This is a genomic window from Sphingomonas sp. GW821-FHT09B04 (genome assembly GCF_059418285.1).
In genome coordinates this window covers 332525-444704 of record NZ_JBWKPO010000002.1, presented here as the reverse complement: position 1 = coordinate 444704, position 112180 = coordinate 332525, and the positions used below count along the sequence as shown (strand labels likewise).

Below are 112180 nucleotides of genomic sequence, written 5' to 3'. Positions count from 1 at the left end.
GCTGAAGAAGGTCTTCGGCGGTGACAAGGCGACGATGTTCGAGCTGAACAAGCACATCGCCAAGCACGTCAGCTAATCCACGGCCGGCATCTCTGCCGGTCAGGACAGCAGAAAGCCCCCGGGGTTCGCCTCGGGGGCTTTTTTCATGCGCAGAGTTATCGGGCAGGTTTCGATCCTCCCCGGCGTGGGGAGAATCGAAACCCGGACCTTCACCAGTTGAAGCGAAGCGACGCCGTCACGGTGCGCCCGGCGCCGAAATAGCAGCTGTTGTTGAACGGACAGGCGCTGACATGGCGCGTGTCGAACAGGTTCGCCGCGTTCACTGCCAGATTAAAGCCGGTCAGCGCGCTGCTCGCTTCGCCAAGGTCATAGCCGATCAGCGCATCGACCAGCGTGAACGAGTCCGTCGTAAAGCGTTCGAAGATCGCGACGCCGTTGACCACCTTGTACTGGGTTGTCCCGTCCGATCCGCCAACATAGCGCACCCCGGCGCCCAGCTTCAGCCCGCCGAGCGGGCCGGTCACGCCGGCGTTGCGGCCGAAATCATAGGAAACGAAGCCCGACGCCAGCCATTCGGGCGTGCCGAGCTGGCGCGTCCCCGTAGTGGTCGGGACTGCGCCGACGGTAGCCGTCGCCGCAGTAGCCTTGGTCCCCTGCGTGATGATCGCGTCGGTGTAGCTGGCCGCCACGATCACATCGAGACCGGGAGCGACCTCGCCCCGCCCTTCCAGCTCGACACCGCGCACACGCACTTCGCCGATCTGAATCTGGGAGTTGGACGGCAGGCCGTTGGCGGGTGCACCGGGATCCGCGACCGGCACCTTGCGCCGCCGCAGATCATAGACCGACGCGGTGAAGATCGCACTGGTGCCCCGCGGCTGGAACTTCAGCCCAGCCTCATACTGGCGCCCGGTGACCGGCTCGAACGGCTCCGTCGTGGTCGGCGTCACGTAGCGTGAGCCGGTCTGCGGCTCGAACGATTCCGAGAAGCTGAAATAGGGGGAGAGCCCGAACTCGAACTCGTAGAGCGCCCCCAGCCGCGCAGTGAAGGCGTTCTGTGACAGGAAGGTCGCCGCGCCATTGCCGCCCGCCGCAACCCTCTTGTTACGCGTGGTCTGGTCGTACCAGTCGAAACGCCCGCTTGCGATCAGCTGGAGCCGTCCGATCGCGATCTGGTCCTGCAGATACACGCCGACCTGAGTCCGTTTGCCATAGGTGTTGACGTAGCCGGACGAGAGGACGGTGAGATCGAAGCTCGGCAGCGCGCCGCCATAGGCCGGCCTGAACAGGTTGAGGTTGGGAATACTGGTCAGCGGGTTCGCCGAGACGCCGGTGTTGAACTGCTGGAAATTCTCACCGGTGATCGTCTGATAGTCGACGCCAACCAGCACATTGTGCCGGAGCGGTCCGGTTGCGAACTTCGCCGCGAAGTGATTGTCGAGCGTCAGCGTATCGAAATCCTCGTCCGCACCGCCGCCGCCGCGGGTGATCGTCGAAAAGTCGCTGTTGCCCGCCGCCGTCCGCGCAAAGCCCGCCACATAAAGCTGGCGGTAGCTCAGCTGGTTGTTTTGGAAGCGGAAGTTCGAACGGAAGCTGAGGCTGTCGTTGAATTCGTGGCGGAAGAAGGCGGCGACCGCCTTTTGCTTATGGTCGTAGCGTTCATAGCCGGGATCGCCGGTGTTGATCTCGCGGCGCAGCTCGCCGAACGGATTGGGCAGCACCGAACCATAGGCCGGAACCCCCGAATAGCCGCCGCCCGAGGGCGAACGCTGATACGCCGCGAGCAGGGTCAGGCTGGTCTGCTGCGTCGGCGCGAAGGTGATCATCGGGCTGACATGATAGCGTTCGGCAAAGGTGCCGTCGGTCAGGCCGTCGCCCTTCTACCAGCCGCCGATGACACGAAACAACAGCCGCCCCTCGCCGTCGAGCGGCTGGTTGACGTCGGCAACCGCGCGCAGCGTGTCGTAATTGCCCGCCTGCAGCTCGACCCGGCCGAACGCGGTCGCTTCGGGCATCTTGCTGACGAGGTTGACAAGGCCGCCGGGGGTCGAGTTGCCATAGAGGACCGAGGCCGGCCCCTTGACGATGTCGACCCGCTCGACGCGGTTGAAGTCGATCTGCGGCGTCGAATAGGGGCCTGCGATCAGCCGCATCCCGTCCTGATATACGCCGGGCGCAAAGCCGCGCAGGACCAGCTGATCATAGCGTGTGACCATGCCGCCGCGCTGATTGGGCGAAACCCCCGCGACATAGCCGAGCGCCTGATTGATCGACTGGACGTTACGCAGCGTGAGCTCCGCGCCGTCGATCACGGTAATGCTCTGCGGCGTCTCTATCAGCGGCGTATCGGTCTTGGTGCCCGATCCGGTACCCTTGGTGTTGACGCCGGTGATCACCACCGTGTCGTTCCCGTCCTCGCCCTCATGCGCGGCGGCGAGCATCGGCGTGGCCAGCGCGCAGGCGATTAGCGCGGATCGCGACAGGCCATCGAGCAACTTCCCGGAACGACGAACGACCTGCATCTTGCACACCTGCTAATGATAACGATTATCACGAGCTGTTAGAAGCATGGGTTGTTTGTTGCAAGCGCGAAGGGACGGCTCCGGCACGGCGTCGCGTGCCGGAGCCGTTGCCGGTTCAGGCTGCAGAGGGCTGACCGACGCGCACGATCATGAGGTTGCGCTCGCGGCCATCGCGGTCGGGCCACAAGATTTGCTGCCCCTCGCTCAGCCCGATCAGCCCGGCCCCGATCGGGGTGAGGATCGAGATGCGGCCTGCGGCGATATCCGCATCCTGTGGCCAGGCGAGCGTCACGGTGCGGGTCACCCCGCTCGCTTCGTCGCGGAACTCGACCTGCGTCCCCATCGTCACGACATCCGCAGGAATGCTGGCCGCACGGTGCAGCTTTGCGCGCGTGGTCTCACGCAGCAGCAAGTCGCTGACCTGTGGCATCGCAGTCTCGATGCTCAGCGCCAGCTCCGAAAGCCGCTCGGCTTCGGTATCGATCATATGGATTTGCGGCCGCGTCCGGGCCGTGCGCGTCGCGCTCATTGTCATTTCTCCTGAAGACGGAACACGCCCCTCCGGTTGGAAGAGCGCTTCGGATCACCGACCCTTGCCCCGAACTCCTCGGGACGTGCCGCTGGAGAGCCCGGGGCTAGATGCCTGCCAGGAGTTGTCCCGCATGGGTGCGGTATCGCCGCCGATGTTCGGAACATGACATGACACGGAGATGTGCGTCCGCGCCTGCGAAGTCAAACCGTCCGGCAGCTGGAAACAGAGAAAAAATGGTGACCCCGGCGCGATTCGAACGCGCGGCCCTCAGATTAGGAATCTGATGCTCTATCCTGCTGAGCTACGGAGTCACTCGACGCCCCAATAGCCAGCTTTGAAAGGCGCCGCCAACCCCTGTTTACAGGGGCAATCCGCGTCAGTTGCGCTGTTCGGGCGGCACGACCGGCAACGGAAGCGGCGCGACCGCCACCCCCTCCTCGATCAGCGCCCTGGCTTCCTCCGCACTGGCCTGGCCGTGGATCGGGGCGTGCGCCTCTTCTCCCAAATGCATCGCACGCGCCTTGTCGGCAAAAGCGACGCCGACCCATTTGGAGCCTTCGAGCATCTTCGCCTGCGCCTCGGCGAGCGCGGCCATCAGCGCCTTGGGGTCAGGCTTGCCCGCAACAGGCACCGCATCGCTGCGGCGATTGCCCTTGGCCGCGACATTGGGCGCCATCACAGCCTTGTCGATCGCGCTGTCGCCGCACATCGGACAGGCGATCAGCGCGCGGTCGCGCTGGCTTTCATAATCGGCGCTCGACCCGAACCACGCCTCGAACACATGGCCGCCGCCGCATTTGAGGTCGAAGACGATCATGCGATCACGTCCACCGGCGGGATCGCGCGGCGATGGGCGAGTGCAGGCACGCGCGAGCGCACGTCCGCGACGCGCGCAGGATCAATATCGGCAAAGCCCAGCCCGGCACCCTCGCCCATGTCGAGCAGCACTTCGCCCCAGGGATCGATCGCCAGGCTGTGGCCATAGGTGGCGCGGCCGTCTTCATGCTCGCCCGTCTGCGCCGCGGCGATCACATGCACCCCGGCCTCGATCGCCCGCGCGCGCAGCAGCACGTGCCAATGCGCCTGTCCGGTCGGGCGGGTGAAGGCCGCAGGCACCGCCAGCAACGTCGCGCCCGCGTCGGTCAACGCACGGAACAGGTCGGGGAAGCGCAGATCGTAGCAGATAGACAAGCCAAGCTTGCCCAGCGGCGTCGCAACCACCGCTGCTCCCGCGCCTGGCGCATAGGCGTCGGATTCGCGCCAGCGTTCGCCGGTCGGCAAATCGACATCGAACAGATGCAGCTTGTCGTAGCGCGCGCGGATGTCGCCGCTGCCATCGATCACGAAGCCGCGATTGACGAAACGCCCGTCCTCTTCGCCCTTCAACGCCAGCGACCCCAGATGCACCCAGATTCCGTGCTTCGCCGCCGCCTCGCGCACGGCCGCGAGCACGCGGTCCTCGCCTTCCGCGACAATGTTCGCCGCCGCACGCTCGCGCTGGCGGTCGAGCAGGCCCGACATCTCGGGTGTGAACAGCATCGCTGCACCGCCCGCGGCGGCCTGCGCGGCGCCATCGGCCAGCGTACGGGCATTGGCGAGCGGGTCGATCCCACTCGTCATCTGGAGGACCGCGGCCTTCATTGGCCGAGCAGTGCGTCCAGCCTGCCCTCGCGCTCCAGCGCGGCCAGATCGTCCGATCCGCCGATATGCGCGCCGTCGATGAAGATCTGGGGCACGGTGGTGCGGCCATTGGCGCGCTGGATCATCTCCGCGCGCTTCGGCCCGCCCATCGTCAGGTCGAATTCCTCATAATCCGCGCCCTTGCTGTCGAGCAGCGCCTTGGCCCGCGCGCAATAGCCGCAGAACGCCTTGGTATAGATTTCGATCTTTGCCATCGCCTTCCGAGGTGAGAGCGCAGGCCGCACTTGTCAATCTGCGGCATCGGGATCGAGCACGCGCGCCCAGCACAAGACCGTCACCTTCGCGGCGCCCGCGCGCTTGAGCGCATGCGCGCAGGCATCGGTGGTGGCGCCGCTGGTGTGAATGTCGTCCACCAGCACCACTGTCCTGCCCTTGAGAATTTCCCGGGCATTGTGCGTCGGGGCGAATGCCCCCGCCACCGCCTTGGTCCGCCCGCGCGCGCCAAGGCCCCGCAGAACCGGAGTCGCCTTCACCCGGCGAAGCAGATCGAGTTCGACCGGCACGCCAGAGCGCCGCGAGAGAGCGCGCGCGATCAACGCGGCCTGATTGAACCCCCGCCCCCAGATGCGCCAGCGATGGAGTGGCACCGGGACCAACAGCTCAGCGCCCTCGGGCATCAGCCGCGCCATCAACCCCGCCGCAGTGGCGGCATAGGCGGTGCGCCGCCCATATTTGAGCTTGAGCACCAGCGCGCGCGCCGCCGGGCCATAGGCGACCGCCGCGCGTACCCCGTCATGCACGGGCGGCATAGCAAGGCATTGGCCGCACTGCGCATCGGGTCCGCGATCATAGTCGAAAGGCCGGTTGCAGGTGGCGCACCAGGGCGGCGCGATCAGCGTCAGCTGCCCCCAGCAGGACGAGCAGAAGCGATGATCCGCGTCCACCACCTCGCCACAGCCCGGACAGCGTGGCGGAAGCGCCAGCGCGACGAGTTTCCGGACCGGTTCGGCGACCCCCATTTGCGTTCCCCCGCACCGGCTTGTCGCGCGCGGACGAAATCGGCACAAGCCGCCGCGTGACGACTCCGCCCGAGATCTTCGACCGCGCCCGCCGCCGCGCGCGCCGCGACCGTGCCGCCCCCCGCTTCGCCGACGCCGCCTTCATCCGCGACTGGATGGTCGAGGGGATTGGCGAGCGGCTCGATGCGGTGCGTCGCGACTTCACGGATGTGCTCGACCTCGGCTGTTTCGACGGCAGCTTCACGCCGCCGCCTGGCACCCGCGTGACTCGAGTCGACGCCGGCGCACGCTTCGCTGCAATGGCGGGCGGGGTGCAAGGCGAGGAGGATCAGCCGCTCTTTCCCGACGCCAGCTTCGATCTCGTCATCGCTGCAGGCAGTCTCGACACGGTCAACGACCTGCCCGGTGCGCTGACACTGATCCGCCGTGCCCTGCGCCCCGACGGATTGTTCCTCGGCGCGTTTCTGGGCGGGGGCACCCTTTCGACGCTGCGCTCGGTGCTGCTCGAAGCGGAGGCAGAGCGGCCCGCAGCTCGGGTGCATCCGCAGGTCGATGTGCGGGCGGCGGGCGATCTGCTCGTTCGGGCAGGGTTCGCTCTGCCTGTCGCGGATGTCGAGGACCTCAAGGTCCGCTATGCCAGCCTGTTCGATCTGGTGCGCGATCTGCGCGGCATGGCGGCGACCAGCCTGTTGCCGTCTTCGCCGCCGCTGAGCCGCGCAACGGTCGCCCGCGCCGCCGCCGGATTCGCGGCGCGCGCCGATGCGGAGGGGCGCACCACCGAACGGTTCGACACGATCTTCCTGACCGGCTGGGCGCCCGACCCCTCGCAGCCCAAACCGGCGCGCCGGGGTTCGGCGACCGCCTCGCTCGCCGCCGCGCTCAAACCGGGCGGCTAGATCAAGGCTTCGAGCAGGCCGATCAAGGGCTTGTCCGCAGGCGGCATCTCAAGCCGGTGGAGCTCGAGCGGGCGCACCCATTTAAGCGCGGTCGCGTGATGTGCTTGCGGTACCCCGCTCCACTTGCGCAGCGCGTAGAGGAGCAACAGCAGATGCCGGTCACCCAGCGACTCGCTGGCGAAACATGCCGGGGCAAGGCACGCGCTTTCGACGCCAATGCCCAATTCCTCTTCCAGCTCGCGGCACAGCGCCGCCTCGGGCAGCTCGCCGGGATCGACCTTGCCGCCCGGAAACTCCCACAGTCCCGCCATCGGCTTGCCCGGCGGACGCTGCTGCACCAGCACCCGGCCGTCGCCATCCACCAGCGCTGCGGCGACTACCATCAGCATTTTGCCACCGGATTTCTCAGTATCGGAGCCACTCGTCTTCAGCATCGACATTTCATTAATCTTGTTTCCCTAGTTTCCGGTAATCTGAACTCGACAAGGCTGCATGGATGCAAGTGCCGACAACACTTACCACCCGCTTATTGCGCTGCCGCCGCGGCGCAACAGCAGTCGAATACGGCCTGATCCTTGCGCTCGTCGTGCTCGCGATGATGTCTGCACTGATCGGACTCGCCGACACGACAACCGGCATGTGGACCAACGTCAGTACCGCAGTGCAGGAAGCGCACTGATTTCTCGTTCGCGACTCGGTGCGTCTAAGGCCTTTGTTAACTTCCACCCCGTAATTTCCGTCCTTGCTGGACACGGGTCTTACCCGCGGACAGCCGGGTAACTGAAGCTTGTGAACAGGATGGAGACCGGTATGAAGACGATCCGCAAGATTTTTGGCAACAAGAAGGGCGCCACCGCAATCGAGTACGGCCTGATCGCCGCTCTGATCGCCGTCGCCGCGATTGCCGCAATGCAGGGCCTGGGCAACCAGCTCAAGACCACCTTCGGTAACGTTTCGTCGAACATGAAGGCGTCGTAAGACCCTTCGTTCACGAACGACAGAATTGGGCGGCGAACCATCGGTTCGCCGCCCTTTTCTTTTGTCCGTCAGAAGTGGCGCCCGCGCGGGCATTCGCCAAACCTCAGGCCCGGCCCATCGCCAGGAACTTGGCGCGGCGGCCCTGACGCAGCGTCACGGCATCCTGCCCCGCCAGTTCGCCCAGCGCCGATTCGATCGCATCGCCCAGCGAATCGATCGCGACATCGTGGTCGCGATGCGCGCCGCCCAGCGGCTCCGGCACGATCGTGTCGATCACACCCAGCTCCTTCAGGTGCTGCGCGGTAATCTTCATCGCCTCGGCGGCGTCGGCGGCCTTGTCGGCGGTGCGCCACAGGATCGAGGCGCAGCCCTCGGGCGAGATCACCGAATAGACGGCATGTTCCATCATCAGCACACGGTTGCCCGCGGCCAGCGCCACCGCGCCGCCCGAGCCGCCCTCGCCCAGGATCGATGCGACCAGAGGCACGCCGGCGTTGAGGCAAGCCTCGGTCGAGCGGGCGATCGCCTCGGCCTGTCCGCGCTCCTCGGCCTCCATGCCGGGGAAAGCGCCTGACGTATCGACCAGCGTGATCACGGGAATCCCGAACTTGTTGGCAAGCTCGACCAGTCGGATCGCCTTGCGATAGCCCTCGGGCTTACCCATGCCGAAATTATGCTTCAGCCGGCTCGCGGTATCGTCGCCCTTTTCGTGCCCGATCACCACCACGCGCTGCCCGCGGAAACGGCCAAGACCGCCCTGGATCGCCGCGTCATCGGCAAAGGCGCGGTCGCCGCCCAGCGGCATGAAGTCGGTGATCAGCCGCGCGACATAATGTTTGAAATGCGGCCGCTCCGGATGGCGGGCGACCAGCGTCTTCTGCCAGGGGGTCAGGCGCGCATAGGCATCGCGCAGGAACTTGTCCGACTTCGCCTGAAGTTTCGCGACTTCGCTGTCGATATCGACCTCGCCGCCAGCCGCGGCATCACGTAGTTCGTCGATGCGAGCCTGAAGCTCGGCAATCGGCTTCTCGAATTCGAGGAAAGTAGCCATCGCGGCGCCCTATGCCCCCTCTTTGTCCGCGTCAACGCGCCCGATATTCCGCGGCGTGTCTGCCAGCGGGTGCCGTTCGTTGACAAGCTGCACCAATCGGCTGCTGTCGACATGGGTATAGATCTCGGTCGTGGCGATATCGGCATGGCCCAGCATCGCCTGCAACGCGCGCAAATCGGCGCCGCCTTCCAGCAGGTGCGTCGCGAAGGCGTGGCGCAGGACGTGCGGGCTGACCCGGTCGGGCGGGATGCCCGCTTCCGCCGCGATGGCGCGGATCATCTGGTAAAGCCGCACGCGGCTGAGATGCGCCTTGCCCGATGGGAAGAGCCAGGGCCGCTTCGCATCGACATGGTCACGCCACACCGCGACCGCCGCACGCGCACGATCGGACAAGGGCACCAGCCGCTCGCGCCCGCCCTTCCCCTTGAGGATCAGATAGGGTTTGTCGGGCTGCACCGCATTGCGCGGCAGCGACACCAGCTCGGTCGCGCGCAGACCTGAGCCATAGAGAAGCTCGACCAGCGCCAGCAGCCGCAAGTCGCGCGGGTCCTTTGGCTCGCGATCGATCCGGGCCGCGATCGCCGCGAACAGCCGATCGACATCGGCAGCGGAAAGCGTCTTGGGCAGCCCGCGCCCGCTGCCCGGCCGCGGCAGCGCGGCGCCGGGATCGTCGGCGCGCAACCCTTCGTCGGCAAGAAACGCGAAGAAACGGCGCAACGCCGCCGATTTGCGCGCGACGGTGGCGCGCGACAAGTCACGCCATTCGTGCGCGAGCTTCTCGATCCCGCCGCGGTCCGCACCCGCCAGCCCGCCCGCCAGCGCGGTCGAAGCAAGCCGCAGGTCGGTCCCATAGGCCGCGAGGGTGTTGGCGGAAGCCCCCGCCTCCGCCGCCATCATCTCGAGGAAGCGCTCGATCAGCGCGCGGTCTTCGCCCGCGCTGCTCAAGTCCGCGTGATCGCCTCGACGGCGATCATCCGCGCATAGCCGCCAAGCCCCACGCGGCTGAGCGCGCGGGTGATATGGTAGAGCGCCTCAGGCGAAACCCCGGCCCAGATTCGCGTCTGCATTCCCGTCGCGGCGAGCAGCACCACCGTTCCCGGCTCGCCGCGCTCTGCGGCCTCACCGATCGCGCGAGACCAGCCATTCGCCGCCTCGAAATTCACGTTCGCGCTGCGCATCAGCTGCGCGCCATCGCCGTCAGAGACCCGGCCGGTGCCCGCCATCGCCGCGGCATAGAGCGCCGCATTGTCGCCGCGATACGCCCCGGCATCGCCCGCCGAAACCGGACGGCCCGAGGGATCGGCGAGCAGCAGCAACGCCGCCCCCTCGCTCCCGCGCTCAGCGACACCGCGCCAGCGCATCGCTGCACGATCCAGCCCCGTGCTCAGCATCGATGCGATCAGCCGGTCGGCGTCGGCACGCAGCGCCGCGTCGGGCTTGAGCCGTGCCGCCGCGCGCGCGGTCAGAATCAGGCGGCCGTAGCGCGCGCCGGCATTCTGCGGTTCGTCCCACAACGCGCGCATCCGCTCGACGCGCTCGGCCGGGGTTGCCGCGGTGAAGGCGGCACGCAGGTCGCGCGCGACGGCAACTTCGGTCGTGGTCGCGTCTTCCTGTTCCTCGATCTCGCCATAGAGATCGGTCAGCGCCTGGCTCGAGAACACACCCTGGCCCGCCGCGGCCTCCGCCGCCGCAACCCGGTCGCGCCATCCCAGCATCGGCGCGGTTGCGCGCCAGTAATTCACCTGCGGCCCGACCGAGGCGTAGAGTTCGGCAGGGACATCGGTCGCCGAAGCCACGGCGAGGCCCCAGCGCCATGCACTCAGCTGGTCGACCGTATTCCATTCGATCGTCACCGCACGGCGCCCTGACACACCCATGCCGACCACTTTCTCGGCGAGCAGCAGGTCGATCGAATTGCTCATCCGGCGGCGCGCGGCGTCGATCAGCGGGCCGGCCTTGTTGGGATCGCCCTCAAGCCCGGCGCACATCGCCTCGGCGAAGCGCCAGTTGCGGTCGGGCGCGGTGCGCAACGCAGGCGCCACCATCGGGCACATGCCGCCCGGATCGGCGGTGGCGAGCATCGCCTGCATTCCCACCTGGAACAATTTGGGCGTGTAGTTCGCGATATCGACCGACTGCACCATCGCGCGCGCGGCATCGGCCTCGCCCATCCGGACGAGCAGCCAGGCGCGCTCGGCGGCGAAGTCCGCGCCATTGAGGCCCGCTGGCGTATCGACGCGCGACAGCAGCGCGCGGCGCAGCGCGATCGACAGCCAGCGCGAGGCGACCGGCGCATCGAGCCGCCGCATCAGCACCTGCAGGAAGCCGCCATCGGCGCTGCCAAAGGCATTGGCAGGCAAGCCGTCGCTCGCGGGGGAGGACGGTCCGACCTGTGCCAGCGAACGCCGGGCAAAATCGGGAAGCTCGTAGCGCGCGGCCACCGCATAATCGACCTCGCCCGGTACCCCGGTCGGGGTCGCGCCGGGCGTGGGCAGCGGCAGCGGCGCGCCGGGAACCAGCGCACCAGGCAGCGGACTTGCGACGGTCGCGGGCGTAGCGGCCGGACGCTGCGTCGCCGGCTGCGCCGGCGCGGGGGCCGGAGCGGGCGCAGGCGCGGGATCGTTGAAGCCGGGCGGCAACAGCGATTCGGGACGATCCTGGCCCAGCGCCGGGATCACCGCACCCGCCGCCAGCGCCGCCGCCAGCGCGGTCAGTCCGGCGCTAGTTGGCGAGATTTTCAAGCGGCACGACCTTTTCGACGGCCACCGGCTGCTTCTCGGTGTTGCGCCCGGCGAGCAAGAAAAGGCCGCCGATCAACAAGATGGCAACCACGACAAGGATAATAAGCGAACGGGACATCGACCCCCTCAAACCGGATATCAATACAGGCGTACAGGCCTTTTGCCCGAGCGCGGACCTCGCTGTATAGCCCCCGCGACCATGCTGCAAACCCACCCCGCCGATCCGTATGTGCCGACACGCCCGATCGTGCTGATCGGGCTGATGGGCGTGGGCAAGACCACCATCGGCCGGCGCCTCGCGCAGCGGCTCCATCTCCCCTTTGTCGATGCGGATGTGGAGATCGAATCGGCTGCCGGCATGACCATCGCCGAAATCTTCGAACGCTTCGGCGAGGCGCATTTTCGCGACGGCGAACGGCGCGTGATCGCGCGGCTGGTGGACGGCACCCCCAAAGTGATCGCAACCGGCGGCGGCGCCTTCCTCAACGAAGAAACCCGCGCGCTGATCCTTGACCAGTCGATCACGATCTGGCTGGACGCGCCGCCGCATGTGCTGGCCGAGCGGGTCGCCAAGCGCGACCACCGCCCGCTACTCCGTGGAAAGGATCCATTGAAGGTGCTCACCGAACTCGCTGCCGTTCGCAACCCGGTCTATGCGCTCGCGCCGTTCCATGTGGTGAGCAAGGTTGCACCGCACGACGCAACGGTCTCTGCAATCCTTGAGGCGCTCGCACAATGAAGGTCGTCCCCGTCGCGCTCGGCGCGCGCAGCTACGAAGTCCGGATCGGGAGCGGGTTGCTCAACCGCGCCGCCGAACATCTCGCCCCCTTTGCGCGCAAGCGGCCCTTCGTGATCGTCACCGACGCGAATGTCGCGCCCCATGGCGAGCGGCTCGCCGCCACACTCTCCGCGGCGGGGCTGGCGAGCGAGACGATCATTCTGCCCCCGGGCGAAGGCACCAAGAGCTGGAACCAGCTCGAATCGCTGCTCGACCGGCTGCTCGATCTCGGCATCGAGCGCGGCGACCATGTCATTGCCCTTGGCGGCGGCGTGATCGGCGATCTCGTCGGCTTCGCCAGCGCGATCCTCAAGCGCGGTTGCAACTTCGTGCAGATCCCGACGACCTTGCTGGCACAGGTCGACAGCTCGGTCGGCGGCAAGACCGCGATCAACAGCCGCGCGGGCAAGAACCTCGTCGGCGCGTTCCACCAGCCCTCGGTCGTGCTGATCGACCCCGATTTGCTCGACACGCTGCCGATCCGCGAACAGCGCGCCGGCTATGCCGAGGTGGTGAAGTACGGGCTGATCGACGATTCCGACTTCTTCGCCTGGTGCGAAGGCCATGGCGGTGCGTTGCTGGCAGGCGATTCGGACGCCCGCGCCTACGCCATCGCCCATTCGGTCGGCGCCAAGGCGCGAATCGTCGCCGACGACGAGCGCGAGACCACCGGGCGGCGCGCACTCCTCAACCTCGGCCACACCTTTGGCCATGCGCTTGAGGCAGAGACGGGCTTTTCCGACAGACTGCTCCATGGCGAGGGTGTTGCAGCGGGCATGGCGCTCGCCTTCGCCTTCTCCGCGCGACAGGGCCTGTGCCCGGCAGCGGACGCGGAGCGGGTCGCGGCGCATCTCAAGGCCAGCGGGCTGCCGCACGACCTTGCCAGCGCAGGGATCACCGCCACCGGCGCGCGGCTGGTCGACCATATGCTCCACGACAAGAAGATGGACGCGGGCACCCTGCCCTTTCTCCTCGCGCGCGGGATCGGCGCGACCTATCTCGACAAGCAGGTCGACCTGACCGAAGTCGCCGCGTTCCTCGACGAACTGCCGCGCTAGAAACAGCTGGGGGCGGAAAGTCCATGACCTTCCGCCCCCGCCCCCATTCCGCTCTGCGGAATCCAGTTGAGTTGAAACCCTAGGCTTCGAGCTGCCGCATCAGGTTGCGGACGGCGGTGTCGATCTCGCTGTCGGTGCCGCGCAGTTCCTCGATGCGGCGTACGGCGTGGATCACGGTGGAGTGATCGCGATTGCCGAACTTGCGGCCGATCTCAGGCAGCGAGCGCGTGGTGAGGCGCTTGGCGAGGTACATCGCAATCTGGCGCGGGCGCGCGATCGCGACCGCACGGCGCTGCGACACCAGATCGAGCTGCTTGACGTCGAAGTGCGAGGACACCGCCTTCTGGATCTCGTCGATCGTGATGCGGCGCTGGCTGCCGCGCAGCGCTTCGCCGAGCACGCTCTCGGCGAACTCGATGCTCACAACCTCGTCGTTGAGCTGCGCATAGGCGACGAGGCGATTGAGCGCGCCTTCCAGTTCGCGGACGCTGCTGCTGATCCGGGCGGCGAGCAGGTCGAGCACTTCGGACGGCACCTGCGCTCCGGGCATATCCTCGAGCTTGCGGCCAAGGATTGCGCGGCGCAGGCCGAGCTCGGCGGGCTTGATGTCGGCGGCAAGGCCCGCGCCGAGACGCGAGGCGAGGCGCGCTTCGATCCCTTCGAGCGCCAGCGGGCTGCGATCGGCGGCGATGACGAGACGCTTCCCCTCGCGCATGAACTCATCGACGGTGTGGAAGAATTCCTCCTGCGTCGATTCCTTGCCCGCAATGAACTGAAGGTCGTCGATCATCAGCAGATCGACGCCGCGCAGCCGCGCCTTGAACGAGAAGGTGTCGCGCTCGCGTACCGCGCGGACGAATTCGAACATGAACCGCTCGGCGGGCATGTAGATCGCGCTCGCATCCGGGCACGCCTCAAGAAAGGCATGACCGATCGCGTGCATCAGATGCGTCTTGCCCTGACCAGTCGAGCTGTGGAGGTAAAGCGGGCTGAAGCGCGGCTTGCCCGGCTCGGCCAGCGCCTTTGCGGCGTTGAACGCGACGCGGTTCGACGTGTCGACGACGAATCGCTCGAAGGTGAAGCGCGAATCGAAGCGCGGACGCTCAACCGATACTGCCGGCTTCGGGGCAACCGGCGTCGCGACCGCAGACGTGGCGGCGGCTTCGGGCGATTCGGCTTCGGGTGTCAGCTCACGCGATTCGCGGGCAAGCGTTTCGATTGAAACGGTGCGCACGTCGGGCAGCTGCGAGCGGAACTCCATCAGCAGCCGTTCGGCGTAATGGCTCTTCACCCAGTTGGTCACGAAGGGCGATGGCAAACCCAGGCGTACGGTGTCGGGGTCGCTACCCTCGATCAGGACGATGGGCTTCAGCCACTGGTCGAACAGCCGCTGGCCTGCGGAAAGTCGCAGATTGCCGCGCACGCGTGTCCAGGCCTTGGCTTGATCCATTCCTAACACGCCCCTTTGTTACAGGCCCGCACGGGGCAAAATAGGTCCAACGCGGAAAGCCCCCTTTCCGCACGTCGATCTTACTCAGGCAAAAGCTGCCCACAGCCGGAATCGCATCCGCACTGAGTTACGCCCTTCGCTGATTCCGCCTGCGATAAACGCCGCGGCGGAAGATCGTTTTAGGGGCCATTTTTCGAGTCGAGCAAGAGGGCTGCGTGTAAAGAATCTGAAATAAGTAGGGTTGACTCGTTCGACGCCCGGAATTCCGCGATTCAAGGTTTAAGTGACTGGAATCCCGCCCTGAATTCGTAACGTTACAATGGCGTGACGACGCGACTCGCGCGTTTCCGCCGATTCGCCGATCGCGCGATTCTCAAGCGTTTGAATACGCACGAAAAACCCCGCCGAGCTATCCCGGCGGGGCTTCTAAATCGCTGAAATCGCGTGAGTTCAGGCGAGCGCGGAGAGGCGCTTCGTCAGACGCGAAAACTTCCGCGACGCGGTGTTCTTGTGCAGCACGCCCTTGGCCACGCCACGCGCCAGTTCCGGCTGCATCGCCTTCAGCGCGGTTTCCGCTGCCGACTTGTCGCCCGAATCAAGCGCGCTCTCTGCCTTCTTGACGAAGGTACGGATACGGCTGACGCGTGCACCGTTAACTTCGGCGCGGGCGGCGTTGCGGCGGATGCGCTTCTTGGCTTGCGGCGTGTTCGCCATGAATGTTCGTTCCTGTTTTCGATGCGAAAAGAGGCGCGGAAATCACATCCCCACGCCGGGAAAGCGCGCCCCTTAGCCATTCGAGCGATTCGGGTCAACCTAACGCTGGCATTTCGGACACCAGAAGGTCGAACGCCCGCCCTCGGTATAGCGTGCGACGGTACCGCCGCATTCGCACGGTTCGCCCTCACGCCCATAGACTTTGAACTGCTTCGAGAAATAGCCGAGTTCGCCATCGGGGCGCGCATAGTCGCGCAACGTCGATCCGCCGGCCTCGATCGCCGATTCGAGCACGGCGCGGACTTCGGCGACCAGCCGCTCAAGCCTGGGCCTGGTGATCGCCCCGCCACCACGCATGGGCGCGATGCGCGATTCGTGCAGCGCCTCGCAGACATAGATGTTGCCGAGCCCGGCGACGATTCGCTGGTCGAGCAGCAGCAACTTGATCGACGCCACCCGCCCGGCGAGCACCCGCTGCAGGTGATTCGCGGTGAAATCTGGCCCCAGCGGCTCGGGTCCGAGCGCCTTGAATGCGGGCCACTCCGCCAGCTCCGCGGTCGGCACCAGATCGACCGATCCGAATCGCCGCGGGTCGTTAAGCGCCAGCGTACGTCCTTCTTCCGTTTCGAGAATCAGGTGGTCATGCGCCAGCTCCTCGGTCGGATCGATGCGCCAGCGCCCCGACATGCCGAGATGGAAGATCATCGTGTCGCCGCGGTCGGTGTCGATCAGCCCGTATTTGGCGCGACGGCCGAGCGACGTGACCGTCGCACCGGTCAGCCGCTGCCCCAGATCCTGCGGCATCGGCCGGCGCAGATCGGGCCGCCGCATCAGCACGCGGCGGATGCGCCGCCCCTCCAGCACAGGGGCGAGACCGCGCACGGTCGTTTCGACTTCGGGAAGCTCGGGCATTCGATTGAGCTATGTTGCGTTTGCTCCGTCCACAAGCCTTGGCTAGAGCGCACCGCATGACCGACACCGTCTCCTTCGGCTACGAAGATGTCGCCCGCGAGGACAAGACCCGCCGCGTCGGCGGGGTCTTCTCCAGCGTCGCCCCCAGCTATGACGTGATGAACGACGCCATGTCGGGCGGGCTGCACCGCATCTGGAAGGATGTATTCGTCCGCCGGGTGAAGCCGCGTGAGGGCGAGGCGATCCTCGACATGGCCGGCGGCACCGGCGACATCGCTTTCCGCATGGCCGAATCGGGCGCGGCGGTGACCGTCGCCGACATCAACCCCGACATGCTCGCCGTCGGCATCGAGCGCGCAGCGAAGCGCGGCATCGACGGACTCGTCTGGAGCGAAGCGAACGCCGAGACCCTCCAATGGCCCGATCGCTTCTTCGACGCCTACACGATCGCCTTCGGCATCCGGAACGTCACCGACATCCCGATGGCGCTGCGTGAGGCGCATCGCGTGCTCAAACGCGGCGGCCGCTTCTTCGTGCTCGAATTCTCGACCACCGTCTGGCCGGGCTTTTCGGACGTGTACGACGCTTATTCGCACCATATCGTCCCCAAGCTCGGCAAGCTGCTGGCGAAGGACGAGGACAGCTATCGCTACCTGATCGAATCGATCCGCCGCTTCCCCGACATGCCAACCTTTGAGGGCATGATCAAAGACGCCGGCTTCGTGCAAACCCGCGTCGAACCGATGCTGGGCGGCCTTGTGGCGATCCATAGCGGCTGGAAGATTTGACCGCTCCCGTCGTCCATCTGTGGCGTCTCCTCAAATGGGGCCGCACGCTGGCGCGCCACGGCGCGCTGCAGGGAATCGAGCGCGACCGCAATACGCCGCGCCCGGTGCGCCGTCTTGCCCGGCTCGCCCGCTTCGGCGCGCGCGTGCCCGAGACGCCGCGTTACGCGGACGCGTTGCAAGCCATTGGCCCCGCCGCGATCAAACTCGGCCAGACGCTCGCGACCCGCGCCGATCTGATCGGCGAGGCGGCGACGCACGATCTGATGCGGCTGCAGGACGCACTCCCGCCCGTCCCCTTCGCGGTGATCCGCGCGGCGATCGAGCACAGCTTCGAAAAGCCGATCGAGGCACTGTTCACCGAGATCGAGGAAGTGCCGATCGGCGCCGCATCGATCGCGCAGGTCCATCGCGCCACCACCACCGACGGCCGCACGGTCGCGATCAAGGTGCTGCGCCCGGGGATCGAGGCCGAGTTCGCCAAGGCGATCGATACCTATGAATGGGCCGCCGCCCAGCTCGAGGCGCAGGGCGGCGAGGTCGCGCGGCTGCGCCCGCGCCTCGTCATCGAGACCTTCAAACGCTGGACCGCGCGCGAGCTCGACCTGCGCCGCGAGGCCGCCTCCGCGTCCGAGCTGTCGGAGTCGATGGAGGCCGAGCCCGATTTCACCGTTCCCGCGATCGACTGGCAGCGCACCACCGGCAAGGTGCTCACGCTCGAATGGATCGACGGCATCAAGCTGTCGAACCGCGATGCGATCGTGGCAGCGGGCTATGACACCGAGAAGCTCGCCAACACGCTGGTCCGCGCCTTCCTGCGCCAGGCGATCTCGGAAGGCTTCTTCCACGCCGACATGCATCAGGGGAATTTGTTCGCGCTCCCCGGCAACCGCATCGCCGCGATCGATTTCGGCATCATGGGCCGGATCGACCGGCGCGCGCGCGTCTGGCTGGCCGAAATCCTCTATGGTCTGATCACCGGCAATTACCGCCGCGTGGCCGAGATCCATTTCGAGGCGGGCTATGTCCCCGCGCACCACAATGTCGCCGAGTTCGCAACCGCCCTCCGCGCCGTGGGCGAGCCGATGCGCGGGCTCCCGGTCAAGGACATGAGCGTCGGGATGATGCTCGACAGCCTGTTCAACATCACCCGCGACTTCGACATGCAGACCCAGCCGCATCTGCTGCTGCTGCAAAAGACGATGGTAATGGTCGAAGGCGTGGCGACACGGCTGCACCCCGACATCAATCTGTGGGATTCGGCCGCGCCGTTCGTGCGCGAATGGATCCGCACCGAGCTGGGGCCGGAGGCGTTCATCGCCGACCGGCTGTCCGAGGATCTCAAGACCCTTGCCCGGCTGCCCAAGCTGATCCGCAACATCGAGCGCCATTTCCCCGATCCCGGCGGCGCACCCCCCGCCCCGCCGCTCCGGGACATCGAAGTCGTCCGTGTCGGCGGCGGCTGGCGCTACGCCGCGGTCGCGCTGCTTGCAGCGGGCGCCGGCGTCGCCGCGACGCTGCTGCTGACCTGACAGCATCGGCCGGCTGCGATAGAACCGCCCCAATGACCCGCATCAAGCCGCTCTGGCTGGCCGAGCCGTCCCGCTTCGCGCAATTCCCGCGAACCCGTGCACGGATTGCCGCAGCCTTGCTGGGGCTGTTGTTGCTGACCTGCCTCACCAGCCTGACGGCGCCCGCACCGCCACCGCCCGGAGCCGGCACGGAAAGCCCCGCCGACGACCAGCGCGACATCATCCTGTACGAAACCATCGTCGATGCCGTCCGGCATGGCGGCGCCTATTATCCGACGGCGGCCGAGGCGCTTCGCGTCGGTGATTATCCGCTGCGCCCGTTCATCACGATGCGGATGCCGGGACTGGCGATGATACAGGCGCATTTGCCGCATGTCGTGGTGCTGGCGCTGCTCTATGCGCTGGTGCTCGCCGTTGCGCTGGCCTGGTATGCGCGGTTCCGCGACGCGCTGACCGACTGGCCCGCACAAGCGGTTGCGATGGCGCTGCTCGCCGGCGGGCTGATGGCCTTTGTGCAGGCCGACCTCTGGGCGTTTCACGAACTCTGGGCCGGCCTGCTCATCGCTCTTTCGCTGGCATTGCGGCGGCCGGGACGGTGGATCGAAGCGGTCGCCGCCGGGCTGCTGGCAGCGCTGATCCGGGAAACCGCCGCGCTCTATCTCGTCATCATGGCGCTCGCCGCCTGGCGCGATCGCGAGCGGCGCGAGATGTTCGGCTGGAGCGCCGCGCTCGCCATTCTCGCAATCGCGCTGATCGCCCACGCCTTTGCCGTCGCGCGCGTGGTGGGCCCGCTCGACCCCGCCTCACCCGGCTGGTCCGGAATGCTGGGCATCGGTTTCTTCATCAACGCGATCAGCGTTTCCACTGCGCTGGCGCTCGCCCCCCTCTGGCTCGCCGCGATCCTCGCGGGGCTGTCGCTGTTCGGCTGGACGGCGTGGCGAGATCCGCTGGCAGCACGCGTCCTGCTGGTCATCGCCGCATATGCCGCGATGCTCGCCCTCTTCGCACGGGCCGACACCTTCTACTGGGTGCTGCTGATCGCCCCCATTTTCCTTGTCGGCCTCGTCTTCGCACCCGACGGACTGCGCGACCTCATGGCACGCGCCCTCGACAGGCGCCGCGTGCGCGTGCAGAGGGTAGGCATGGATCCAGAGCGATGAAGCGCATCCTCCTGATCGTCGGCGGCGGGATCGCAGCCTATAAGGCGTGCGAACTGATCCGCCTCGCGCGCAAGGCGGGGATCGGGGTGACCTGCGTCCTCACTTCGGGCGGCCAGCATTTCGTCACCCCGATGACGCTCGCCGCGCTGTCCGAGAATCAGGTGTTCACGACCTTGTGGGACCTCAAGGACGAGGCGGAGATGGGCCATATCCAGCTCAGCCGGAACGCCGACCTCGTCGTCGTCGCGCCCGCCACCGCCGACCTGATGGCGAAGATGGCGGCAGGACATGCCGACGATCTCGCAACGACCTTGCTCCTTGCCACCGACAAACCGGTACTCGCGGCTCCCGCGATGAACGTGCGGATGTGGCAGCACGCGGCGACGCAGCGCAATGTCGCGCAACTCCGTGCCGACGGCGTCATCGTGATGGAACCCGATGAGGGCGCGATGGCGTGCGGCGAATACGGTCCGGGCCGCCTGCCTGAGCCTGCCGCAATCCTCGCCGCGATCGAAGCGGCGCTGGCGCCTGCATCGGGACCGCTGGTGGGCAAGCACGTGCTGGTCACCGCCGGGCCGACGCACGAGCCGATCGATCCGGTGCGCTACATCGCCAATCGCTCGTCGGGGAAACAGGGGTTCGAGATCGCGGGCGCGCTCGCCGAACTGGGCGCGCGGGTGACGCTGGTGGCGGGGCCGGTGACCTTGCCCACCCCGCGCGGCGTCGACCGGGTGGACGTGGAGACAGCGCGCGAGATGGCCGAAGCGGTCGACGCCGCGCTCCCCGCCGACGCGGCGGTGATGGTTGCTGCGGTCGCCGACTGGCGCACGAGCGACGCCGCGGACCAGAAGATCAAGAAGGGCGGTACCACCCCGTCGCTGAGCCTTACGGAGAACCCCGACATCCTCGCCACCCTCGGTCACAGCGACCGCCGGCCCGCGCTCGTTATCGGCTTTGCCGCCGAAACCGAACGGGTCGTCGAACACGCTACCGCGAAACGGACTCGCAAGGGCGCAGACTGGATTGTCGCCAATGACGTTTCCGGCGATGTGATGGGCGGAGATGCGAACACCGTCCACCTCGTCACCGCCAGCCGCACCGAGAGCTGGGAAAAGCTGTCCAAGCAGGATGTCGCGCGCCGTCTGGCGCAGCGGATCGCCGATGCGCTCTAGCCTCGCCCGCGCCGGATTGGTGCTGCTCCCACTGCTGATGGCAGGGTGCAGCGCAAGCAAGATGGGTGCCGTCGCCGACGCGCCCCCGCCCGCGCCTCCGCTGTTCACCGAGACGCTCGGCGACGCGAAGCGCGATGCCGAGACGCTGTTCGTCGTCGTGCATGGCGACGGCAAGGGCGGCACCGCGATCGATCTCCGGCCGTTCAGTCAATCGCTCGCCACTGCGGCGCCCGGTAGCGCGGTCGTGCGCGTATTGCGCCCGGGCTTTGCCGACGGCGCCGGCAACCAGTCCCCGGGAATTCAGGGCGAAGGCACCGGTGACAATTACACCAGCGACCGCATCGCGACGGTTGCCGAGACGATCGCCGCGCTCCGCCAGCGTCATCGCCGGGCACGCGTCGTCGCGATCGGTGAGGGCGGCGGAGCGGCGATCATCGCCAACCTCGCAGGCCTGCGCCCGGACCTGCTCGACGGCATGGTGCTCGTCTCCTGTCCCTGCGCGCTGCCCGAATGGCGCCGCTATATGGCCGGACGCGAAAAGCCGCCCGAACCGTGGCGCGCCAAGGTCGACAGCCTCGACCCGCTCCAGACCGCTGGCGGGATCGCCCCCGACCTGCGCGCGGCGCTGCTGAGCGGCGGCGACGACCAGAAGGTCCCGGCCCGCTTCGCCCGCACCTATGCCGAAGCGCTGTCGCTGCGCGGCATCGCCACCGATTTCCGCATCCTGCCTTCGCGCGGGAGCAACATCCTCGACGACCCTCAGGTGATCGAGGCGGCCCGCCGCCTTGCCGCCGCCTTGCCCCGGAAACCCGCATGACCGCCGCGCCGATCACCATCGAACTCACCCGCCTGTCGCATGGCGAGGGCCTGCCCCTGCCCGCCTATGCCACCGCAGGCGCCGCCGGAATGGACGTGGTCGCTGCCGAGGACCTGATCCTTGCACCGGGTGGACGCCACGCCGTCGCCACCGGCTTCGCGATCGCGATCCCCGAAGGGTATGAAGTGCAGGTCCGCCCGCGCTCGGGCCTCGCGCTCAAGCACGGCATCACCTGCCTCAACACGCCGGGCACGATCGACAGCGATTATCGCGGCGAAGTGAAAGTGATCCTCGCCAATCTCGGCAGCGACGCCTTCCCGATCGCACGCGGCGACCGGATCGCACAGCTGGTCGCCGCGCCCGTCCAGCGCGCGGTATTCGCCGAAGTCACCACGCTCGACGAGACGGTGCGCGGCGCCGGCGGGTTCGGGTCGACGGGACGCTGATGGCCGGAGCCTGGCTCCCTCTTCTGCTGATTGCCGCCGCGGTGCAGGAAACCCCGGCGCCGCCTCCAGCTGCGTCCGCGCCAGCGCCCGAGCAGAGCGCCGGGATCGACTGGGCCAAGCTTCCCGACCTTCCCTATCGCCAGACGCCGCTGATGACCGCGCCGATGAACGCCTATGTCCAGGGGCAGGCGCGCGTGAACAAGTGTCGCCAGCGGCGGACGGTCGACGGTCGTCCGGCGATGCGGGTGGAAGTCGCGGTGCTGGTCCATCCCGAGGATGGCGTGCGCGCCTCGATCCCCCGCGCGATCGGCTGTGCCTCAGTCGAGCAATATGCCGCAGGCCTCGTCTCCAGCTTCGCGCGCAACAATCTCGCCCCGCGCGCCGCGACCGCGGAACAATGGTATCGCGCCACCGTCACCTTCATCTGGGCGAAATGACCCTCAGCGACGAAGAGCTCGAACGTTACGCCCGCCATATCATCCTCAAGGAAATCGGCGGCGCGGGGCAGATGCGGCTCAAGCGCGCGCGGGTTGCGGTGATCGGCGCCGGTGGAATCGGCTCACCGGCCCTCCAGTATCTCGCGGCGGCGGGAGTCGCCCGGCTCACGGTCATCGACGACGACCGGGTCGACCTGTCCAACCTCCAGCGCCAGACGCTGTTCGGCACCGACGATGCCGGCAAACGCAAGGGCGATGCCGCGGTAACCGCGCTCCACCGCCTCAACCCGCATGTCGAGGTCACGTCGCACCCCGTCCGCATCGATGCCGCCAACGCCGACGCGCTGCTCGCCGGGCATGACGCGATCCTCGACGGCACCGACAATTTCGCCACGCGCCTCGCCGTCGCTGACGCCGCGCTGCGCCATCGCATCCCCCTTGTCAGTTCCGCCGTTGGCGAGTTCGAAGGGCAGCTCGGCGTGTTCCGCGGCTGGGAGGCGGACAAGCCCTGCTATCGCTGCTTCACCGGCGCCGATCCCGAACGGCCCGGCATCAACTGCGCCGAACAGGGCGTGATCGGCGCGCTCACCGGGCTGATGGGCAGCCTCGCCGCGCTCGAGGTGATCCGTGCGATCGTCCCGTTCGGCGAAGACAGCGCGGGCAAGCTGCTGATCGCCGACACGCTGGCACTGCGCTTCCGCACGCTGACCTTGCCCAAGGACCCCGGATGCCCGGCATGCGCGGCCTGACGATCCTCGCAGCGACCGCCGATATCGAGCGGTTCCGCGCGGCCCTGTCGCTCGCCTGCGCCCATGCAGCGGTGGGTGGCGCTACCCGGCTCTATTGCCATGAAGCAGCCGTGGCGCTGCTCGTCCCTGGTGCGGATGCCGGTGACGATACGCTTGCCGCAACGGGGCTGGCGACGCGTGCACAATTGCTGGCCGAAGCGCTGGACAGCGGCGTCACGCTGATCGCCTGCCAGACCGGCCTCGCGGCGCAGGGCATCGCCTTCGACACCCTCGCAACCGGCGTCGAGCCGGGCGGTCTCGTCTCGCTGCTCGCCGGATTGAACAACGACCGGCTGGTCACGCTCTAGGCGCGCTCGCCCCGATCAACGCGGCCACCGGAAACCATTTTCCTACAGCACCGCTTTCGCGATATCTGGTTCGTCCCATGTGCAACCGGGACCCCTGCCCTTCGCCAGAACACGCCCGCCCGGCGCGCCGGTGGCGCTTCGGCGCGCGCTTGCGACGCGAACCTGTCGCGTCGGTGACGCGCGCCTGTTCGTTCGTGGCGCGTCAGCGGCGCGTGCGCGACGCCCCGTCGTCGCGTCACCGGCGCATTCCCGGCGCCTTTCCGGGGCGTTGCAGTCGCTTCCGCTGCAAAACCCCTGTTTTCCGTCGGCTACGTCAAGCGGAAGCGTCAGTCGGCTGGAAAGCCCTGCCGCTTGCCGCCGGCCTTGTGGACGACGCCGTGCCGCATCACGAAGTCGACCTTCTCCATCCGCGTCACATCCTCGATCGGGCTGCCCGAAACCGCGATGATGTCGGCATCCTTGCCCGGCTCAATCGTCCCGATCGATGCCGAACGGCCAAGCGCCTCCGCTGCATTGACCGTCGCGGCCTTGAGCGCCTGTGCGGGCGCCATCCCTGCCTTCACCATCATCGCGAATTCGCGGGCATTCTCACCATGCCTGGACACGCCGCTGTCAGTGCCGAACGCGACCTTTACTCCTGCCGCAAAGGCCTTGGTGTGGCTGGCCAGCGCCGCCGCGGCGGCTTCCTCGGCCTTGGGGATTGTCGCGGGCGGGAGCATGCCTGCGCGCGCCTGCTGGAGCGCAGCGGCGGGCGCCATCATCGTCGGGACCAGCCAGATCCCCTTGGCCTTCATCGCGGCGATCGCCTCGTCGTCGAGGAACGAGCCGTGATCGACCGTGTCGACACCCGCGGCAATCGCCGCCTTGGTCCCGGCAACGGCATGGCTGTGCGTCGCGACCCTGCGGCCAAGCCCGTGCGCGGTGTCGACGATCGCCTTCATCTCTTCCTCGGTCATCGCACGGCCGAGACCGCCCGACACATTGGAGAGGACACCGCCGGTCGACATGTACTTGATCACCTGCGCGCCCAGCGCGACCTGCTGGCGCACCGCGCGACGGCAATCGTCAGGACCGTCGCAGGTGTTGATCGTGTGCTGGTGCACGGCGTCCGCGAAGGTTTCGGCGAGACCGTTGGTGGGATCGCCGTGCCCGCCCGAGACCGAGATCGGGTTGCCTGCGTTGACGATGGTCGGGCCAGCCACTGTGCCCCGCTCCACCCCTTCGCGCAGCGCGCGCATCCCGCGCGCGTTACCACCCAGATCGCGCACCGTGGTGAAACCCGCCTCCAGCGTGATCCGCGCATTGTCGATCGCGAACATCATGTTGTCGCCATCGTCGCGGTTGAGCGCAGTCAGGCGGTTGCGCATCGGATCGCCGCCGATGCCCCAGAAATGGACGTGCATGTCGACCAGCCCCGGCATCACGAACCGGTCCTTGAGGTCGATCAGCTCCGCCCCTGCCTCGGGCTCGGCATAGCCGGCCCGCACCTCGGCCACCTTGCCGTCGCGTACGATGATCGTGCTCGGCCCGCGTGGCGCTTCACCCGGTTTCGCCAACAGTGCGCCGGCATGGATGAACCTGACCTTCGGCGCCGGAGCGGTCTGCGCCGCGAGCGGTGTGGCGGCAAGCAAGGCGGCGGTGACGGCGACGATACGGCGCATTTCGGAACTCCCCCATTTGTTACGCGAGAAACTAGCGGCAACCCCAAGCACCGCCATCACTTTTTCGCGTCAGTCCTGGTCAGCGGGACGACATGGTCGAGCAGCGCCGCAAAGGTCCGGCCAGGCTCCTCGATCATCGGCAGGTGCGCCGAATGCTCGAACCACACGACCCGCTTGTTCGGCGCGGAGAGACGGCTCGCCCAGTCTGCCGCGAGCTGCGAATCGGTCGTGGTGTCGTGGCGGCCGAGGAACAGGATCACCGGCGTCTTGACCTTGCGCAGTTTCATGAAGCTGACGTCGGCGAGCCGCGGCCACAAATTGGTCACCGTGAACAGGCTGCCGTCGATCCACGCCTTGCGATCGGCGGGGGTGTATTCGGGTGAGAGGCGGGTCGAGCGATGGTAGAAATTCGCGTCGGCACGATAGGCCGCGAGCGAGCCATAGCGGATCGCGTACTTGCGCCATTCGTCGGCCTGCTGGATCGTGAAGCGGTCGCCATCGGGATAGGGCGCCAGCGCCTCCACGCCCTTGATCGCTTCGGTGTCGCCGCGCTTCTTCGCCTGCTCGATCGTCCACGCCATGCCGGCGCGCTCGTTCTTCTTCCAGTCAATCACCTGACCCATGCCGATATAGGCGTGGAGCAGGTCAGGCCGCCGTTCCGCCACGGCGAGCCCCACCGCGGTACCCCAGCTATGGCCGAGCACCACCACCTTGCGCTTGCCGTAGCGTTTGCGCAGCGCCTCGATCAGCTCGATCGCGTCGTCGACATAGCGGTCGAAAGTCAGCGTGGGGGCGAGCGTCGCGGGATCGTTGAGCAGATAGGATCGCCCGGCACCGCGCTGGTCCCATTGCACGACGGTGAAATAGTCTTCCCATGGCCGCTGGAAGGTCCAGGCGATCGGCATCTCGACCGCGCCCGGCCCGCCATGGATGAACAGCATGATCGGGTTGTCGCGATCGGCACCGCGGACGTTCACCACCTGCTTCGCGCCCCCCAGGGTCAGCTCGAACGTTTCCTGCACGCCGCTGGGAACGACGATGCGTCCGATGTCGGCGATGATCTCGCGTGCGGGTGCATAGGGATCGGGCGTCTGGGCAGCGGCCGGGGACATGGCAAGTAATGGCAAGGTCAGCAAAATCATCCGGCGCATTCATCTCTCCCTGTTTATGGAACAAAGCTAGGATCGGTCCTCGCGTCCCGCAATCCGAAACGCCCCGCTTGCTGAACGAAACATGCAGCGACCGTTCATCGATTGAAGCGCACAGTTTATCGTATCGATTTGGAGGGGCGTGATGGGCCGCATCGGACGACTGACCGGAATAGGGATGTGCAGCGCACTGGCACTGGCCGTACCGGCGCTGGCCCAACCTTTGACCGTGCAGGTGCGCGAACAATCGCGCGACAGCCTGTCGGACGATGCCGACTATCAATGGATCGACGACGCCGACGCGCTGCTCGACGCGATCGGTGACGCGCCGCCCGATTTCACCTTCGCCTATGACCGCACCGACATCTGGGGCTGGCGCACCGGCACCGGCCACGAAATCTACGCCGAGCCGTTGGGCGGAACGATCCGCTATTATTATTTCGAGCCGAACAGCCGCGAGCCGTTCCTGGTGCAGGACGAGGATTTCGCCTTTGGCTACCGCCCCGGCGGACGGCTGATTGTCGCCTATGACCGCAATGGACGGCTGCTCTCGCGGAGCGAAGGCGACCGCGAGACGGACCTCGCCGACTGGCTCTACCGCCGCGGCCGCGCGATTCATGCCTCGGCGCAGAATGACCGCGGCTGGGACCCGGTCGATGCGGGCTATTGGTCGGAGCAGGTTCCGATCATCGTCGACCTCCGGTTGCGCTGGTCGTCGGGACGCGACCGGTATCCGGGCTGGCGACGCTGGCACGGCCACTCGGGGGCTGCGAAGTGGCGCGAACCGCTCACCGCAGAACGCCAGCGCCGGTGGTCGGCAGGCGACCGGTTCCGCCGCTGGCAGCAGGGCGGGTTCCGCGGTCCGCCGCCGCGCTTCGGCGATGGCGCGCAGACTCCGACGCCGGGCGTTCGCCCGCCGCGGCCGGGCTGGAGGCCCGGCATGACCCGGCCGCACCACCCCGACGGCACACCGGGCGCCCGCCCGCCGCGTCCGGATGGCCGGCCCGGCTGGGTCCGGCCAAGGCCGCCGGTCGATACAACGCCAGGGGGCGAGCTGCCTCTGCGTCCCGACCGGCCAGGCTGGGTCCGCCCGGGACCTTCGATCATCGGCGCGCCGCCGGTCGTCCGTGCGCCGATCGACAGCGCCCCGGACCTCGATCGCCCGCAACGTCCCGAGCGCCCGAACTGGACCCGGCCGAGGCAGCCGGGAGCCGATTTCACGCCCGGTATGCGGCCCCCTCGGTTCGAACGGCCCCCACGCGAAGGAGGCGCCCCGGATCGGCCAGTCCGTCCATCCGACGATCGTCCGCGCTGGCGTCCGGACGGTGCGCCGCGCCCCGGAACCGCGCAGCCCGGCGTCGCGCCTTCTGACCCCCCTCGCATGCGGCCCGACCGACCGAGCTTCACGCGCCCACCGGGTTTCGCGCCCGTCGAACGGCCGCAGGTTACGCCACGCCCGGCACCGCCCGCGCCCCCGCCAACCTATGTGGCGCCACCGCCTCCACCACCACCGCCACCACCGCCACCACCGCCACGGTCCTCTGAGCGCGTGATGGACCGCCTGATCGAGCAGCCGCAGTAAGTTGGCGATCAGGCGATCCGGCCGAGGCTTCCGGTGAAGGGGAGGATATCGCGATACTGCTCCAGCGGCGGCGCGCCGGGAATAACCGCGCCGCGGCGGAGCAGGAAGACGTGGCGAACGATCTCCGCCTGCTGCTCGAGCCCGTAACGCCCGAGCCGCCAACCGGGCTTCAGACTATAGTCGTACCGGCAGAAGGGATGGCGACGCAGGGGCAGGAAGATGCCCTTCTGGTGCTGCCAGATATGCGCCATCTCGTGGATGAACAGGCCCTGGAGATCCAGCGAGGCCTGCGCGAAATCGTCACGATAATGGCACCCCTTGGGATGGAAATGGATGCAGCCCATCGGCGCCATGGTGATTGTCCGCGGCTGGAAGAAGATCCATTTGCGGTTCGCGATCTGCGCACGGTCATAGTCGATCGCGTCGCCGAAGATGCTGCTGGCGAGTGCAATCTCGCCGATGGTGAGCGGCCGTCGGGCGCCGGTACGCGAAGCTTCTTCCATCTCAGATATCTTCGTGCACCATGTCGATCTCGCGCACCCCGCGCTCGCGCCGGGCGGCATTGACCAGTTCGCGCAGCTTCTCGCGCCGGGCGCGTGCCTGATCGACGTCGCGGATTACCAGCGGTCCCGCCTTCGTCGTCTCGTCGGACGAGGTGATCGTGATGGTGCCGATATCCGCCCATTGGTTGATCAGGCTGAAATCGATCCGCACGTCCTTGATGCGATACAGCTCGATCTCGTCGATCGACTTCACGAAAATGCCCCTGTGCAGGATCATCCGGTCGCCGGTCACTTCATAGGTGACGGCCAGATTGGCGATCCATTTGACCAGCACGATGATCAGCCCCACGCCGACTAGGCACAGCAACAGCGTCCCCCACCCCGCCAGCGTTCCGCGAAGCCAGCCCCAGGTCGAGGAACGAAAGCGATCGATCGTCATGCAGGTTCCTTTGTCGGCTTTACAGGGCGAGCATAACGCAAAGACGGGCGGCGGACAGCCCGGCGTCGCTACGGCTCCACGCGCATGGTAACGTCGACAGAACAAACCATCGGAGGAGGGATGTCATGCAGATCGTGATCCGCGCGGTGCTGGCCGCCAGCTTGCTGACGAGCGCGCTCGCCGCAACGGCGGCGGCCTCTGAACCGCAACAGCAACCCGCAGCCGCAACGCGCCCGCTGTTCGCGATCGTCTATCGCGCCGGTCCGGCATGGAAGCCCGGCGTGCCGATGAAGGACCAGGGGCTGCGCGATCACTTTTACTATGTGAAGGCGCTGCACGAACGCGGCGACATCGTCTATGCTGGCGCGATGGGGCCGGACGGCGGCCTGATGCTGATCCATGCCGCCGATCAGACCGCAGCGCAGGCGATTGCAGCCAGCGATCCCGCGGTGAAGACCGGAATCTTTCTCGCCGATGTGCGGCGCTACACACCGCGTTTCGTGGGTACGGGCGCGGCGACGGCTGCCCCCCCTGAGTCTATCAGTGCTGGGCGTTGCCGACCCTGGCCGTTGCGGCCTTGACCTCGATCGTCTTGCCGTCGGCAAAGGACAAGCGCAGGGAAACCATCTCGCCCGATCGCACCGAGGGTGAGACGTCAAACAACATGACATGCTTGCCACCGGACTTGAATTCGACCGTGCCACCCGCAGGAATGGCGATATCCTTCAGCGGCGCCATCGTCATCATCCCGCCTTCATGCTTCATCTCGTGCATTTCGGCGCGGATCGCCACCGGAGTTGAAACCGCGACCAGACTGGTCGCCTGTGCGCCCCCCTTCACCGTAAAATAGGCCACACCCGGCCGTCCGCTCACCACCGGCAGATGTACCGAGGCATCCTCGACGGTAAGGTCAGCCTGCTGGCAACCTGCCAATACCGTGCTCGCCAAAATAGTCGCGAAAACCGCCCGCATCACGCCCTCTCCTCCCGATTCGGGAACGTTGAAGGCGGTCCTATGCCCCGCTCTGCCTTGCGGCAAGGCGCGGCTCACCTATATCGCGGCTTGTAACAGCTGGATTGCCTTTTCAGGGATCCGGTAAGTGGTTGAAACTTTTAGATTAGGCACGGGGGCCAATAGAGGACTCATGGCAAAGGTTATCGGAATCGATCTCGGCACCACCAACAGCTGCGTTGCAGTGATGGAGGGCGGCAAGCCCAAGGTGATCGAGAATGCGGAAGGCGCGCGTACCACGCCTTCGATCGTTGCATTCGCCAAGGATGGTGAACGTCTGGTCGGCCAGCCGGCGAAACGCCAGGCGGTGACCAATGGCGACAACACGATCTTTGCGGTGAAGCGCCTGATCGGCCGCCGCTACGACGATCCGATTACCAAGAAGGACACCGAGCTGGTGCCCTATACCATCTCCAAGGGTCCGAACGGCGACGCATGGGTCAAGGCCGGCGGCGAGGATTATTCGCCGTCGCAGATCAGCGCCTTCATTCTCCAGAAGATGAAGGAAACCGCCGAATCGTACCTCGGCGAGACCGTGACCCAGGCGGTCATCACCGTTCCCGCTTACTTCAACGACGCGCAACGCCAGGCGACCAAGGATGCCGGTAAGATCGCGGGTCTCGAAGTGCTGCGCATCATCAACGAGCCGACTGCCGCGGCGCTCGCCTATGGGCTTGAGAAGACCGACGGCAAGACGATCGCCGTTTATGACCTTGGCGGCGGTACCTTCGACATCTCGATCCTCGAGATCGGCGATGGCGTGTTCGAGGTGAAGGCCACCAACGGCGACACCTTCCTCGGCGGCGAAGACTTCGACTCGAAGGTCGTCCAGTTCCTGGCGGACGAGTTCAAGAAGGCTGAGGGCATCGACCTCACCAAGGACAAGCTCGCGCTCCAGCGCCTGAAGGAAGCTGCCGAGAAGGCGAAGATCGAGCTGTCGTCGGCTGCGACGACCGAGGTCAACCTGCCCTTCATCACCGCCGACGCCAACGGGCCGAAGCATCTCGTCAAGACGATCACTCGCGCTGATCTGGAGAAACTGGTCAACGACCTGATCCAGCGCACGCTCGAGCCGTGCAAGAAGGCGATGGCCGATGCTGGCGTCAAGGCGGCTGCGATCGATGAGGTCGTGCTGGTCGGCGGCATGACGCGCATGCCCAAGGTGCGCGAAGTCGTGAAGTCCTTCTTCGGCAAGGAGCCGCACACCGGCGTCAACCCGGACGAAGTCGTCGCGATCGGCGCCGCCATTCAGGCCGGCGTGCTGCAGGGCGACGTCAAGGACGTGCTGCTGCTCGACGTGACCCCGCTGAGCCTCGGCATCGAGACGCTGGGCGGCGTGTTCACCCGCATGATCGACCGCAACACCACGATCCCGACCAAGAAGTCGCAGACCTATTCGACCGCTGACGACAATCAGCAGGCGGTAACGATCCGCGTCTTCCAGGGCGAGCGCGAGATGGCCGCGGACAACAAGATGCTCGGCCAGTTCGATCTGGTCGGCATTCCGCCCGCCCCGCGCGGCGTGCCGCAGATCGAGGTCATTTTCGACATCGACGCCAACGGCCTGGTCAACGTGTCGGCCAAGGACAAGGGCACCGGCAAGGAACAGCAGATCCGCATCCAGGCCTCGGGCGGCCTCTCGGACGCCGACATCGACCAGATGGTCCGCGACGCCGAGCAGTTCGCCGAAGAGGACAAGAAGCGCCGTGCTGGCGCCGAAGCGAAGAACAACGCCGAGAGCCTCGTCCACACGACCGAGCGCCAGCTCGCGGAGAATGGCGACAAGGTCGACGACGCGTTGAAGGGCGAGATTCAGGCCGCGATCGACGAGGCCAAGGCCGCGATCGAGGGCGGTGACGCCGATGCGATGAACGAGAAGAGCCAGGCGCTCGCGCAGGTCGCGATGAAGCTGGGTCAGGCGATCTACGACAAGCAGCAGCAGTCCGAAGCTTCGCCTTCGGCAGATGCAGCGACTGCGGAGAAGACGGATGGCGACGATGTCGTCGATGCCGAATTCTCCGAGGTGGACGACAACAAGGCGTAAGCTATGCTCGCCCCCGCCATTTTCGAGTTTCGGGAATGGCGGGGGGATGAGCGGGGGCCGAGTGAATGACCACCCAGATTGATTATTACGAATTGCTCGAGATCGAGCGCAGCGCCGACGACGCCACCATCAAGGCCGCCTTCCGCAAGCTCGCGATCAAGCTTCACCCGGACAAGAATGGCGGGTGCAAGGATCACGAGGCGAAGTTCAAGGCCGTTAACGAGGCCTATGACTGCCTGAAGGACCCGCAGAAGCGCGCTGCCTATGACCGGTTCGGCCATGCCGGACCGGGTGGAATGGGCGGCGGCGGTCAGGGACCGGGCTTCGACGCCTTTTCCGACATCTTCGAAAGCGTGTTCGGCGAATTCATGGGCGGCAGCCGTGGCGGCCAGCAGGCACAGCGACGCGGTGCCGACCTGCGCTACGACATGGAAATCAGCCTGGAAGACGCCTTCCACGGCAAGCAGACCGACATCACCGTTGATGTATCGGGCATCTGCGACCCGTGCGGCGGCACCGGCGCTTCGCCCGGCACCATGGCCAAGACCTGCGGCACCTGCCGCGGGCATGGCAAGGTGCGTGCGCAGCAGGGCTTCTTCATGGTCGAGCGGACCTGTCCCTCGTGCCATGGCGCGGGCAAGACGATTACCGACCCGTGCCGTAATTGCCGCGGCGAGGGTCGGGTCGATCATACCGTGACGCTCGCGGTCAATGTCCCGCCGGGTGTGGACGAGGGAACGCGCATCCGCCTGTCCGGTCAGGGCGAGGCAGGCGCACGCGGCGCGCCTCCGGGCGACCTCTATATCTTCCTCCACATCGCACGGCATTCGATCTTCGAGCGCGAGGGCACGACGCTCTACGCGCGCGCGCCGATCAGCTTCACCACCGCGGCGCTGGGCGGGGAGATCGAGATTCCGGGGCCGGATGGTGAAGTGCACCAGATACGGATCAACCCCGGCACGCAGTCGGGGCGCGAGGTGCGGCAACGCGGCGCCGGCATGCCGGTGCTGCAGGGCCGCGGCCGCGGCGATCTGGTCGTGAAGCTCGAGGTCGAGATCCCGACGAAGCTGTCGGTCGAGCAACGCGAACTGCTCGAGCAGTTCCGCACCCTGGAGACCGGCGAGGAATGCCCGGCATCCACCGGCTTCTTCGACAAGCTCAAAAAGGCGGTGGGCGGCTGCTAAAGCCGCCCACCGGCCTTCCCACTCAGCTTAAAGCGTCGCGGATTGCCGTCTCGACCGGCGCCGCATCGGCTCGCCACGGGTCAAGCGGTATCGCCGGGAGCAACGGCGGCTGGGCAAGGATGCGCGGGCGCGTGCCGCGGTGCGGCTGCCCGGCGTGGACGAGGAACGGGTGGCACAGATAGACCGTTCCCGCCGCGCCGGTCGCCAGCACCTCGCGCCGATGCGCCGAACCCGTAAATCCGTCCGCTGCGAGTTCGCCCAGCGTCAGCCCGGCCTCACCCGCCGGTGCGAGCTGGCGCGCGATGTCGATATGCGATCCCGCGCGAATGCGGGTCGGGGCATCGGCCTCACCCACATCGCTGAACAGGAACAGCATGAGCAGCGCGCGGCCGCGGCTGGTTACATTCGCACGCCAGTCGAGAAAGTTGGGCATATCGGTGTCGAAGCTCACATCGATATGCCAGCCATCGTCGCCCGGCGGTTGCGGCACCGGGAAACGCAGCACGAAGGTGCCGAGCGCACGCGGCGCAGCCCAGCGACCGACGCCAATGAGCTGATCGTAGGCGGCATGCAGCGTCGGCGTGTTGGCGGCCTCACGGAACGCCGGCTGGCCATATTGCCCGAGCCGGATGACCGGCGCGTGCCAGCCGGCCGGATCGTCGGGATCGACTGCGGGATCCCGCGACAGGATGGCGACCGCTTCCTCCGCGAGAATGCGCGGAAAGGCGTTGTCGATTCGGACGAAGCCGTCCTGAATGAATGCGTCGATCTGCGCCGGGGTCAGGCCCGGCGCATCGGTGTTGGAAGTCATGACGAGATATCCTCAGGCTGAAGGGCGCGCCGGACGCGTCGTCCGGCGGTAGCGTGCAGGCGAAGGGCCGGCAGTCGCCGGCCCGCTCAGCCGAGGAGCGGGAAGCCGTGGCGCGCGAACATCGTCATGCGTTCGAAGATAGGTCCGTGTCCGCCATTCGCAAGCCCGCGGCACGCGGATCCTCATCGCGTGGATCGGAGCCGAAGCGGTTGGGGCCCCGCGTCCCTGGCCACAGCGCGAAAACGAAAGACGCGACGACCAGGGGAAGCGCCGCGAACCCGAGCCAACTGGGCAGTTGGGGCAGCGTCATCGCCCCGCGCTGCGGATCAAGCAGGATGAAACGCAGCTCGTCATAGACGTTCATCATCATCAGAGGGGGCAGGATCAGCATCCACCATGCGCTGCGATCCTGATCGTGCAGCCTTCGAGCGAAGAGGGCGAAAACCGGAATGTTAACCAGCAACCCGGCCGCCACGATCGGTACGCGTTGCTCTTGCAAAGGCAGATTGGATCCGACCGGCCCGGCAAGGAGCAGGATCAGCGACGATAGCAACCAATAGGAAAAGAACTCGGTGCGGCGCGAACGCCCGTTGAACATTGCGACACCGATGATCGCTCGCCACGCGAGCTTCATGCCATAGATTATTGGGTTCGATGCCATATCGAGGATGCTAGCAGCAGGATCGGCGGCAGCAATCCACCGATGTCGCGGCGACATCCATTGCGGCAAGTGCGCTTTCCTTAGCCCAACGGAAAAGGGGGCCGGCGTTTCCGCCAGCCCCCGTGTCGCCGGACTTTCGACCTCGCGCTCACCACAGGGGGCAGCGCGCGCCTTCATGTCGGCGGCATGCTCGGCCCGCGCCGGCAAGGGAAGCGGGCTTCGCGTCCTGGTCAACGCTCGGCGGACGCCTCCCGTTGGCCATCCCCGGACGGCAAGCCGTTCGGAGGGTGCCCGCAGGCGGCAAGCCGCCTTCAGGCCGGTCACCGGGGCGGGGGCGATCCCGAAGGATCAGCTTCCCACCTCGATGTCCTTTGCTCCACCTTTGCCTTGCGGCATCGGCTTCGCGGTTTCGGTCATCCAGAGTTGATAGCCCCGAAGGATCATCGTGTCTCGATGGCCTCGCCCGGTTCATTCTGCCCGAAGGCGTCACTTCCCGCGCGTTTGGTCATCCAGCCTGACCTGTGCCGAAACACCTGCCTGCCCTGACAACCCGCTCCACCTTTGCCCGAAGGCGCCAGCTTCGCGTTTGGTCACCTGGCTTGTCCATGCTCCGGGGGAGCATTTCCCGCCCTGGCGGACCCGCCTTTCACATGCCGAAGCAGGTGAGAGACGTTTTGGACACCGGATCCGTTTCGTTTCCATCCCACCCGCTCTCGCGAGCGGGACGGGCCGTTTCCCGGGGTGGTGTCCCCGCATCGTCAGCTAGGGTTCCCGAAGGTACCTGCGCGTGCCGATCCGTTGTAAGTTTCTGATTTCACTTTGATTTCTCGCCGCGTCACCGTCTGCTTACAAGAATGATGCTGTCATCGATTCCGAGTCGCGCAAACCCGCAATCGACGCGATACGACCTGTTGATAACGTGGATAACGGGGAGCGATCGGGGACTTCAGAGCGTTGGCGGCACCCAATCGGGTGGGGCCATCTCGAATCCGGCAAAGTCGAAGCCGGGGACGACGACGCAGCTGACCAGCGCCCAGCCGTCGCCCGCTTCCGCTGCTTGCCAGCGAGTCGCGGGGACCAATGCCTGGGGCGTGTAGCCGCGGGTCACGTCTCCGCCAAGCGCGATTCTGGCCGGGTTCGCGTCGCGCGCATCCGCGATCAGAAGGTCGAGCGGGGCGCCCGCATGCCATAGCCACATCTCGTCGGCATCGACGCGGTGCCAATGCGACCGACACCCGGCCTCGAGCAGATAGAGGATCCCGGTTCCGGGCGACCGCTCCCCCGCCCTACCCTTTGCACGCCACGTTTCGCGGTACCAACCGCCCTCCGGGTGCGGGACGAGTTGAAGGGTTTCAACGATCGATTTTGCTGCCTGCATCTCCGGTGAATGGCACGAAATGTTACGTTCATGAAACCTGCCCGATAAACGGGGCGTTGGGGGGACAGGGTTCAGGAAGAGATGGAGATTTACAATGCGTAACCTGATGATGGCGCTCGGCGCCGCGTCGCTGGTCATTCCCGCCGCACTGACTCTGCCGGCAACCAAGGCCGAAGCCGGTGTACAGAAGCGTGACAGTTCGTACCGCGAATGGCGCGGTCGTGACGGTCGCCGCTATTGCCGCAAGCCCAATGGCACCACGGGCCTGGTGGTAGGTGGCGTCGCCGGTGCGCTGGTCGGCCGCACGATCGACTCGCGTGGTGACCGCACGCTCGGCACGGTGCTGGGCGCAGCCGCGGGCGCGGTTGCAGGCCGCGAGATCGAACGCGCCGGCAGCAAGAAGCGCTGCCGCTAAGGCAACCGCAACAATCAGATGGGGCGCCGAGGGAAACTTCGGCGCCCCGTTTCGTTAGGGGAACGAGCGGGGCATCGCAAAGGGAGATGCCCGATGAAGAGATGGATGATCGCAGTTGGCGCCGCGGCAATGGCCGCGACTGGCGCGTGCACCGACTATGGCGATGACCGACCCGGTTATGCCGGCGGTTATGATGATTGGGACGCCCCCCGCTACTATCGCGACGGGCGGTACGAGGAACGCGATCTGGGTCGCGACGAGCGCGTCTATCGCGGTCGCGATGGTCGCTATTATTGCCGCCGCAGCGACGGTTCGGCCGGACTGATTGTCGGCGGGCTCGCCGGTGGCGTGCTGGGCAGCATCCTTGCCCCGGGCGGCTCCAAGACGCTGGGCGTAATCCTCGGCGCTGCAGGCGGCGCGGCAATCGGCAGTACTGCCGATCCGGCCGGCAAGGTGCGCTGCCGCTGATCCAGGACTGACGGGCGGCGCGGAAGGCTCTCCCGCCGCCTTGTCAGGTCGATCTGCGACCCCGGTTCGCCCGCATGACAGCGCAGGCGCTGCTCAGCGATCTTCCGCTGTGTCCGCGTCCGCTTCGGTATAGGCCGGGCCGCATTCGTGCGTGCCGCTTTCGAGGCACGTCGCGCACGACCAGGTGATCCGGCAATAGGAACTGTGGTCGTCGGGCATTCCGCAATCAGCCCGCAACTGCGGGCACGAGCAATAGCTTGAGTGTGACATCCCAGTCTCCAGCGCGTTCGACCGGCCCGTCAGGCCGGCACAGGGTCATCAGGCGGCGTGGGACCCGGATCAGGCGGGATCGAAGGCGTATTGGGAACGGGCGGGATTTCCGGCCAAACCGGAGGAATCTCTGGCCACGGATCCGTCGGCGGTGAAGGTGGATCAGAATCATCTGACAGTAAATGCGTTAGCATAGAACCCCCCAGACCTGCCCTTTCATTCAAGGGCATCTACAGATAATTTTGCACACTCCGATTGATACAACAGAATAGTTATATCAGTTGGCTGGATTCAACAACTGCTCCTGCCGCCGCGGTCACGAATGGCATGTTAACCCGCAAGCCTGTAGATTGCCGGCAATGCTCCGCGTGCTCACCCTTTCCTCGCTCTTCCCCGATTCCTCGCGCCCCAATTTCGGGGTGTTTGTCGAACGGCAGACGCTCGGCCTCGCCGCGCACCCGGATGCCGAGCTCAAGCTTATTGCGCCGCTCGGCCTGCCGCCCTGGCCGCTCAGCCGGCGCGGCCATTATGCCCCGCTCGCTGCGCTGCCCCAGCATGAAGACTGGAAGGGCGTCGACACATGGCGCCCGCGCTTCCTCAACCTCCCCGGCACGGGCGGACGCTTCCATGCACAGATGCTCACACGCGCGCTGGTGCCGCTGCTGGGACGACTCCGGCGCGACTTCCCCTTCGATGTGATCGACGCGAGCTTCTTCTTCCCCGATGGTCCTGCCGCGGTCGCTCTGGGACGACGCTTTGGTGTGCCGGTATCGATCAAGGCGCGCGGGGCGGATATCCACCATTGGGGTCGCGCGCCAGCAACCGGGAAACAAGTGGTCGCCGCAGGGCAAGCCGCCGACGGCATCCTCGCGGTCTCGCAAGCGATGAAGGCCGACATCGCCGCGCTCGGCATCCCGGCGAAACGCATCCGCGTCCACCACACCGGCGTCGACCTCACCCGCTTCGCGCCGCGCGATCAGGTTGCAGCGAAGGCGGCGCTTGGCATCGACGGGCCGCTGATCGTCTCGGTCGGCGCCCTGATCCCGCGTAAAGGCCACGACATCGTCATCGACGCCGTAGCAGCGCTTCCCGGTGCTCAGCTGCGGATCGCGGGCGAAGGGCCTGAGCGCCCGCGGCTGGCGGCCCAGATTGCCCGACTGGGGCTGGGCGATCGCGTGAAGCTATTGGGAAGCGTCGCGCATGGCGAACTCCCGCCCCTGCTTGCGGCGGCGGATGCGATGGCGCTCGCCTCGTCGTCGGAAGGCCTGGCCAATGCCTGGGTCGAGGCACTCGCGAGCGGCACACCGATCGTCATTCCCGATGCTGGCGGCGCGGGCGAGGTCGTGACATCCCCCGACGCCGGCCGGATCGCCGCGCGCACCGCCCCGGCCTTTACCGCAGCCATCGGCGAGCTGCTCGCCGCCCCGCCGGCGCGCGATGCGGTACGTGCCACCGCGGCCGGGTTCACCTGGGAAGCGAATACCGCCGGGCTGTTCGATCACCTGTCGGGGCTGGTGGCGGCGCGGACTCAGTCGAGCGGGTAGAGCGCGGCTGCGACCCAGCGCAGTTCAGTGCGCAGCACGCCCCAGGCGCGCGCCGCGGCGCGGCTGTCCATGATCTCGATGCCAAAGGGCAGTGCTGCCTCCAGCGCGCGAGGCGGGCGGCGCAGGCGGCTACCGGTGCCGAGCAACAGGAATTCAGGCAGCGGATCCATCGCGAGCAGCGGTGCGAGGGCGTCCGCAGTCAATTCTTCCAGCGGCGGCGGTGTCCAGCCATCGGCCCGGCTCGGCGTAAGCAGCAGCCCCAGATAGACATTATCGTCGACCCGGAAGCCGCTACCCGAAAAACCCGACACCACCGGTCCCTCGACACGGGACCGGTCCATCCGCATCAGGGCATGTCCTTGAAGCTGACCCGCTCGGCGCCCTCGGCGGCCTTCCCGGCGGCGGCTTCCTTGGGCAGGAAGCTGTCGGGACGCAGCTTGAGCCACAACAGAATCGCTGCCGAGACATAGACCGACGAGAAGGTGCCGATCACGATGCCGAGCAGCATCGCTGCAGTGAAGCCGAAGATCACGTCCGGCCCCATCACCAGCAGGATCGTCAGCACGATGCCGATCGAGAGCGAGGTGACGACGGTGCGCGACAGCGTTTCATTGATGGAGAGGTTGAGCAGCTCCTCCATCTCCATCTTGCGGTACTTGCGCATATTCTCGCGAATACGGTCATAGACGACGATCGTATCGTTCAACGAATAGCCGATGATCGTCAGCACCGCCGCGACGATGTTGAGGTCGAACTCAAGCTGAGTCAGCGCGAAGAAGCCGAGCGTCAGCGCAACGTCGTGGAACAGCGCGAACAACGCGCCGACACCGAACTGCCATTCGAAGCGGACCCAGATGTAGAGCGCGATCGCAAGCATCGCGAGCGTGAGACTGATCGCGCCGTTGCGGAACAGCTCTTCCGACACCTTGCCCGACACGCTCTGCGCACCGGCAACCTGCGCGCCCGGATAGTCCTTGACCAGCGCGGCACGGATCGAGCTGGCAGCGCGATTCGCGGCATCCTCACCGCCCTCGGGCAGCGGGGTACGAATCGAATATTCGGTCGTGTCGGCAACCTGCTGAACGGTCGCCTCGCCCACGCCAAGACCCTGGATCCGCTCGGCCAGCTGCGGGATATCGACATGCTGGGTGAAGGTGACGCGCGTCTGCTGGCCGCCGACGAAGTCGATGCCGAGGTTGAAGCCCTTGACGAAGCAGAGCGCGACCGAGCCGATGATCAGCAACAACGACAGCGCCATCGCCACGTTCCTGTACTTCAGGAACGCGATGTTGGTGTTGTCGGGAACGAGTTTGAGGGGACGCATGACCGGCCGCCTTTAAATGTTGATCGTCTTCGGGCGGTTGCGCTTCAGCCAGTCCGCGACGAGCAGACGGGTGAAGGTAACGCCGGTGAAGACCGAAGTGACGATACCGATGGCGAGCACGACCGCGAAACCGCGGATCGGTCCGGAGCCGAACGTGAACATGATCGCCGCCGAGATGACGTTGGTGATGTTCGCGTCGAAGATCGCGCGGCTGGCTTCCTTATACCCGAACTCGACCGCGGAGACCGCGGCGCGGTTTCGGATTCGCTGCTCCTCGCGGATGCGTTCGTTGATCAGCACGTTGGCGTCCACCGCTGCACCGATCGTCAGCACGAAGCCGGCGATACCGGGCAAGGTCAGCGTGGCCCCGAAAAAGGCCATGACGCCGAACACCATCACCGCGTTCACCAGCAGCGCGAGCGAGGTGTAGACCCCGAAGCGCAGATAGGTGAACAACATGAAGAGGATCAGCGCCACCGTGCCCACGATGCCGGCGAGGATGCCCTTCTGGATCGATTCCTGACCGAGCTCGGCCGAAACCGTGCGCTCCTCGACCACCTTGAGCGCCACGGGCAATTTGCCCGACCGCAGCGCAATGGCGAGTTCGTTGGCGCCTTCGACGGTGAAGCCGCCCGAAATCTGCCCGCGACCGCCGAGGATCGGCTCGTTGATGTTGGGTGCGGAGATGACCGAACCGTCGACGATGATCGCGAACGGCTTGCCGGTATTTTCACGCGTAGTCTGACCAAAGCGGAAACCACCCTGGCTGTCGAAAGTGAAGCCGACCACGACCTGCTGGTTCTGGTCGAACTCCTGCTTCGCATCGATCAGCTGGTCGCCGCTGACGATCGTCTGCCGCTTGAGCGCGATCATCGGCTGCTGCCCCTCGCGCGTCGGATACGCGACATAGGGAAGGCCCGGAGGCGCAGCGGGATATGGCAGAAGCTCGCCACCGATCGGCGCGGTTCCGGCGGCAATCTGCGCGGGATTGGCGGCGATATCGACGAGCTTGAACTCAAGCCGCGCAGTCTTGCCGAGCAGCTGCTTGAGTGCCTCAGGATCCTTGAGCCCCGGCACCTCTACGAGGATGCGGCTGCGGCCTTCGAGCACGATCGTCGGCTCGAGCGTGCCGAGCGAGTTGATACGGCGATCGACCACTTCACGCGCGTCGGCCATCGCCTGCTTGACCGCCTGGTCGAGACCGGCCTGCGTCTGCGTCACGATGAAGCGCGTTCCGTCGCGCACCTCGATCGTCCATTCGCGCTGGCCCGTCATGCCCGCGCCGCTGCCGGTCAGCTGGAGCAAACGCTCACGCGCCGCATCGACCTGAGCGACGTCACGCACCATAAAGCTGATCGTGCCATCGCGCATCGAGATGTCGCCGATGTCGATCCGCGGGTCCTGGCGGCGGAACTCGGTCTCGATCTCGTCGCGCTTGGTCGAAAGCCGCGTCTTAGCGAGATCCGCGGTATCCGCCTCAAGCAGGATCGAGCTGCCGCCCGCAAGGTCGAGGCCGAGGTTGATCGACGGCTGCGGCACCCACGAGGGCCAGCGTTCGCGGACATTCTCGGGCACGAAGCTCGGGATGGCGAGCAGGAAGCAGACGGCGATCGACAGCCAGACCGCCCACACCTTCCACTTCGGGAAATCCAGCATGTTCAGTCGTTCGCCGGCTTGCCGCTGCCGAGCGGCTGGACTTCGACGATGGTCGCCTTGACGACCTTGACCTTCACGCCGGTCGCGATCTCGACATTGGCATAGGCGTCGTCAACCGACACCACCTTGCCGACCAGACCACCGCCGGTGACGACGGTGTCGCCCTTCTTCATGTCGCCGATCGACGCCTGAAGCGTCTTCATCCGCTTTTGCTGCGGGCGAATCATCAGGAAGTAGAAAGCGACGAAGATCAGGATCAGCGGCGCGATCGACAGAAACGATCCGGCGGCGCTGCTCTGGCCTGCCGCGCTTCCCGCGGCCTGTGCATATGCTGGTGAGATGATCATAGTTCCCCGGGCCTGTTTGGCTGGCCAGAATGGTGGGGGCTGAAGGCCCCGTGTTCAAGCGGCGCGCGCTACCATGCGCATTGCGCAGGTGCAACCATTGCCGGGATTGTGGCCCTGCGGCAACGGCACGCCGCACCGGCGGCATTGGGTCTTGCATCGCCTGTCCGGTGCGCCTAGAGGGCCGTGCCTCGGTCGGGGCGTAGCGCAGCCTGGTAGCGCATCACACTGGGGGTGTGGGGGTCGCAGGTTCGAATCCTGTCGCCCCGACCAGAGAAATCAAACACTTAAATGACAGGCCGCGGCCTGTCAGGCCATATAGAGCCCAGTCAGCAATCACCCAGCAAGCACCGCGAACGCGATCGAATCGAAAGCCGCCCCTCCTTGCGGCTGATCGCATCAGAGCGTGCAGCTAAAGAGCTTGGCCGCGCGGTGCGTCAAGCGTGATTGAGCGCGCGGCAGCCCGACCAACGCTGATGAAAATCCCACGGTTCGGCCGACGCCAGGCCGGCAGCACGCCACAGCCCGACATCGAGCATTGTAAATGAGCCATCACCGCAATTCTTGCGGCCTTTTGACTCAAACAATGGGAAATCGAAATGAGATGCCCGCTCAACGCGCGTGCGTTCACACGCGCGCAACGCACCCGCATGCAATTCTTCGCGAGCTTCTCCGAATGCTCACGATGCCCGTGGCAACCGCGGCGTCACAAAAGCTGATCGGCTTCAACTCCGAGCACAATCGGTCATTCGTCAATCAAGAAGAAGCAGCTCTGTCGGGCCATCACGACGCAGCCCATCGCAGTATGCGGAAGAGTGTCTGAGCACGCCCGCAGACAACTCCTGCGTGCTCCACGGCCCTCCGCCGGCCCCATTTGCAGGATATCTATCATGAACAACTTTTCGAGTTCCGCTCCCCAGACGAAGCAGGAAATCAAACGAGAATTCTTCGAGCGTTACGGCGAGTTTGCCAAAAAGACACGCAAAGCGCTCGGTCGGCGCGCAACGAAACGGTCCGACAAAAAGGCGCTTAAGCGCCTTATCGGGAAGCAGGCTCCCTACCCCGCCCTCACCGCCTCAAATGCGCGGTCGCGCTGGACAGTAGCGATAACGGCATACAAGCGAGCCCGTCGATTACGGCGTGCCCGACCCGACTATGAGTTTGCCCACGTCACCATAATCCTCGACGAATGGGCAACTTCCGATGAAATGACGATCCTCAAGCTGCAACAGCTGCGACGCCGGGCGCGCTACATCCTGTCTCAGATTAGCAAACACTATATTGGTCATATCGAATTGCAGGCCTTCGCGAATGTGAAAGCACCAGGCGGCGGCAAGCTTGTTAGCGCGCATGTGCACGCACTGGTCTTCGGCGTGGATACTCTTGCCAACGCAGCTAAAGGTACGAAGAGACTCAACGAAAAGTTTGGCCGCCAAAACTGTGGAGTCCCCCCACTGGATTTTAAGCCCGTGGTTCACACAGACGGAGATCTATTGCGGGTAACCCGCTACGGCTTGAAAGCCATCGACCGCTGCAAAACACTTTACATCGGCATTCGCACCAACTTGCACGAATCTGAGAAGGGCGATCGATACATCCGCTACCTACGAGTGCTGCAGATTCAGTCCATGATCCCACTACGTTCGCTGACCTTCGCAGGCGGGGATGGCATTCCGATCCTCAACTCCGCATTGCGCCGCGCCCGGGAAAAACTGAAGCTCGAAGCCGGCCCACTAGACAACAGCAGCTACGATGAAATCGCCGCCTTTTGGGCTGATTTGATGCAGCGCCTGGGCCATACGCGGTTTCGCGAGCCGGTTATCAAGTAGCCCACAAACTTAGTAGATTTGTACAATTTCCTAACATGTTCGCGTGGGGTGGCCCGATCTGCCGCCCCACTGCTCATTCGTCATCAGCGGTCAGTATCGCAAACTCGACACTTCGCTGCAGTCGCGCTTTGGCCCGCGCAGGCCCGTCGAACCAAAGGGTCTTGCTACCACCTGCCCAATGTATGTTGCCGCCGTCCGCAGACCGCATGAGGTGGACGCCGTTGGGCTCCTCCTGCCAGTGGCCCTCGATTTCATTTTCCGCCAACATCGCGCGGAGGTGGGCTAGCGTGCCCGTGAACTTCATCGTCATCGTCATCGTAAATCCTCAGCGAACTCGCCACTCACGGTGACGCGCTAATCATTTACAATGACGTTCGAGAGCACGGCGGCTATGCGCCCTCATAGCGGTCGTTCGAACGGTCCGCCGGCGATCCCGAAAGCGCTCGTTCCTCAAGGCGAGAATTTGGGGGACGAGCACTCAGCGCCGTGAGCCCACGCTCACTCGCGACAACGCGAACGCAAGTATGGCTTGCAAGATTGCGGTGTTTTATCGTCCAACACGATGGACGGCTTACCTATCCTCTACTCGTTTCGGCGCTGTCCCTACGCAATCCGCGCGCGCTTGGCACTGCTTGCAAGCCACACGGTGTGTGTCATCCGCGAGGTCAAACTCTCTGCAAAGCCTGTGGCGCTGCTTCTCGCGTCACCGAAGGCAACCGTGCCCGTGCTGGTTCTGCCCGATGGCACCGTTATCGACCAGAGCCTCGACATTATGTGCTGGGCGCTCACACGCTACGATCCGACAGGTTGGCTAGGCCACGACGGCGCTCACCTGATCGAGGTCAATGACGGCCCGTTCAAACATCACCTCGACCGAACCAAATATCCTGATCGCCACGGTAGCGATCCGGATATGCACCGCATGGCTTGCCTCGATATACTTCGTTTGCTCGAGGAACGTCTGGCAACCAACCGCCATCTTTGCGGCGATGCCATGAGTCTGGCGGATGCGGCGATCTTACCTTTTGTTCGGCAATTTGCGTCGATTGACCGCGACTGGTTCGACGTTCAGCCTCTACCGCATGTTCGCCGCTGGCTCGACGGGCTAGTCGCATCCGATCTGTTCGCTGTCGCGATGACGCGGCTTACGCCGTGGCGGGCCGGTGATCTGGACATATGCTTCCCGCAAACCCCTACCTTACCGTCGTGACTATGCAGCGCCAGGCGGTTCGGAATATGCTCGCAAAGAGCCATTCAACGAACTGGCCTGCGCTGAGCCCAGCTTGAGGCTTCGCGAAAATAGGCTTCGCGAGTCTTGGGATGATCCGGCTTCATTGTTGATCTCTCCGGCCGGCGCTTGCCGACGCGCGGTTGATGGTGCGGCGGCGGAATGTCTGGCCGAGCGATGAGGCCGCGGGTGCGGTTCGATCGCGCGATACGGCGTTCGTGGGCACGCGCGTCGTCGCCTGTCCCGGGCCCCCGGGCTTTTCGTTCTCGCGCCGCTGGTTCGCTGCGACGGCGTCCGCGATGGGGCGGGGCATGGCCAGGCTCGCGAACCAGTGCCAGATGGCCGGAAACCGGAACCGCATTGCGAGACGGGTCAGCGCCCAGAGCATTGCTGTGAGGACCAGGGCGAAGATCGCCGTCGTGACGAAATTCCACGGGAGCGTTGGGGACGGAGATACTGGCCGTGCGGGCGGCAAGAAGGTTGGCAAGCCAGGATTCGAGCAAGGCGCGCAAAATACCGTTCTGAACAGGCTCACCCTGCCCTGATTCGATACCCATGATGCGCTGATGGCGGCACCTTGCCAATAGTGTATTCAATTTTGGTAGCGCAACCAAATACGGCAACAATAAATTCGAAGTGAATGACTATTAACGATTGTTTTTTATCGGGTTGCGTGCCTAAATCCCCATGGCTTTGAAGTATTGGGAGCTTTTGTATGTATCGGCATCGCCGGTTTTTGCTTATTGCGGGTTGGGTCATAGCAGGAATCGCCGGGGTCGCTCCGGGTAACGCTGAAACGATCACCTATTCCTACGATGCGCTCGGCCGGCTGCGGACGTCGTCGGTTTCGGGCGGTCCGGACAATGGTACCAGCACAGCGATATGTTACGATGCGGCGAGCAATCGCGAGCGATATGTTACCACCCAGAGTGGGAGCGCTACGTGCACAACATCAGCATATCTTCGCTCCGCGGCGCCGACGTCCGCGCCGACGTCCGCCTCAACACCCTAGCCACCGGCTAAAGGCTGAATGTGGATCGGGAAGTATAGATCCAAGCACAGCGTATAATCAGGCGCTACAATGCAAACATAATATGGTAATTTTGAAGATTTGACACCTGGTCAATCAAAATACCTTTGCATTGCAAGAATTTCAAAACACCAAAGTTTTGGCATGAGCAAATTGTGCCACATAGGGAAAATATCTCATGCGCAATGTTTATTGTTGTACAACCAATTCGCGTAAAATCAGTTTTTTTGCTGCATGTATTCTATCTTCTTTTCCAGTAAGTGCTCAGACTGATCCAAGAACCACGCCAGTTCCAAAGTTCAATACTGTTGATCCACTAGGCGTTGATCTGAACAGTGGCCGGTTCAATATGGATTCCGACAGTATTTCGATAAATTCCGCTGGCCGAGAAGTGAGTGTAAAGTATCAAAACATTACCGAAGTTCCTAGATTAATCTATGAGGGGATATTTAGAACAACAAGTGAAATTAACCCTGATGGCGGAATTATGGAGCATACGTTAGAGATAGGTCAAACGGCTCACATATTTCGTACGGAGAGATCCGGTCCATATATTCCAGTTTCGCCATTTACAGGCAGCCTGACAAATGGTGCCGGAGGATTGATATATACTGATATTGATGGAACAAAATACTTTTTGCACAATGTATCATTATACGGCGTCAGTGTAATATCAAAAATTGAACATCGAGATGGTGAGATAGTTCGCTATTTCTATAAACCAAATGCACTTTCCCCCGTTCGAGTGTTAAGCAATCGCGGGTGGGGCATTAATCACCAGGCCGGATCGATTCAGCTTTTCAACAGGTCGGTGGAATACTGCCCGGAGTCTGACGCCGACTGCACTCTTGCGGGATCCTGGCCTAGTATAACTCAGGTATCCAGCAGCGACGGCAATACCAGAACGATTTCAACGACTGGCCTAGGAAGTGTAACCGTATCACGGCCCGCGCCGGTTACAACAAGTATTTCCTTCTCGGATGGCCGGGCACCGATAAGCATCGTCTATGGTAGCGGTGCAGGCCCTCAGGTAGGAAGGGTGGCATCTATTAGCCGTGGAGATATGTCCAGAAACTATACATATAGCTATGTTCAGAATATTGTTTCTGATATTGGCCTATTTTTTATAAATTCATCAGGAAGTGGCGGGAGCTATAATGGACAGGTATGCGACGGAAGACTCGTTTATTTAGATGATCCCAACATGTCTCGAACGTATCTAAGCTTTGACTCGCCAATTCCTAGCAATTCCTTTGGCTGCTCCTACAACAGCTGGGACGCGGTGAATTCCCCACCCTCAAGATACCGACTGCCAGAAGGCAATTTGACGACCTGGGGGTATCGCTATTGGAAGCTGGCTGGAATCACCTCAACGGGGAAAAATGGTTCCATCATAAGCAACACAAGAACATACTTATCGCCCCATGACGGACCTTCGAGCATTAAAGATGAGGCGGGCAACGAGTACGAATATACCTATGATCGCGGGCAAATAACTTCCGAAACCATGCCTGCAGTGGGCGGGATTAGATCTTCCAAGCGCTATTCGTACCTTCAGGCATATGCTCGGATTAAGGATGCCAGCGGAAACCAGGTTCAGCTTTCCGAGCCCATATGGCTCCTGGCCAGCGAAAAGCTCTGCAAGACCACGAGCACGATTGGAAACGCCTGCGCCGGCGGTGCTGCGGATGAGGTCTCAACCGAATACACCTATGGCACCGATCTACAGGTTCACGGGGTCAGCATAACTGCGGATGGCCAGACATTGCGCACTTGCTATGCATATGACGCAATCGGCAATCGGATAAGCGAGACCAAGCCAAGAGCCGGGCTCTCCGTTTGTCCATGAATTTATTTGAGAGCCGGATCATGATTCTTCAGAAGGTAGGACCAGTGTTCAAACGGAAACAATTGTCACTTGGCATATTATTGACATCCGCCGCATGGGCCAACCATGCCAGCGCTCAATCCGCTCCCGCCGATCACACCTATGCCACGCGCTACGACGCCGCGCGGCGTGTTTCCGGGACGATCGCTCCCGATCCGGACGGCGCCGGTGGAAACACTTATGCGGCAGTGCGTAACACCTACGACCCCGCCGGTCGTCTGATCAAAACCGAACAGGGGCAGCTCGATGCCTGGCAGCCGGAGACGGTGGCGCCAGACGTCTGGCCTGGATTCACGGTCTCCACTCGAACCGAAACCAGCTACGACGGTTTGGGCCGGAAGCTTCTGGAGCAAACGGCGAAGGGCAGCGCCGGCACGGTTCGCTGGGTGACCCAATATAGCTATGATGCCGCAGGCCACCTGGAGTGCACCGCGGTGCGAATGAACCCGGCGGTGTTCGGCGCACTTCCCGCCAGCGCGTGCACGCTGGGCGCGGAAGGCACGGCAGGGCCGGATCGGATCACGCGCAACTTCTATGATGCCACAGGGCAGGTGGAGAAGGTGCAGAAAGCGGTCGGGACCAGCGTCCAGATCGATTATGCGCGCTACGAATATACGCCCAACGGCAAGCAGAAGGCGGTGATCGACGCCAATGGCAATCGCGCCGAATATGCCTATGACGCCTTCGACCGGCTGGTGAAATGGACCTTTCCATCGAAGACAGTGGCAGGTCAGGTCAACGCTTCGGACTATGAAGAATATGGCTATGATACCAGAAGCAATCGGACGAGCCTGCGCAAGCGCGACGGGCGGACGATCCTCTACAGCCACGACGCGCTGAACCGGGTCGCGAGCAAGACCTATCCGGACGGAGGCGCGCGGCCGGTCCATTATGCCTATGACCTGCGCGGACTTCAGACGATGGCGCGGTTCGATTCGCTATCGGGTCAGGGGATCACCAATGGCTATGACGGGTTCGGCCGGCCGAGCGCGACGACTGCGGTGATGAACCTCGGCGCGACCGAAGTGATCCGCAACCTCAGCTTCATCCATGATGCCAATGGCAACCGCACGCGCATCACCTACCCCGATGGCCAATATGCAAGCGCGGCGTGGGACGGGCTCGATCGCTTCTACTTCCACAATATGTCGGGCGGAACCAACCTCAACCACGCCACGTACAACTCCGACGGCCGGGTCACGACGTTTCTGCGCTGGGGCGCGGGCACCTGGGGATCGTCGACCAATTTTGGCTATAACGGCATGTCGGAGCTGGTGGCCCACGACCACGCCTTCCAGAACAGCGCCGCCAATGTCTCGACGACGTTCAGCTATAATCCGGCGCGGCAGATCATCTCCCGAACGCGTAACAATGATGACTATCGGTTCAACGGCTACACGGGCATCGACCGCAGCTATACGCGCAACGGGCTGAACCAGTATACCGCTGCAGGCAGCACCGCGTTCACTTACGATGCGAACGGCAACCTGACCTCCGATGGCACGACCATCTACACCTACGACATCGAGAACCGGCTGATCAGCGCCAGCACGGGAACCGCGCTGGTCACGTTGAGCTACGATCCGCTCGGCCGGCTTGCGCAGGTCTCGACCTCAGCGGGTGCGACGACGCAGTTTGTGTACGATGGCGATGCGCTGGTTGCCGAATATGACGGCACCGGCGCGATGACCAAACGCTATGTCCACGGTCCTGCGGCGGGTGCGGACGATCCCCTGGTCGAGTATATCGGATCCAGCGTCGCTTCGCCGCGCCATCTGATGGCTGACCATCAGGGTTCGATCATCGCGATCGCCGATGTGAGCGGCAACCGCATCGCGGTGAATGGCTATGACGAATATGGCATCCCCAACGGCCTGATCCCGGGGTGGACGCCCAATACGGGGCGATTCCAATATACCGGCCAGGCGTGGATCCCCGAACTTGGCATGTATCACTACAAGGCGCGGGTCTATTCGCCGACGCTCGGGCGGTTCCTGCAGACCGACCCCATCGGCTATGATGACCAGCTCAACCTCTATGCCTATGTCGGAAACGATCCGATGAATATGACGGACCCGACAGGCGAAGCTGGTATCGCAGGAGCCTTAATTGGTGCCGCACTTGATGTGGGCATACAAAGGTTGCAGGGCAAAGATTGGGATGAGATTGACCTAGTCAGTGTGGGCGTCTCGGCGGCGATGGGCGCGAGCGGGCTTGGATTGGGTGCCAAGGTGGGTCAGGCCTGGAGGGCGGGCCGCGCAGCTAGCGCTGCAAGGGCTGCGGCACGGCCAGCACAACGGCTTCAAGAGAGAGTTCGAGCGCGCGGCGCGGGCGCGTCGACCCTGCGCTATGCGGCAAGGCGGGTGCAAGTCGTAGAGCGGCGGGCGGAAGCAGCCAAAATGGCTGCGAGGAGGGCCGTTGTTAATGGTGCTGGCGTCGTGGGGAACGGCGTTGTCGCAAAGAAGCTACTGCCAGAGATAACCGTTCGCGATGTGCGTGAATTTGTCACGCCCGAAAGAAGGGATGGAGAGGCGGAGAATCCTGGGCAGTTAAGGTGTCGCGCTGTGGACGTTAAAAACCGCCAGAACTGTTAGTGATCACTCGAACAGAATGTTCGAAGGCGGTATTTTATAATATTACTTGAGATGCGCTTCCTCGTAATGCTGCGAGGAGGCGCTCTGCTGAGGCTTCTGGCGTCGTGGCGGACGGCGCGGCCGCAAGGAAGATGGCTCCTGAGGAAGGCTCCTTGCGATGCGGGTGACGCCGTGAAGGATCTGGGTGAGGAAGGCGTAAAATGTTGATTCAATTATTATATGCTACTTTGAAATACTTCGTAGTCATCTGGTACACCGTCTACATGGTGCGCATTATACTGGATCAGGATAGCAAGTTATACTCAGCTTTTTGCGCCGCGTCTCTTGCTCTATCAATGTATACATTGTTCAACTTGAATAAGTTGATTGAGGGGCGACTATACAAGTCTTGAAGTGATGAATGCATCGCGCATCTGCCTCGCACGCCCCTGCGTCACCCGCCTCTCCACCGCGGCGCATGGACATCCTATTAAGGCAGCGAGCGAGGCAGTGCCGCGCGGGTTCCAGGGTTATGCGGACGTAGCGGAGATCCGTTGCGTCCCGGCATAGCTCACGGGTTTGCTGTTGTTTCAGATAGGGCTGACGCTGAGCCGGCGGCTCGATTCAGCATCGGTCCTACAGCGGGCGAAAGCGCCCTTGTACGGACTTGCATCTTCACTGCAGCAGGACGCTGGCGCTTAAACCCAGATTGGATGAGTTTCACGAGAACACGCCATTGAGAATGGCGGCTAGCGGCGCCTTAGTGCCGAAAAGCTGGCAGTCAGCTACCGGCCCAGAAGCAGTCGTTCTTTCTACTTTGGCTCAATGACCGAAATTGGGCCGTATGCGGAATGGCAGATTTAAGTGAGCAAGTGTCGGAAGCGGACGTGGATTGTCTGCTAGTTCAGGTGGCCGACGCCGCGACGCACATAAAGGGAAAGCTCCACCAGTTCGTTTGCGACAATCTCGGCGCGGTCACTTTCAATCTGGAGACAGTCTACAAGGCGATCGTCGACGACTGCCGCCGCAAGTCGGCATTCACCGGCTCCTATGGAGACTTTGCGCAGATTGTGCGGAACAAGGGCGTGACCCGCGTCGATGTGCAAAACTGGCTCGACACCATCGCGCTCGAACAGCGTCGACGCGGACGCGCCGTGGGTCGCGTGCCGCGATTCAGGGTCGGCGGGCTACCGCCCGACCCTGCAATCGAGCATTGCACCGCTGGCCAACCCGGGATATTTACATTGGTGTAAATTGCTTGACCGAGGTCCGATGTTCACACCGCTTCCGCTGTCCCGCAGCATGATCCGCGTCCTTACGATCGTCGCCGGTCTCACGGCCCTCGCATCACCCGCCGCCGCGCGGGACCTGACCGGTATCTGGGCCACCGGCACCGAAGGCGGCCGGGTCCAGATCTATCGCTGTGGCGAGGCGCTGTGCGGCAGGGTCGTCGACGCGGCCCGGCTACGCGCCAACCCGGACCTCACCGATCTGCGCAATTCCGACACGGCTCTGCGCACGCGCAAGCTCAGGGGGCTGGTCGTGCTGCAGGGCTTCACCGGCGGACCGGCGGAATGGCAGGGCGGCCCCGTCTATGACCCCGAGACGGGCAGTGGCGCACGCAAGGGCTATCTGAAGCTGCTTCCCGACGGGAAACTGGAGCTCAAAGGGTGCGTCGCCTTCTTCTGCCGGACCAAGATCTGGACGCGCGTGCGCTGATCCGGACACCCGCGGCGGATGCTAGAATCGCTTCCGGACCGTCAGCCGAACGACCCGGCCCAGCGGGTTGACCTCGTCGCGGCTGAAGCCAGGCGGGGTGCTGCCGTCTTCCAATCTCACCCGGCGATACCCGTTGAGGAGGTTCTGGACCTCAAGCGAGATCTTGAGATTGTCCAGCACCCCACCCTTTTTGACCGAGCGGGTCAGTCGCTCGGGCTCCACGAACATCGACAGGTTGAACATCACCGGCGGCTTGGTGTTTAGGGTCCGGTCGCCGTTGGCGACGCGTGACGCGCTGCTCCAATTTGCGCCCAAGGTGCCCCCCCATCCCCGCTTGCCGGTCGTCGCCTGCACCGACAGGCTGTGGCGGGACTGACCGCTCTCGGACAGTTGATCGATCGCGGGAATACCTGGGTGGGTGAGCAATTCGCTCTTCAGCCGCCACCGGTGCCTGAGCGCGAAACTGAACATCGTGGAAGTCGCGGTCGGCCTGTCCGGAAAGCGCAAAGCGATGCCCGAAGACAGCTCTGACTCGGTCGAGTGGGCAATGTTAATCGGCCGCGCATCGACCGCCGCCAGCCGGCCGTCGGCATCCCGCGTCACGCGTTCAGGAAACGCCGCCTCGATGGCTGGCGTCAGTTCGGGAAGTGCTGCAACGCCGCCCTCGGCGACATCCTGACGATAGCCGATATTCAAAGAAAGCGTTTGTTTTCCAAACGGCCGGACCGTCGCCTCCAGCGCGAGACTCCGCTGGCTTCCCTGCCTGAGCGCCGGATTTCCACCGGTGATCCAGACCACATCGGCCATCTCTCCCCGCGAATAGTCGAAGATCCGGTTGATCGTCGTGACGATCGGGTCGTCCAACTGGTTGAACGACGGTGCGGATTCGGCATGGCCGATCGCCCCCCGAAGCTGGACGTTCGGGCTGGGCATCCAGGTCAGATTGCCGTCATATCGCTTCTGCAGCCGGCTGTTGGTCATCGTCTGTGCGCTGGCAGTCAGATCGAGTCCGATGTTGCCGAGCGACAGGATTTCCCCGTCACCGTCACGTGAGATCGGCAAGCTCAAGGTGAACGCTCCATCCAGGCGATCGAGCGCGCCGCGGCTGCGTATGGCCGGGCCACCAAGATTGTCCGTCTGCCAGTTATCGGATCTGTTGCGGGCTGCATTCACCGAAAAGCTGGCGGAGACCGAACCGGCTGGCAGTTTTACGACCGTTTTCCTGACATTTAGCCGGGTGACGATTCCCTCTCCCTGCGCTCGGTTGCGACGAGCCGTCAGCAGCTGGTCGCTCCACGGCACATAAGGGTTGAAGGACGGGTCTGCGTCATTGACCAGTTGTTGAGCGCGGCCAGTATCGATCCCGCTTTCGAGAAGGCTGCGCGACCAGCTCCGCACATAGTTGATGGAAAAGTCGGTCTGCCAATCTCCAATCGCTCCGCCCAGCGACAGCGACATGCCCAGCGATTCGCTGTCATTGTCGTTGCGGAGCGCGCGCATGCCGGCAAGGGGCCGGATCAAGAGCACGTCGCCGGCAAAAGGGGACCAGGGGCTACTGGCGGGAAGCAGGATGGACGCCATCGGCAGGCCACGGGTCGCGCGGCTGGAACTGCGGCCGGCGTTGATACCGAGAGAAGCCGAAAAGCTGCCCAGGGGACGCGTCAACCCGATACCTGCTACCATGTTGCGCCGCGACGGCATCAGGGTTTCGAACGCGTTCGGATCGAGGGTATCGTTATCGCCGGCGGTGGCGGCGAAGTCCGCGAGCGCCGGCACCCGCGAGAGCATATCGCCCGGAATCGCCGCAGTAGTGACCGGCCTTCCTGCAATTAGGCTGAGCGCCGGATCGACCTCACCGCCGTCCGGGGCGGAAACATATCCGACGCCGTCAAAGACGCCTGGGCGCCGTGGCATGTTCCTGTCGCTCCTGCGCAGGGCGCTGTCATAACTGATGCGCGCTTGTGCGTTCCAGCGCACCGGTCCGTTGATCGACGCGCGCCCGAGGGCCAGGCTGCCGCCATATTGCCCGCCCGCAGTAGCCGCGTTGGTGCCGGCATCGGCGTTCAGACTCGAAAAATGCTTCTTGAGAACCAGATTGACGACCCGCCGCCCCGAAGATTCGCCATAGCGCGCGGCCGCTTCCGGCTTGAGCACGGCAAGGCGGTCCAGCGCCTCCGCTGGATAGGCGAGGATCGATCGGTCGAAGCCTGCAGGCTGGCCATTGATGAGAAGGACCGGCTCCTCCCCGCTATCGCTCATGAACGGCTTGAGACGCGATAACAGGTCCTGGATGCTGTCGGCGCCATGGCTGGCGATCTCTTCTTCGCTGAATTCGGTCTCCGCAGCCACCTTGGCTTCGCCATAACGCTGGCCGACGATAAGGACCTCTTCCTGCGCAAGATCGCCCGGCGGGGCGGGCTCTTCCGAACCCGCCTCCGCGCGGACGCCCCCTTTATCTGCTTGTGCCCGGGCACTGGGGCAGTGTCCGAGAGGCAGCAGAGCAACCCCCAGAAGACCCAGCCGAGCAACGCACACCACTAATTGAAACCGTTCTGTTTCAATGAATCCGTCCCAGGCTCTCGTAGACCCTTACGGATACCACACATTGCAACTCTACTCACCTCTGCAAACGCATCAAGTGGCAATTAGTACCAAGTAATCGTCGAGATGCATTCAGTAGAATGAAAACTATTCAATTAACGCGAACGAGCGCACGATGATCGTGCGCTCGCCGCATTACTTTATCGATAATGATATCGATCGATCGATGTTACCGCGAAAGAATGCCACGGATCTTGCAATGCCCGGTACCTGGATCAACCTCAAGCAGGTCCGACTGACGAGCCGGGAGCGGAGGAGGCGAGAACCCGGTGTCGACGGAGAGGGTTTCCGTGCCGCCGGAAAGGGCGAAGGTCACATCGAGATACCCTTCGCAATCACCGGCCGTAACGGTCGTGTCGACATAAATGCCGCCGAGCCGCCAGACATTGCTGCCGAGGCTCGTCACGGTCCACGGCGTATTCTGGAACACCACCGTGTTGCACAGGTTGAAGATACCCCCCGTCATGACGGGGTTCTGCGCGGTAACATTTCCAGAAGCATCGCGGACAATGTCGATGCTCATAAAGCACGAAAGCTGAGGCCCGGTCCCCTTTTGCACGTCAACGCTAGACGAGCTGAATGTATAAGTTGTGCTATTAGGCGGAGAAGTCCAAGCCTGAGCAGAAGCAGATGACGCAGAGACTAGAGCAATACAAGCAACAGCAGCGCTAAGAAGCTTTTTCATTATCTCTCTCCTACATACATAAAACATTGCTTATGATGCACGGCTTGTATCGATCTCAAATAGAAATCGACTCGGGCCGCTCAGACATAGTACACGCTACACACTTACACACAACATGAATCCAACATGAATTATTCAAATAACATGATAAACTTCATATTGGTTACGAAAAAATACATCAAAACTTCTTCGACATACTGAATCCTATGATACGCGGATCGAGAGTGAATACATTCGCGCTCAGGCCCGTGTCGTCGGCATTAGTGAAGAAGTCCGTGATTGGCGCATCGTCGAACACGTTCTTAACATAGAGCTGGAAGGTCAGGCCGGACGCCGGCCGCGCCAGAGTCACCGCCAGGTTGAGATTGTCCCACGCCTTCAACCGGTCATATTCGGTGTTGTAGATGCGCGCGAAGCTCTTCGACTGCCGGTAATAGTCGCTGCGAAAAGTCAGCTCCCAATTTCCACCGTCGATGAAGAAGGTGTACTGCCCGCCGACATTGAAGGTCATCCGTGGCGAGTTCGGCAATTCATTGCCGGACAGGTCCGCCATGAACCCGCGCCCGCCATTGGGCGCACCGCTGCCGCCCTGATTGATGTTCAGACCGACGGTGGCCGGATTATATGGTGCCAACGGATTATAGGTGAACCCGTAGAACGCATTGAAGGGGATTCCACCCGGAAAGGCCGGATTGAACCCGCCGATACGGTTCGATCCAGGGCAGAATGCCGAAAGTGCGAGGTCACGAAAAGCCGGGTTGCCGCGCATGACACGTTCGACGAGCACCTTCGGCGCGATGCAGTTCGATGGCGCCTGCAACCAGGGACGAAGCACCATCCAGTCGGGATTGCCCTGCGTGCGGTCCATCACGTCGATCGACTGCGAACCGTCCTTCAACCGCGTCTTCAGATAGCCGAGATTGGCGTCGATCCGAAAGGCACGCGAAGGGCGCCAGGCCGCTTCGAACTCCAGGCCCCAAATCGTCGCGTCGAAATTCTCGTTGAACGCGATCCGGTCCACGATCTGCGAGATCTGATAGTCCTTATAGTCATAGTAGAAGGCCGTGCCGTTCAGCGTAAAACGCCCGCCATCGAAGCTGTTCTTGATCCCGATCTCGAATGCATTGAGGAATTCAGGACGGAAGGTCTGCGCCAGAGGCTGATACTGTACGATCGCCGGGTTGATATCGACACGCGGCGGGTTGGCGCCGCCGCCCTTGTACCCCCGCGATGCTGAGGCATAGATCAGCGTATCGTCGGTGAACGACAGGTTCGGCTTCCAATCGAGAACCACGCGCCCGGTGAACTCGCTCCATTCCTGCTCGATGTCCGGAAGCGCGGGATAGCCGCTGTTCACGCGCCCCCCCGTGTTGCTGCCGGGAGCGACAGTCAGCTTCCCGCCGCCAAGCAGCAATTGGCTGGGTATCTGCGTCGAGACTTTCTCGTCCCTTGTATAACGCAAACCCGCGGTCAGCTTCAGATTGCTCGTCAGGTTCCAGTACAGCTCACCAAAAGCCGCATAGGATTTGATACGAATGCCGTTCTGACTCAGGAAGTAGTTGTGCCCCTGATTGTTCAGGCTGCCGATCGGGTTGGGGTCTAGGTAGATGCACTCCTTGGATTCATCCCCAAGCGGACAGCTTCCTCTGACCTTTACACCGGAAACGTTTCCGGTGTTGTAGAACCACTCGGAAAGCAACGAGAACATGTTGTTGAATACGTAATAATCGTCCTGCGATTTGAAATCGAGATAGTTGGCGCCCACGTTGAAATTGACCGGTCCGTCAAAGCTCGATTGCAGCCGCAATTCCTGCGACCATTGACGGCTCGCGGATCGGCTGAGATCCGCCGATATGAGCCGGTCGGAACAACCCAGCTGCGGGTCGCAATAGACGCCGCCGGGCGTCGGCCCGGGAAATGCCGCCGGATTGATCAGTTGATTGAACGAGTTCAGCAACGGCTGGGTGGAACTATTGAAAATCGGGCCGCTGACGAAGCGGTTATAGTCCTGCGTGGAATAGAAGCGATCGCGGGAATAGGCGGTCTGCGACACCAGCTTAAGGCCGTCAGATGGTTCAAACTCGAGGTTGAGCTGAACCACGTCGTTCTTAGACCGGAACACCGGATCATAGCTCGTCGCGATTTCGCGCAGATCCCGCGATTGCACCACGCCGGCAAACGGATTGCCCGGCTTCAGGATATTCACCGGCCGCCGCGTCACGGGGTCGGTGCCGTAGGTGATCCCGTTCGCGGCGATGATGTAGGAAAGCGCAGCCCCGTTGGGCGCGCCGAACGCCGCATCGTCATAGAGCGAACCTGGCAAACAGCCCTGGCTCATCCGGCCCCGGGTGAGCGGGTCGGTGATCGTAACGCCGCCCACCGAAGCGGGTCCGGGATCGGGGGTACACAGGCTCTTGCCAGTACGCGAGCGGTTGTCGTCTTCCTCGAAATGCTGCCAGATCAGATTCGCGCGAAACCTGTCGCTCGGCTCCCAGGCCAGCGTCGCGCGCGTCGACCACAGGTTCCGCCCGTTGACGCGCTGCTTGGTGAAACTGTTGTAGTCGAACCCATCGCGGCTCGTGAAGGCGCCCGCCACGCGGACGCCGAGCGTATCGCTGATCGGGACGTTGAGCATCCCGCCCGCCCGCATCGTGTCGAAGCTGCCGACCTCGAGCTTGGCGTCCATCGCGAAGTCCGGTCCCGGAAGCGCGGGGATCATGTTGACCACACCCGCGGTCGCATTGCGGCCATAGAGCGTGCCCTGCGGGCCGCGCAGCACTTCCACCCGCTGCAAGTCGAAGAATTCCGACTCGAACAACCGGTTCCGGACGAGCGCTGTGTTGTTGAAACTCACTGCAACAGCAGGGTCGCTCGACGCCGAAACGGCCTTGGTCCCGATCCCGCGGATCGAGAAATTGTACATGCTGAAATTGCCCTTGGAGAAGTTGACGTTCGGCACTGCGCGCAGCAGTTCCGAGCCACCCTCGATCTTGCGGTCGTCCAGCGCGCTTCCCGCCAGCGCGGTGATGGCGATCGGAACGTCGGTGATCCGTTCCGCACGCTTCTGCGCGGTTACGATAATCTCAGCATCACCATCGCCATCCTCGGCCACGCCCTCCTGGGTCGCAGCCGGCGCCGCCGCGGGAGGCGGAGCGCTCGGTGCCGAACTGGCCGTCGGCTGGGCCACATTGCCGGCCGGAACGATCACATAAATGCCGCCGTCACGGCGGAAGTTCATGCCCGTTCCCCGCAACAGCGTCTGCAACGCCGCTTCAGGAGCTGAGCGCTGGCGATAGCGCACGCTTCGCTTGCCGCGCATCGCACCGCCGTCGAAAATCACCTGTACGCCCGATGTCCGGGCGAACGCACGGAGCGCGCTGCCAAGATCCTGCGACGGAATATCGAAATCATATACTTGCTGCGCATAAGCCGGCGACGCGGTCGCACTGGCAATTAACGCTACACTCGCCAGCCCAGAAAGCAGGTACGGCCTGTGCGACATCCTCATCTCCCCCGATGTTCGAGGGGTCGATCGTGCCGCCCCTCTTATTCCTAGAGACGCGGGTATGCCGGATTCGCGCCCATTTATTTTGAGGCGAGGGGCTCTTTTCCACTAACGAGCATGACGCCCTTTGCGTCATACTTGGCCGAAAGGGGGAACAACGCCGTCATTCCCCGGACAAAGCTTTGCGTATCGCCCGCATCGAAGACGCCATTCACCAAAAGACGGCCCGCCGCGGCGTCGCCCACTATAATGGGCGTGTCGGTGTAGCGATTGATGCGCTCCACCGCGCGCGCCAGCGGTTCGTCGACAAAGTCGAGCCGCCCGTCTTCCCACGATAGCGACCGGTCCATCTTCGCAGGGAGGACCCGGACCGCGCCGGAAGAAAGGCTGGAGATCAATTCCTGGCCCGGCAGAAGCTGCTCGGTCGCCGCGGCATGCTCAGCGGGCCTGGCCACTTTGGCGGCTACGGTCTTGCCAGCGGCGGACCGGGCGACCACCGCGACCTGCCCTTCATAGAGCAGCACACGCATCTGCCCGCGCAGCAGTTCGACGCTGAAGGCGGTGCCGGTCGCTACGACGGCCTGATTTCCCGCTGTCACGGTAAAGGGGCGCAACGGCTCCTTCGCCACGTCGAATTTTGCACGCCCCCGCTCGAGCGTCAGCGCGCGCCGGTCGTCCGAATAGGAAACGAGGACCCGGCTCGATGCGTCGAGCGAGATGCGCGAGCCATCCTCCAGGCGCACGATCCGCCGTTCGCCGACCCCGGTATCATAAACATCCGCCCCATCGGAAAAGAACCAGAAGCTGCCGCAAACCATCAGGATCAACGCGGCGGCAGCCGCAAAACCGTGGAACCAGCGATTGTGCCGATAGGACGAGGTCTCGTCACGATCCCGCGCATTCTCCATCGTCGTCAGCGCCCGTGCGCGAAGCGACAGGAAGCCCGGCATCTCAGCGATCGTATCGGTGCCCTTCCAGACCGCCACCATCTCGTCGAACACCTGCTGGTGGCGGGGATCGGCGCGGATCCAGGCATCGAACTGTGCCTGTTCCTGATCGGTCAGCGCGCGATCCGCGATGCGCCAGCACCATTCGGCAGCCTGCTCTTCATAGTCCACGGGCGTATCGTCTTGAAACACTGCGGTCATGCCCGGCCTCCCATTCGGCGGGCCAGAAACACCAAAGCGCGGGAGATATGCTTTTCGACGGTACGCACATTGTATCCGAAATTGTCCGCGATGGTCTGCTTCTGGATGTTTTCGACGCGGTACAGGATGAAGATTTGCTGGGTCGGTTCGGGCAGCGCCTGGATGGCCGCCCACAGGATGCCGATGGTTTCGCGCGACGCGGCGATGCGATGCGGGTCGAGGGTATCGACGCCAACCCCGTCTTCCTGCTCGAACGACGCGCGATAGGCGGCGCGCACACGTTCCCGGCGCGATCCGTCGCGCAGCAGGTTGGTCGCGACGCGGAAGATAAAGGCCTCCGTCGATTCAAGAGCATCGATATTGGATTGTGCGAGCCGGACAAACACTTCCTGAGTCAGATCCTCTGCTTCCGCCGGGCTGGCGACCCGCCGCGAGAAAAAGGCGACCAGCGCCGGCCGGAATTGCCGGACTAGTCGTTCCAGATCAGACACTGCCTCGGCTGCCACCCGCTGCCCTCTCCCACCGCTCCTGCACTAATGACGCACATATAGCCGGTTCGCGCCCAAGAATCTTCACGCACCGATATCGAATTGACGCTGCGGAATCCTGCCGTTGCCCGTTTGACGCGGACCTGGTTCGGGCGTGCTCAACGGCCGCCACGCGGATCACTCTGATCCGAAACGTAGACGTGGATATGCTCGCGGGCCCATTGCTCGAAGCTGATGGGGCGGCGACCTATCATCGCCTCCACAGACGGCTCCTGCGCCAAAGTCCACTCGGTCAGTTCGTTCAACCGCGATGCATAGGCCTTCAGCCCATAGAGCGTCACCTGGATGCCGCCGCTTGGCCAACCCTGCCGGCCCCAGGCGTCACGGCTCTGGCTGGCGGTAAGCTCCTGCGTCGCTACCTTGCGGCCGATCGCGTGCTCGATGGCCGCGATGCGGGATCGCGTGCTGATCGGAAGTCCGACAGCTTCCAGAACCCGCCCGGCATACCCCTCCTCGAGCAAGGCGGCGGCTGCGACGGCCGCAAAGTCCGCCTCGTGAATGAAGGGGTAGTAACCACTCTCCAGCAGTGCCTCGCGCACCACCCCCTCGCGACGGATTGATGCCGCCCAGTCTGAGCCCGTCGCTGGGTAGGTTCCTTCAAGGCATGCGCCCATCACCGCTGATGGCCGGATGTGCGTCCACGCCACGCCGCTGGCCTCGACCGCCTTCTCGACGGCGAGCCAGAACCATGTTTCGGGCGGAAACTGCACTTCATATTCTGGCCCGTGCGACGAAAGCACGACGATCCGCTCGACGCCCGCGGCAACGGCGGCCTTGACGACCGCCTTCACGGATCCCGGTTCCGCGCCCGCCAGGAAGACCCTTGCAACACCGGTGAAGGCCGCCGTGGCATCCTGCGGATTCGTAACGGATCCGCGCACGATCTCGACTCCCGGCGGCCAGCCCTCCAGTTGCTCGGGTTCGGCGAGGACGCGAACCGACACGCCGCGGTCGAGCAACTGACCGGCGAGGTGCCGACCGACAAGCCCGGTCGGACTGGCGCCCTCCCGCTTTGAAGGAGCGACCGCGGTCAGCAGAATGACGGGTTGGATTTCAGCGCGCATGCAAGATCCTCGATACCAAACAGGGTAGAGATCTTGCGCCTCATGCTCGGAAGCATGTCAGGTTGCGGATCGACTTAACGCACGCAAGCTAACATCGACGCCTGGCAGGTTTCAAGTGCGCAAGCGGCCGGGTCGGCACATCCGAAGATGAAGGAAAGAAGATCCTGGCGGAGAGGGTGGGATTCGAACCCACGTTACGTTGCCGTAAACCGCATTTCGAGTGCGGCGCGATCGACCACTCTGCCACCTCTCCGCGAGGGGATCCGGGAGCCGGCAATCGCCGGTCCGGTCAGTCGAGCGCGGGCCTCTAAACCAAAGATTCATCCTGCACAAGCGCCCTCCCGCACTTCTTGTGCGGCGCGCAATTCGTACTAGATTGAAGGGTATGAATCGCGCCCATGACTTTCTCGACCTTTCCTCCGCCGGGGTCCCCGTGCCGCCGGTCGCGCACGCACGTTTCAATGTGGGCGATGTGGTGCGGCATCGGATGTTCGACTTCCGCGGCGTGATCTTCGACATCGACCCGGTGTTCGCCAACAGCGACGAATGGTATGAAGCGATCCCGGAGGACGTCCGTCCCCGCAAGGACCAGCCTTTCTACCATTTGCTCGCCGAGAACGCCGAGTCGAGCTACGTCGCCTATGTCAGCCAGCAGAATCTGGTCACCGACGACAGCGACGAACCGGTCAACCATCCCGCGATCGGCGGATTGTTCGAGCAATATAGCGATGGCCGCTACCAGCTGAAGCGCGAGCACCGGCACTAGGGCGTGGATGCGTCCGGCCGCACATCGCGATGCCGGACTGTGCGGCGGGCAAATGCCCGGGAATAACCAGACTCAGGTTGACTTGGGCGGGCGATTCGCATAGTCGCGCCCTTCCTCCCGCCGGGCCAGCCCTGCGCGGGCACATGCTTTTGAATTGAGAAGAGGCCCATGTTCGCAATCGTGCGCACGGGCGGCAAGCAGTATCGCGTTGCCGCAGGAGACAAGATCGTCGTCGAGAAGCTCGACGGTGAAGCAGGTTCGTCGATCACGCTCGGCGATGTTCTGCTCGCCGGCGAAGGTTCGGAGCTGAAGCCCACCGACGGTCTGACCGTCTCTGCCGAGATCATCGCGCAGGCGAAGGGCGAGAAGGTCATCATCTTCAAGAAGCGCCGCCGCCACAATTATCGCCGTAAGAACGGCCATCGCCAGAACCACACGATCCTGAAGATCACCGCGATCGGTGCTCAGGAGAAGAAGGCAAAGGCGAAGAAGGCCGATGCGGCGCCGGCGGAAGCCGCTGCCCCGGCTGCGGAAGCGTAAGGAGTAACGCGAAATGGCACATAAGAAAGCAGGCGGCTCTTCGCGTAACGGTCGCGACTCGCATTCCAAGCGCCTTGGCGTGAAGCTGTTCGGCGGCCAGGTCGCCATTGCCGGCAACATCCTCGTCCGCCAGCGCGGTACGAAGTTCTACCCGGGCACCAATGTCGGCATCGGCAAGGATCATACGCTGTTCGCGCTGATCGACGGCCGCGTACGATTCCACGACGGTAAGCTCGGCCGCAAATTCTGCTCGGTCGAGATGATTGCGGCGGCAGCCGAATAACATTGGGTAACCAGCCGGGTTGCCCGCCAGGGTGATCCGGGTCTCCGCTTCAGGAGACCGAAAAAAGGGAGACGGGTCGCCCCGGTCTCCCTTTTTCTTTGCTCCCTCCCACCGAAATCGTCGCTGTTCCGTCATCAAATCGGGCCAGTGGCGAGACGCGAGGAGAGTATCGATGTTCGCGAGAACGCAAAGACTAATGCTGCGGCCCGGCTGGATCGAGGATGCGCCCGAACTCGCCCGCGCGATCGGGCATCACGAGGTTGTCAGCAACCTCGGTCGCGCACCCTGGCCCTACACGCTCGGCGACGCACAGGCATTCCTGTCCGGGCCGGAGCGTATGCGCCGAACCAGCTTCCTGATCTGCGCACTGGACGACGGCATCAGCCGCATCGTCGGCGGAGTCGGCTTTGGCCCGTATGACAACGAGCCGCATGAAATGGGCTATTGGATCACCCCCGATGCCTGGGGCCGCGGCTATGCGACCGAAGCGGGCGAAGCAGTGATCGCGATCGCCCGGACGCTGCGCATCCCCCGGCTTGCCGCGGGCCACTATATCGATAACCCCGCCTCGGGCCGGGTGCTGCGCAAGCTCGGCTTTCGGCCGACCGGTCGCATCGTCCCGCGCTTCTCACGCGGGCGCGGCGGCGAAGTGCAGTGCGTCGAGTACGAACAAAGCCTGTCGGACAAAGGCCGGAGCGACGATCCCTGCGATCGAATAGCGGCCTGAGCTAACCAGCCGGCGTCGATGGCGCGCTGCGCGGATGCGCGGCGCGCCATTGTGCGGGCCGCTCAAAGCTTCCTCGCCAGATACCGCGCTTCGCCTGCTGCGCGGCCCGCTGCTCAACTACATAGTCCCCTTCACGATCGCCATCCCCGCTGACCGCCCACCCCTGCTCCACCAGCGCCGCGCCGATATCCTCCAAGCCCTTGACCGAGCAGGTCGATACCGCGCGGCCGAAATTGTCGGTGGCGTGCGCCGCGCAAGCCAGTTCGCCCTTCCCCACCAGCGCCGCAAGCGCGTTGCGTGCCTCGACGCCGCAGCGCCATTCGCCGCCTTCGGGCGCGCGACAAGGCTGCTGATACTCCACCGCGTCGATCCCCTGAAGTCGCACCGTTCGCGTACCGATGCGCAGGCTGTCGCCGTCGATCACCTGAACGGCGGCACCGTCCGCCACAAGGCGTTCGGGCGGGGTACGAAACTCGGCGACCACGAACATCAGCATGAACAACAGCGCCAGCACGGCCAGTTGCCGCAACCAGCGCCCCGGCCTCATGCCGCGGGCGTTTCCCGCGCATAGGCTGCCGAAAGCTGGCGATAGGCACGCGAACCGAACGCCGCGAACGCCACCACCACCCCGATCAGCCCCGCGATCGTAAATACCAGCGCCATCCCGCGCTCCGGCCCGCGGCCATACCAGTCACCGATCGCATCGGCCCCAGCCCCATCGGTCATGAACGGGATGAAGATGAACTGGGTGAGCGGCGCGATCAGGAACGCCGTGAGCGGCGATGCTGCCTGCTCGATCGACTGGGCAAAACCAAACACCCTGCCCTGCCGCTCGAACGGCACCACCTTCTGCAACGTCGTCTGTTCCGCTGCCTCGGCATAGGGGCCAAGGAACAGCCAGATGAAACAGCCGGCAGCAAGCAATGCGATCGAGGACTGGATCGTGAACACTGCCGCGACCGCCCAGACGATCACATTCACCATCAGCAGCGTCCTGAGCGGGCTACGCCCCAGCCCCGTGCGCGAGATCAACAGGCCCGACAGGATGAACGCACAGGAGGTGAATGCCCAAAGCAGCCCCCACGCCTCGACCTTCATCAGCGACAGGCCGTAGGCGTCCATCAGCGCCATGAAGACGCCGCCCAGCAGGTTGTTGAAGGCCGCAAAGAAAATCAGCGCAAACAGGCCCGGCACCGCCGCAACGACCCGGATCGTGCCCGCAAGATCGACGCGTTTGGGTTCGTCATGCGTGTCCGCCGCAACCTGTTCGTCCACGCGAATGAAGCTGAGATGGAACATCGCCAGCGCCGACAGCGCGATCGCGAATCCCAGCGTGGCGACCATTCCGCCCCACGCCACCAGAAACCCGCTGATCGCCGAGGTGGTGAGGAATCCGATCCCCGTCACCATACCGACCAGACCATTGGCCTTATCGCGCCGGTCCTCGGGGACCAGCAGCGTCACCAGCGTCGGCAGCGCAATGTTGCGAAGGTTGCCTGCGATGACGCCGAGCATCACTGCGAACAGGAACAGCCACAGCGGCACGGCGGCGATACGGGCCATGCTCGCTTCAGGCGCGAGCAAATAGCCCGCCAGCGCCAGTGCATAGAGCAGCAGCGAGGCGGCGCTCGACACCATCATCACGCGCGTCTTGCGGTGATGATCGACCACGCTGCCGAACCAGATCGCAAAGGCCGCGGTCAGCACCAGATACATGCCCGCAATCATCCCGGTCGCGAACACCGATTTGGTCTCGAGGAACACCCAAAAGGTCACCGCAAACCACACGGTGAAGTTGGTGATGTTCGCGATCAGATTGTTGATCAGCAGATGATGGAAGGGCGTCATCGGGTCCTCCGGTCGGCACGATGGCGGTTTCCGCGCGCCAGTTCTACCCCGGAGGACGGAGCCGGACGTCCGCCGCCATCACGCAACACGCGGCGGACGCCCGACTCCTGGGGTTCAGGGCTTTGCCCTAAGGGGTAGCAGCAACAGCCTCACGCCGGACCGGCGCAGGCGCGCCTTCCCAGCCGCCGCCCAGCGCCTTGAACAGAGCGACTTGTGCTTCCGCCAGCGCGGCGTTGGATTGGGCGAGCGCCCCGCGCGCACCTGCGCGATCCCGCTCGGCATCGATCCGCTGGAGCAGGCTGTCGCGGCCTGCATCGAAGCGCAGGATCGCGATCCGCGCGGCGTTGGTCGCCGCCGTGTCGGCGCGGCGCAGCGCGACGTTGCGCTCGATCTCGCCCGAATAGCGCGCCAATGCCTGCTCGACCTCGCGAAGTGCGGTCAGCACGGTTCCGTCGAACGCCGCGAGCGAACCCTCGGCGCCGGCTTCGGCCTGACGGATCTGCGCGCGCGCCGCGGTGATGTTAGGGAAACTCCAGCTGAGCAGCGGCCCGAGCGAGAAGTTGAACGACGAGCTCTTGCCAAGATTGTCGAGGCTCTGCGAACCGAGCGACACCGATCCCAGCAGCCGGATCGAGGGATAGAGCGACGCCGTCGCCACACCCACCCGCGCCGTGTCCGCCGCAAGCGCCCGTTCGGCCTGGCGCACATCGGGTCGCCGCGCGAGCAGTGCCTGCCCGTCGCCGACCGGGATCAGGTCGGAAACGCCCGGTGGGGTCGCGCACGCGTTCGCCTCATTGTCCAGCTCGGCTGGCGGCTTACCGGTCAGCGTCGCCAGCGCGTAGAGCGCCGCGCGCCGCTCGGCCTCGAACGCCGGCACCTGCGCGCGGGCATTCTCGGTCAGCACCCGCGCCTGATCGATGTCGCGCGCGGTGCCGCGCCCGGCCTCGACCAGCCGCTGGGTCAGGTCGAAGGTGCGCGTCTGCAACTCCACCGTCTCACGAGCGACCTGCGCCTGAGCTGCGAAGCCGCACGCCGCGGCATAGGTCCGCGCCGTTTCCGCCGCGACCGCAACACGCGCGCCATCGAGCGCGGCCTGCGCCGCCTCGGTGTCACCGCGCGACGCCTCAATCGACCGGCTCACCCGTCCGAACAGGTCGACCTCGTACGAAGCGTCGAAGCCCAGCCGGAAGAAGTCGTTCTCGATCCCGTTCACGCCCGGTGGCAGCGCACCCTGGGCGCTTTCCGCGCCGGTCCGCTGGCGGGTATACTGGCCCTGAAGCGTCGTTCCCGGCAAACGCTGCCCGCGCGATTCCGAGAGAATCGCACGCGCGCGCTTGAGGTTCGCCGATGCCTGACGAATGTCGGTGTTGTGGGTCAACGCCTCCACCACCAGCCGGTCGAGCACCGGGTCCTTGAACAGCCGCCACCATTCGCCCTCGACCGCACCCGGCGACACCTTGGTCAGACCGGGATCGACAAAGGCCGCGGCCGCGGTGGGCGGCGTTGCGGGGCGCTCATAGTTCGGCCCCACCGCGCAGCCCGCCAGCAGCGAACCCGCCAGCAACGGAGCAATCAGACTGAGGCGCTTCATTCTGCAGGCTCCACTACGGGTTCTTTGGGATCGTGGGGTTTGTGACGCAGCTGCTTCATCCTGGCCGACGACCAGTCACCAAGTTTGCGGCAAATGACATAGAAGGCCGGAGTGAAGAGCAGGCCGAAGATCGTCACGCCGATCATGCCGAAGAACACCGCGACGCCCAGCGCCTGGCGAAGCTCCGCCGCCGCCCCGGTCGCGATCACCAGCGGCAACACGCCCAGGATGAACGCGATCGACGTCATGATGATCGGGCGCATACGCTGGTGCGCCGCGTGCTTCGCGGCCTCCCACATATCCATGCCCTCATCCTCGTTCTGGCGCGCGAACTCGACGATCAGGATCGCGTTCTTCGCCGCCAGACCGATCAGCACGATCAGGCCGATCTGGGTCAGGATGTTGTTGTCCATCCCCATCACGTTGACCCCCACGATCGCGGCGAGCAGACACATCGGCACGATCAGGATCACCGCCAGCGGCAACACCAGGCTCTCATAGAGCGCGGCGAGCAGCAGGAAGACGAACACCACCGCCAGCGCAAAGGCGAGGACGCCGGTATTGCCCGCCTGGCGTTGTTCGAACGCCAGTTCGGTCCATTCGAAGCCCATGCCGCGTGGCAGGGTCTTTGCCGCCAGTGCCTCCATCGACTCGAGCGACTGGCCGGTCGAATAGCCAGGCTTGGTGTCACCCATCAGCTCAGCCGCCGGATAGAGGTTGAAGCGAACGACACGATAGGGGCCACTGTCGCTCTTGAGCGACATCACCGAGCTCATCGGCACCATCTCGCCCGACGCCGAACGTGTCTTCAGCACCTGGATATCGGACGGATCGTCGCGATAGGGCGCGTCCGCCTGCGCCGTAACGCGGAACGTGCGGCCCAGATAGTTGAAGTCGTTGACATAGGCCGAACCCAGGTACGAGCCGAGCGTCGAGAAGATGTTCTGAACCGGCACGCCCATCCGCTCAGCCCGCTCGCGGTCGACATCGGCGGTCAGGCGCGGCGTCCCGGTGTTGAACTGCGTGAAGGCATTCGTGACGCTTTCCTGCTGGTTGGCGCCCATCATCATGCCCATCGCCGCTTGCGCCAGCGCGTGATAGCCCTGTCCGCTACGGTCCTGGACCATCATCTTGAACCCGCCGCCGGTACCGATGCCCGGCACGGGTGGCGGCGCGATGATGAACAGATTGCCACCCTTGATCCCTGCGAACGCGCCATAAAGCGCGCCCTGGATCTCATCGGCGGTCTGGTCGCGGTCGGCGTGCGGCTGCAAGCCGAAGAACACGACGCCGGCGTTGGGTGCGGTCGAGAAGCTCGCACCGTCGAGACCGGCGAAGCCCACCGAGTATTTCATCCCCGGCACCTTGCTGGCGGCGGCGATCGCCTCGCGCACCACGGCATCGGTGCGCTGGAGCGAAGAGCCCGGCGGCAACGAGACCACACCGATCAGATACCCCTGATCCTGCGCCGGGATGAAGCCCGACGGGGTGGCCGTGAAGCGCCAGCCTGCGACAAGGATCAGCGCGACATAGACCACGCCGACCAGCATCAGCGCGCGGACGAGCTTCGCGGTAAGCTGGCCGTACTTCTCCGACAACCAGTTGAAGCCGTCGTTGAACTTCGTACCGGCGCGCGGAAGGAACCCGCGCCAGCCCTCGGGCGGAACGCTGTCATGCCCCTTATGCTTGAGCACGAGCGCACACATTGCCGGCGAAAGCGTCAGCGACACAAAGGCCGAGATGATCGTCGCCGAAGCGATGGTGATCGCGAACTGCTGATAGAAGGCGCCGGAAATGCCCGGGATGAACATGGTCGGGATGAACACGCCGACCAGCACCAGGCTGATCGCGATGATCGCCCCGGACACCTCGTCCATCGTCTCGTGCGCCGCCTCGCGCGGAGACAGGCCCTTTTCTTCCATCAATCGTTCGACATTCTCGACCACCACGATCGCGTCATCGACGACGATACCGATCGCCAGCACGAGGCCGAACAAGGACAGCGTGTTGAGTGAGTAGCCAAAGACCAGCAACACCGCGAAGGCACCGACCAGCGACACCGGGATCGCGATGATCGGGATGATCGCCGCGCGCCAGCTCTGGAGGAAAACGATGACCACCAGGACCACCAGGATCAGCGCTTCGATCAGCGTCTTCTCCACCGCGGTGATCGACTCGTCGATATACTCGGTCGGGTTATAGTCGATCGAGTATTTCATCCCCTGCGGGAAGTCTTTGGCAAGGGTGTCGAGCTCGGCCTTCACCGCCGCGGCGGTCGCCAGCGCGTTCGATCCGGGCAGCTGAAACACACCCACGCCGACGGCGCGCTTGTCGTTCAGATAGCCGTTGAAGCTATAGTCCTGCGCGCCCAGCTCGATGCGGGCGACATCGCGCAGATGCGTCAGCTTGCCCTCGGCATCGCGCTTGATGACGACGCTGCCGAATTCTTCCGGGGTGGTCAGGCGGCCCTTGGCCTGCACGCCCAGCTCGAACGCGGGGCTGGCCTTGCCATAGGGCGGCTGACCGACCGCGCCGGCAGCAACCTGCACGTTCTGCGCGCGGACGGCATTGACCACCTCGTCAACGGTCATGTCGCGCGCGGCCGCAAGGCCGGGATCGATCCACAGCCGCATATTATAGTCGCGGCCACCGAACGCCTGTGCCTGGCCGACGCCCGGAATACGCGCGATGCGGTCCTGCACCTGCAGGGTCACGTAGTTGGAGATATACTGGATATCGAGGCTGTTGTCGGGCGAGGTGAAGAACGCGACCATCAGGAAGTCAGGCGAGTTCTTGTTCACCGTGATGCCCATACGCCGGACATCCTCCGGCAGGCGCGGCTCGGCCTGCTGGACACGGTTCTGCACAAGGACCTGCGCCTGATCGACGTCAGTGCCCTGCTTGAACGCGATCGTGATCTGCGTCTGGCCGTTACCCGTCGAGGATGATGTCATGTACATCATGTTCTCGACGCCGTTGATCGCCTGTTCGATCGGCGCGGCAACGGTCTCCGCCAGCGTCTCTGCGCTCGCGCCCGGATAGGTGGCGGTCACCACCACCGTCGGTGGGGCGATGTTCGGATATTGGGCGATCGGCAGCGACGGATAGGCGATGGCGCCGACGATCACGATCAGGATCGAGAGCACCGCCGCGAAGATCGGCCGCTCGATGAAGAAATGCGGAAATTTCATCGTGTCGGTCCTTTAGCGGACGGTGGCCTGGCCGGATGCGGGTTCGGCGGTCGGGGCGGTCGGGGCGGCCTGCTTGGCCGCATCCGGCTTGATCGCGCCCTTCTTCGGCGAAACCGGCATGCCCGGCTGCAACATCGCGATACCCGCGATGATCACCCGGTCGGTCGGGGCAAGCCCGTCGCGAACGATGCGCAGCCCTTCTACCTTGGCCCCCACTTCCACCGGACGCGGGGTCGCCTTGTTGTCCTTGCTCAGGACATAGACAAGTCGGCGGGTCTGGTCGGTGACGATCGCCTCATCGGGGATCAGCATCGCCTTATAGGTGCCCGATCCCAGCAGACGCGCGCGGCCGAACATGCCCGGCGTCAGGAAGCGGGTCGGGTTCGGAACTACGGCGTAGGCGCGAATCGTGCCCGAATTCGGATCGACGGCGCTGTCGAGGAACTCCATCTTGCCGTTCCAGCGATACTCGTTCTCGTCGGCGAGCTGGATCTGCACCGGGTTCGCCGTGTTGCGCGATGAGCCGCGCTCGCCGCGCTGATCCTGGCGCAGATTCTTGAGGTAGAAGCTCTCGGCGCCCTCAAACTCGAAGCGGATCGGGTCGATCGAAACGATGCGGGTCAGCACCGTCTGGCCGTCGGCGACCGAGTCGCCCATGCTGACCTTGCGGTCCGACATGCGGCCGCTGAACGGTGCGCGGACGGTGGTGAAGCCGAGGTTGAGCTGTGCTGCGTTCGCAGCCGCGCGGCCCGCCGCCATATCTGCAGCCGCGGCACGTTCGGCTGCGACATTGGTCTCGAGCTCTTCCTTGCTCACCGCCTGTGCGCTCGCGAGCGCACGGCTGCGTGCCGTCACCTGGCGGGCATTGGTCAGCGCGGCCTGAGCACGGGCGATCTGCGCCTCTGCCTGAGCGAGCTGTGCGCGATAGGGACGCGGATCGATCGTGAAGAGCGGCTGGCCCTGCGCCACATCCTGCCCGTCACGGAAATGAATCGCGGTGATGACACCGTTGACCCGCGCGCGGATCTCGACGTCCTGCGGCGCGACGAAACGGCCGGTATAGTCGTCCCAGTCGACGACTTCACGCTGCAAGGGGGTAGCGAACGTCACTTCGGGCGGCGGCGGCGCAGGCGGCGGCGCTGCGCCTCCGCAAGCCGAAAGCACAGTAAGAGCCAGGATGGCGATTGCAGACCGCATTGTTCTTATTCCCCTTTGCTGCGTCGCGGCAATTGGGGGGACGAAGCGAAGGTTTCAACCCCGCAACGGATAATTTCTGAAATTTTCCGTTCAGTAATTCATCTGACGATTCAGGCTGCTGCCACAACGCTGGGCATAAGTGCAGCGGAATACTCGCTTTCCGCCAGACGGATCAGGTTGCGGTCGTCATGATTCCACGGATGGAAGCCCGGCAGGAAGTAGCTCGACCAGGCCGGAATCATGCGGCGCACGACACCCGGCGAGACGAGCAGATACTTCGCCAGCGCCGCCCTGGCGCGCCAGCCGGTGACGCCGTCCTGCGCCATCAGGTCCAGAGTACCCTCGATCCGGTGCTTCCAGAAGGTTCCGCTGATCAGCAGCATCGTCAGCGCCTTGATCTTCCAGCGCCGCCAGCGGCTCATGTCGCGAGTCGCATGCAGGAAGGTGTCGTAGGCGACGCCCTTGTGCTCGATCTCCTCGAGCGCATGCCAGCGCCACAGGTCGCGGCTCTCGGCATCCGCGCCCTCGAGGTGCTTCGGGTTGCTCAGCAATTCGGAGGCGATGATCGCCGTATAATGCTCGAGCGCCATCGTCGCAGCGAGCTGAACGATCGCGGGACGCGCGCGGGCGATCTCCAGAACCTGATCGATCCGCGCCTCAAGCCGGCTGATATCATAGCCATGGTCGAGCACACGCTTGTTGAATGCGACATGCTCGCGGCTGTGCACCACTTCCTGAATGGTGAACGCCTTGATCTCGCGCGCGAGCTTGTCATCCACGCCTTCGCGGAACGCTTTCACGCTCTCGATGAAGAACGCCTCGCCCTTGGGGAATGTCACCGACAACGCATTATAGAATGCGGTCCCGACCACATCGCCGCCCAGCCAGAGCCGGTCCTGCACCTGCCCGCGCCCGAAGCGGCGGTCGCGTGGATTGATCGTCAGATCGGCGGGAGTCTTTGCGTTCGCCACCATTTTCCTCCAAGGCAGTTGCAAGTGAAATTATGCACTATTTACATCCATGTCAATAACCAGCCTCCCCGAGCGCAAACGTCTCACCCCGGAGGAATCACGCGACGCCGCACTTGAGGCGGCGCGCGCGATCCTGATCGAGGCGGGACCACAGGCGGTGACGCTCAAGGCCGTGGGCGCGCGGATCAACCGCACGCACGCCAATCTGCTCCACCACTTCGGCTCCGCCGCCGGACTCCAGCGCGCGCTCGCACGCAGTCTGGCGGAGAGTGTCTGTGCCCGCATCGCCGGCCTGATCCAGGAAGCGCGCGCCAACCAGAGCGCACGGACCGAGGACAAGGCACGGCAGGTGGTCGATCTGACTTTCGACGCGTTCGATCGCTCGGGCGCTGGCGCGCTGGCCAGCTGGATGATCCTCACCGGCAACGAGGACGCGCTGGACCCGATCCTTGAGACAATCCATCAGCTCGTCGATCAGATCGCCGAAGGTGAGGAAGAAGAATGCAGCGTCGATCTGCGGCAGGACACGCTTAGCCTTGTGCTGATGGCACTGGGCGATGCCCTGCTCGGCGAGCCGCTCGCCAGGTCGCTCGAGCTGCCGCGCGGTGCGGCCCGCGAGATCGCACTGCGGCAGCTCACCACCTCACCACGTTTTCAGAAAATCTGGGGCTAAACCATGTTGCTTGCTGTGATGACCGCCGGGCTGTCCGTTGCTGCGCCCGCTTCCCCGCCCACCTCCCCACCATGCGTCCCCGGCGTCTATGCCGGCCCGCAAGACCGCTACCGCGTTGTGCTGGAACGCACCGACACCGCACAGACCGGTGCGTGGCGCTGGGCCGCCGAGGATGGACGCTTCGGCCTCTCCAACGACGGCAGCGTCACCTGCCGCGGCGACGCGCTCGATGTGAAGGATGGCGACGCCGTCGTCCGCTATTCGAAGGTCGCACTCCGCCTCACCCCCAGCAAGTTCAGGAGCGGCGATCTGACGCTCAACGGTCTGCTGATCGAACCCCCCGTCACCCCGGGCAAGAAGCCGCCGCTGGTCGTCGCCGTCCATGGCTCGGAGCGGACCGCAGCGGTCAAATACGCCACCTATCCGTGGATGCTCGCCGCGCAGGGCATTTCCGCCTTCGTCTATGACAAGCGCGGAACGGGTGACTCGCAGGGCACTTACAACCAGAATTTCCATGCGCTCGCCGGCGATACCACCGCGGCGTCAAAGGAAGCGAAGCGCCTCGCCGCCGGCCGCTATTCGCGTTTCGGCTTGCTCGGCGGAAGCCAGGGCGGCTGGGTCGCTCCGCGCGCTGCGACTGACGCGGGCGCCGATTTCGTCGCGGTCGGCTTCGGCCTGCTGATCGACCCGCTCGAGGAAGACGCCTCGCAGGTCGCCGCCGAGCTGACCGAAGCCGGCTATGGCGCCGATGTGCTCAGGCAGGCGCGCGAGATCACCGACGCCACCGGCACCGTCATGGCCGAGCATTTCAAGCAGGGTTACGAAGGGCTCGCCGCAGTCAAGGCTCGCTACGGCCAGCAACCCTGGTTCGCGAAGATCAAGGGCGAGTTCACCGGCGATATCCTCGCGCTCGACGAGGCGACGCTGCGCCGCGAGGGCGCGGCGAAGTTCGACAATCTCGAACTCGACTGGCGCTATGATGCGATGGGCTGGCTGCGCAAGGTCAAGGTGCCCCAGCTCTGGGTGATCGCCGCCGAGGACCGCGAGGCGCCACCCCAGACCACGATCGACCGCCTCCAGACGCTGCGCCGCGAAGGCCATGACATCGCCATCGTCCGCTTCCCCGCCACCGATCACGGCATGGGCGAGTTCACGCAAGCGGCGGACGGCGAGCGTACCACCACCCGCATCACTGACGGCTATTACCGGCTGCTCGGCGATTGGATCAAAGGCCAGAATCGCCCGCCCTATGGCCGCGGCGAATTTCTCTCTAAGTAAGAAGCCATGCATTTTCTCGATCAAGCCAAAATCTATGTGAAATCCGGCTGGGGCGGCGGCGGCGCCGTCGGCTTCCGGCGTGAGAAGTACATTGAATATGGCGGCCCCGACGGCGGCGACGGCGGCAAGGGCGGCGACATCATCTTCGAGGCGGTCCCCGGTCTCAACACGCTGATCGACTTCCGCTACACCCAGCATTTCCGGGCGCAGCGCGGACATGGCGGGTCGGGCGGGAACCGGACCGGCGCGGGCGGCGACGATCTCGTGATCAAGCTGCCGGTCGGCACGCAGATTCTCGCCGATGACGAGGAACGCACGCTGCTCGCCGACCTGACACAGGCCGGCCAGCGCATCGTCTTCCTGAGGGGCGGCGACGGCGGTCGCGGCAATGCCAGCTACAAGACCAGCACCAACCGCACCCCGCGCCAGCACGGCACCGGCTGGCCGGGTGAGGAAATGTACGTCTGGCTCCGCCTCAAGCTACTGGCGGACGCAGGCCTGGTCGGTCTGCCCAATGCCGGCAAATCGACCTTCATCAATGCGGTGACCAACGCGCAGGCCAAGGTTGGCGCCTATGCCTTCACCACCACCCGGCCCCAGCTCGGCGTGGTACGTCACAAGCACAACGAGTTCGTCATCGCCGATATCCCCGGCCTGATCGAGGGTGCGGCGGAAGGCGCCGGAATCGGCGACCGCTTCCTCGGCCATATCGAGCGGTGCAAGGTCCTGCTCCATTTGGTCGATGCGAACGACGAGGACGTCGCCACCAGCTACCGTATCGTCCGCGACGAACTCGAAGCCTATGGCGCCGGCCTGCTCGACAAGAAGATCATCGTCGCGCTCAACAAGATCGACATGCTCGACGACGAACTGATCGCCGCGCTCTCCGCCGAGCTGGAAGAGGCAAGCGGCGCCGAGGTCATCGCCATCTCCGGCGCGGCGGGCATCGGCGTCGACTGGGCACTCGACAAGCTGCTCGAAGCGATCGGCCCCGACCATGCCCGCGTCACCGACGACGACGAGGGCGTGGACGAGATCGAATGGTCGCCGATCTGACATCGCGCGGTTGTACTGGCATCACCCAGCACCTCTGCTTATGTTAGGAAGACCACACACGGAGATTCAGCATGTCCAAGAAGGGGCAGCACGTAGTTCCTAACGATGGAAAATGGAGCGTTCGGAAGGCCGGCGCATCGCGAGCCAGTAGTACGCACGCAACGCAAGATGACGCGATCAAAGCAGCGACGAAAATCGCAAAAAATCAGAGAACCGAGCTGTACATTCACGGGCGGGATGGACGAATTCGTGAAAGGAATTCATACGGGCACGACAGTCATCCTCCAAAGGGGTAAGATTGCCGATACCATTCGACAGATCGATCTTCATCAACTGCCCGTTTGACGAAGATTTTGCCCCGATACTCCAAGCCATCGCCTTCAGCGTAATAGCCTTGGGTTTCGTACCCAGATTAGCGCCTGAAAACTCCGATAACGCAGCGACACGTCTAGATCGAATCTGCGACCTGATTCGAGAATCGAAATATGGAATACATGATCTGACACGGTGCAAATCAACCGCTGAAGATCAATATGCTCGCATGAACATGCCGTTTGAGCTTGGCGTCGATCATGGATGCAAAAAGTTCGGATCCGGAGACCTCACGACCAAAGCGATCCTTATCCTTGAACGAACCAGATATGACTATCAAAAGTGTTTATCTGACATCGCTGGTTGGGACATTCATGTCCACGATGAAGATTTCGAGGAAGCGGTTCGCAGAGTTCGGGATTGGTTGATCGATAAGGCTCATGCCAACCCAATCGGCACAACGAAAATACTAAGCAAATACGCGGCATTCCAAGAATGGTATTGGGAAAGAGAATCTGCAGCTGGCGCTTCCGAGGAAGACATTCGCAAATACCCAACCCGCATTTTTGTAACGGCCATGCAGGATTGGATGGCTGCCGGAGAACCCGCCTGACTTAGAGACAGTTGGCCACTGCGCCATCCCGCGCTAAGCGCAGCCCACCATGCATCTCTTTCCGCCCGCCTCCTGCCCGCGTCTCGTCGTCAAGATCGGTTCGGCGCTGCTCGTCGATCCGGAGGGCGCGATCCGGCGCGACTGGCTGGAGGGCATCGCCGCGGACATCGCCGCGCGGGGGCAAGCGGGACAGCAGATCGCAGTCGTGTCCTCGGGCGCGATCGCGCTCGGTGCGCGGCGGCTGAAACTCGCCAAGGGTGGCCGCGCCAGTCTTGAGGACGCGCAGGCCGCTGCTGCAACCGGCCAGATCGCGCTGTCGCAGGTCTGGGCCGAAGTGCTCGCCGCCAACGATCTCACCGCTGCGCAGATGCTGGTGACGCTCGACGATCTCGAGGATCGCCGCCGTTATCTCAATGCCGCCGCGACGCTCGGCCGCCTGCTCAGCCTCGGCGTGGTGCCGGTGATCAACGAGAATGACAGCGTCGCCACCGCCGAGATCCGTTTCGGCGACAACGACCGGCTCGCTGCACGCGTTGCGCAGGCCGCGGACGCCAGCGGCGTGGTGCTGCTCAGCGATATCGACGGGCTGTACGACCGTAACCCCGCCCTCCCCGGCGCAATCCATATCCCGGTGGTCGATCGGATCGACGGGCGGATCGAGGGAATGGCCGATCGCGGTTCTGCATCGGGCATGGGTTCGGGCGGAATGGTGTCGAAGATAGAGGCTGCGCGCATCGCCGCCTCGGCCGGCGTGTCGCTCGCCATCGCCAGCGGCCGGGTCGACCGCCCGCTCTCGGCCGACGCCCGCCACACGGTCTTCATGCCCGAAAAGCGCACGCGCGCGCGGAAAGCCTGGCTCGCTGGCCGCCTGACCGCCAAGGGAAGCATCACCGTCGACGAGGGCGCAGCCCGGGCGCTGACCGAAGGCTGCAGCCTGCTCGCGATCGGCGCGACCGCGATCCGCGGCATGTTCTTCCGCGGCGATCTCGTGACGATCGAGGGTCCCAACGGCCCGATCGCCCGCGGTCTGTCCGAATATGACGCCGCCGATGCGCAGGCGATCCTCGGCACCCGCAGCGACGATCAGGGCGAGATCCTCGGCTACGCCCCCCGCTCCACGCTGGTCCACCGCAACCATATGGCGCTGCTGTGACCATTCTCGCGCTCACCGGCGCCACCGGCTTTGTCGGCAAGGCGACGGTCGAGCACGCGCTTGCCCGTGGCATCCATGTCCGCGCACTCACTCGGCGCGAACAGCCCGCGCGCGAGGGCGTCAGCTGGATCGCGGGGGATCTCGACCACGAAGATGCGCTCGCCCGCCTCGCGAGCGGCGCCGACGCGGTGATCCATATCGCCGGCGTGGTCAACGCGCCGACTCCCGAGGGCTTTATCCACGGCAATGTCGACGGTACCCGGCGCATGGCCGCCGCCGCGGCATCGATGGGCGTGAAGCGGTTCGTCCATGTCTCGTCGATGTCGGCGCGCGAGCCGCAGCTCTCGCAATATGGCCGGTCGAAGGAGCTCGCCGAGGCGGAGGTCCGCACCTCCGGTCTCGACTGGACGATGATCCGCCCGCCCGGCGTCTATGGCCCCGGCGACATGGAGATGCGCGATATCTTCCGCATGGCAAAACAGGGGATCGTCCTGTTGCCGCCCAAGGGCCGCATCTCGCTGATCCATGTCGCGGATCTCGCGCGCTTGCTGGTCACGCTCGCGCTCACCGATCCCGGCCGCCACATCTATGAATGCGACGACGGCGTCGACGGCGGCTACACCCATGCGCAATTCGCTAGCCTCGTCGGCGAAGCGGTGGGCAAGCGTCCGATCCCGATCTCCGTTCCGCGCGCGCTGCTCCACCTCGCTGGCCACGCCGACCGTTTCTTCCGCGAAGCGAACGCCAAGCTTACGCCTGACCGCGCAGCCTATCTCAGCCACCCCGACTGGACAGCCGACCCCGGCCGCCGCCCACCCGCCGCGCTATGGGCTCCGCAGATCTCAACGCCCGCAGGCCTTGTGCAGACTGCGGCATGGTATCGGGCGGAAGGGTTGCTTTGATCCACCTGCGCCCGTTCGAGGAACGCGACTGGCCGGTGGTCCGCGCGATCATCGAGGACATCGTCGAAGCCGGCGCCAGCTATACTTATGATTCTGGCCTGTCCGACGAAGCCTCCCGCGCGCTCTGGATCGAGACCGCCCCCGGCCAGACCGTCGTCGCCGAAGGTCCCGACGGGACGATCCTGGGCACCGCCAAGATGGGCCGCAACCAGCACGGCCCGGGCAGCCATATCGCCAGCGCCAGCATCATGGTCGCACGCGAAGGTCGCAGACGCGGAGTCGGCCGGTGCCTGGGTGAGCATGCCGTCGTCTGGGCGACGGAGGCCGGGTTCAGCGCGATGCAGTTCAACGCGGTGGTTTCGGACAATCACGCCGCAGTGACATTGTGGACGTCGCTCGGTTTCACCGTGATCGGTCGGGTTCCCGATGGCTTCCGTCATCGCGACGGCCGCTTCGCCGATCTGCTGATCATGCACCGCAGGCTCTGACCAGCCTTGCAATGTTGGAGTTCGCCTGCTCCGCTCGGCGCGCCTTGGGGCCGCTCTTTGACTCCGTCGACCGCTTGACACTCTGCGCGAAAAACATGCGTTTCGTGTCAGGTTGCCCAGAGAGGCGTGTCCAGTTCGATCATTATGGGTAGGCCAGCCCTGCCCCGGCTTGACCCCGTTTCCGCCGCAATCGCTTGGCACTTGGCCCTGGGCAAATTAAGGACCACCCATGAGCGACCGCAATGATATCTTCACCACCGTCTCCGGCCTGATCGAACCCTTCAACAAGAAGGGCATCGAGCTTGCCGATTCCACCACCTTCGCGGGTGACCTCGAGTGGGACAGCCTCACCGTCATGGACTTCGTCGCCGCGATCGAGGACGAGTTCGACATCATCATCACGATGAACATGCAGGCCGAGATCGAGACCGTCGGTCAGCTCGTCGATGCCGTTCAGAAGCTCAAGGCTGCCTGACATGACCGATTCCATCGCGACGCCGGACGCACCGATCATTCCGGCGGGGGCAACACCCGACCTGATGAGCAAGTTCGACGGGCTGATCGCCGAACGTCAGGCGCTGCTCGACAGCGGCGTCACCGACCCGTTCGCGATCGTGATGGAACAGGTGAAGTCGCCGACCGAGGCGGTGATCAAGGGCAAGGACACCATCCTGCTCGGCACCTACAATTATATGGGCATGACCTTCGACCCGGACGTGATCCAGGCCGGCAAGGACGCGCTCGACCAGTTCGGCAGCGGCACCAATGGCAGCCGCATGCTCAACGGCACCTTCCGCGACCATATGGAGGTCGAGGCGGCACTGCGGGACTTCTACGGCACCACCGGCGCGATCGTCTTCTCGACCGGCTACATGGCCAATCTCGGCATGATCGCAACGCTGGCCGGCAAGGGCGACTATGTCATCCTCGACGCCGACAGCCACGCCAGCATCTATGACGGCTGCAAGCAGGGCTATGCCGAGGTCGTTCGCTTCCGCCACAACAGCGTTGAGGATCTCGACAAGCGCCTCGGTCGCCTGCCCCCGGAGGCCGGCAAGCTGGTGGTGCTCGAGGGCGTCTATTCGATGCTCGGCGACGTCGCCCCGCTCAAGGAAATGGTCGCGGTCGCCAAGAAGCACGGCGCGATGGTACTGTCGGACGAAGCGCACTCGATGGGCTTCTACGGCCCCAATGGCCGCGGCGTCTATGAGGCGCAGGGGTGCGAGGGCGATGTCGACTTCATCGTCGGCACCTTCTCCAAGTCGGTCGGCACCGTCGGCGGCTTCTGCGTGTCGAACCACCCCAAGTTCGAGGCGATCCGTCTCGCCTGCCGCGCTTATATCTTCACCGCGTCGCTGCCGCCCAGCGTCGTCGCCACCGCGGCGGCGTCGATCCGCAAGCTCCAGTTCGCTCACAACAAGCGCCAGCATCTGTGGGAAAATGCCCGCGCCGTGCATGCTGGTCTCACGGAAATGGGCTTCAAGCTCGGCACCGAGACCTGCGACAGCGCGATCATCGCCGTGATCCTCGACGATCAGGAACAGGCAGTGACGATGTGGCAGGCGCTGCTGGAGAGCGGCCTCTACGTCAACATGGCGCGTCCGCCCGCAACCCCGGCCGGCACCTTCCTGCTCCGCTGCTCGCTTTGCGCTGAGCATACGCCGGAGCAGGTCCAGCGTATCCTCGCGATGTTCAAGGCCGCGGGTCAGGCCGTCGGGGTGATCGCCTGAGGGCTGGCCACACCGTGGTTGCGGCCCTAGAATCGCGGTCATGAGCGAAAGCGCCGGACTAACCCAGCGGATCGCGCGGCTCGACTGGCGCGCCGTGATGATGATCCTGATCGCCGTGCTGGGGGTCGGGGTGCTCGCGGCACTGATCACAAACCAGCGCGCCGCCGATGCCGAACGCGACACCGCACTCGCGCGGCAGTCGCAAAGCTATGAGGTGATGATCCTCGCGCAGAGCCTTGCTGGCACGATCGCGAGCGCCGAAGCGACGCTGGCGCGTTATGTCGTCAGCGGCGAGGAAAGCGTAGGCCGCGACTATGTCGCCGAATGGCAACGCGCCGAAGGCCAGCTCACCCTCCTCGCCCGTCGCACCCGCGATCATGATCCGGAGAAGGACATGATCGCGGAACTGCGCGCCGCTGTAGAAGCGCGTGGCAAGGAATTGTCGCAGATCGCGCTCAACACCCGCTTCAAACGCAACCAGGCAGCCTATGCCTATTTCGACGAGGCGAGGCGCTCGCCCGTCCTCCCGCGCATCCGCAACCTTCTTGATCAGATCGTCGCCGCAGAGCGCAGGCTGCTCAACGAACGCTCCCGCCGCGCCCGCCTCACCTCCACGGCGGCAGAAGAGGAAACGCGCAATCTGATCCTGTTCGGGATGCTGATCGTGCTGGGCGCGATAATCCTCGGCTGGATCAATGTCCGCGCAATCCGGGAACGAGCGGCTTCCGCGGCGGAAGCGCAGGCGCAACGCGAGCGCGCGACCGAACTTGAGGCCGCAGTCGCCGCCGCCACCGCGGGGCTTCAGGAGGAAGCGCGCGAACGCGCCGCCGCCGAGGCGCAACTACGCCAGGCGCAGAAAATGGAAGCCGTCGGGCAGCTCACCGGCGGGATCGCACACGACTTCAACAATATGCTCGCAATCGTTCTCGGCGGCCTCGAACTTGCAAAACGTCATCTGCCCGAGGGCGCCACGCAATCCGTGCGGCATATCGACAATGCCAGCGAGGGCGCCAGCCGCGCCGCAACGCTGACCCGCCGCCTGCTCGCCTTCGCGCGCGCCGAGCCGCTCACGCCGCAGGCGATCGCCCCGGTCGAGCTCATCGCCGGGATGACCAATCTGCTTGAACGCACGCTGGGCGAAGGCATTCTCGTCCAGACGCGCACCGATGCGTCGGGCTGGCATGTCTGGGCCGATCGCCATCAGCTCGAGAACGCCCTGCTCAACCTCGCCGTCAACGCCCGGGATGCGATGGATGCTCGCGGCACACTGACCATCGCAACCGGCTATGCCGCGCTTGAGGGGGAAGCTGGAACTGAGTGTGCGCCGGGCAACTATGTCACTATTGCGGTCTCCGACACCGGTGCAGGCATGACACCCGACGTGGTCGAACGCGTGTTCGAGCCATTCTTCACCACCAAGCCGGTCGGCAAGGGTACAGGCCTCGGCCTCAGCCAGATCTTCGGTTTCGTCCGCCAGTCGGGCGGCGAAATCCGGATCGATTCGGCGCCTGGCGAAGGCACCACCGTCACGCTCTACCTCCCCTGCCACGGCGCCGCGGAAACGGCGACGCCGGACACCGCCCGGAAGATCGGGCCACGCACGGAACCGCATCGCGCGCTCGATATCCTGCTGGTTGAAGACGATCCGCGGGTGCTCGCTGCCACGCTCGCCGCACTGGAGGAACTGGGCCATCGTCCTGTCGCATGCGACGATCCGTTGGCCGCGCCGCGCATCGTCGCGGGCCTCCATTCGCTGGATCTGGTGGTCAGCGACGTGATCATGCCCGGGCAGACCGGGCCGGAGATGATCGCAGCCCTGGAGCCGCAGCTGGATGGCGTCGCGGTGCTCTACGTTACCGGCTATGCAGGAGACGCCGCAGATCACGACCGGTTCGGTGGTCGTCTGGTATTGCGCAAACCCTTCACCCTCGCCGCGCTGGAGGCAGCAATCGCCGATGCGGTTGCCGCTCCAACCGGCAACGAAGCCACACCCGCGACCGCAGCGGGCTAGATTTAACCGTGCCGTACGATATAGCGTTGGATCACAGTCGGCTTGCCGGCGCCAACCCGAAGATCAGGCCGCAGACCCTCCCCGCATGATCGCTCTCGACCGCTACCTGGCGCGCCTGATCGCCGTACCGCTGGTCGTCAACCTGTTCATCGCGGCCATGTTGCTGGTTCTTGATCGCATTCGAATCCTGCTGGATTTTGTGGCGACTGAAGGCGGGCCGGTTAGCGTGGTGTGGCGGATGCTCGCCAACCTGCTTCCTGAATATCTCGGGCTGGGTATCCCGATCGGCCTCATGCTCGGCATCTTGCTTGCGTTTCGCAAGCTGGCCACTTCGTCCGAGCTCGACGTGCTGCGCGCGGTGGGGATGAGCTATGGCAGGATGCTGCGCGTCCCCTTCATGTTTGCGATTGCGCTGGCGGGCCTGAACCTCGCCATCGTCGGCTTCATCCAGCCGCTCGCTCGCTACAATTACGAAGGGCTGCGGTTCGAACTACGCTCCGGTGCGCTCGGCGCGTCGATCAAGGTGGGCGAATTCACCAATATGGGCGACCGGATGACACTCCGGATCGAAGAGAGCCGTAACGAGGGTGCCGATCTCTCGGGTATCTTCGTGAGTGCCCGCGCTCCTTCCGGAGACATCGTCTCAGCGACTGCCGAGAAAGGCCAGTTCCTGCGCACCGACGATCCTGACGTCATCATCTTCCGGCTGACCAAGGGCACGCTGATCCACCAGTCGTCGAAATTCAAGGTGCCGCGTGTGCTCACCTTTGATGCGCATGACCTGCCGATCGATCTTCCGCGGTTTGAGCAGTTCCGCCAGCGCGGCGAGAACAAGCTCGAACTGACCTTGCCACAGCTCGCGAAGCTCGGACGCGATTCCAACGTGCCGGAAGCCGAGCGCGCGGTTACCCGCTCCGAGTTTCATTTCCGCGTGGTCGAGGTCGCTACGATGTTGCTGCTGCCGTTCCTGGCGCTGGCGCTCGGGGTTCCACCCAAACGATCGACTTCGGCGCTCGGCGTGTTCCTGTCGATCGTGATGATCGTCACCTATCACAAGATCAATCAGTACGCGCAGGGTGTGGGTGCGCGTGGGGTGGTCGATCCGATCATTGCGCTGTGGGGGCCGTTCCTGATCTTCGCCGCGCTGGTGTTCTGGATGTACTATACGATCGCGTATGTGCCGGGCGGCCAGCCGATCGGCGCCCTCGAGAAGTTCTTCGCGAAAACGTGGAAGGCCATCGCCAAATGGCTGCCCGGACGGCGGCGCAAGGCGGCGGGCGCATGAACCCGATCACCGGCTTCTTCCCGTCGCGGACGATCTTTCTCTACATGGCGAAGTCGTTCCTGATCAGCACCTTTGCCTTCCTGTTCGGGCTGGTGCTGATCCTGCAGACGCTCGACCTGCTGAGCGAATCGGGTCGCATCCTTGCTCATGCCGGCAATGGCGACGCACAGATCTGGCGCTATGTGAGTCTGCGCACCCCCCAGATCATCGCGACCTTCCTGCCTTTTTCGGTGCTGCTCGGCACGATCATCACCCTCTCGACACTCAATCAGAACAGCGAAGTGATCTCGATGAAGGCCTCTGGCCTCTCGGCGCATCAGGTGCTGGCGCCGCTGCTGCTGGCGGGACTGGGTGTCGCCGCGATCTCCTTCACCTTCAACGACCGCGTCGTCTCCCGCTCCAGCGCTACGCTCGCGCAATGGAAGAAGGTCGATTACGGCGTGCTCCCGATCGATCGTGGCGACCGCAGCAATGTCTGGGTGCGCGACGGCAGCCACCTGATCCATGCCCAGCAGATCAAGGGCCGGGGCGAAACGGCGCAACTGTTGAACGTCACCGTCTACGAACGCGATGGCGCGGTCCTCAAATCGCTCGTCCGTGCTAAGACCGGCCGGCGCGACGGCATGGGCTGGCGCGTGGACGATGCAGAGCGGTTCGACGTCGCGACCGGCGTGCTCACGCCGCTCGGCAGCACAATCGTCGGCGAGGGCGTCCGGCCCGATCAGTTCACCTTGTCCAATGTCGATGCCGATTCGATGTCGTTCGGCGAGCTCAGGGAAGCGATCGACGATCTGAAAGCAGCTGGCCGCCCGACCAAAGCGCTTGAGGGGTCACTGTGGCACAAGCTGTCCGGCCCGCTTTCGGCAGTGCTGATGCCGCTGCTCGGCGCGGTTGCCGCGTTCGGCATCGCCCGCTCGGGCAAGCTGTTCGTGCGCGCAGTGATCGGAATGGGCCTTGGCTTCCTCTATTTCGTCGCCGACAATTTCGCGCTCGCAATGGGCAATCTCGGTGCCTACCCGCCCTTCCTCGCCGCATGGGCGCCGTTCCTGCTGTTCGCAATGATCGGCGAAGCAGTGCTGCTCAAGACCGAAGAATAGAGTAGCGCTGGACGGTACGCTGCCGCTATTCTCGGGCCAGTGTTTGATGTAAATCACACACAATATTCTTGGACCGAACGGAGAGAGTGATGATTTCGACGCTGATCCTTGTTGCACTTGGGCTGGCGACGACGCCTCCCGCTACCGCCAAAGGCCCCGTGCAGGGCACGACCGAAGCGACGCCGGAATCGTCCGCCGATGCCAAGAAGGTCTGCCGCCGGATCACGACCACCGGGACTCGCCTGCCTAAGCGCATTTGCCGCACCAAGGCGGAGTGGGACTCTGATGCGGATCAGGTGAAGCAGGACGTCCGGACTGGCCCCGGCAACGCGGCACGCGACCCGTTCATGGCCGACAAACCGTTCTAGTTACACCGCCCGCATATGGATAACGGGCTTCACGCAGCGTGTGGGAACACGATTGCGTGAAGCCTGCAGTCTCAGGATGTGCTGGCCGGATTGATCGCCTGCCTGACACCCCGATACAGCGCCGTCGCAGCCAATGCCCGCAGCGACTGGAGGTCGACCACCCCCGCTTCCCCGGGGTTGGTGCAAGAGGGCACCCCCTGCGCGAGCTGCTCCCCGGCCGTGCGCTCCGCGTCGCTGCCTGGGCTACTCATCACCAGATCCTGCGCAACCTTCGAACGCCGGGCCACGAGGCACAGCGCGAAATCTTCCGAAGCGTTGCGCGATGGAATCCGGTTCAGTTCCGCCGATACCCGCTTGATGTTGACCTGCCCCAGATCCTCCTTGATGAACTGTTCGGCAAGTCCCGCGACGATGCTGGTATGGCGCAGCGTGATCTCCGTCGGCCGGCTGCCCGTGCATCTGTCGTCGCCGGAACCGATCGTCTCCAGCAGATCGGTCTGCCCCTTGCTGAGGTAGGGTTGCGCCAGCACCTCGCGTGCCCAGCGCGGGCGCGCCTGGGCCAGGCACATGGAAAGGGCGCGTACCGCCGTCCGGTCTGCGGTCGTATCGGAATTGGGTTGCAGCGTCGCTGCAGGCGCCGCGCCCTGCGCGACGCTGGTGGCGACGAATAGTGCAGCTAGCGTGAGCATCGGTATGACCCCCTGGTTGTTGCCAGGTCATCATGCGCCGCAATCTTCCGCCCGACAAGATCGGGATATACGCCCGCGCGACGTGCTCTCAGCCCACGCGCTGCTTCATGGTGCTCGTCGCCAGCCGGCCCATCAGGCCGCGCAGCGTCGGATAATTGGCGCCTTCATAGATCGACCCCTGACCCAGCGCAGCCGAGATACGGCGATGCGCCTCACCCAGCGCATGATAAGGCACGCTCGGCAGCAGATGGTGGAGCGCGTGGAAGCGCAGCCCCACCGGCGCCCACAGATAGGGCAGGAAACCACCCGGCACATTGACGCTGTCGAGGAACTGCGCGGTCACTGTCAGCGGCTCCCCGTCATTCTCCCACAGATGCGCGACCAGCGTGCGGACCTGGTTGAGAACCGCGGTGGCCGAGATCACGGCAAGGAAGATTGCGAACGCCTTGAGCGGGATCACGCCCGTCGCGACCAGCGCAATCAGCGCGATCGCCCACAGGCTCGCACCGGCCTCCTGCCAGCGCCATTGCTTCGCGAACTCTCCCTCGGGCGCGCGGCGTTCATAGGCGGGATTAATCTGGAGGCCCGAATAGCGGCCGACAACGATCCTGCGCAGTCTGGGCGACAGCATCGAAAGCGGCCCCAGCACACCGAAACGCAGCAACAGGCCGATCGGCATCAACACCGACACCAGCAGAAACACCGGCAGCGTCCACGGCTTCATCAGCGCGAGCGGCAGATATTCGGGATCCTCCATCGTGCCGTATTTCGTCCGGCTGTGATGAATCGTGTGAATCCCCTCATACATGAATGAAGGGAGCATCATCGGGATACCGAGCAGCAGGTTCCAACCGACCCGGAAGCCGGGAAGCAGGGAATGCTTGAGGTGGGTGATCTCGTGAATGAACAGGCTCGCGCGATAGAGCGCGATCACCGCCAGAACACCGCTGGCGATCGCCCAGCCGGTCGAGGGCAGCAGGATCGCGCCAGCGAGCGCGGCATAGCCAATTACAGCCGAACCCAGGAAATCACCCCAGTAGATCAGCGGATTAGGGGTCTGCAGGTCGCGTGTCAGGTCGGCCGCGGTGCGCAGCATTGCGCGGTCGTCGGCGACGCCAGACAGGCGAATCTTCGCGCCCTGTGCCGGCGCGATGGTCTCGCCTTCGCGCGGCGGCACATCGAGGGTAAGCGTATTCATAGGGTCAGCCATTGGCATCAGATAGTGGCCATTGCGTGGCATTTCATCACCCTTGCCAGACACATGCGCGTGACGATTGACTTAGCGGGCACAATGCAGGACCGCTTTGACCGCCACCAATCCTGGCATCCACGATCGCGCATCAACGAAAGGCGCCGCGCTTGGCCAACTCTCCTCTCACCGTCCGTCCGGTCAAGACCAAGGCGGATACCCGCGATTTCATCGAGCTCGCCTACCGCCTCAACCGCGGCGATCCCAATTGGGTGCCGCCGCTACGGAACGAGGTCGCGGCAACGATCGATCCCAAGAAGAATGGTTGGTTCAGCCATGCGGTCGCGCAGCTCTTCGTCGCCGAGCGCGACGGGCGAATCGTCGGCCGCATCTCCGCGCATATCGACAAGCTTGCGCTCGAGATGCCGGCCGAACAGGGCTTTGGCCCCGGCACCGGCTTCTGGGGCCTGTTCGAGGCGGAGGACGCGGCGACCGCACAGGCGCTGATCGCCACCGCCGAGGACTGGCTGCGCACCAATGGCATGACCCGCGCGATCGGACCGGTTTCCTTGTCGATCTGGGAAGAACCGGGCCTGCTGATCCAGGGCCATGACCATGCGCCGATGGTGATGATGGGGCATCACAGACCGGCCTATCAGGGCTGGGTCGAAGCCGCGGACTATCTGCCGGTCAAGCAGCTGCTGACCTACGATCTCGATATCACCACGGGCTTTCCACCACTGGTCCAGCGCATCGTCGCAATGGGCGAGAAGAACGACCGCATCCGCATCCGAATGGTGGACAAGTCGCGCTTCGAGCAGGAAGCTGCAACGATCCTGGCAATTCTCAACGATGCATGGGCCGACAATTGGGGCTATGTGCCGCTGACCCAGCCCGAGATCGACGATGTCGGCAAGAAGCTGAAGCCGCTTGTCTTCGAAGACCTGATCCGCATCGCCGAACTCGATGGCGAGCCGGTGGCGTTCATGATCACCCTGCCCGACCTCAACGAAGCGATCGCGCCGCTCAAGGGCAATCTGCTGCCGTTCGGCTGGGCAAAATTGCTGTGGTGGCTACGCAAGCCCAAAGCACGCGGAATGCGCGTTCCACTGATGGGGGTGGTCAAGCGGCTGCAGGGATCGCGAATGGCGAGCCAGCTCGCCTTCATGATGATCGAATTCATCCGTCGCTCCGCGATCACCAACTATGGCGCCGTCCGCGGCGAGATCGGCTGGGTTCTCGACGACAATCAGGGGATGATCGCCATCGCGGATACCATCGAGAGCAAGGTCAATCGCGTCTATCAGGTCTACACGAAACAGCTCTGAGAAGGGTTGCGGCCCGCAGTTTAGGGGTCCCGCGGGCCGCGCCCCTCGTCACTCAGGATCCCGTTACTTGGGATCGAGGGGATCAAATCCTTCCTTCAGCCAGTCCGCGCGGGTCCGGCATTCCTTCTGGGCGAGGCGGGTGCCGGTGATGGTACCCTTGATGCAATAGCGCTTGTCCTTGGCCGGCTTGGCATCGGGCGCCATTTCAGACGCCGGCGCAGGCGCACCAGGCTTGGTTTCCGCGTGGGCTGCGGCGGCAAGACCGACGACGAAGACGGCAGCAGTGAAACCTTTGAACATCGTACGCATGACAGCTCCTCTTCTGATCCTGTGCGGGTCGAAGGGTGACTGCATCCTGCCCGCCCCTGTGTTAGTGCATTATGCGTGCCAAACACCAGAAGTGAACAAAATCAATATGTTAGTACGTGACCATTGTTACGATCCGGAAATCATCCACCGAAACATGGTGAAAAACACCAATCAAAGGGAAATCAGCCGCGCAGGCTGACCCAAGTCGGCGCATGGTCGCTCGCCTTTTCGCGGCCACGATAATCCTTGTCGACGCCCGCACCGGTCAGGCGATCCGCCGCAACCGGACTGAGCAGAAGATGATCGATCCGGAACCCTGCATCGCGCTGCCAGGCGCCAGCCTGATAATCCCAGAAGGTCCACACCCCGCCGCTGGGAAAACGCGTGCGTAGCGCGTCTGTCCAGCCCTGCGCGACCAGCGCACGATAGCCCTGACGCGACTCCGGCTGCATCAATGCGTCGTCAGCCATCGCACGGACCGAGAAGACGTCGTCGTCGTTGGGGATGACGTTGTAATCCCCCGCCAGCACCACCGGCTTCTCTTCTGCCAGCAGGCTGCGCGCGTGCGCCGAAAGCCGCTCGATCCAGCGCAGCTTATAGTCGAACTTGGGCCCTGGAATCGGGTTGCCGTTGGGCAGATAGATAGAGGCGACGACGACGCCGTTCACCTCAGCCTCGATATAGCGGCTATGCTCGTCCTCAGGCTCGCCATCCAGTCCGCGACGGCGCTCAACCGGATCGCTGCCCTTCGCCAGGATCGCGACGCCATTGAAGCCCTTCTGGCCATGCCACACCGCGCCATAGCCGGCTTCGCGGATATCCTTCTCGGGAAACCCTTCGTCGGCGGATTTCAGTTCCTGAAGACAGACCACGTCCGGCTTCTGCTCGGTGAGATACTCGATCAGGCGCGGGAGACGCGCCTTGATGCCGTTCACATTGTAGGTGACGATTTTCAATGTATCAGACCGAAAAGCTGGTGCCACAGCCGCAGCCCGACGCGGCATTGGGGTTGGTCACGCGGAACGCCGCACCGCCAAGCGATTCGACGAAGTCGACGTTCGCGCCGCGAACCAGATCAAGGCTGATGGGATCGACCAGAAGCCGCACGCCGTCGGTCTCCGCGATCGCGTCATCGGCGGCTGCGTCCTCCGCCAACTCGAACTTGTACTGAAAGCCAGAACAGCCGCCACCTTCGACCGACAGGCGCAAAATAGCGGGCTTGCCCTGCTTCGCCGCGATCGCGGCAACGCGCGCTGCTGCGGACGGCGTGAGGCCGATCTCGGAGGAAAGGGTGGTGACCATGGCGTTGAGATAGGGAAGCGCGGCGTGGCCCGCAACCGAAAGGCTCAACTGCGCGGCTTCCCAACAGAAAGGGGCCGCCCGGACAAGCCGGACGACCCCTCGCTCTCTCCTGTTATCTCTTGAGCTTCAGTTGCCGGTCGCGGCGGTCAACTGGACGCGCGTCGAGCGCTGCTGAATCTGATCGAGCACATTGGCATTCTGCATGAACGGCATCGGGTTCACTGCAGCGCCGTCGATGCGCACTTCATAGTGCAGATGGCTGCCGGTCGAGCGGCCGGTCGACCCCATCAGGCCGATCAGCTGGCCGCGACGCACGCGGGTGTTGCCGGCAACGAGGATCTTCGAGAGGTGACCGTAACGCGTCTCGATTCCCTTGCCGTGATTGACGGTGATCAGGTTGCCATAGCCCCCGAAGCGCCCGGCGCGGCCGATCACGCCATCGGCGGTCGCATAGATCGGCGTACCCAGCGGACCGGGGATATCGATTCCGGCGTGCATTGCGGCACTGCCATGGAACGGATCCGAACGGACGCCGAAGCTGCTGGTCAGCTTCACATTATCGACCGGCTGCATCGACGGGATTGCGATCACCGTCTGCTCGAGCACATCGAGCTTCTGCCAGGTCTGAAAGAGTGAGCGGAACTGCGCATCGGCGCTGCCCTCTGCGGCGGTGGCCGCTGCGGCCGCGGCCTCAGCCGAAACGGGCTCGTACGGGCCGCCCATGCCACCCGCGACATAGCGCTCAGGCTTGATGCCAAGGCTGCGTAGGTGGCGCTCAGTCAGATGAAGGCGGACCTGCGCGGTCTTGCGTGCCTGCTCGGCAAGCTTCGCCTGGCGTGCCTCGACGGCGCGCAGCGGCGCCAGCACTTCGCGCGCCATCGGGTTGCTCTCGGAGACCTGCGCGGCGGGGAGCGGGGCGCCGATATCTTCGGGCGAGCCCTTGCCGGTCATTACCCCGGCGATAATCTTCTGACGCTGTTCGACGCGTGCAGCGTGAAGCTGCGCCGCCTGCTTCACGGCGGCGACATCGGCTTCCATCTGAGCGACCTCGGCCTGCATCCTGGCCAGCTTCGCCTCGGGGGTCGAAGCCTCGCCCGCAATGCCGCTCGCCACGACGGCGCCGAAGGCAGCCTGCGAAACGCCATAAGCGGAGAAGGTGACGGTAACTGCAGCGACACCCGCCAGAATCGCCTGTGTACGTCCGGCAACGCTGAAGCGTTTCAGGTCACGGCCATCATGAAAGATGAAATCACGGGTGGTGAAGAAATTGCGGAACCGCGTGGCAAGGTTCGCGTTGAGTGCAGTGCTGACCATGAGTCCCCGGCAACTACAGACACGCGCCAACAGCGGCACACGCCTCGTTAAAAATCCAAACCTGTCGAGGAGCAGCCCCTCCGCACCTGACGACGCTGGTTAGAACCGCCCGATCACTCGGGAGCAAGCGCTGCGTAATATTCCCGCGTCAAACCGGCTGTCGCACGCGCTGAGTCGTTGAATGGCGGCTTAACCGACCCCCCGTAATAGCGTTCGAGCAGCGATCGCCATTCCGCCTGGGGCGCGATTCGGCGCTCTGCGCAGCAGGATTCGAACCAGCGCGTGCCCGCCGCGACATGCTTCACTTCATCGCTCAGAATCCGCCGCAAAATCCGCGCCGTAGGCTCGTCGCCGACGGCCTCGAAGCGTTCGATCGTCACCGGTGTCACATCGAGCCCGCGCGCCTCCAGCACCATCGGCACCACTGCCAGCCTCGCGGCCGGCTCATGCGCGGTCGCGTCGGCTGCTTCCCACAGCCCGCCATGGGCGGGCATCGCTCCGTAATGGCTGCCGAACTGGCGCAGCCGCCGGTCGAGCAGGGCGAAGTGGATCGCCTCGTCCGCGCCCACCTGCATCCAGTCGTCAGTAAAGGCACGCGGGAATTGCGCACCGAAGCGCCCCGCCATGTCGAAGGCCAGGTCGATCGCGACGAATTCGATATGCGCGAGCGCGTGGATCAGCGCGATCCGCCCGCGCTCCGATCCGCCGCGCCCGCGCTTGGGCATCCGGTTGGGCGGGAGCAGTTCGGGTGTTGACGGCCAGGCGGGCCGGTCGGGCATCGCGACATCGAAGTCGTGCATCAGCCGTCCCAACCGCCAGTCGCGCGCGGCCTTTCGCGCCGCCGCGACCTTGGCCATCGGCTCAGCCGTCAGCAATACGTCGCGCGCAGCCTGCGCCACCGTCCGCATCAGCGCGCCACCAGGTCCTTCGCCGCTGTCAGCACCGCTTCGACATGGCCGGGGACGCGGACCTTGCGCCAGACATGCGCCAGTTTTCCGTCAGCGCCGAACAGGAAGGTCGAGCGGTCGATCCCCATATATTTGCGGCCATAGAGCGACTTTTCGACCCAGCTTCCGAAAGCCTCGAGCACCTTGCCGTCCGGATCGGTAGCGAGCGGCACGGTCAGGTCGTATTTGCCGATGAACTTGCGGTGCTTCGCCGCGGTGTCACGCGACACGCCGAGCAACTGCACCCCAAGCGCGTCGAACTCAGCCTTTTCCGCACTGAACTCCTGCGCCTCGCGCGTGCAGCCCGCAGTGTCATCCTTGGGGTAGAAATAGAGCAGCAGCGGCGCGCCCGCATAGCGATCGAGCATGAAGGGCCTGTCGTCGCTGTCCAGCAGCTCAACCGCCGGGATCCGGTCGCCGATTTCGATCGTCATGCGCGTTGCTCCTGCTGTTCCGACACTGTTTGCCAGGCCGCGCCCACCTCCTGCCGATAGCGGTCGAGCGTCGCAAGCACCGCTTCCCAGTCCTGAGCGCCGACAGCGTGCGCGACGACGGGCCGGGTCGCGAGCGCGGGCGGCTTCACATCGGGCGCGACCAGCCGGAGCGTCACCAGCAACCGGGTGAGGAAGTCATGCGCCGCCCCCAGTTCGGGCGGTAGCAGCCCTTCGTTCGCGAGGAGATCGATCGCGCGCCGCAGATCCGGATCGAACCCCGTCCTGCTTACGAGCTGCCGCGTGTGCACCGCGAATTCGAGATCGACCAGCCCGCCCGGCAAGAGCTTGGCGTCGAGCGGCCCGCCAGGTGGCTTGTGCGATGCCATGTCGGCCCGCATCTTCCGGGCATCGGCGATGATGTCCCGCGCGGGCCGATCACCCTCGAGCACAGCGTCAATCACGGCCTGCACCTGTACCCGCGCCTCAGACGATCCGAACACCGCACGCGCGCGGGTCAGCGCCATATGCTCCCAGGTCCACGCATCCTCGCGCTGGTATTTGGCGAAACCGTCGAGCGACACCACCAGCGGCCCCTGCCCGCCCGAAGGCCGCAGCCGCGTATCCACCTCGTAGAGCGCGCCTGCCGCGGTCGCGACCGAAAGCGCGGCGATCACCCGCTGTGCCAGCCGGTTGTAATAGGTCACTGCGCCCAGCGGCTTCTCGCCATCGGACTCGGCCATGTGGTCGCCGGTGAACAGGAAGATGAGGTCGAGGTCGGACGCATGGGTGAGCGCGCCGCCGCCGAACCGCCCCAGCGCCAGCACCACAAGTTCACTGTCCGCTATTCGACCATGACGCACCGCAAACTCGACGATTGCTGCCTGTGTCAGCACCTGCAATGCCGCCTCAGCAACGCGCGCATAGCCCGCCGAAACGTCGAGGGGGTCGCTTGCCCCGGCCACGATCTGCGATCCCAGCGCAAAGCGTTTCTCGCCCACCAGCCGCCGGACGCGATCGAGCAGCCGCTGATAGTCGTCGCCCGCCTCCGCCGCGCCCAGCTCTGCAGCGAGCGTTGCAACGTCGCCCACCGGCGCCAGCGCGGTTGCGTCGATCAGCCCGTCAATCAGTTCCACCCGCCGCGCCAACGCCCCCGCCAGTGTTGGTGCGTGACTCAGAATGGTGCTGAGCAGTTCGGTCAGCCTGGGACTGGCTTCAAGCAGGTTGAACAGGTTGAGCGCGCTCGGCAGCCGCGACAGGATTGTATCCAGCCGCGCCAGCGCCTGATCGGGGTCAGGTGCCGATCCCATCGCCGCGATCAGCCGCGGCAGCACCGTCTCGAGCGCCGCACGTGCGGGCGCGCTGCGCAATGCCGGATAGCGCGCGTCGCGCCACCCCGCGACCAGCCGGGCCGCCGCCTCGGTATCCGCGAAGCCCGCCGCCGTGCAAGCCTGCTCGACGCCGGTTTCGCCCACCATCACGCGCGCGCCGCCCTCAGGCGCATCGTCGAGCGAATCATAGACGCGCCCGACGAATTCGACATGCGGGCGCAGCAGATCGAGCAACGCCGCACCGTCCGCCAAGCCGTGTAGTCGTGCGACCCGGTCCAGCCCATCCCCTTGAGGAAGCTGATGCGTCTGGCGGTCGTCGATCATCTGCACGCGATGCTCGATCGTGCGTAGGAGAACATAGGCTTCGGAAAGCTTCGCCGCATCGCCCGCATCGATCCGCCCTTCTGCGGCCAGTGCTGCCAGCGCGTCGAGCGTCGCAGGCGCGCGCAGGGCCGGGTCGCGACCGCCATGGATGAGCTGGTGGATCTGGGCAAAGAACTCGATCTCGCGGATGCCGCCGCGCCCACGTTTCAGGTCATAACCGGGCCCGAACGCCTGCCCCTGCGCGTGGTGATCACGGATCCTGCGCGAGATGCCGCGGATCTCCCGAATCGTTCCATAGTCGAGCGCACGCCGCCACACGAACGGCCGGATGGTCTCAAGGAACTGCCGACCCAGTTCGGTATCGCCCGCCGCAGCGCGCGAGCGGATGAACGCCGCCCGCTCCCACGGCAGCGCCTGCGATTCATAATAAGTGATCGCGGCTTCCACCGGCAGAACGATCGGCGTCACCTCGGGCGATGGGCGCAGCCGCAGGTCGATCCGCAGCACATAGCCATCGGCATCGCGCGCCTGCAGCAGCTCGACCACGCGCCGCCCGACACGCACCGCCGCTTCTTCGGGCGCCTCGCGCTCGCGGTGCGGAAAGGTTTCGGGGTCGAAAATCAGGATCGGGTCGATATCCGACGAGTAATTGAGTTCACTACTGCCCTGTTTGCCCAGCGCGATCGCCGCAAAGCCGTCCGGCTCGGCGCCCGGAACCCGTTCAGCCACCGCCGCACGGATCGCCGCGTCGAGCGCATAGTCCGCAAAGTCGGACAACGCCTGTGTCGCGGTCCGAAAGTCGAGCAGGCCGGCCAGATCGCCCAGCGCGACGCTCAGCGCCAGCCGCCGCCGCTCGATCCGCAACCGCCTTCCCGTTGGCATCGCCGGATCGTCGATCCGCACCGCTGCGAACGGATCGGCCAGCACCGCAGGTAATCGCGCGACCAGCTCGGATTCGCGCCCGATCAGGTGCGCCAAAAAGGGCGACCAGAGCCGCGCCCGCTCGATCGCATCGCGCAACGCGCCCGCATCGCCGTTCATTTCATCCATCGAGAATCGGTCAGGCAACGAAAGCGCATGATGTCAAGCAACAAAACCGGCGATCGGTCGTTTTGAAGTTCATGGTTCGTCACGCCACTCAACAGAGCAATGCGCAGCCGGTAAGTGGCTATCGCGTCGAATTGCCACGCCCGCACGATGCGATCGGCGTCGTGCTGCGCGACGCCTATCTGCGCGACATTGAACTGCCCGACGATATGAATCTGCTGCTGCGCCGGATGAACGGAAACCGGCGTCCGTAGCGACAGGTTTAAGCCGCGACGCTTAGCGCTCGCGGCTTAGCTGATCGACTTCATCCATGATGGTATCGAGCGCGGTGCGGCCGTCGCTCTCGCTGTCGCGGCGTGACGGGAGCTGGCCATTGCTCATCAGCGCCTCGAGCGCGACGCGGCCGCGTGCGACACGGCTCTTGATCGTACCGACCGCGACACCGCAAATTTCGGCCGCTTCTTCATAGGCAAAGCCGCCCGCACCTACCAGAATCAGGGCCTCGCGCTGAGGCTGGGGCAGGTGCAGCAATGCCCGTTGCATGTCGGCGAGATCGACATGCTTGTCCTGCGCTGCGGGCGCGGCGAGCAGCCGTTCGGCAACCAGATCATCCCATTCACCGCGAAAGCGCGACCGGCGCATCTGGCTCAGATACAGGTTACGCAGGATAATGAAGGTCCAGGCGCGCATGTTGGTGCCGGCCTGAAACCGTTGGCGCGCCGCCCAGGCCTTGAGCAACGTTTCCTGAACCAGATCGTCTGCGACATCGCGGCTGCCGGACAGCGATCGCCCAAAGGCGCGCAGATGTGGGATCACCATCGCGAGCTGTTCTTTGAACTCCGGATCGGAGAGCGAAATATGCTCGGCCGGCGGCGCCCCTTCTTCGCCTTCCTGGTCGGTATCGGTCATTCGGTTCCGTTCTTGTTCGCCGGCGGAATGCGGCTTCGCTTCGGATAGATACGCTGGGCGCACCGGCCTCTCAACCCGCACTATACAGCAGGTAGGCGGCGTAGATGATGATGATCAGAACCAGTGAAACCGACAGGATGTAGCGGGTCATATGCGGCGTCGCCCCGGCGCGGGCACGCTCGGCGTCGATGTGCATGGGTTCGTTCGGATCGACCATGCAGCATCAACACGCGAGAACCGTTTTGGCTCCGTAAGAAATGGAACCCGGACCTGTTTACTGCGCCGGGACCGTCGACTGGTCGAAGAACAAAGCCTGACTGATCGCCGCCTTCACTGTCGATCGCTGGAATGGCTTGGTGATCAGGAAGGTCGGCTCGGGCCGCTCGCCGGTCAGCAACCGCTCGGGGAAAGCGGTGATGAAGATCACCGGCACGTTGAACTGCGCCAGAATATCCTTCACCGCATCGATGCCCGAACTGTCGTCGGCAAGCTGGATGTCGGCAAGCACCAGCCCCGGGCGATCGTCCATCGCCAGCGCTACGGCTTCGTCGCGGGTTACCGCAACGCCGGTCACCTCATGCCCCTGATCGCGCACGATCGTCTCCAGATCCATCGCGATCAGCGGCTCGTCTTCGATAATGAGGACGCGCGCGCGGGTCTGGCTGTCAATCTCGGCAAGCGCGTCGGCAACCAGCCCGTCCACCGACTCGGGCGTCTCTTCGAGAAGATAGGCGGCGTCTTCGCTGGTAAATCCCTCCATCGCCGTCAGCAGCAGGGCCTGACGCGAACGCGGCGCGAGCCGGGCGAGGCGCGCGCGCGCGATCGCCTCATTATCGCTCAGCGGATCACTCTCTTCGACTCGGTCGTCGAGGTTGGTCGAACCCCAGATCGCCTGGAACGTGCGATACAGACCCAGACGCGGATCGACTTCGCGCGGAAACTCCTCGGGCGCAGCTACGATCGCCTCGAGCGTCGCGCGCACATACCGGTCGCCTTCCATCTGGCTCCCTGTGAGCGCGCGACCGTAACGGCGCAGAAACGGAAGGTGGGGAGCGAGCTGCTGTCCAAGCGACATGATGTTATTGTTCTCCTTCGGGTTGCCGCCCTTGTGCTGGCGGCACTCTGGCAATGCAAGTTCGTGCAGCGGCCTCCGAAGAATGCCCCTCCCCGGATTTCGCATCGTCTTGTGGAACCAACGAGCCTTAAATTGGTTTCACGGGTCGCACACACATGTGTACTTGTGTGTTCCCGGCAGCTTGCCGCCGGCGATGTTTTTGTGCATCCGCCCATTCCCAAGGGCTTTGAGGGGGACGAAGTGCGTTCGGCCGATCAGAAAAAAAAGGAGCCGCTGGGGCGGACAGGCGGCGAGATGGCCACACGCAAGGACCGCAACATCGGCGAAGCCCTTCGCCGCGTCTATCAGGACGCGGCCGACGAGCGTGTTCCCGATGATCTTCTCGATCTCCTGAGCAAGCTCGATTAACCATGTGACGATGGATGGGGACGACCAGACGCGCCGTCACCGCGGCCGGCCCATCGCCGCGATCGCGCGGATGCCGACCGGCGCCAAGGTTTTCCTGATTCTCAGCGCCGGCCTGCTACCGCTCGCGCTCATCGCCTTCTTCGCCTCGATCCAGACCACCCGTCTCGCCGACCAGGAAGTGCGCGGCCGGCTTCGGCTTGCCAGCGCCGAATCCGCGCGCGCGCTTCGCAGCGAAATCGCGTGGGAATTGCGCGAACTGCGCGGCGCCCTGCCCGCGGTCGAGGGGATCGCCCCGAATTGCGGCCGACTCGCCGGCGTGTTCGAGCCGCAGGCGGTTAACGGCGTTCGCTACGCACTGCTCGACGCCGACAAGCGCCTGTTGTGCGGCGTACCGATCCCGACGGCCGGCAACCAGACGCTCGCCAGTGGAAGCACCGCGACACACCTGCTCCCCGGCTCTGGTGCACAGCTCGAGGTGACGGGGCCGACCGGTTATATCGCCCGCGCCTTCTTCCCCACCCAGTTTCTCGCCGCCGCGGCAGAGCCGAGCGGGATGACGCGCGACTTCGGCCTTGCCCTTGCCGACAAAGAAACCACGCTCACGCTGCGGCAGATTTCCGCCAGCAACGCCCTCAACCGGCGCGAATCGCAGCAAGTCGATCTCGGCGTTCAGGGACTGTCGCTCGAGATGACCGTGGCGAGCGCCCCGATCACCTCATCGATGGTGATCGCCGCGCTCTCGCCCTTCCTGATGTGGCTGCTGGCGGCGGGGATCGCGTGGTTCGTGGTCGACCGCCTGCTGATCCGTCCTCTGCGGCGGCTGCGCCGGACGGTCAGCGCGTACCAGCCCGGCGAGATCATCGACCCGGAAGCAGGCAGCGACATCCCCGCGCAGGAAATTCGCGAGCTGGGCGAGACTTTCCGCGGGCTTAGCCGCACCGTCCAGGCGCACGAACTCGACCTCGCCGAGGCGCTGACACGCCAGACCAAACTGACGCGCGAGGTGCATCACCGGGTCAAGAACAACCTCCAGGTGATCGCGAGCCTGATCAACTTCCATGCCCGTGGCGCAAAGTCAGGCGAGGCGCTGGGCGCCTATGCCTCGATCCAGCGCCGCGTCGATGCGCTCGCGGTAGTTCACCGGCATCATTATGCCGGGTTCGAGGAAACGCTTGGGATCGAGATTCGCCCGGTGATCGGCGAGCTCGCGTCGAACCTGCGCGCCACCGCGCCCGAAGACTCGCGGATCGGGATCGTGCTCGATGTCGATCCCTGGCTGGTGTCACAGGACAATGCGGTCGCGATCGCCTTTCTGATTACCGAAATCGCCGAGCTGGCGATGAACGTCAGTCCGTCCGCGCAAATCCATATCGCGATGAAGGACGGCGCGGATCCCGGCCAGGCGATATTGCAGATCAGCTCAGCGGCGCTGACGGACGGCCCTGATTTCGCCAGCCTCTACGACAGCCGCTATGGACGTGTGATCGGCGGGCTGGTGCGCCAGCTCCGCTCGAAGCTGCATCATGACATGCTGGCGGGCATCTTCGAGCTCCCGATCGCGGTTGCGGGCCGCCACTAAAATAAATCGAAAAAAGTTGCCGGATCGCGGAACCCGCGCGTTCCGACCGCGTTCTGCACCTCGGATAGCGACCTTTTGCCCCCCCGCTCTCGCTATCCACGAAACAGGCCCGGACGCATCCACCTCCCCCCCCCCGGTGATGCGTCCGGGCCTAATTCGTTCTTGGGGCAAGCGGGTTCAGCGGCGATTGTGGAACGAAGCAGCTTGCCGCACATTGATCCCCAGTTATTCAAGACGGAGACTGAAGATGCGTAAGCTGCTTGCGATGGCGCTGGTTGTAGCCCTGTCGGCGTGCAACACGATCGAGGGCGTGGGCAAGGACGTCAAATCGGCGGGCGACACCGTCGCCAAGACCGCCGACGGCGCCAAGTAATTCAAGCCGAGAGGCTTATTCCCCGGCGGCGGCTTCGGCCGCCGCTTCCTTTTCGCTTTCCTTCTCCCGACGGCGGCGCGTGAACCAGATCGCGACCAGCGAGAGGAAGTAGAGCCCGCACAGCGGGATGGCGAGCAGCAGCTGCGACCCGATATCGGGCGGGGTCAGCACCGCGGCGATCGCGAACGCCGCCACCACCGAATAGCGCCAGGCGCCCTTGAGCTGCTCATAGGTGACGATCCCGGCACGTTCGAGCAGCATCAGCAGCACCGGCAGCAGGAATGAGATGCCGAACGCGAACAGGAACTGCATCACGAAGCCGAGATATTTCTCGGCATCGGGCAACGCGATCTGCTCGACCCCGCCGCCAAGCTCGCCCTGATATCCAAGAAGGAAGTGCAGCGCGGTCGGGATGGTCACCCAATAGGCCAGCGACGCGCCCGCGATGAACAGGGCCGGCGTCGCGAGCAGGAAGGGCAGCAGCGCCTTCTTTTCCTTGCGGTACAGGCCCGGCGCGATGAATTGCCACAACTGGACGGCAACAATCGGAAACGCGACCATGGCAGCCGCGAAGAATGCGACTTTCAGCTCGACAAAGAAGCCACCCATGATGCTGGTGAAGACGAGCTTATCCTGCCCCGCCTGCGCCAGCGGATGGACCAGAAAACCGTAGATCGGCTTCACGAAATAGAAGCAGACCGCAAAGGCCAGAACCAGCGCCAGCACGCAGTAGAGCAGCCGCCGTCGAAGCTCGATCAGGTGATCGAGCAGCGGCGCTTCGGTGCCTTCGAGTTCGTTGTCGCTCACGATGCGGCCTTCTTGCGCGGCGCGCGCGGCTTGCGGGCGGGTTTGGGCTTCTCAGCGGGCTCGAGCGCAGCATCCGCCGCTTCGGGCTTCAGCGCGGGCGGCTCGACCGTCGCGGGCGGTGCATCCTCGGACTCGACCACCGCGGGCGCCGTACCCTCGGCATTGGGGTCATAGACCGGCGCGGGCAGCGCCTTTTCGGGCGGATAGTCGCGCATGATCCGCGCATTTTCTTCCGCCCACTTCTTTTCCATCTCGGCCAGTTCGGCTTCGCGGACCATATTGTCGAAGCCGCTGCGGAACTGGCGCGCAACCCCGCGCGCCTTGCCGACCCAGTGGCCGACAAAGCGCATCGCTTTCGGGAGATCCTTCGGCCCGATCACCAGCAGGGCGACGATTGCCACCACCAGGAATTCAGGCGCGTTGAAATCGAGCATCTATCGGCCGGCCCGGAAAGCCGCGGCACGGGGCCGCGGCGTTGAACTCAGCGCTCTTCCGGAGTCGAGCGCGTTTCGGTCTGGGCCTGCGCCTGCGGCTGCGGGTCGGCAACACGCTTCGCTTCGATCTCAGCAGGCTTGGCGGGCGTCTCTTCCTCTTCCGCCATACCCTTCTTGAACTGCTTGATGCCCTTGGCCACGTCACCCATCATGTTCGAGAAGCGGCTGCCCCCGAACAGAAGGATCACGAGAACACCGACGATCAGCCAGTGCATCAGACTCATACCACCCATCGGAACTCTCCGTTGATTCCCGGCCCATCTAGTCGTCTTCGTCGGCGGATACCATGGTTTCCGCACCGGAATGCGCAGCCTCGAACGCGAGATCGACGGGGTCGAGCAACCCGGCCGCGCGCAGATCGTCGATTCCAGGCAGGTCGCGGCGGCTGGCGAGACCGAAATGAGTGAGGAATTCCGCCGTTGTCGCGAACATCAGCGGCCGCCCCGGCACCTCGCGACGGCCCGCCGGGCGGATCCACCCCGCCTCCATCAGCACGTCGAGCGTGCCCTTCGAAATCTGCACGCCCCGGATCGCCTCGATCTCCGCGCGCGTCACCGGCTCATGATAGGCGATGATCGCCAGCGTCTCGATCCCGGCGCGGGAGAGCTTGCGGCTGTCCTCCCGGTCGCGGCGCAGAAAATTGGCGAGATCGGCAGCGGTCTGAAAATGCCAGCGCCCGCCACGCTCGACCAGCTCGATCCCGCGCCCGGCATAATGGTCGGCCAGCGCAGCCAGCGCCGCGGCCAGATCGACTTCCTCGCCGACATAAGCGCGAATGTCGGCGATCGTCATCGGCTGCACCGCCGCGAACAGCACCGCCTCCACCGCGCGCATCGTCTCGTCGGGCCGGGTCATCGGTGCGCGGCCTTGAGATAGAGCGGCGCGAAGGCCGACTTCTGCCTGAGCTCCACCCTTCCCTGCTTCGCCAGCTCAAGCGCGGCGACGAAAGACGAGGCCAGCGCCGACTTGCGGTACAGCCCCTCCGCCTCTTCGGGCAGAAAGCTCTCGATCGTGCTCCAGTCGATCCGCTCGCCTACCAGCCCGGAAACCCGCGCGATCGCATCCTCCAGCGTCATCACCGGGCGGACCGCGACGACATGGAATACCGGGCGGGTCCGTGCGCTGATCTGGCCATAGGCGGAAATCAGGTCATAGATCTCGGCCTGCCAGCGCGACTTGCGAACAACCTTCAGCCCCTCGGGCACGCCACGCGGGAAGACGTCGCGGCCCATCCGGTCGCGCGCCACCAGCCGCGCCCCCGCCTCACGCATCGCGTTCAGCCGCTCGAGCCGCAGCTGAAGCCGCAGCGCCAGATCCTCAGGGCTCGGCTCGATCTCCGGATCGCGCGGCAGCAGCAGCGCCGATTTGAGATAGGCGAGCCACGCCGCCATCACGAGATAGTCGGCTGCGACCTCGAGCTTGAGCTCGCGCGCCTCGTTCACATAGGTGAGATACTGATCGACCAGCTGGAGGATCGACAGCTGGCGAAGATCGACCTTCTGGTTGCGCGCCAGCGCGAGCAACAGGTCGAGCGGCCCTTCCCAGCCATCGATATCGATCGTCAGGGCTTCGGTCGCTTCGCTCATCGGACGGCGCCAAAAGTCCCAAAAGTCACACTGCCACACGCGCGCGAGTCCATCGCTCGGGGCGACGGCCGGGCGCCGTGTGGCAAATCAGGCGAGCGCAAGCAGTTCGTCCCGCTTGGCGATCAGCGCATCCATCGGCGTCTCTTCGGGCCGGATGCTTGCCATCGCGCGTTCGAGCCGCGCCAGCGTGGCGGCGGAGGCATCCCCCAGCCGTCCGGTGATCTCAATCATCTCGTCCATCCGCGCCCAGCAATCGAGCGCGACGTCGCAGCCTGCGGCAATCGCCGCCGCCGCTTTCTCGCCCGCGGTGCCCGACAGCGCCTTCATGTCGATATCGTCGGTCATCAGCAGCCCGTCGAAACCGATACGGCCGCGGATCACGTCCGCGATAACGGTCGGCGACAAGGTCGCGGGGCGCTCGGCATCCCATGCGTCGAACACGACATGGCAGGTCATCCCCATCGGCGCGCCGGCCAGCGTGCGGAACGGCTCGATATCGCGCTCCAGCTCGGCGTCGGACGCCTTGACCACCGGCAGCTCGTAATGGCTGTCGACCACGCCGCGGCCGTGCCCCGGCATATGCTTGACCACGCCGACGACGCCGCCCTTCGCCATGCCGTCGAGCATCGCGCGGCCGAGCGCGGCAACCTGCATCGGGTCCGAACCGAAGGTGCGTTCGCCCACCGCAGGCGTGGTTTCGGGCTGGCGCACGTCGAGCAGCGGCGCGCAGTTCACATTGACCCCGACCTCGGCCAGCATCAGCGCAAGCGCATGGCCATTGGCACGCGCCGCCTCGATCGCCGAAGAGGGGGCAAGGTCATAGAGTTTGTCAAACGCGGGGCCTGCCGGAAAGGCCGGCCATTCGGGCGGCTGCATCCGCGCGACGCGCCCGCCCTCCTGATCGATCAGGATCGGCACATCGGCGCGGCCCGACAGGTCGCGCAGGCTGTCGGTCAGCGCCAGCATCTGCGCGCGCGTCTCGCAGTTGCGCTTGAACAGGATGTAGCCGAGCGGATCGGCGTCGCGGAAGAACGCGCGTTCGTCCGCCGTGAGCGCGGTGCCGGAGAGGCCGAAGATAACGGGCTTCATGCCGCACCTCCGACGTGACGGGCGGTTGACATAGTTGACACAAAGGCGCGGTCTTTCGCGCGGATACCGGAACAGCTAAGCATCCGCCGACTAGATCAGGCGAAGTCCAACATTTCCAGCGGAAAAGGGTAACGAGCCAACGCGCCGAGGTCGTTCGAGGCAATGGCTGTGCCTCAAGGTCTCAACGCCAAAACCTCTTCCGTCACCCCGGCCCTGTGCCGGGGTCCACCGCAAGGCAGGGGCAGGACAAGAGGCTCCAGCGTCTGCCGGCGACGCAGAGTGGACCCCGGCACAAGGCCGGGGTGACGACGACGGGTTATGCCCTCAATTCGGCGCGAGGAAACACGCTTCGCCCGCTGCGCGCAATTTGCCGCACAGCTCGCTCGCCTGACTGTTGCTGCCGGTGTTGACGCGCAGGCGATAGACGGTCTTGCCGTTGACCTCCGCCTTCTCGACCGACTTGCCGAGCGGGGCGAGATAGTTGAACCGCTTCGACAGGCGCGCCCAGGCGGCATTCGCCCCGCCCTCTGCCGGGAACGAGCCGAGCTGGATGATCGAGCTGCCCGCCGACGCCCCCGGCGCGCGCTGAGTCGAGGCCGCAGCCTTCGCAGCGGCAGGCGCAGTGGGCACCGCTGCGGTCACGCGGCTCGATCCCGTTACGGGACTCGGCGCCGCCTTGGGCGCTGCCTTGCCCGCAACCGGGGCCTCGGGCATCGCGCCGACATTGATCGATCCGTTGGTGGTCGCGCCTTCGCTCGCCGCGAAAACGGTGTCGCCTTCGCCATCGACCTTCATGCCGCCGGGATCGTCGGGCTTGACCTTATAGTCGCCCTCGGCGGCGTTGATCAGCGCGCCGCTGCCCCCGCCACCGCCGCCGCGACCTTCGAGCAGCCACCAGCCGCCGCCGACCGCGGCGACGATCACGGCAAGCCCGGCAACCACAGGCAGCAGCTTGTTCAGGACCGGCGGCTTTTCCTCGTAATCGTCGTCGGCCGTTTCGAGCCAGGGCAACCGGTCACCGGTTTCCAGCTCGTCCGCTACGGTCTCTTCGACCGGCTTATCCGCTCCTGCGTTCATCAGTTCAGCTCCTGAACCGCCTCCACGCCCATGATGCTGAGGCCATTGCGGATAACCTGCCCGATCGCGTCGGCGAGGGAAAGCCGTGCGCATGTTACCGGTTGATTGTCGGTCAGCAGGAAGCGGCGCGACGGATCGTCATTGCCCATATTCCACAGCGCATGGAATTCGGCTGCCAGATCATAGAGATAGAAGGCGATCCGGTGCGGCTCACGCGCCGCCGCTGCGCCCTCGACCGTGCGCGGAAACTGCGCCGCGAGCTTCACCAGCGCGAGCTCGCGTGTATCAAGCAGGGACAGATCGGGGGTGCCACAGGTGATCCCGGCCTCCGCCGCACGCCGGTGGAGCGAGGCGATTCGCGCATGCGCGTACTGGACATAGAAGACCGGATTGTCCTTCGATGCCTCGACCACCTTGGCGAAATCGAAGTCCATCTGGGCGTCGGCCTTGCGCGTCAGCATAGTGAAGCGGACGACGTCCTTGCCGACTTCGCCGACCATGTCGGCCAGTGTGATGAAATTGCCCGAGCGCTTGGACATCTTCACCGGCTCGCCCGCGCGGAGCAGGCGGACCATCTGGACCAGCTTGACGTCGAAGCGCGTCTTGCCCTCGGTCAGCGCCGCGACCGCCGCGACGATGCGCTTGACGGTCCCGGCATGGTCGGCGCCCCAGATGTCGATCAGCTGATCGGCCGCCTGCGCCTTCTGGAAATGATAGGCGAGGTCGGCGCCGAAATAGGTCCATTGCCCGTTCGACTTCTTGATCGGGCGGTCCTGATCGTCACCGAACTTGGTCGAGCGGAACAGCGGCAGCTCGACCGGCTCCCAGTCGTCGGGCAGTTCGCCCTTGGGCGCTTCGAGCACGCCGTCATAGACCAGATCATGCGCGCGCAGCCACGCCTCGGCGGCTTCGGGCTTGCCCGCGGCCTGAAGCTCGGCTTCCGACGAGAACAGGTCGTGATGGATGCCGAGCAGGGCGAGATCGTCCTTGATCATCACCAGCATCGACGCGACGGATTCCTTGCGGAACAGCGCGAGCCATGCGTCCTCGGGCTGGCCGACGAACTTGTCACCATATTCGGCGGCGAGCTTCGCGCCGACGGGCTTGAGATACTCGCCGGGGTAGAGGCCCTCGGGGATCTCGATGCTCTCGCCCAGCGCCTCGCGGTAGCGCAGGTGCGCCGAGCGGGCGAGAACATCGACCTGCCCGCCCGCGTCGTTGACATAATATTCGCGGACGACCGTGTGCCCGATCGCCTCGAGCAGGCTGGCGAGCGCGTCGCCCACCACCGCGCCGCGGCAATGGCCCATGTGCATCGGGCCGGTCGGGTTGGCCGAAACGTACTCGACGTTGACGGTGATGCCGGCGCCGGTGGTCGAGCGGCCGTATTGGTCGCCGTCAGCGTTGATCGCGGCAAGCTCATCGCGCCAGGTGGCGTCGGTGAGGCTCATGTTGATGAAGCCCGGGCCGGCGACCGACACGGCCGAGAGCTCGTCGAGCTTTTCCAGCTCAGCGGCGATCTTCTCGGCCAGCGCGCGCGGGTTGGTGCCGGCGGGCTTGGCGAGGACCATCGCGGCGTTGGTGGCGAGATCGCCATGGCTGGCGTCGCGCGGCGGCTCTACCGTCACCGCGCGTCGCTCCAGCCCCGCCGGCAGGTCGCCCGATGCGACGAGCGCATCGAGGGCAGCATCCAGATGGGCGGCGAAACGGGTGTAGAGCGTCATTGGCTAGTCCGGTGATTGAAGGAGGCGGGCGCTCTAGCGCAACGCCGCGCATTCGTCACGCGGCGCGGGATTCCGCAAGTTTGCGGCGGCGCGCGGTGATCGTACCATGCGCCGCGAAGATGATGAGCCCCGTCCAGATGAACGCGAAGCAGATCATGTGCGCGATGGTCATCTTCTCGCCGAAGAAGGTGATGGCGAGAATGAAGCCGATCGTCGGCGCGAGATACTGGAGCAATCCCAGCGTCGAATAGGGCAGCCGCCGCGCCGCGCTCGCGAACAGCAGCAGCGGGACGGCGGTGACCACGCCCGACGCGATCATCAGCAAGGTCGTCGCCCAGCCGGTGCCGAAGCTCAGCCCCGCCCCGCCCTGCAGCCAGAACAGATATGCGAGCGCGAGCGGCGCGAGGATCAGCGTCTCGAGCGTCAGCCCTTCCAGCGCGCCGACCGGTGCGACCTTGCGGACGAGGCCGTAGAAGCCAAAGGTGAAGGCGAGTGTCAGGCTGATCCAGATGCCGCCGCCCGCGCCAAGCGCAAGGACCGAGACGCCGACCGCGGCGAGCGCGACGGCAATGATCTGTGCAATGTTCAGCTTCTCGCGCAGCACCACCACGCCGATCAGCACGTTGACCAGCGGGTTGAGGAAATAGCCAAGGCTCGATTCGAGCACATGGTGGTTCTGGATCGCCCAGATATAGACCAGCCAGTTGGTCGAGATCAGCAGCGAGCTGGTGGCGAGGTAGAGCATCGTGCGCGGGTTGCGCAGCACCGTCATGATCGCGGCCCCGCGCCGCATCGCGACGATCACGGCGACGAGGAACGCCACCGACCACAGCACGCGCATCGCAACGACTTCGCCGACATCGGTGCCCGCAAGCAGCCAGTAGAACAGCGGCAGCACGCCCCAGATGGCATAGGCGCCCAGCCCCTGAAGCAGCCCGGTGCGATCGAGGCGCTCGGGCGCTGGGGCGGGGTCGGCACGGGCCATGTCGCGCAAGTAGGGACTATGCTGCGCTGCGCCAAGGGATCACGGCGCCTTTGCCGCGAATTGATGCTGTTGCGGCGGAAACTTCAGCTGTCCTTGCGCGCAGCCTCGACCTCTGCCGGAGTGACGCCGAGCAGCTTCGCCCAGTCGATCCGCACCAGCGCGATCAATGCGGCGAGCATCGTCACCTGAAGCACGATGCCCCACGGGCTGGTCAGTGTTTCCATAAAGGCATCGCCGATGCTCGACTGCTGGATTTTGCGCGCAGTCCAGCCGTAGAGGCTATAGGTGATCAGCCGCCCAACGAAGAAGGCCGCAGTGAAGCCGAGCAGCGGCACACGCGCGAGGCCGACCGCCATGAACAGCTGCGCCGACGGCAGCGGCGAGAGCAGGAACAGCCCGAGCGCGAGGATGACATTGTGGCTACGGCGGTGAAGCGCGATCCGCGCCGCCTCAAGATTGTCGCGCAGATGTTGCGGCAGCCGCGAGGCGAAGATGCGACAGCCCCAGGCGAGCGTGAACCGCCCCAGCGACGCCGCGACCGCCGCGGTCACCACCAGTGCCCACAGCGGCAGCTGGCCGTTGAGGCCGTAGAGCACGACGATCGACCAGGTCGGCGGCGCGAACGCGGGCAACAGATTCAGGCCGAAGACGAGGAAGAACAATCCCACATAAGTCATGCGCCTTGGGTGAGGCCTGACCCGCGCGCACGCAAGCCAAAGCTTCAGGCGCGGATCAGCCCGCCGATCGGCTTCGCGGACTGGCCGGGGAACAGCGCCGGCATCGCGCGCTGCGGGTCGATCCCGAAATGCATCGCCGCCGCGCCGCCGATCACGCTGTCGAGCCCCGCGGTCGGCTTGAGGTCGCGGCCTTCATAGAGCGCGGCATCGCCCAGCCCCGGCCAGTCGGCGACGACCCGCCCGCCCTGCACTGCGCCGCCGAGCAACCACACGACCGACGCAGTGCCGTGATCGGTGCCCTGCGTGCCATTGATCCTGACCGTCCGACCAAACTCGGTTGCGACCAGCACCAGCGTCTTGCTCCACAGCGGACCCAGCCCGGTCCTGAGCGACGCGATCATCTGGTCGAGCCCGTTCAACTGCCCGGCGAGCCGCCCGCGCTGCTGAGCATGGGTGTCCCAGCCGCCGGTCTCGATCATCGCGATCCGCGCGCCATTGTCGGGCGCGAGCAACTTCGCCGCGAGCGCACCGGTCGCCGCGGCATTACGGCCATTGTCGCCCGCGAGATCGCTGGTCAGAGCGCGCGTCGCCGTCGCCTGTTGCCAGATCGCGTGGAGCTGCGGGTCTTCGGCATAAAGGCCCGTCACCCGCGCGAGCAAATCGTCCGAGGCATCGGGCAGATTGGACGGGGCATAGGACGAGACCTCGACACGCCCACGCATCGCCATCGGGATGGTCGCAGCGACCGCGATCGCCTTGCGCTCGTCATCCGGCAATACCCCGAGCAGCCGGTTGAGCCAGCCGTCCTTGAGCTGGTACGCCGCCGTCCCGCCGCTCTCGAGCACATTCTGCGCATCGAAATGCGACCGGTCGCGATAGGGCGAGGCGACCGCGTGGACGAACAGCGCCTCCTTCGCCGCATAGAGCTGAGCGACGTTCTTGAGGCTCGGGTGCAGCGCGAACATCGCGTCGAGCTTGACCGCCTCGGCGAAATCCTGCGCCAGCACGCCGCGCTGCGCGGCAAAGGCGGGATCGCCGACCGGCGCGACCGTGGCGAGGCCGTCGGCCGCCCCGCGCTGGATGATGAAAACGAAGCGTTTGTCGGTCGCAGCCTGAGCGAAAGCCAGACGCGGCGCGAAGCCCAGCGAAAGCGCGCCCGCGGTCCCGGTGAGAACGAAATTGCGGCGTGAAAGCATGATCTATCTCCGCAGGAATTCAGGCGAGACGAGCATCAGCGCGACGCTCTGTGCCGGACTTTCGGCGCGGGCGATCGCCTGCTCAGTCGTCGCACTCAGCGCGTCGGGAAACAGCTGCGCGGCGCGGGTGCGGCCGTCGATCGTCTCGCGGGTGCGCGACGCGAAGCGCTCGGCCGCCTCGACCCGGCGCATCACCGCGTCAGGCCCGGCCCAGCTCGCGGCGATATCGTCATAGCCCGCTGGCGATCCCGGCCGCCACACCGGCTGGCCGAGCTGATTGAGCAGACCCAGTACCGCCTGTGCCGTAATCTCCTGCGTGCCGAGCGCGCGCATTGTCGAAACCGACCACTCCCATGGCGTCTTGAACTTGACCGGCTGGGCCACCCACGCCTCGGGCGCGTCGATCAGCGCGCGATAGACGGTGGGCAAATCGCCGCCCGATTCTAGGAACGCGGTTTCAAGCTTGCTCACCAGCGCTGCAGGCGGCTCGTCCCCCGCGAAATGGCGCGCGAGCTTGGTCGCGATATGCTTTGCCGTCGCAGGATGAACCGCGAGATCGTCAAGCACCGCCGCGGCCTGCGCTTCGCCCTGCTGGTCATAGCGCTTGCCGATGATCGTGCGCGGCCCCGCCTCGTGGATGCGCGGCGCAAAGGCGAAACCGCCCGCCGCTCCGTCCACCTGCGCCAGCCGTGCGCCCTGTCCCCGGCCCAGCCCGGCGACCGTCCAGCCGGTCATTGCGCGGGCGAATTCGGTGACGTCAGCCTGAGTATAGACGGAGCGGACGCCGAGCGTGTGCAGCTCCATGATCTCTCGCGCCAGATTCTCGTTGAGGCCGATGCGCCGCGGGCTCTCCTGCCCCTGCTGGCGCTGCGTGAAACGCTGGCCCACCGGGCTGTTCGGCCCGACCGACTGCGCCTGATCGAGATAGAGCAGCATCGCCGGATGCCGCTCGACCGCGTGGAGCATGTCGCGGAACTTGCCCAACACATGTGGGCGAATCGCGTCGAATTCGAACCCGCCGGTCAGGCCGACCATCACCTGCTTGTCAGCGGAGACCGCGAAATGATTGGCCCAGAAATGAACCAGCCGCTCGATAAAGGGCGTGTCGCTCGCGACCGCAGCCTGCGCGCGCGCGCCGACCGCCTGAATGTAATAATCGCGACCCTGCTGGCGGGCTGCCTGACGCAATTCCTGCGTCGCCGCGTCGGCTTTCTGGCCTTCGCGCCGCGCCACCTGCGCCTCCATCTGGACCGCGTCATAGGCGGCGGCCATATCGGCGGCGAGCGCGGGCGTGCGCGGATAGGCGGCAAGCGGCGCGGGCAGCACCGCGAACCGCTCCATCTGATCGATCAGCATCCGGCGTGGCGCGGCTGGAACCGGTTCATGGGCGCGCGCGCCCATGCCGAAGCGGTTCAGCGCGATACTGGCTTCGGACATGAGACTCTCCGATCGTTCGCGGCAACGCTAGGCGCGCTTTGTCGCAAATCTTTGCCAGCGGCGCATTTTCGTCGTGCTGGGGAAACGTTCCGACGGCTGCGTTAGACGCAACCCTGCATGCAGCCTTCGCGCTTGGCGGTTGCTGCGTCGCAACATAGCTTCGGACACAGAACATAAGGGGATGTCGATCTGGCTCTGCAACAAGGGAGAAAGATCGTGATCAAGACCTTCATCAGCGCCGCCGTTCTGCTCAGCCTGCCTGTCGCCGCCTATGCCGGCGAGCGCACCTTCACGCGCGACGGCGTGACCTATGTCTACACCAGCGAGCAGCGCGGCGAGACCATTGTGCTGAGCGGTCGGGCGCTGCCCGGCGGCTCGGACTACACCCTCAACGTGCGCGGCCGGAAGGTCACGGGCCATGTCGGCGGCACCCCGGTGTCCTTCGTCATTGCCAAGCCGCTGACACAGAAGGTGG

The 112180-nt window shown here is 64.7% G+C and carries 118 protein-coding genes and 3 tRNA genes (2 of these 121 cut by a window edge); 53 read left to right on the top strand and 68 right to left on the bottom strand.

All coding sequences use genetic code 11. The features are described 5' to 3' along the window. Positions 1-76, top strand: partial view of an SWIB/MDM2 domain-containing protein gene (locus AC07NK_RS08125; RefSeq protein ID WP_495170077.1) — the end only. It extends 194 nt beyond the left edge of the window; 76 of the gene's 270 nt are visible here — the last part of the coding sequence; its start codon lies beyond the left edge, outside the window; it ends in the stop codon at positions 74-76. 133 nt (positions 77-209) lie between these two features. Here the strand turns inward: AC07NK_RS08125 and AC07NK_RS08120 are convergent, their stop codons facing one another. The 8 genes from AC07NK_RS08120 to AC07NK_RS08085 all read right to left on the bottom strand — a co-directional run bounded on the left by AC07NK_RS08120 (position 210) and on the right by AC07NK_RS08085 (position 5714). Further along, positions 210-1826: a TonB-dependent siderophore receptor gene (locus AC07NK_RS08120; protein ID WP_495170076.1), complete on the bottom strand. Its 1617-nt coding sequence runs from the start codon at positions 1824-1826 to the stop codon at positions 210-212. A 54-nt stretch (positions 1827-1880) separates the two neighbouring features. After that, a complete protein-coding gene (locus tag AC07NK_RS08115; RefSeq protein WP_495170075.1) occupies positions 1881-2522 on the bottom strand; it encodes a TonB-dependent siderophore receptor in 642 nt (213 codons plus the stop codon). A gap of 115 nt (positions 2523-2637) precedes the next feature. Next, the gene (gene rnk, locus AC07NK_RS08110) at positions 2638-3051 is read right to left on the bottom strand and encodes a nucleoside diphosphate kinase regulator (protein ID WP_495170074.1); all 414 of its coding nucleotides are present in this window, start codon (positions 3049-3051) and stop codon (positions 2638-2640) included. 237 nt (positions 3052-3288) lie between these two features. Further along, a tRNA-Arg gene (locus AC07NK_RS08105) sits at positions 3289-3365 on the bottom strand. Positions 3366-3430: 65 nt separating this feature from the next. Next, complete coding sequence (locus AC07NK_RS08100; protein ID WP_495170073.1) at positions 3431-3871, bottom strand: DUF1178 family protein; 441 nt, start codon at positions 3869-3871, stop codon at positions 3431-3433. Further along, on the bottom strand, positions 3868-4695 hold the full coding sequence (locus tag AC07NK_RS08095; RefSeq protein ID WP_495170072.1) for a carbon-nitrogen hydrolase family protein: 828 nt from the start codon (positions 4693-4695) through the stop codon (positions 3868-3870). The genes AC07NK_RS08100 and AC07NK_RS08095 overlap by 4 nt, the downstream gene beginning before the upstream one ends. Further along, positions 4692-4949: a glutaredoxin 3 gene (gene grxC, locus AC07NK_RS08090; RefSeq protein ID WP_495170071.1), complete on the bottom strand. Its 258-nt coding sequence runs from the start codon at positions 4947-4949 to the stop codon at positions 4692-4694. Before grxC ends, AC07NK_RS08095 begins: the two co-directional genes overlap by 4 nt. Positions 4950-4982: 33 nt before the next feature. Next, the gene (locus AC07NK_RS08085) at positions 4983-5714 is read right to left on the bottom strand and encodes a double zinc ribbon domain-containing protein (protein ID WP_495170070.1); all 732 of its coding nucleotides are present in this window, start codon (positions 5712-5714) and stop codon (positions 4983-4985) included. 56 nt (positions 5715-5770) lie between these two features. Between AC07NK_RS08085 and AC07NK_RS08080 the strand changes: the two genes are divergently transcribed. After that, a complete protein-coding gene (locus AC07NK_RS08080; protein ID WP_495170069.1) occupies positions 5771-6610 on the top strand; it encodes a methyltransferase domain-containing protein in 840 nt (279 codons plus the stop codon). Here the strand turns inward: AC07NK_RS08080 and AC07NK_RS08075 are convergent. Further along, complete coding sequence (locus AC07NK_RS08075) at positions 6607-7044, bottom strand: (deoxy)nucleoside triphosphate pyrophosphohydrolase (protein ID WP_495170068.1); 438 nt, start codon at positions 7042-7044, stop codon at positions 6607-6609. The genes AC07NK_RS08080 and AC07NK_RS08075 overlap by 4 nt on opposite strands. Before the next feature lie 62 nt (positions 7045-7106). Between AC07NK_RS08075 and AC07NK_RS08070 the strand changes: the two genes are divergently transcribed. Both AC07NK_RS08070 and AC07NK_RS08065 read left to right on the top strand, forming a co-directional pair. Then, positions 7107-7289 (top strand): Flp family type IVb pilin, encoded by a 183-nt coding sequence (locus AC07NK_RS08070; RefSeq protein ID WP_495170067.1) that lies wholly within the window; start codon positions 7107-7109, stop codon positions 7287-7289. 131 nt (positions 7290-7420) lie between these two features. Beyond that, the gene (locus tag AC07NK_RS08065; protein WP_343518863.1) at positions 7421-7588 is read left to right on the top strand and encodes a Flp family type IVb pilin; all 168 of its coding nucleotides are present in this window, start codon (positions 7421-7423) and stop codon (positions 7586-7588) included. Between the two features lie 103 nt (positions 7589-7691). Here AC07NK_RS08065 and AC07NK_RS08060 read toward each other — a convergent pair whose 3' ends face one another. Genes AC07NK_RS08060 through AC07NK_RS08045 form a run of 4 tightly spaced genes read right to left on the bottom strand, consistent with a single transcriptional unit; the run spans position 7692 to position 11498 of the window. Next, a complete protein-coding gene (locus tag AC07NK_RS08060) occupies positions 7692-8639 on the bottom strand; it encodes an acetyl-CoA carboxylase carboxyltransferase subunit alpha (RefSeq protein WP_495170066.1) in 948 nt (315 codons plus the stop codon). 9 nt (positions 8640-8648) lie between these two features. After that, complete coding sequence (locus AC07NK_RS08055; RefSeq protein WP_495170065.1) at positions 8649-9584, bottom strand: tyrosine recombinase; 936 nt, start codon at positions 9582-9584, stop codon at positions 8649-8651. Then, positions 9581-11380 (bottom strand): hypothetical protein, encoded by a 1800-nt coding sequence (locus tag AC07NK_RS08050; RefSeq protein WP_495170064.1) that lies wholly within the window; start codon positions 11378-11380, stop codon positions 9581-9583. Before AC07NK_RS08050 ends, AC07NK_RS08055 begins: the two co-directional genes overlap by 4 nt. Then, on the bottom strand, positions 11361-11498 hold the full coding sequence (locus tag AC07NK_RS08045) for a hypothetical protein (protein WP_447723757.1): 138 nt from the start codon (positions 11496-11498) through the stop codon (positions 11361-11363). Before AC07NK_RS08045 ends, AC07NK_RS08050 begins: the two co-directional genes overlap by 20 nt. Positions 11499-11579: 81 nt before the next feature. On the opposite strand from AC07NK_RS08045, the gene AC07NK_RS08040 reads away from it, so the two are divergent. Both AC07NK_RS08040 and aroB read left to right on the top strand, forming a co-directional pair. Continuing rightward, positions 11580-12119, top strand: a complete 540-nt coding sequence (locus tag AC07NK_RS08040) for a shikimate kinase (protein WP_495170063.1) — start codon at positions 11580-11582, stop codon at positions 12117-12119. Next, entirely contained in the window at positions 12116-13216 is a 1101-nt protein-coding gene (aroB, locus tag AC07NK_RS08035) for a 3-dehydroquinate synthase (protein WP_495170062.1), read from the top strand. Before AC07NK_RS08040 ends, aroB begins: the two co-directional genes overlap by 4 nt. Before the next feature lie 79 nt (positions 13217-13295). Here the strand turns inward: aroB and dnaA are convergent, their stop codons facing one another. The 3 genes from dnaA to mutM form a co-directional block, all read right to left on the bottom strand. Next, a complete protein-coding gene (dnaA, locus tag AC07NK_RS08030; protein WP_495170061.1) occupies positions 13296-14666 on the bottom strand; it encodes a chromosomal replication initiator protein DnaA in 1371 nt (456 codons plus the stop codon). A gap of 450 nt (positions 14667-15116) precedes the next feature. After that, positions 15117-15380, bottom strand: coding sequence for a 30S ribosomal protein S20 (gene rpsT / locus AC07NK_RS08025; RefSeq protein WP_495170060.1), 264 nt, complete (start codon positions 15378-15380; stop codon positions 15117-15119). A gap of 99 nt (positions 15381-15479) precedes the next feature. After that, positions 15480-16292 carry a bifunctional DNA-formamidopyrimidine glycosylase/DNA-(apurinic or apyrimidinic site) lyase gene (gene mutM / locus AC07NK_RS08020; RefSeq protein WP_495170059.1) on the bottom strand — a complete coding sequence of 271 codons (813 nt, stop codon included), beginning with the start codon at positions 16290-16292 and terminating at the stop codon, positions 15480-15482. 56 nt (positions 16293-16348) lie between these two features. Between mutM and AC07NK_RS08015 the strand changes: the two genes are divergently transcribed. From AC07NK_RS08015 to AC07NK_RS07975, 9 genes are read left to right on the top strand one after another with little or no spacing between them, the layout of a single operon-like run. Beyond that, positions 16349-17080, top strand: a complete 732-nt coding sequence (locus tag AC07NK_RS08015) for a class I SAM-dependent methyltransferase (RefSeq protein WP_495170058.1) — start codon at positions 16349-16351, stop codon at positions 17078-17080. Continuing rightward, on the top strand, positions 17077-18609 hold the full coding sequence (gene ubiB, locus AC07NK_RS08010) for a 2-polyprenylphenol 6-hydroxylase (protein WP_495170057.1): 1533 nt from the start codon (positions 17077-17079) through the stop codon (positions 18607-18609). The genes AC07NK_RS08015 and ubiB overlap by 4 nt, the downstream gene beginning before the upstream one ends. Positions 18610-18641: 32 nt before the next feature. Continuing rightward, entirely contained in the window at positions 18642-19769 is a 1128-nt protein-coding gene (locus AC07NK_RS08005) for a hypothetical protein (protein WP_495170056.1), read from the top strand. After that, positions 19766-20941, top strand: coding sequence for a bifunctional phosphopantothenoylcysteine decarboxylase/phosphopantothenate--cysteine ligase CoaBC (coaBC, locus tag AC07NK_RS08000; protein WP_495170055.1), 1176 nt, complete (start codon positions 19766-19768; stop codon positions 20939-20941). Before AC07NK_RS08005 ends, coaBC begins: the two co-directional genes overlap by 4 nt. Further along, positions 20931-21758 (top strand): alpha/beta hydrolase family protein, encoded by an 828-nt coding sequence (locus tag AC07NK_RS07995; RefSeq protein ID WP_495170054.1) that lies wholly within the window; start codon positions 20931-20933, stop codon positions 21756-21758. Before coaBC ends, AC07NK_RS07995 begins: the two co-directional genes overlap by 11 nt. Then, positions 21755-22204 (top strand): dUTP diphosphatase, encoded by a 450-nt coding sequence (gene dut / locus AC07NK_RS07990; protein ID WP_495170053.1) that lies wholly within the window; start codon positions 21755-21757, stop codon positions 22202-22204. The genes AC07NK_RS07995 and dut overlap by 4 nt, the downstream gene beginning before the upstream one ends. After that, positions 22204-22641, top strand: a complete 438-nt coding sequence (locus AC07NK_RS07985) for a hypothetical protein (protein ID WP_495170052.1) — start codon at positions 22204-22206, stop codon at positions 22639-22641. Before dut ends, AC07NK_RS07985 begins: the two co-directional genes overlap by 1 nt. Next, complete coding sequence (locus AC07NK_RS07980; RefSeq protein ID WP_495170051.1) at positions 22638-23390, top strand: HesA/MoeB/ThiF family protein; 753 nt, start codon at positions 22638-22640, stop codon at positions 23388-23390. Before AC07NK_RS07985 ends, AC07NK_RS07980 begins: the two co-directional genes overlap by 4 nt. Continuing rightward, a complete protein-coding gene (locus tag AC07NK_RS07975) occupies positions 23369-23737 on the top strand; it encodes a peroxiredoxin (RefSeq protein WP_495170050.1) in 369 nt (122 codons plus the stop codon). Before AC07NK_RS07980 ends, AC07NK_RS07975 begins: the two co-directional genes overlap by 22 nt. A gap of 326 nt (positions 23738-24063) precedes the next feature. Here AC07NK_RS07975 and AC07NK_RS07970 read toward each other — a convergent pair whose 3' ends face one another. Next, the gene (locus tag AC07NK_RS07970) at positions 24064-25398 is read right to left on the bottom strand and encodes a metal-dependent hydrolase family protein (RefSeq protein WP_495170049.1); all 1335 of its coding nucleotides are present in this window, start codon (positions 25396-25398) and stop codon (positions 24064-24066) included. Between the two features lie 56 nt (positions 25399-25454). Then, positions 25455-26549, bottom strand: coding sequence for an alpha/beta fold hydrolase (locus AC07NK_RS07965; protein ID WP_495170048.1), 1095 nt, complete (start codon positions 26547-26549; stop codon positions 25455-25457). Positions 26550-26691: 142 nt separating this feature from the next. On the opposite strand from AC07NK_RS07965, the gene AC07NK_RS07960 reads away from it, so the two are divergent. Then, a complete protein-coding gene (locus tag AC07NK_RS07960) occupies positions 26692-28128 on the top strand; it encodes a hypothetical protein (RefSeq protein WP_495170047.1) in 1437 nt (478 codons plus the stop codon). Positions 28129-28136: 8 nt separating this feature from the next. On the opposite strand, the gene AC07NK_RS07955 is transcribed toward AC07NK_RS07960, so the two are convergent. Both AC07NK_RS07955 and AC07NK_RS07950 read right to left on the bottom strand, forming a co-directional pair. Then, positions 28137-28631 carry a vgr related protein gene (locus tag AC07NK_RS07955; RefSeq protein ID WP_495170046.1) on the bottom strand — a complete coding sequence of 165 codons (495 nt, stop codon included), beginning with the start codon at positions 28629-28631 and terminating at the stop codon, positions 28137-28139. Position 28632: 1 nt separating this feature from the next. After that, positions 28633-29070 carry a PH domain-containing protein gene (locus tag AC07NK_RS07950; RefSeq protein ID WP_495170045.1) on the bottom strand — a complete coding sequence of 146 codons (438 nt, stop codon included), beginning with the start codon at positions 29068-29070 and terminating at the stop codon, positions 28633-28635. 125 nt (positions 29071-29195) lie between these two features. Here AC07NK_RS07950 and AC07NK_RS07945 point away from each other — a divergent pair, with 125 nt between their 5' ends. Next, complete coding sequence (locus AC07NK_RS07945) at positions 29196-29651, top strand: YciI family protein (protein WP_495170044.1); 456 nt, start codon at positions 29196-29198, stop codon at positions 29649-29651. Here AC07NK_RS07945 and AC07NK_RS07940 read toward each other — a convergent pair. Then, complete coding sequence (locus tag AC07NK_RS07940; RefSeq protein WP_495170043.1) at positions 29611-30042, bottom strand: copper chaperone PCu(A)C; 432 nt, start codon at positions 30040-30042, stop codon at positions 29611-29613. The two genes, AC07NK_RS07945 and AC07NK_RS07940, sit on opposite strands and share 41 nt — an antisense overlap. A 172-nt stretch (positions 30043-30214) precedes the next feature. On the opposite strand from AC07NK_RS07940, the gene dnaK reads away from it, so the two are divergent. Beyond that, on the top strand, positions 30215-32125 hold the full coding sequence (gene dnaK, locus AC07NK_RS07935) for a molecular chaperone DnaK (protein ID WP_495170042.1): 1911 nt from the start codon (positions 30215-30217) through the stop codon (positions 32123-32125). A gap of 65 nt (positions 32126-32190) precedes the next feature. Beyond that, positions 32191-33309: a molecular chaperone DnaJ gene (gene dnaJ / locus AC07NK_RS07930; protein WP_495170041.1), complete on the top strand. Its 1119-nt coding sequence runs from the start codon at positions 32191-32193 to the stop codon at positions 33307-33309. A gap of 22 nt (positions 33310-33331) precedes the next feature. Here the strand turns inward: dnaJ and AC07NK_RS07925 are convergent, their stop codons facing one another. The 3 genes from AC07NK_RS07925 to AC07NK_RS07915 form a co-directional block, all read right to left on the bottom strand. Further along, positions 33332-34120 carry a phytanoyl-CoA dioxygenase family protein gene (locus tag AC07NK_RS07925; RefSeq protein WP_495170040.1) on the bottom strand — a complete coding sequence of 263 codons (789 nt, stop codon included), beginning with the start codon at positions 34118-34120 and terminating at the stop codon, positions 33332-33334. A 124-nt stretch (positions 34121-34244) separates the two neighbouring features. Then, positions 34245-34958 carry a DUF805 domain-containing protein gene (locus tag AC07NK_RS07920; RefSeq protein ID WP_495170039.1) on the bottom strand — a complete coding sequence of 238 codons (714 nt, stop codon included), beginning with the start codon at positions 34956-34958 and terminating at the stop codon, positions 34245-34247. Between the two features lie 769 nt (positions 34959-35727). Next, positions 35728-36159 (bottom strand): cupin domain-containing protein, encoded by a 432-nt coding sequence (locus tag AC07NK_RS07915; RefSeq protein WP_495170038.1) that lies wholly within the window; start codon positions 36157-36159, stop codon positions 35728-35730. Between the two features lie 94 nt (positions 36160-36253). Here AC07NK_RS07915 and AC07NK_RS07910 point away from each other — a divergent pair, with 94 nt between their 5' ends. Continuing rightward, positions 36254-36574, top strand: a complete 321-nt coding sequence (locus tag AC07NK_RS07910; RefSeq protein ID WP_495170037.1) for a glycine zipper 2TM domain-containing protein — start codon at positions 36254-36256, stop codon at positions 36572-36574. 93 nt (positions 36575-36667) lie between these two features. Further along, the gene (locus AC07NK_RS07905) at positions 36668-37042 is read left to right on the top strand and encodes a glycine zipper 2TM domain-containing protein (protein ID WP_495170036.1); all 375 of its coding nucleotides are present in this window, start codon (positions 36668-36670) and stop codon (positions 37040-37042) included. 93 nt (positions 37043-37135) lie between these two features. Here the strand turns inward: AC07NK_RS07905 and AC07NK_RS07900 are convergent, their stop codons facing one another. Next, positions 37136-37261, bottom strand: a complete 126-nt coding sequence (locus tag AC07NK_RS07900; protein WP_495170035.1) for a hypothetical protein — start codon at positions 37259-37261, stop codon at positions 37136-37138. Between the two features lie 410 nt (positions 37262-37671). Between AC07NK_RS07900 and AC07NK_RS07895 the strand changes: the two genes are divergently transcribed. Continuing rightward, positions 37672-38856, top strand: a complete 1185-nt coding sequence (locus AC07NK_RS07895; protein WP_495170034.1) for a glycosyltransferase — start codon at positions 37672-37674, stop codon at positions 38854-38856. On the opposite strand, the gene AC07NK_RS07890 is transcribed toward AC07NK_RS07895, so the two are convergent. The 4 genes from AC07NK_RS07890 to yajC are packed head-to-tail and all read right to left on the bottom strand — an operon-like array spanning position 38841 to position 42183. Next, positions 38841-39203, bottom strand: coding sequence for an MTH938/NDUFAF3 family protein (locus AC07NK_RS07890; RefSeq protein WP_495170033.1), 363 nt, complete (start codon positions 39201-39203; stop codon positions 38841-38843). The two genes, AC07NK_RS07895 and AC07NK_RS07890, sit on opposite strands and share 16 nt — an antisense overlap. Continuing rightward, entirely contained in the window at positions 39203-40180 is a 978-nt protein-coding gene (secF, locus tag AC07NK_RS07885; protein WP_495170032.1) for a protein translocase subunit SecF, read from the bottom strand. The genes AC07NK_RS07890 and secF overlap by 1 nt, the downstream gene beginning before the upstream one ends. A gap of 12 nt (positions 40181-40192) precedes the next feature. Next, positions 40193-41836, bottom strand: coding sequence for a protein translocase subunit SecD (gene secD, locus AC07NK_RS07880; RefSeq protein ID WP_495170031.1), 1644 nt, complete (start codon positions 41834-41836; stop codon positions 40193-40195). Between the two features lie 2 nt (positions 41837-41838). Continuing rightward, positions 41839-42183 (bottom strand): preprotein translocase subunit YajC, encoded by a 345-nt coding sequence (yajC, locus tag AC07NK_RS07875; RefSeq protein ID WP_495170030.1) that lies wholly within the window; start codon positions 42181-42183, stop codon positions 41839-41841. Positions 42184-42376: 193 nt separating this feature from the next. Between yajC and AC07NK_RS07870 the strand changes: the two genes are divergently transcribed. Together AC07NK_RS07870 and AC07NK_RS07865 are read left to right on the top strand one after the other, a co-directional pair. Then, positions 42377-42453: transfer RNA gene (locus AC07NK_RS07870), tRNA-Pro, on the top strand. A 617-nt stretch (positions 42454-43070) separates the two neighbouring features. Then, complete coding sequence (locus tag AC07NK_RS07865) at positions 43071-44009, top strand: hypothetical protein (protein ID WP_495170029.1); 939 nt, start codon at positions 43071-43073, stop codon at positions 44007-44009. Between the two features lie 73 nt (positions 44010-44082). Here the strand turns inward: AC07NK_RS07865 and AC07NK_RS07860 are convergent, their stop codons facing one another. Further along, positions 44083-44325, bottom strand: coding sequence for a hypothetical protein (locus tag AC07NK_RS07860; RefSeq protein ID WP_495170028.1), 243 nt, complete (start codon positions 44323-44325; stop codon positions 44083-44085). Between the two features lie 246 nt (positions 44326-44571). Between AC07NK_RS07860 and AC07NK_RS07855 the strand changes: the two genes are divergently transcribed. Then, positions 44572-45219, top strand: coding sequence for a glutathione S-transferase (locus AC07NK_RS07855; RefSeq protein ID WP_495170027.1), 648 nt, complete (start codon positions 44572-44574; stop codon positions 45217-45219). Between the two features lie 121 nt (positions 45220-45340). Here the strand turns inward: AC07NK_RS07855 and AC07NK_RS07850 are convergent, their stop codons facing one another. Next, the gene (locus AC07NK_RS07850) at positions 45341-45625 is read right to left on the bottom strand and encodes a hypothetical protein (RefSeq protein ID WP_495170026.1); all 285 of its coding nucleotides are present in this window, start codon (positions 45623-45625) and stop codon (positions 45341-45343) included. A gap of 820 nt (positions 45626-46445) precedes the next feature. Between AC07NK_RS07850 and AC07NK_RS07845 the strand changes: the two genes are divergently transcribed. The 4 genes from AC07NK_RS07845 (at position 46446) to AC07NK_RS07830 (ending at position 52447) form a co-directional block, all read left to right on the top strand. Further along, a complete protein-coding gene (locus tag AC07NK_RS07845; RefSeq protein ID WP_495170025.1) occupies positions 46446-48116 on the top strand; it encodes a hypothetical protein in 1671 nt (556 codons plus the stop codon). Between the two features lie 80 nt (positions 48117-48196). After that, positions 48197-50749, top strand: coding sequence for an RHS repeat-associated core domain-containing protein (locus AC07NK_RS07840; RefSeq protein ID WP_495170024.1), 2553 nt, complete (start codon positions 48197-48199; stop codon positions 50747-50749). Positions 50750-51636: 887 nt separating this feature from the next. Next, entirely contained in the window at positions 51637-51981 is a 345-nt protein-coding gene (locus AC07NK_RS07835) for a hypothetical protein (protein ID WP_495170023.1), read from the top strand. 49 nt (positions 51982-52030) lie between these two features. Continuing rightward, complete coding sequence (locus AC07NK_RS07830) at positions 52031-52447, top strand: DUF2147 domain-containing protein (protein WP_495170022.1); 417 nt, start codon at positions 52031-52033, stop codon at positions 52445-52447. Positions 52448-52468: 21 nt separating this feature from the next. Here the strand turns inward: AC07NK_RS07830 and AC07NK_RS07825 are convergent, their stop codons facing one another. From AC07NK_RS07825 to AC07NK_RS07795, 7 genes are all read right to left on the bottom strand, one after another. Next, positions 52469-54796 (bottom strand): porin family protein, encoded by a 2328-nt coding sequence (locus AC07NK_RS07825; protein WP_495170021.1) that lies wholly within the window; start codon positions 54794-54796, stop codon positions 52469-52471. Positions 54797-55217: 421 nt separating this feature from the next. After that, the gene (locus tag AC07NK_RS07820; RefSeq protein ID WP_495170020.1) at positions 55218-55733 is read right to left on the bottom strand and encodes a PraA/PraB family alkane oxidation protein activator; all 516 of its coding nucleotides are present in this window, start codon (positions 55731-55733) and stop codon (positions 55218-55220) included. Positions 55734-55911: 178 nt separating this feature from the next. After that, on the bottom strand, positions 55912-59235 hold the full coding sequence (locus AC07NK_RS07815; protein ID WP_495170019.1) for a TonB-dependent receptor: 3324 nt from the start codon (positions 59233-59235) through the stop codon (positions 55912-55914). Between the two features lie 83 nt (positions 59236-59318). Beyond that, entirely contained in the window at positions 59319-60386 is a 1068-nt protein-coding gene (locus AC07NK_RS07810) for a FecR family protein (protein WP_495170018.1), read from the bottom strand. Beyond that, positions 60383-60877 (bottom strand): RNA polymerase sigma factor, encoded by a 495-nt coding sequence (locus AC07NK_RS07805; protein ID WP_495170017.1) that lies wholly within the window; start codon positions 60875-60877, stop codon positions 60383-60385. Before AC07NK_RS07805 ends, AC07NK_RS07810 begins: the two co-directional genes overlap by 4 nt. 155 nt (positions 60878-61032) lie before the next feature. After that, positions 61033-61998, bottom strand: a complete 966-nt coding sequence (locus AC07NK_RS07800) for an SDR family oxidoreductase (RefSeq protein ID WP_495170016.1) — start codon at positions 61996-61998, stop codon at positions 61033-61035. Between the two features lie 165 nt (positions 61999-62163). Then, a tRNA-Ser gene (locus AC07NK_RS07795) sits at positions 62164-62251 on the bottom strand. A 132-nt stretch (positions 62252-62383) separates the two neighbouring features. On the opposite strand from AC07NK_RS07795, the gene hspQ reads away from it, so the two are divergent. From hspQ to AC07NK_RS07775, 4 genes are all read left to right on the top strand, one after another. Beyond that, positions 62384-62764: a heat shock protein HspQ gene (hspQ, locus tag AC07NK_RS07790; protein WP_495170015.1), complete on the top strand. Its 381-nt coding sequence runs from the start codon at positions 62384-62386 to the stop codon at positions 62762-62764. Between the two features lie 168 nt (positions 62765-62932). Next, positions 62933-63304, top strand: a complete 372-nt coding sequence (rplU, locus tag AC07NK_RS07785; RefSeq protein ID WP_495170014.1) for a 50S ribosomal protein L21 — start codon at positions 62933-62935, stop codon at positions 63302-63304. Positions 63305-63317: 13 nt separating this feature from the next. Further along, positions 63318-63587: a 50S ribosomal protein L27 gene (rpmA, locus tag AC07NK_RS07780; RefSeq protein WP_495170013.1), complete on the top strand. Its 270-nt coding sequence runs from the start codon at positions 63318-63320 to the stop codon at positions 63585-63587. A 172-nt stretch (positions 63588-63759) separates the two neighbouring features. Continuing rightward, positions 63760-64314, top strand: coding sequence for a GNAT family N-acetyltransferase (locus tag AC07NK_RS07775; protein ID WP_495170012.1), 555 nt, complete (start codon positions 63760-63762; stop codon positions 64312-64314). 1 nt (position 64315) lies between these two features. Here the strand turns inward: AC07NK_RS07775 and AC07NK_RS07770 are convergent, their stop codons facing one another. The 6 genes from AC07NK_RS07770 to AC07NK_RS07745 form a co-directional block, all read right to left on the bottom strand. Next, positions 64316-64843: a thermonuclease family protein gene (locus AC07NK_RS07770; RefSeq protein WP_495170011.1), complete on the bottom strand. Its 528-nt coding sequence runs from the start codon at positions 64841-64843 to the stop codon at positions 64316-64318. 14 nt (positions 64844-64857) lie between these two features. Further along, a complete protein-coding gene (locus AC07NK_RS07765; protein WP_495170010.1) occupies positions 64858-66162 on the bottom strand; it encodes an MFS transporter in 1305 nt (434 codons plus the stop codon). Between the two features lie 127 nt (positions 66163-66289). Then, the gene (locus AC07NK_RS07760; RefSeq protein ID WP_495170009.1) at positions 66290-67753 is read right to left on the bottom strand and encodes an efflux transporter outer membrane subunit; all 1464 of its coding nucleotides are present in this window, start codon (positions 67751-67753) and stop codon (positions 66290-66292) included. After that, positions 67750-70944 (bottom strand): efflux RND transporter permease subunit, encoded by a 3195-nt coding sequence (locus tag AC07NK_RS07755; RefSeq protein ID WP_495170008.1) that lies wholly within the window; start codon positions 70942-70944, stop codon positions 67750-67752. Before AC07NK_RS07755 ends, AC07NK_RS07760 begins: the two co-directional genes overlap by 4 nt. 12 nt (positions 70945-70956) lie before the next feature. After that, positions 70957-72036: an efflux RND transporter periplasmic adaptor subunit gene (locus AC07NK_RS07750; protein WP_495170007.1), complete on the bottom strand. Its 1080-nt coding sequence runs from the start codon at positions 72034-72036 to the stop codon at positions 70957-70959. A gap of 215 nt (positions 72037-72251) precedes the next feature. Further along, on the bottom strand, positions 72252-73115 hold the full coding sequence (locus tag AC07NK_RS07745) for a metal-dependent hydrolase (protein WP_495170006.1): 864 nt from the start codon (positions 73113-73115) through the stop codon (positions 72252-72254). Positions 73116-73161: 46 nt separating this feature from the next. Here AC07NK_RS07745 and AC07NK_RS07740 point away from each other — a divergent pair, with 46 nt between their 5' ends. From AC07NK_RS07740 to AC07NK_RS07675, 14 genes are all read left to right on the top strand, one after another. Next, a complete protein-coding gene (locus AC07NK_RS07740) occupies positions 73162-73785 on the top strand; it encodes a TetR/AcrR family transcriptional regulator (RefSeq protein ID WP_495170005.1) in 624 nt (207 codons plus the stop codon). A gap of 3 nt (positions 73786-73788) precedes the next feature. Continuing rightward, positions 73789-75063 carry an alpha/beta hydrolase family protein gene (locus AC07NK_RS07735; RefSeq protein ID WP_495170004.1) on the top strand — a complete coding sequence of 425 codons (1275 nt, stop codon included), beginning with the start codon at positions 73789-73791 and terminating at the stop codon, positions 75061-75063. Positions 75064-75069: 6 nt separating this feature from the next. After that, positions 75070-76119: a GTPase ObgE gene (gene obgE, locus AC07NK_RS07730; RefSeq protein WP_495170003.1), complete on the top strand. Its 1050-nt coding sequence runs from the start codon at positions 75070-75072 to the stop codon at positions 76117-76119. 71 nt (positions 76120-76190) lie between these two features. After that, positions 76191-76415: a DUF2188 domain-containing protein gene (locus tag AC07NK_RS07725; RefSeq protein ID WP_495170002.1), complete on the top strand. Its 225-nt coding sequence runs from the start codon at positions 76191-76193 to the stop codon at positions 76413-76415. Positions 76416-76417: 2 nt separating this feature from the next. Beyond that, complete coding sequence (locus AC07NK_RS07720; protein ID WP_495170001.1) at positions 76418-77044, top strand: hypothetical protein; 627 nt, start codon at positions 76418-76420, stop codon at positions 77042-77044. Between the two features lie 49 nt (positions 77045-77093). Continuing rightward, a complete protein-coding gene (gene proB / locus AC07NK_RS07715; RefSeq protein ID WP_495170000.1) occupies positions 77094-78197 on the top strand; it encodes a glutamate 5-kinase in 1104 nt (367 codons plus the stop codon). Beyond that, positions 78194-79099, top strand: coding sequence for an NAD-dependent epimerase/dehydratase family protein (locus AC07NK_RS07710; RefSeq protein WP_495169999.1), 906 nt, complete (start codon positions 78194-78196; stop codon positions 79097-79099). Before proB ends, AC07NK_RS07710 begins: the two co-directional genes overlap by 4 nt. Further along, positions 79096-79587, top strand: coding sequence for a GNAT family N-acetyltransferase (locus tag AC07NK_RS07705; protein ID WP_495169998.1), 492 nt, complete (start codon positions 79096-79098; stop codon positions 79585-79587). Before AC07NK_RS07710 ends, AC07NK_RS07705 begins: the two co-directional genes overlap by 4 nt. Positions 79588-79816: 229 nt before the next feature. After that, on the top strand, positions 79817-80062 hold the full coding sequence (locus tag AC07NK_RS07700; protein WP_447728851.1) for an acyl carrier protein: 246 nt from the start codon (positions 79817-79819) through the stop codon (positions 80060-80062). A gap of 1 nt (position 80063) precedes the next feature. Next, entirely contained in the window at positions 80064-81317 is a 1254-nt protein-coding gene (gene spt, locus AC07NK_RS07695; protein ID WP_495169997.1) for a serine palmitoyltransferase, read from the top strand. A gap of 40 nt (positions 81318-81357) precedes the next feature. Next, positions 81358-83328 (top strand): ATP-binding protein, encoded by a 1971-nt coding sequence (locus AC07NK_RS07690; RefSeq protein WP_495169996.1) that lies wholly within the window; start codon positions 81358-81360, stop codon positions 83326-83328. 85 nt (positions 83329-83413) lie between these two features. Continuing rightward, positions 83414-84613 carry an LptF/LptG family permease gene (locus AC07NK_RS07685; RefSeq protein WP_495169995.1) on the top strand — a complete coding sequence of 400 codons (1200 nt, stop codon included), beginning with the start codon at positions 83414-83416 and terminating at the stop codon, positions 84611-84613. Then, on the top strand, positions 84610-85710 hold the full coding sequence (gene lptG, locus AC07NK_RS07680) for an LPS export ABC transporter permease LptG (protein ID WP_495169994.1): 1101 nt from the start codon (positions 84610-84612) through the stop codon (positions 85708-85710). The genes AC07NK_RS07685 and lptG overlap by 4 nt, the downstream gene beginning before the upstream one ends. Before the next feature lie 89 nt (positions 85711-85799). Continuing rightward, positions 85800-86078, top strand: coding sequence for a hypothetical protein (locus AC07NK_RS07675; RefSeq protein WP_495169993.1), 279 nt, complete (start codon positions 85800-85802; stop codon positions 86076-86078). Between the two features lie 71 nt (positions 86079-86149). On the opposite strand, the gene AC07NK_RS07670 is transcribed toward AC07NK_RS07675, so the two are convergent. Together AC07NK_RS07670 and AC07NK_RS07665 are read right to left on the bottom strand one after the other, a co-directional pair. After that, positions 86150-86767, bottom strand: coding sequence for a hypothetical protein (locus AC07NK_RS07670; protein ID WP_495169992.1), 618 nt, complete (start codon positions 86765-86767; stop codon positions 86150-86152). An 88-nt stretch (positions 86768-86855) separates the two neighbouring features. Then, the gene (locus AC07NK_RS07665; protein WP_495170350.1) at positions 86856-87965 is read right to left on the bottom strand and encodes a fatty acid desaturase family protein; all 1110 of its coding nucleotides are present in this window, start codon (positions 87963-87965) and stop codon (positions 86856-86858) included. A 161-nt stretch (positions 87966-88126) separates the two neighbouring features. Here AC07NK_RS07665 and AC07NK_RS07660 point away from each other — a divergent pair, with 161 nt between their 5' ends. Beyond that, positions 88127-89284 (top strand): N-acetyltransferase, encoded by a 1158-nt coding sequence (locus AC07NK_RS07660; RefSeq protein ID WP_495169991.1) that lies wholly within the window; start codon positions 88127-88129, stop codon positions 89282-89284. Between the two features lie 63 nt (positions 89285-89347). On the opposite strand, the gene AC07NK_RS07655 is transcribed toward AC07NK_RS07660, so the two are convergent. The 7 genes from AC07NK_RS07655 to AC07NK_RS07625 all read right to left on the bottom strand — a co-directional run bounded on the left by AC07NK_RS07655 (position 89348) and on the right by AC07NK_RS07625 (position 96292). Continuing rightward, positions 89348-89593 carry a hypothetical protein gene (locus AC07NK_RS07655; RefSeq protein WP_495169990.1) on the bottom strand — a complete coding sequence of 82 codons (246 nt, stop codon included), beginning with the start codon at positions 89591-89593 and terminating at the stop codon, positions 89348-89350. Positions 89594-89775: 182 nt separating this feature from the next. Continuing rightward, the gene (gene xth, locus AC07NK_RS07650; RefSeq protein WP_495169989.1) at positions 89776-90549 is read right to left on the bottom strand and encodes an exodeoxyribonuclease III; all 774 of its coding nucleotides are present in this window, start codon (positions 90547-90549) and stop codon (positions 89776-89778) included. 4 nt (positions 90550-90553) lie between these two features. Then, positions 90554-90895, bottom strand: a complete 342-nt coding sequence (gene erpA / locus AC07NK_RS07645) for an iron-sulfur cluster insertion protein ErpA (protein ID WP_495170349.1) — start codon at positions 90893-90895, stop codon at positions 90554-90556. Positions 90896-91021: 126 nt separating this feature from the next. Further along, on the bottom strand, positions 91022-92209 hold the full coding sequence (locus tag AC07NK_RS07640) for a peptidoglycan DD-metalloendopeptidase family protein (protein WP_495169988.1): 1188 nt from the start codon (positions 92207-92209) through the stop codon (positions 91022-91024). Positions 92210-92322: 113 nt separating this feature from the next. After that, positions 92323-93117: a ferritin-like domain-containing protein gene (locus AC07NK_RS07635; RefSeq protein ID WP_495169987.1), complete on the bottom strand. Its 795-nt coding sequence runs from the start codon at positions 93115-93117 to the stop codon at positions 92323-92325. Continuing rightward, positions 93117-93590, bottom strand: a complete 474-nt coding sequence (locus AC07NK_RS07630; RefSeq protein ID WP_495169986.1) for a peroxiredoxin — start codon at positions 93588-93590, stop codon at positions 93117-93119. Before AC07NK_RS07630 ends, AC07NK_RS07635 begins: the two co-directional genes overlap by 1 nt. Further along, positions 93587-96292: a bifunctional [glutamine synthetase] adenylyltransferase/[glutamine synthetase]-adenylyl-L-tyrosine phosphorylase gene (locus AC07NK_RS07625; RefSeq protein ID WP_495169985.1), complete on the bottom strand. Its 2706-nt coding sequence runs from the start codon at positions 96290-96292 to the stop codon at positions 93587-93589. The genes AC07NK_RS07630 and AC07NK_RS07625 overlap by 4 nt, the downstream gene beginning before the upstream one ends. Before the next feature lie 62 nt (positions 96293-96354). On the opposite strand from AC07NK_RS07625, the gene AC07NK_RS07620 reads away from it, so the two are divergent. Then, positions 96355-96543, top strand: a complete 189-nt coding sequence (locus AC07NK_RS07620) for a hypothetical protein (RefSeq protein ID WP_495169984.1) — start codon at positions 96355-96357, stop codon at positions 96541-96543. A gap of 22 nt (positions 96544-96565) precedes the next feature. Here AC07NK_RS07620 and AC07NK_RS07615 read toward each other — a convergent pair whose 3' ends face one another. The 3 genes from AC07NK_RS07615 to AC07NK_RS07605 all read right to left on the bottom strand — a co-directional run bounded on the left by AC07NK_RS07615 (position 96566) and on the right by AC07NK_RS07605 (position 98273). Then, positions 96566-97198, bottom strand: coding sequence for a sigma-70 family RNA polymerase sigma factor (locus tag AC07NK_RS07615; protein ID WP_495169983.1), 633 nt, complete (start codon positions 97196-97198; stop codon positions 96566-96568). Positions 97199-97268: 70 nt separating this feature from the next. Continuing rightward, positions 97269-97415 carry a hypothetical protein gene (locus AC07NK_RS07610; protein ID WP_495169982.1) on the bottom strand — a complete coding sequence of 49 codons (147 nt, stop codon included), beginning with the start codon at positions 97413-97415 and terminating at the stop codon, positions 97269-97271. Positions 97416-97472: 57 nt separating this feature from the next. Beyond that, the gene (locus AC07NK_RS07605) at positions 97473-98273 is read right to left on the bottom strand and encodes a response regulator (protein ID WP_495169981.1); all 801 of its coding nucleotides are present in this window, start codon (positions 98271-98273) and stop codon (positions 97473-97475) included. Positions 98274-98513: 240 nt separating this feature from the next. Here AC07NK_RS07605 and AC07NK_RS07600 point away from each other — a divergent pair, with 240 nt between their 5' ends. The 3 genes from AC07NK_RS07600 (at position 98514) to AC07NK_RS07590 (ending at position 100633) form a co-directional block, all read left to right on the top strand. Then, positions 98514-98681 (top strand): NepR family anti-sigma factor, encoded by a 168-nt coding sequence (locus AC07NK_RS07600; protein ID WP_495169980.1) that lies wholly within the window; start codon positions 98514-98516, stop codon positions 98679-98681. Between the two features lie 10 nt (positions 98682-98691). Further along, positions 98692-100260 carry a sensor histidine kinase gene (locus AC07NK_RS07595; RefSeq protein ID WP_495169979.1) on the top strand — a complete coding sequence of 523 codons (1569 nt, stop codon included), beginning with the start codon at positions 98692-98694 and terminating at the stop codon, positions 100258-100260. A gap of 247 nt (positions 100261-100507) precedes the next feature. Further along, positions 100508-100633 (top strand): entericidin A/B family lipoprotein, encoded by a 126-nt coding sequence (locus AC07NK_RS07590; RefSeq protein ID WP_495169978.1) that lies wholly within the window; start codon positions 100508-100510, stop codon positions 100631-100633. Between the two features lie 15 nt (positions 100634-100648). On the opposite strand, the gene tatC is transcribed toward AC07NK_RS07590, so the two are convergent. From tatC to AC07NK_RS07530, 12 genes are all read right to left on the bottom strand, one after another. After that, positions 100649-101443, bottom strand: coding sequence for a twin-arginine translocase subunit TatC (gene tatC, locus AC07NK_RS07585; RefSeq protein WP_495170348.1), 795 nt, complete (start codon positions 101441-101443; stop codon positions 100649-100651). Further along, positions 101437-101874, bottom strand: coding sequence for a Sec-independent protein translocase protein TatB (gene tatB / locus AC07NK_RS07580; RefSeq protein WP_495169977.1), 438 nt, complete (start codon positions 101872-101874; stop codon positions 101437-101439). Before tatB ends, tatC begins: the two co-directional genes overlap by 7 nt. Positions 101875-101921: 47 nt before the next feature. Next, positions 101922-102167 (bottom strand): twin-arginine translocase TatA/TatE family subunit, encoded by a 246-nt coding sequence (locus AC07NK_RS07575; protein WP_495169976.1) that lies wholly within the window; start codon positions 102165-102167, stop codon positions 101922-101924. Positions 102168-102195: 28 nt separating this feature from the next. Further along, complete coding sequence (gene scpB, locus AC07NK_RS07570; protein WP_495169975.1) at positions 102196-102789, bottom strand: SMC-Scp complex subunit ScpB; 594 nt, start codon at positions 102787-102789, stop codon at positions 102196-102198. Next, positions 102786-103520, bottom strand: a complete 735-nt coding sequence (locus AC07NK_RS07565; protein WP_495169974.1) for a segregation and condensation protein A — start codon at positions 103518-103520, stop codon at positions 102786-102788. The genes scpB and AC07NK_RS07565 overlap by 4 nt, the downstream gene beginning before the upstream one ends. Before the next feature lie 87 nt (positions 103521-103607). After that, on the bottom strand, positions 103608-104609 hold the full coding sequence (nagZ, locus tag AC07NK_RS07560; protein WP_495169973.1) for a beta-N-acetylhexosaminidase: 1002 nt from the start codon (positions 104607-104609) through the stop codon (positions 103608-103610). A gap of 324 nt (positions 104610-104933) precedes the next feature. After that, entirely contained in the window at positions 104934-105686 is a 753-nt protein-coding gene (locus AC07NK_RS07555; protein ID WP_495169972.1) for an SPOR domain-containing protein, read from the bottom strand. Then, positions 105686-107410 (bottom strand): arginine--tRNA ligase, encoded by a 1725-nt coding sequence (gene argS, locus AC07NK_RS07550; protein WP_495169971.1) that lies wholly within the window; start codon positions 107408-107410, stop codon positions 105686-105688. The genes AC07NK_RS07555 and argS overlap by 1 nt, the downstream gene beginning before the upstream one ends. A gap of 55 nt (positions 107411-107465) precedes the next feature. Continuing rightward, a complete protein-coding gene (gene rarD, locus AC07NK_RS07545; RefSeq protein WP_495169970.1) occupies positions 107466-108395 on the bottom strand; it encodes an EamA family transporter RarD in 930 nt (309 codons plus the stop codon). Between the two features lie 83 nt (positions 108396-108478). Then, positions 108479-109072, bottom strand: a complete 594-nt coding sequence (locus AC07NK_RS07540; protein ID WP_495169969.1) for a hypothetical protein — start codon at positions 109070-109072, stop codon at positions 108479-108481. Between the two features lie 44 nt (positions 109073-109116). Further along, positions 109117-110268, bottom strand: a complete 1152-nt coding sequence (locus AC07NK_RS07535; protein ID WP_495169968.1) for a DUF1501 domain-containing protein — start codon at positions 110266-110268, stop codon at positions 109117-109119. Between the two features lie 3 nt (positions 110269-110271). Continuing rightward, a complete protein-coding gene (locus AC07NK_RS07530) occupies positions 110272-111705 on the bottom strand; it encodes a DUF1800 domain-containing protein (protein ID WP_495169967.1) in 1434 nt (477 codons plus the stop codon). A 216-nt stretch (positions 111706-111921) separates the two neighbouring features. On the opposite strand from AC07NK_RS07530, the gene AC07NK_RS07525 reads away from it, so the two are divergent. After that, a protein-coding gene (locus AC07NK_RS07525; protein WP_495169966.1) for a hypothetical protein crosses the window boundary here: on the top strand, positions 111922-112180 show its 5' portion. It continues 17 nt past the right edge of the window; the window shows 259 of its 276 coding nt (coding positions 1-259); its start codon is at positions 111922-111924; its stop codon lies beyond the right edge, outside the window.

Coding starts and splice junctions, on each gene's coding strand:
- AC07NK_RS08120 (WP_495170076.1), bottom strand. CDS start 1,826: ATGATCACCTTCGCGCCGACGCAGCAGACCAGCCTGACCCTGCTCGCG.
- AC07NK_RS08115 (WP_495170075.1), bottom strand. CDS start 2,522: ATGCAGGTCGTTCGTCGTTCCGGGAAGTTGCTCGATGGCCTGTCGCGA.
- rnk (WP_495170074.1), bottom strand. CDS start 3,051: ATGAGCGCGACGCGCACGGCCCGGACGCGGCCGCAAATCCATATGATC.
- AC07NK_RS08100 (WP_495170073.1), bottom strand. CDS start 3,871: ATGATCGTCTTCGACCTCAAATGCGGCGGCGGCCATGTGTTCGAGGCG.
- AC07NK_RS08095 (WP_495170072.1), bottom strand. CDS start 4,695: ATGAAGGCCGCGGTCCTCCAGATGACGAGTGGGATCGACCCGCTCGCC.
- grxC (WP_495170071.1), bottom strand. CDS start 4,949: ATGGCAAAGATCGAAATCTATACCAAGGCGTTCTGCGGCTATTGCGCG.
- AC07NK_RS08085 (WP_495170070.1), bottom strand. CDS start 5,714: ATGGGGGTCGCCGAACCGGTCCGGAAACTCGTCGCGCTGGCGCTTCCG.
- AC07NK_RS08075 (WP_495170068.1), bottom strand. CDS start 7,044: ATGCTGAAGACGAGTGGCTCCGATACTGAGAAATCCGGTGGCAAAATG.
- AC07NK_RS08070 (WP_495170067.1), top strand. CDS start 7,107: ATGCAAGTGCCGACAACACTTACCACCCGCTTATTGCGCTGCCGCCGC.
- AC07NK_RS08065 (WP_343518863.1), top strand. CDS start 7,421: ATGAAGACGATCCGCAAGATTTTTGGCAACAAGAAGGGCGCCACCGCA.
- AC07NK_RS08060 (WP_495170066.1), bottom strand. CDS start 8,639: ATGGCTACTTTCCTCGAATTCGAGAAGCCGATTGCCGAGCTTCAGGCT.
- AC07NK_RS08045 (WP_447723757.1), bottom strand. CDS start 11,498: ATGTCCCGTTCGCTTATTATCCTTGTCGTGGTTGCCATCTTGTTGATC.
- AC07NK_RS08040 (WP_495170063.1), top strand. CDS start 11,580: ATGCTGCAAACCCACCCCGCCGATCCGTATGTGCCGACACGCCCGATC.
- aroB (WP_495170062.1), top strand. CDS start 12,116: ATGAAGGTCGTCCCCGTCGCGCTCGGCGCGCGCAGCTACGAAGTCCGG.
- dnaA (WP_495170061.1), bottom strand. CDS start 14,666: ATGGATCAAGCCAAGGCCTGGACACGCGTGCGCGGCAATCTGCGACTT.
- rpsT (WP_495170060.1), bottom strand. CDS start 15,380: ATGGCGAACACGCCGCAAGCCAAGAAGCGCATCCGCCGCAACGCCGCC.
- mutM (WP_495170059.1), bottom strand. CDS start 16,292: ATGCCCGAGCTTCCCGAAGTCGAAACGACCGTGCGCGGTCTCGCCCCT.
- AC07NK_RS08015 (WP_495170058.1), top strand. CDS start 16,349: ATGACCGACACCGTCTCCTTCGGCTACGAAGATGTCGCCCGCGAGGAC.
- AC07NK_RS08005 (WP_495170056.1), top strand. CDS start 18,642: ATGACCCGCATCAAGCCGCTCTGGCTGGCCGAGCCGTCCCGCTTCGCG.
- coaBC (WP_495170055.1), top strand. CDS start 19,766: ATGAAGCGCATCCTCCTGATCGTCGGCGGCGGGATCGCAGCCTATAAG.
- AC07NK_RS07995 (WP_495170054.1), top strand. CDS start 20,931: ATGCGCTCTAGCCTCGCCCGCGCCGGATTGGTGCTGCTCCCACTGCTG.
- dut (WP_495170053.1), top strand. CDS start 21,755: ATGACCGCCGCGCCGATCACCATCGAACTCACCCGCCTGTCGCATGGC.
- AC07NK_RS07985 (WP_495170052.1), top strand. CDS start 22,204: ATGGCCGGAGCCTGGCTCCCTCTTCTGCTGATTGCCGCCGCGGTGCAG.
- AC07NK_RS07980 (WP_495170051.1), top strand. CDS start 22,638: ATGACCCTCAGCGACGAAGAGCTCGAACGTTACGCCCGCCATATCATC.
- AC07NK_RS07975 (WP_495170050.1), top strand. CDS start 23,369: ATGCCCGGCATGCGCGGCCTGACGATCCTCGCAGCGACCGCCGATATC.
- AC07NK_RS07970 (WP_495170049.1), bottom strand. CDS start 25,398: ATGCGCCGTATCGTCGCCGTCACCGCCGCCTTGCTTGCCGCCACACCG.
- AC07NK_RS07965 (WP_495170048.1), bottom strand. CDS start 26,549: ATGCGCCGGATGATTTTGCTGACCTTGCCATTACTTGCCATGTCCCCG.
- AC07NK_RS07960 (WP_495170047.1), top strand. CDS start 26,692: ATGGGCCGCATCGGACGACTGACCGGAATAGGGATGTGCAGCGCACTG.
- AC07NK_RS07955 (WP_495170046.1), bottom strand. CDS start 28,631: ATGGAAGAAGCTTCGCGTACCGGCGCCCGACGGCCGCTCACCATCGGC.
- AC07NK_RS07950 (WP_495170045.1), bottom strand. CDS start 29,070: ATGACGATCGATCGCTTTCGTTCCTCGACCTGGGGCTGGCTTCGCGGA.
- AC07NK_RS07945 (WP_495170044.1), top strand. CDS start 29,196: ATGCAGATCGTGATCCGCGCGGTGCTGGCCGCCAGCTTGCTGACGAGC.
- AC07NK_RS07940 (WP_495170043.1), bottom strand. CDS start 30,042: ATGCGGGCGGTTTTCGCGACTATTTTGGCGAGCACGGTATTGGCAGGT.
- dnaK (WP_495170042.1), top strand. CDS start 30,215: ATGGCAAAGGTTATCGGAATCGATCTCGGCACCACCAACAGCTGCGTT.
- dnaJ (WP_495170041.1), top strand. CDS start 32,191: ATGACCACCCAGATTGATTATTACGAATTGCTCGAGATCGAGCGCAGC.
- AC07NK_RS07925 (WP_495170040.1), bottom strand. CDS start 34,120: ATGACTTCCAACACCGATGCGCCGGGCCTGACCCCGGCGCAGATCGAC.
- AC07NK_RS07920 (WP_495170039.1), bottom strand. CDS start 34,958: ATGAAGGCGCGCGCTGCCCCCTGTGGTGAGCGCGAGGTCGAAAGTCCG.
- AC07NK_RS07915 (WP_495170038.1), bottom strand. CDS start 36,159: ATGCAGGCAGCAAAATCGATCGTTGAAACCCTTCAACTCGTCCCGCAC.
- AC07NK_RS07910 (WP_495170037.1), top strand. CDS start 36,254: ATGCGTAACCTGATGATGGCGCTCGGCGCCGCGTCGCTGGTCATTCCC.
- AC07NK_RS07905 (WP_495170036.1), top strand. CDS start 36,668: ATGAAGAGATGGATGATCGCAGTTGGCGCCGCGGCAATGGCCGCGACT.
- AC07NK_RS07900 (WP_495170035.1), bottom strand. CDS start 37,261: ATGCCCGACGACCACAGTTCCTATTGCCGGATCACCTGGTCGTGCGCG.
- AC07NK_RS07895 (WP_495170034.1), top strand. CDS start 37,672: ATGCTCCGCGTGCTCACCCTTTCCTCGCTCTTCCCCGATTCCTCGCGC.
- AC07NK_RS07890 (WP_495170033.1), bottom strand. CDS start 39,203: ATGCGGATGGACCGGTCCCGTGTCGAGGGACCGGTGGTGTCGGGTTTT.
- secF (WP_495170032.1), bottom strand. CDS start 40,180: ATGCGTCCCCTCAAACTCGTTCCCGACAACACCAACATCGCGTTCCTG.
- secD (WP_495170031.1), bottom strand. CDS start 41,836: ATGCTGGATTTCCCGAAGTGGAAGGTGTGGGCGGTCTGGCTGTCGATC.
- yajC (WP_495170030.1), bottom strand. CDS start 42,183: ATGATCATCTCACCAGCATATGCACAGGCCGCGGGAAGCGCGGCAGGC.
- AC07NK_RS07865 (WP_495170029.1), top strand. CDS start 43,071: ATGAACAACTTTTCGAGTTCCGCTCCCCAGACGAAGCAGGAAATCAAA.
- AC07NK_RS07860 (WP_495170028.1), bottom strand. CDS start 44,325: ATGACGATGACGATGAAGTTCACGGGCACGCTAGCCCACCTCCGCGCG.
- AC07NK_RS07855 (WP_495170027.1), top strand. CDS start 44,572: ATGGACGGCTTACCTATCCTCTACTCGTTTCGGCGCTGTCCCTACGCA.
- AC07NK_RS07850 (WP_495170026.1), bottom strand. CDS start 45,625: ATGCTCTGGGCGCTGACCCGTCTCGCAATGCGGTTCCGGTTTCCGGCC.
- AC07NK_RS07845 (WP_495170025.1), top strand. CDS start 46,446: ATGCGCAATGTTTATTGTTGTACAACCAATTCGCGTAAAATCAGTTTT.
- AC07NK_RS07830 (WP_495170022.1), top strand. CDS start 52,031: ATGATCCGCGTCCTTACGATCGTCGCCGGTCTCACGGCCCTCGCATCA.
- AC07NK_RS07820 (WP_495170020.1), bottom strand. CDS start 55,733: ATGAAAAAGCTTCTTAGCGCTGCTGTTGCTTGTATTGCTCTAGTCTCT.
- AC07NK_RS07815 (WP_495170019.1), bottom strand. CDS start 59,235: ATGTCGCACAGGCCGTACCTGCTTTCTGGGCTGGCGAGTGTAGCGTTA.
- AC07NK_RS07810 (WP_495170018.1), bottom strand. CDS start 60,386: ATGACCGCAGTGTTTCAAGACGATACGCCCGTGGACTATGAAGAGCAG.
- AC07NK_RS07800 (WP_495170016.1), bottom strand. CDS start 61,998: ATGCGCGCTGAAATCCAACCCGTCATTCTGCTGACCGCGGTCGCTCCT.
- hspQ (WP_495170015.1), top strand. CDS start 62,384: ATGAATCGCGCCCATGACTTTCTCGACCTTTCCTCCGCCGGGGTCCCC.
- rplU (WP_495170014.1), top strand. CDS start 62,933: ATGTTCGCAATCGTGCGCACGGGCGGCAAGCAGTATCGCGTTGCCGCA.
- rpmA (WP_495170013.1), top strand. CDS start 63,318: ATGGCACATAAGAAAGCAGGCGGCTCTTCGCGTAACGGTCGCGACTCG.
- AC07NK_RS07775 (WP_495170012.1), top strand. CDS start 63,760: ATGTTCGCGAGAACGCAAAGACTAATGCTGCGGCCCGGCTGGATCGAG.
- AC07NK_RS07765 (WP_495170010.1), bottom strand. CDS start 66,162: ATGACGCCCTTCCATCATCTGCTGATCAACAATCTGATCGCGAACATC.
- AC07NK_RS07760 (WP_495170009.1), bottom strand. CDS start 67,753: ATGAAGCGCCTCAGTCTGATTGCTCCGTTGCTGGCGGGTTCGCTGCTG.
- AC07NK_RS07755 (WP_495170008.1), bottom strand. CDS start 70,944: ATGAAATTTCCGCATTTCTTCATCGAGCGGCCGATCTTCGCGGCGGTG.
- AC07NK_RS07745 (WP_495170006.1), bottom strand. CDS start 73,115: ATGGTGGCGAACGCAAAGACTCCCGCCGATCTGACGATCAATCCACGC.
- AC07NK_RS07740 (WP_495170005.1), top strand. CDS start 73,162: ATGTCAATAACCAGCCTCCCCGAGCGCAAACGTCTCACCCCGGAGGAA.
- AC07NK_RS07735 (WP_495170004.1), top strand. CDS start 73,789: ATGTTGCTTGCTGTGATGACCGCCGGGCTGTCCGTTGCTGCGCCCGCT.
- obgE (WP_495170003.1), top strand. CDS start 75,070: ATGCATTTTCTCGATCAAGCCAAAATCTATGTGAAATCCGGCTGGGGC.
- AC07NK_RS07725 (WP_495170002.1), top strand. CDS start 76,191: ATGTCCAAGAAGGGGCAGCACGTAGTTCCTAACGATGGAAAATGGAGC.
- proB (WP_495170000.1), top strand. CDS start 77,094: ATGCATCTCTTTCCGCCCGCCTCCTGCCCGCGTCTCGTCGTCAAGATC.
- AC07NK_RS07700 (WP_447728851.1), top strand. CDS start 79,817: ATGAGCGACCGCAATGATATCTTCACCACCGTCTCCGGCCTGATCGAA.
- spt (WP_495169997.1), top strand. CDS start 80,064: ATGACCGATTCCATCGCGACGCCGGACGCACCGATCATTCCGGCGGGG.
- AC07NK_RS07690 (WP_495169996.1), top strand. CDS start 81,358: ATGAGCGAAAGCGCCGGACTAACCCAGCGGATCGCGCGGCTCGACTGG.
- AC07NK_RS07685 (WP_495169995.1), top strand. CDS start 83,414: ATGATCGCTCTCGACCGCTACCTGGCGCGCCTGATCGCCGTACCGCTG.
- lptG (WP_495169994.1), top strand. CDS start 84,610: ATGAACCCGATCACCGGCTTCTTCCCGTCGCGGACGATCTTTCTCTAC.
- AC07NK_RS07675 (WP_495169993.1), top strand. CDS start 85,800: ATGATTTCGACGCTGATCCTTGTTGCACTTGGGCTGGCGACGACGCCT.
- AC07NK_RS07670 (WP_495169992.1), bottom strand. CDS start 86,767: ATGCTCACGCTAGCTGCACTATTCGTCGCCACCAGCGTCGCGCAGGGC.
- AC07NK_RS07665 (WP_495170350.1), bottom strand. CDS start 87,965: ATGAATACGCTTACCCTCGATGTGCCGCCGCGCGAAGGCGAGACCATC.
- AC07NK_RS07655 (WP_495169990.1), bottom strand. CDS start 89,593: ATGCGTACGATGTTCAAAGGTTTCACTGCTGCCGTCTTCGTCGTCGGT.
- erpA (WP_495170349.1), bottom strand. CDS start 90,895: ATGGTCACCACCCTTTCCTCCGAGATCGGCCTCACGCCGTCCGCAGCA.
- AC07NK_RS07640 (WP_495169988.1), bottom strand. CDS start 92,209: ATGGTCAGCACTGCACTCAACGCGAACCTTGCCACGCGGTTCCGCAAT.
- AC07NK_RS07635 (WP_495169987.1), bottom strand. CDS start 93,117: ATGCGGACGGTGGCGCAGGCTGCGCGCGACGTATTGCTGACGGCTGAG.
- AC07NK_RS07630 (WP_495169986.1), bottom strand. CDS start 93,590: ATGACGATCGAAATCGGCGACCGGATCCCGGCGGTTGAGCTGCTGGAC.
- AC07NK_RS07625 (WP_495169985.1), bottom strand. CDS start 96,292: ATGGATGAAATGAACGGCGATGCGGGCGCGTTGCGCGATGCGATCGAG.
- AC07NK_RS07615 (WP_495169983.1), bottom strand. CDS start 97,198: ATGACCGATACCGACCAGGAAGGCGAAGAAGGGGCGCCGCCGGCCGAG.
- AC07NK_RS07610 (WP_495169982.1), bottom strand. CDS start 97,415: ATGGTCGATCCGAACGAACCCATGCACATCGACGCCGAGCGTGCCCGC.
- AC07NK_RS07605 (WP_495169981.1), bottom strand. CDS start 98,273: ATGTCGCTTGGACAGCAGCTCGCTCCCCACCTTCCGTTTCTGCGCCGT.
- AC07NK_RS07595 (WP_495169979.1), top strand. CDS start 98,692: ATGGATGGGGACGACCAGACGCGCCGTCACCGCGGCCGGCCCATCGCC.
- AC07NK_RS07590 (WP_495169978.1), top strand. CDS start 100,508: ATGCGTAAGCTGCTTGCGATGGCGCTGGTTGTAGCCCTGTCGGCGTGC.
- tatB (WP_495169977.1), bottom strand. CDS start 101,874: ATGCTCGATTTCAACGCGCCTGAATTCCTGGTGGTGGCAATCGTCGCC.
- AC07NK_RS07575 (WP_495169976.1), bottom strand. CDS start 102,167: ATGGGTGGTATGAGTCTGATGCACTGGCTGATCGTCGGTGTTCTCGTG.
- scpB (WP_495169975.1), bottom strand. CDS start 102,789: ATGACCCGGCCCGACGAGACGATGCGCGCGGTGGAGGCGGTGCTGTTC.
- AC07NK_RS07565 (WP_495169974.1), bottom strand. CDS start 103,520: ATGAGCGAAGCGACCGAAGCCCTGACGATCGATATCGATGGCTGGGAA.
- nagZ (WP_495169973.1), bottom strand. CDS start 104,609: ATGAAGCCCGTTATCTTCGGCCTCTCCGGCACCGCGCTCACGGCGGAC.
- AC07NK_RS07555 (WP_495169972.1), bottom strand. CDS start 105,686: ATGAACGCAGGAGCGGATAAGCCGGTCGAAGAGACCGTAGCGGACGAG.
- argS (WP_495169971.1), bottom strand. CDS start 107,410: ATGACGCTCTACACCCGTTTCGCCGCCCATCTGGATGCTGCCCTCGAT.
- rarD (WP_495169970.1), bottom strand. CDS start 108,395: ATGGCCCGTGCCGACCCCGCCCCAGCGCCCGAGCGCCTCGATCGCACC.
- AC07NK_RS07540 (WP_495169969.1), bottom strand. CDS start 109,072: ATGACTTATGTGGGATTGTTCTTCCTCGTCTTCGGCCTGAATCTGTTG.
- AC07NK_RS07535 (WP_495169968.1), bottom strand. CDS start 110,268: ATGCTTTCACGCCGCAATTTCGTTCTCACCGGGACCGCGGGCGCGCTT.
- AC07NK_RS07530 (WP_495169967.1), bottom strand. CDS start 111,705: ATGTCCGAAGCCAGTATCGCGCTGAACCGCTTCGGCATGGGCGCGCGC.